This window comes from Candidatus Solirubrobacter pratensis (assembly GCF_000425945.1).
GTDB classification, from domain to species: domain Bacteria; phylum Actinomycetota; class Thermoleophilia; order Solirubrobacterales; family Solirubrobacteraceae; genus Solirubrobacter; species Solirubrobacter pratensis.
The window spans coordinates 111,317-226,659 of record NZ_AUEK01000006.1; the positions used below are offsets into that span (position 1 = coordinate 111,317).

Here is a 115,343-nt window from a genome sequence, read left to right on the forward strand (position 1 = left end):
CGGCGTCCGCCGCGACGTGATCTACGAGGTCGCGGACCTCGCGGGCGTGGCCGAGTTCGTGCGCTACGGCCTGGCGGTGGCGATCCTCCCGCCCACCGGGATCGACGCCCGGGACGGCGTGAAGCTCGTGCCGATCCGGGCTCCCGCGCCCGAGTTCACGATCTCGCTCGCCGCGCCGGCCGACCGCGAGCTCGGCGCCCCCGCCCGCGCGCTGATGGAGATCGCGCTGCGCTAGGACTGCGGCTCGCCGCGCAGCCGCGCCTGGACGAGCGAGCGGAACCCGAAGAAGTAGTCGGCGCCGCTGACGACGGTGATCGCCGTCGTCAGCCACACGAAGACGTCGAGCCAGGTCGGCGAGCCGTCGACCGTGATCAGCAGCAGCACCATCGCGACCTGCGCGACCGTCTTGACCTTGCCCCAGATGCTCGCGGGGATCACCTCCCCGTGCTCCATCGCGAGCTGGCGCAGTCCCGTGACGGCGAACTCGCGCGCGATGATCACCATCGCCACCCAAGCGGACAGCCGCTGGAGCGAGACGAGCGAGACCAGCGCGGCGGTCACGAGCAGCTTGTCGGCCAGCGGATCCATCAGCTTCCCGAAGGTGCTGACCTTCTTCTGCCGGCGCGCGATCCAGCCGTCGAGGGCGTCCGTGAACGACGCCACGGCGAACACCGCGGCGGCCAGCGACTCCCCCGGTCCCGCCTCCTGCAGCAGGGCCGCCACCAGCACGGGGACGAGCAGGATGCGGATGACGGTAAGGAGGTTCGGCAGATTGAGCTCGAACACCCCTGACAACGTTACGGGCTCAAGGCGCACGCGGGGGGGTGACCGCCGGTTGCGGTACCACCTAAGGACATGGCCGACCTGCTGCGCGTGCTCATCGTCTTCGCCCTCGTCGGCGCGAACGCCCTCTTCGTGATCGGCGAGTACTCGATCGTGATCGCCCGCCGCGGCCGGCTGGAGGGGCGCCAGGGCGCCGGCGCGCGCGCCGCGCTGCGGCTGATGGACGATCCCGTGCGCGTGATCTCGACGGTGCAGGTGGGGATCACCGGCGTCGGCATCCTCACGGGCGCGGTGGGCGAGCCGGTCGTGCGCGACCTGCTCGGCGAGGGCGTGCCGAGTTGGCTGAGCTTCGTGATCGCGTTCGCGTCGGTGACCTACCTCTCGGTCGTGCTCGGCGAGCTCGCGCCCAAGGCGCTCGTGCTCGACCGTGCGGAGACGCTCGCGGCGTGGATCGCGCGCCCGATCGAGTGGATGGCGGTCGCGCTCAAGCCGGTGGTGTGGCTCCTCGACCGCTCCGCCGCGGTGCTGCTGCGCCCGTTCGGCGTGACCGAGGTGACGGCCGGCGAGGCCGTCCGCAGCGCCGAGGAGCTGCGCGCCATCGTCGACGAGGCCGAGGGCGCGGGCGTGATCCCGCGCGCGCAGGAGGAGCTGCTGCACAACGTCTTCGACTTCGCCGTGCTCGAGGTGCGCGACATCATGGTCCCGGCGCCCGACGCCGACTGGCTGGACGCCTCGCTGACCGTCGCCGAGGCGCTCGAGCGCAGCGTCGAGATCCCGCACGAGCGCTACCCGGTCGGCGACGGCAGCATCGACGCGCTCGTCGGCATCGTCAACATCCACGCGCTGCTCGCGGCGCGCGGCGGAACGGTGCGCGAGCTCGCCCGCCGCGCCCTGATCGTCCCCGAGACCAAGGACGTCGGGGCGCTGCTCAGAGAGCTGCGCGAGCAGCGGGAGCAGCTGGCGGTCGTCGTCGACGAGTACGGCGGTACGGCCGGAATCGTCGCGCTCGAGGACATCCTCGAGGAGATCGTGGGCGAGATCGAGGGCGAGTACGACCTGCCCGACTCCACGCTGACGTGGATCGACGATCGCACGGTCGAGGTCGCGGGATCGATGACGATCGACGACTTCAACGAGGCGGTCGGGACCGAGCTGCCGCAGCGCGGGCCGCGCACGCTCGCGGGGCTGGTGTTCGACGCGCTGGGGCGCCGCCCGCAGCCGGGCGACGTGGTCGAGATCGACGGCGTCCGGATCGAGATCGAGGCGATCGAGGGCCTGCGGATCACGCGTCTGCGCGTGGGCTTGCAGGCGCCGGCGGCCTGACACAGAAACCTCTGTGCATCCCTTTACGTCCATTTCAGGGCCCGTTGAAAGGCTCCCGTCCATGACGCGGATCGTCGTCGTCGACCCTCAGCCGGCCGTGCGTGCCGGCCTGGCCATGATGCTGCGCACGGAGCCGGGACTCGTCCCCGTCGGCTCCGCCGTGGGCGCGGGAGACGGGCTGGAGCTCGTCGAGCGCCAGCGCCCCGACGTCGTTCTGCTCGACCCCCATCTGCTCGACGGAGACGGCCTCGCCACCTGCCGCCGGCTGCGCTCGGGAGAGCATCCGCCGCGCGTGGTGCTCTACTCGTCCGACGCCGACCCGACGCTCGCCGTCACGGCCCGCGTCGCGGGCGCCGACGGGCTGATCGACAAGTCGGCGCCGCCGGCCGAGCTGTTCGAGGCGATCCGCGTCGTCGCGCGCGGCGGCGTCGCGCTGCCGCCGATCGGCCGCAAGGAGCTCGATGCGGCCGCGGACAAGGCCGACCCGGACGATCTCGCGCTGCTGGCGATGCTGATGGATCGCACGTCGCCGGCCGAGGTCGCCGAGACCCTGCATCTGGACCGGCGCAGGGTGGCGCGACGGATCGAGCGGCTGCTCGGCCGCCTGCGCGGGCGCCCGCCACGACCGCGCGCCCGCCCGGCCTGAACTCTTCTAGAGTCCCCGGGACATGCCTCTCGTCCCCATGGTCATCGAGCGCACCGCGCGTGGCGAGCGCGAGTTCGACATCTTCTCCCGGCTGCTCAACGAGCGGATCATCTTCCTCGGCTCGGCCGTCGACGATCAGATCGCCAACCTGGTCGTGGCCCAGATGCTCCACCTCGAGTCGCAGGACCCGGACAAGGACATCTCCCTCTACATCAACTCGCCGGGCGGCTCGATCTACGCCGGCCTGGCGATCTACGACACGATGCAGTTCATCAAGCCCGACGTGGCGACGATGTGCGTCGGGATCGCGATGTCGATGGGCTCCCTGCTGCTGACGGGCGGCGCGAACGGCAAGCGCATGGCGCTGCCCAACTCGCGCATCCTGATCCACCAGCCGTCAGCGGGCTTCGAGGGCCAGTCGACCGACATCGAGATCCACGCGGCCGAGATCCTCAAGACGCGCAAGCGCATCGACGAGATCTACGCGCTGCACACCGGGCAGCCCGAGGAGCAGGTCCATCGCGACATGGAGCGCGACCGGTTCTTCAAGGCCGACCAGGCCGAGGAGTACGGCCTGATCGACCGGGTCATCCACTCTCACTGAATCGGGTGCTCGAGGGTCCCTAGGCCTTCGATCTCGATCCTGACGGTGTCCCCGGGCTGCAGGAAGCGCGGCGGATCGAACGCCGCGCCGACGCCGCTCGGGGTGCCCGTCAGGATGATCGCTCCCGGCTCGAGCGTGCACGTCTCGGCGATGAACTCGACGAGCTCCTGCGGCTTGAAGATCAGGTCGCTCGTCGTCCCGTCCTGGCGGCGCTCGCCGTTGACGTCGGTCGTGATCCGCAGGTCGCCCGGATCGATCTCGTCGGCGGTCGTGATCCACGGGCCCCACGGGCAGGACGTGTCGAAGCCCTTCGCCCGCGACCACTGGTTCTCGCTGGTCTGGAGGTCGCGCGCCGAGACGTCGTCGGCGACGGCGTAGCCGGCGATCTCGTTGCCGGGGCCGAGCACGAGCACGAGCTCGCCCTCGTAGTCGAGGTGCTCGACGACCGCGGGCTTGCGCACGGGCCCCTGCGGCGGGACGCTCGAGAGCGGCAGCTTGAGGAATACGAGCGGCTTGGACGGCTTCGCGGAGCCCAGCTCGGCGATGTGGGCGGCGTAGTTGCGCCCGATGCAGAAGATGGCCGGCGGCCGCGGGACGGGCTCGAGCAGCGTGACGCCGGCCAGTGGATACGTGTCGCCGTCGGCGGGCGTGCGGTCGCCGGAGGAGAGGCGGTCGAGGACGGTCCCGGACGCGAACGCCACGACCTCCTCCCCCCGCACCTCGCCGGCCTGCGGCTGCGAGCCGCCGGGAGCGATGAAGGTCGCGAGCTTCATGTGCCGGGAAACTAGTGGTTCCCCCCTCGACTCGACGGATGACCGGCTTCAAGGGCGCCGCTCTATAGCCGATCATCTGACCTGGATGGACACCAGCGCGATTCAGGCGGCAGCGGCCGCGACCTCCGCGACATACCGCTCATTCGCCGACGCGACGCGCTCGGTCCTGGACCTCTTGGAGCGGCACATGCCGTCCGCGGGCCTGTACCTCGCCCACCTGGACCGGGGGCAGTTCATCCACCGGATCGTCGACGCGCGCAACGGCATGGAGTACGGCCTGCGCTCCAACCAGGCGATGCCGCTCGGCGACGCGTTCGACTCCCATATGGCCGAGGACCGCGCCACGCGGCGCACCGGCGACGTGGCGACGGACCCGACGTACGCGGGGCTGCCGATGCAGCAGCGCGTGACGGCGCGCTCGTACATGGGCGTACCGCTGGAGCTGTCCGACGGGACGCGCGTGGGGTCCTTGAGCGCGCTGTCGCGCGACCGCGATGCCTTCACGTCCGCCGACGAGCAGCTGTTCACGATGCTCGCGCGCGTGCTGGCCTCCGAGCTCGAGCGCGAGTCCAACGAGCGCGACCTCAAGCGCTTCAACGACCTGCTGCGCGACCAGGCGCGCGGGATGGGCGCGATCGGCCGCGTCGCGAAGGCGCTGGCCGGCGCCGACGACGCCCGCACGGCGATCTGCGAGGCGGCGTGCGAGGTGATGGACGCGCCGGTCGCGTTCCTGCTCGAGCCGTCGGGCCGCGACTTCGCGTCGACCGCGATGGCCGGCATCTCGGTCCAGCCGGTGACGATCCAGCCGCGCGGCGACGGAACCGGCGGCGGGCGCGCGTTCACGGCCAAGGAGGCGTACTTCGTCGCCGACGCGCGCAACCACCCGGCGCTGGCGGCGCCGCTCGTGGAGGCGACCAGCGCCCGCTCGGCGGTGTTCGAGCCGGTGCTGCGCGACGGCGAGATCGCCGGCGTGCTGATCGTGATCTGGCAGGCGCCGGTGGACGCGCTGCCCGAGGCGCCGTCGGCGGTGCTGCGGCTGGTGGCCGCGCAAGCGGCGGTGGCGATCGAGCACGCGGGCCTGCGGGCGAAGATGCAGGCGCTGGCGCTGAGCGACCCGCTGACGGGGCTCGTGACGCGGCGCGTGTTCGAGGAGGAGCTGCCGCGCGAGGTCGCCCGGGCGCGGCGGAGCGAGTCGCCGCTCTCGGTCGCGGTGGTGGATCTCGACCACATGAGCGCGTTCAACATGTTGCGCGGCGAGCGCGAGGGCGACCGCCTGGTCAAGGAGACCGCGGCGCGCTGGCGCGGCGAGTTGCGCGAGGTGGACCTGCTGGCGCGCCTGGAGGGCGTCGAGTTCGCGCTGGTCCTGCCGTCGTGCGGGCTCGGCGAGGCGGTCGACGTCGTCGATCGCGTGCGCGCCTCGACGCCGCGCGGCCAGACGGCCTCCGCGGGCGTCGCGCGCTGGGACGGCGAGGAGCCGGCCGAGCTGCTGCTCGCGCGGGCCCGGGACGCGCTGGCCGCGGCGAAGTCGTCCGGCCGCAATGTCACGATTGCGGCTGAGTGAATTCGCCACACGGCGAACCATTTACATAACCGCACCACGTTTCGTGTACTCTCTCGCGCCAACGTTGTAAGTCGTAGCCGAGTCCTTCCGTCGCAGAACGGGAGGAACGGGGGAACCAGTGCGGCCGTGTGGTGCGGTCGCGGGGGCGAATCGCCGTTTGGTTTGGCGGCGTAGCGCAGGCCTTGCGCGAGCCCGACAGCTAACCCCGTAGGCGCGGGCCACGAGGAGTTTCAAGTTGTCGTTCCCGATCGATCCGTCGTACACGCGCGATCTCAGCGATCCTGAGTTATGGGCGCGCTCGCAGTCGCGGGCTCTACATCGCCGTGAGCTGGCCGAGCTGAGCCGCAAGCACGGGGCGCGCCGCAAGAGCGCCGCGTTGGCGGTGAGCGCGTCCGTGGCGGCGGCGCCGACCGCGCTGCCGTTCGCGGCCGTGGCCAGCGCGTCGTCGGGGAAGGCGGTCGCCGCCGCGGCGCCGGACTCCTCGCGCTCCTCGATCCACCTGCCGTCGGGCGCCCTGCTGTCCGAGGGCGACACGGGCGACACGGTCGTGGCGGTCCAGCGCCAGGTCGGCGTCGACGACGACGGGATCTTCGGCCCGATCACGCGCGGCGCGATCGAGCGCTTCCAGCAGCGCTACGGGCTTCCCGCGACCGGCGAGGTCGACGCGGCGACGTGGGCGGCGCTGTTCAAGTCCAAGGTCTCCTTCGTGGGCGGCGGCGGCGAGAGCGTCCTCGCGAGCTACCACCCGAGCAGCGCGCATTCACCGCAGGACGGCGCCCCCGACTCGTCGCCGGCCTCCGACGCGCCCGCGTCTGCGCCCAAGTCAGCGCCGCGCTCGACCTCCCCCGCGTCGTCGCCGGCCACGCCCAAGCAGGCGCCGGCGAGCGCGCCGAAGCAGGTCTCCTCGACGCCGGTCCAGACGGCGCCCGGCGGGGGCTGCGGGGCGGGCAGGATCGCGACGCCCGTGTCGGGCACGGTCACGGGCGTCTACGGTGAGTCGCGCCCCGGCCACATGCACGCCGGCGAGGACATCGCCGCCCCGACGGGCACCCCGGTCCGCGCCGCCCAGTGCGGCACGGTCAGCGAGGCGGGCGTCGAGAGCGGCTACGGCAACCTGGTCTGCATCCAGCACGCCGGCGGCGTCTCGACGTGCTACGCCCACCTCTCCGAGATCGGCGTCGCCAAGGGGACCTACGTGCACGTCGGCGACGTGATCGGCAAGGTCGGCGCGACCGGCGACGCCACCGGCCCGCACCTGCACTTCGAGGTCCGCGAGAACGGCAAGGCGACCGACCCGGCCCCGTACCTCGCGGGCACGAAGACGATCCCCGGCGGAGCCGAGGCGAAGCCAGCGACGGCGAAGACGGCGGTCGTGAAGCCCGCGACGGCGAAGACGGCGGTCGCGAAGACCGCGACGGCGAAGACGGCGGTCGCGAAGACCGCGAGCACGACGAGCGCGCCCTCGGGCGCCACGCCCACCGCCTCGGCCGCGGCGGCGCCTGCCACCGCGCCGGCCGAGACCGCCCCGGCGCCGAGCACGCCCGCACCGGCGCCCGCGGAGGCCCAGGCGGCCGCGCCGGCCGAGCCCGCCCCATCGGCGCCCGCCCACAACGAGGTCCCCGCCCAATCCCCCGCGGAGACCGCGCCCGCCGCCACGCCGGCCGCGGAGACCCCGGCGCCCGCGGCGCCGGCCGCAGAAGCCCCCGCGCCAGCGCCGGCCGAGGCCGCGCCGTCGGCGCCTGCCGCCGCCGCGCCAGCGCCGGCCGAGACCGCGCCCGCAGCACCTGCCGCGCAGAGCCCCGCGCCCGCGCCGGCCGAGACCGCGCCCTCGGCGCCCGCGCCGTCCGAGCCCGCGCCCGCCGCGCCCGCCGCGCAGACCCCGGCGCCCGCGCCGGCCCCGACGACGCCCTCGGCGCCCGCCGCACCCGCGCCGGCCGAGACCGCGCCCTCGGCGCCCACCGAGACCGCCGCCCCGGCCTCGTCGCCGGCCGAGGCCGCGCCGGCGCCGGCCGCGCAGACCCCCGCCCCCGCCGCCCCCGCCTCCTCGCCCGCGGAGGCCGCGCCCGCGGCGTAACAGCTTCCCGCGGCCGCCCGGATCCCTCGCCGGGTGGCCGCGGGTTGACCTTCAGCCGGCGGCGAGCCGGCGGAGGGCCTCGCGCATCTCCGCGTCGGCTCGCTCGGCGTCCTCGTCGGTCCAGCGCCAGCGGACGCCTTCGAGGATCTCGAACGTCGGCTGCGAGTGGTCCTGGACGCGCTCGACGTCGAGCCGGACGGCGACGACGCGCTCGGAGATCTCCGCGTCGAGCCGGACGGCGACGACGCGCTCGGAGATCTCCGCGTCGAGCACGGTGGCGCGTCCGATTGCCGTGCATGCGACGCGGGCGGCGAGGATCGTCAGCGCGCAGCGCGGATCCTCGCGCAGCCGCGCCAGCGACTCGCGCCGCCGGGCGAGCACGAACAGCAACGCGCGATCGCCGGCCCGCACGATCGTCGAGACCGGGATCGCGTGCGGATCGCCCCCGCCCGTCGAGAGCGTGGCGACCGTCCCGTCAGGCCAGTCGGGCAGCATCAGGTCCGCTTCAGCAGCTTCTCCAGCATGCGGATCGCGGCCCCGAGCTGATCGTCGGTCGCCTTGTCGACCGACTTCACGCCGGTCTCGCGGTTGATCTGCGCGTTGACGATGCGATGCGATTCTCCCGTTCGCCGCGCGAGCGTGCCGACGAGTGCCTGGCGCTCGGCGCGCAGCCGCTCGCGGCGCTCGAACGCGCTCTCAGGCTCCGCCGGCAGCGTGGTCGCCGGCGTGGTCGTGAACGCGGCGAGCGCCGGCGAGGGCGCCGGCGACGCGTCCGCGAAGAGCTGCAGCGCCTCGCCGGGCTGCGTCGTCTGCAGCACCTCGTCGTCGCGCCGCGCGCTCGACCACAGCGCCTGGAACGCCTCGCCCTTGTCCAGCCGCTCGCCGCGCTCGGCGACCTCCTCGCCCTTCGGCTTGAACTCGAGCGCGTGGTTGCGCTCCTCCTCGATCTGCGTGGCGAGCGTCTTCAGCCGCGGATCCGACGGAAGGAACACATGGCTCATCTGCTCGTTGGGCACGGGCGTGCGCCGGATGAAGCGCCCGATCACCTGGCGGAAGAACAGCTCCGTGCGCGACGTCGTGGCGTACACGCCCACGCGCAGGCGCGGGACGTCGACCCCCTCGGAGACCATCAGGACCGAGACCAGCCAGGGAGCCGACCCGGCCGAGAAGCGCGCGATCCGCGCGGACGCGTCCGCCGCATCCGACGTCACCACGTCCGGCCGCTCGCCGGTGATGCGCCCGAGCCGGTCCGCCAGCTTCTCGGCGTGCTCCTTGTCGATCGCCACGACCAGCGCGCCCGCGTCCGGGTGCTCGCCGGCGCGGATCCCGAGCAGCGTCTCGTGCGCGTCGCTGAGCACGTGCGTCACCCAGTCGCCGGCGGGATCGAGCGCCGTGCGCAGCCGCCGCGCCGCCTCGACGGCCGGCAGGACGACGCCGAAGTCGGCGCGCCGGACCTTGCCGTCGCTGACCCACTCCATGTCGCCGCCGTAGGTGTGGAACGTCACCGGCCGGCACACGCCGTCCAGCAGCGCGTCCGTGTACCCGTAGCCGTAGTCCGCGCGCGAGACGCCGTCGTCGTCGTAGGTCACCCATGGGATCGGCGAGTTGTCGGAGCGGAACGGCGTGCCGGAGAGCAGCAGCCGAAAGCGCGCCTTGCCGAACGCGTCGACGGTCTTCGCGCCCCAGGTCGCGTCCTCGCCCATGTGGTGCGGCTCGTCGGCGATCAGCAGCGTCGGGCGCTCGGCGCAGCGGCGGCGGTGGACGTCCGAGCCCGCCGCCACGGTCGCGTACGTGACGGCGACGCCGTGGCGGTCGCGCGGCTCGGGCCCGGCGGAGTTGGGGCGGTTGGGCTCGAGCGCGATCCCGTAGCGCGCGGCGTCGGCCGCCCACTGGCGGCAGATGTGGGTGGTCGGCGCGACCACCGCGACGCGCGCGACGCGGCCCTCGGAGAGCATCCGGTGCGCGACGTGCAGGCCGAACGTGGTCTTGCCGGCGGCGGGGGTCGCGGAGGCGAGGAACGCGTCGCCGTCGTGGGAGAACACGGAGGCGGCGGCGGCCTGCTGCCAGGCGCGGAGCGGGCGGGAGGTGGGCCAGGCGGGGAGAGAGCGCGCGAAACCGGCGCGCTCGGGAGGAGCGTCGATCGAGTACGTCACGGGAGGCGGCAACTTATGAAACGCCCCGGACGATGCCGGGCGGCACGGCGCGATCTCGCCGGTGCGCGGCGCGGACCGCGGTCCGTGTCAGGACGCGGCCCGGGACCCGTGGTCACTAACCTTCCGTACGTGCCTCTCCATGTCACCCACTACTCCGACCCGCACTGCCCGTGGGCGTGGTCGGCCTCCCCGGCGCTGGCCGCGCTGCGCTGGCGCTACGGCTCCCAGCTGATCTGGCGCCACGTCATGATCGGGCTGACGGAGAGCCGTGACGTGTACGCGTCGCGCGGCTACTCCCCCGGCCGGTCCGCCCTCGGCTATCGCAGCTTCCGCAACCGCGGCATGCCGTTCTCGACCCAGCCGCGCGAGCACCTCAGCGGCACCTGGGCCGCCTGCCGCGTCGTCGTCGCGACCCGCCGCCTGTATCCCGAGCGCGAGCTCGCCGTGTTCCGCGCGCTGCAGTTCGCGCAGTTCACGAGCACGCTGGACCTCGAGGACGCCGCCGGCCAGCGCGAGGCGATCGCGTGGGTGCCCGGCATCGACCCGGACGCCGTGATCGCGGCCGCGAGCGAGCCCGAGACCGAGGAGCTGTTCGCCGCCGACCGCGCCGAGTCCCGCAGCGCCGCCGGCAGCCCGACGGAGTTCCAGGGCAAGGCCGCGCAGTACTCGAGCGACCAGGACCAGGTGCGCTACACGGCTCCGAGCCTGCGGTTCACGACCGACGACGGCCGCACGCTGGAGGCCGGCGGCTTCCAGCCGCTCGAGGCTTACGACGTCCTGATCGCCAACCTCGACACCGACCTCGAGCGCCGCGGCGCCGCCGCGGACGCCGCCGAGATCCTGCCGGAGTTCCCCGACGGCCTGAGCACCGCCGAGGTCGCGCTGATCATGACGTCCAACAACGGCTCGCCCGACCTCGGCGCCGCCGAGGACTCGCTGATCACCGCCGTCGCGGAGGGCACCGCCTTCCGCGCGCCGTTCGGCCACGACGCCCTCTGGCTCCCGGCCGACTCGCCCGCCGTCGCCACCCTGAGCGGCGACGCGGTCGGCGCCACCGCCTGAAAGCTGACGGGGCGCCGGGCGAACGGCCCGGCGCCCCACAGCCCTACGGCTTCGTGGTCGACAGGGTGAACGTCAGCGTCTTGCTGTAGGTGCCCGTCCGCAGCGCGTCGTTGGCGTCGATGTGCTGCTTGAAGCCGATCGTCACGCCGCCGTTGGACACCGGGGCGTCCCAGGTGCTCTTTGAGAGCGTGACCTGCAGCGGCTGCGGCAGCGTGAACGCGCCGTTGGCCAGGTGACCGGGATCGGAGACCGACAGCGTCGCGTCGCCCGCCGTGGAGATGACGCCGGCGGTGGTCTGCGCGCCGTAGTCGCTCGAGACGCCCGGCGCGAAGGCGCCGAACGAGGCCGGAGCGCCCAGCGTCAGCGACAGCGTCGCCGGCACGGAGCCGCCGACGTTGCCGGTCGAGCAGGTCGCCGAGACCACCTTCGACGGATCGCTCTCGGACTTCGCGGTCAGCGTGACCGAGCCGGCGCCCGTGCCGCGCGTGAAGTACACGGGCACGCTGACGGTCTCGCCGAACCTGGCGGTCGCGAACGCGTTGCGCAGCGCGGCGCTGTAGCCCGTGCCGGATGCCGAGACCGAGAGGCGGTAGATGTCGCTCTTGAGGAACTCGCGCTCGTCCTGCGGGTGCAGCGCCGGATCGGTGTCCGCGGCGGCGCCGGTGTTGGTCAGCGGCAACGTGCAGCTCTCCCACCCGGCCAGCGGCGCGCCGGCCGACGCGGAGCCGAGCGAGACGCCGCGCGTCTGCGGGCCTGAGCCGTCGAGCGACTTGACGCCGAGCTTGTAGTGCAGGACGCCCTTGTCGTCGGTGTTGCGGTCGAGGACGTAGAAGCGCAGGCGATTGGCGGTGTCCTCCCACTCCGGGGAGGAGCCCGAGTCGATGCCGGCGTTGAACGAGCCGTCGTTGAGCTGGCGCTCATCGCCCAGCGTCGCCATCTTCGGCGTGCCGTCGGGCTTGACGAAGTCGATGTGGTTGATGTCCTCGGGGTGCGAGTCGATCATCCACACGAAGCAGTTCGACGTGCCGCTGATGCCGCTGCCGCAATTGGAGCTGCTGGTCTTCGTCTTGTTGATGATGACGCCGTGGCCGGGGTCGAAGGAGTCCGAGCCGATCTGCTGCACGACCTCCATCGTGTAGCCGGTGTACTTGCTCGAGGCCGACGAGGTGACGCCGTCGCAGCGCCAGTCGACGGCGACCGAGCAGCTGGGCGACTTGTCGCCGTTGAGCGCGATCTGCACGCCGGCGACGTCGCCCGCGCTGTGCGGGACCTCGCGCGCGGTGACGTCGGCGACCGCCAGGCCCGACGTCGCGAGCCCGTCGCGGTTGAGCCGCAGCAGGTCGGAGTCGCCGACGAAGTTGAGGAAGCGCTTGTTGCGCAGGTTGTGCTGGGAGCCCAGCGCCGCGCCGAGCGTCGGCGGGACGAGGTAGCGCGTGTGCGGGCCGCCCGGGCCGTTGAACGAGCCGCGGCTCATCATGTCCCACATGCCGGTGAAGCCGCGCTGCTGGACCGTGCCGTACGGGTTGCCGTAGTTGTCGGGGATGCTGAGGTTGTGCGACAGCTCGTGGGCGTAGGTGGCCATGCCCGAGCTCTCGGCCTCGACCGAGGTGTTGCCCTGCGCGTTCGGCCAGATCGTCGACGCCGAGGCCCACGACGACCACGGCACGTAGCGCGAGATCGCCCAGTTGGACTGCGCCGGATCGAAGGCCTTCGGCCCGAACGCGTCCGGGACCTGGTCCTGCGAGGCCCACTTCATCTCGCCGAACTCCTGCCACGTCGAGGACTCGTCCTCGCCCGCCGAGACGTAGAAGATGTTGTCGTAGCTCGCGGCCACCTCGCTGCTGACCTGGCCGGGCCCCGGTGCCGACCCACGCCGCCCGGGCGTCGGTGCGGAAGTTCTTGTTGCACGGCGTCGTCGCCGCGGTGGGGCAGTGCGCCTGGTTGCCGCTGCCGCCCTGGTCGGTCATGAAGTACTGATACGAGTTCGCCCGAAGCTGGTACGGGCCGTAGGCGTCGAGCTGCACGCCGTACTTCCCGAAGGAGTCCTCCATCCAGTACCGGTTCATGGTCTGGCCGTGATTGAGCGCCTGCGGCTTGTTGAGGAAGTCGCGCAGGAGCTGGGCGGCATCCTGCCGCCCGTACGACTACGCAGCATGATCGCTCTCATCTCGCGCGCGGGCGACGTGGAGGGAAATCAACAGGTGAAGGAAACGCGCGGCGCGTGTCATCGTGGGCGGGGTGCCGGCCGGACTGCTTCTCTTGCGCCTGCGCGGCCGCCTGCGCGCCGGGCGCCGCGTGCGCGTGGGCGCGGGTGCGCGCGTGAACGTCGCGCGCGGCGCACAGGTCGTGCTCGGCGACGGCGTCGTGCTCGGCGCCGGCAGCCGCATCGAGGCGCGCGCGGGCGTGGTGCGGCTGGGCGCCGGCGCGCGGCTGGGCGAGCGCGCGGTGATCGTCGCGCTGGCCGGCGTGGAGATCGGCGCCGGCGCCGTCGTCGGCGACTGGGCGGCGATCAGCGACGCACGGCCGACGTGGTCGGACGCCGAGACGGCGATCCGGCGCCAGCCGGTGCGCGCGGCGCCGCTGCGCGTCGGCGAGCGCGCCGGGGTCGGGATCCATGCCGCCGTGAGCGCCCCGGTCGGCGACGGCGCGGTCGTCGGCCCGTACGCGGTGGTCGAGGACCCCGTGCCCGCGGGAGTGGCGTACCCGGCGGCGCCTCAGCCGCGGGTCGGCGCGCGCCGGCGTCCGGCCGACAGCGCCTCGTAGACCGCCGCCGTCTGGCGCGCGACGTCGGCCCAGTCGAAGCGCAGGACGTGCTCGGAGGCCTCGGCCACGAGCCGCTCGCGCAGCTCGTCGGAGGTCAGCAGCTGGTGCGCCATGCGCTCCAGCGAGCGCGTGCTGCGCGCGCGGAAGCGCAGCCCCACGCGGCCGCCGGCGGGGACGACCTCGCGCAGCCCGCCGGTGTCGGCGACGATCGTCGGGCAGCCGGACGCCATCGCCTCGAGCGCGACGAGCCCGAACGGCTCGTACAGCGACGGGACCAGGCACAGGTCGGCGATGCGGTAGAGCGAGTGCAGGACGTCGTCGCCGGTCCAGCCGATGAACGTCCCGTGCTCCATCAGCCCCAGCCGCTCGGCCTGCTCCTTGAGCTCGGCCTCGGCGGTGCCCGAGCCGGCGATCAGGAACCGCACGCGGCCGACGCGGCGGATCAGGCCCGGCAGCGCGTCGAGCGCGAGGTGGAAGCCCTTCTCGTACACGAGCCGGCCGACCAGCAGGATCAGCTTGTCCTCGGGCTCGGCGAAGCGGGCGCGCAGCCGCGGCAGGTCGGCGACCGGCTGCAGATCGGTCGGGTCGATGCCGTTGGGGATCACGGTCACGCCGTCGGCGCCGAAGACGTCGCGCACGTGCCCGCGCATGTAGTGCGAGCACGTGATCACGCCGTCGGCGGCGCGCACCATCCGCCGCTCGACGGCGTGGATGTGCGACTGGGGGTGCTTGTCGACCCAGCCCTGGTGGCGGCCGTACTCGGTCGCGTGCACGGTGACCAGCCACGGCACGCGCCGGCGCCGCGCGAGCCGGCGCGCCGCCGTCGCCACGAGCCAGTCGTGCGAGTGCACGAGGTCGAAGCCGCCGCCCAGCTCCGCGCCCGCCGCGAGCATGTCGGCGTTCATGCGGTCGACCCAGGCGATGAACGCGTCGAGGTCGTCCTTCGGGAAGTCGGGCTCGCGCACGCGGTGCACGGTGACGCCGTGGCGATCCTCCTCGGAGGCCAGCCGTCCGCCGCCCCTGGTCAGCACGTGAACATCGTGGCCGTCCCGGACTAGCTGCTCCGACAGCTTCCTGACGTGTCGGGCGAGTCCGCCCTCGACGATCGGCGGGTACTCCCAGGAGACGATCAGGACGCGCACGGCCGGCGCAGACTATCCAGTCGTGCCCGCCGCCCGCGGCGGTTCAGGGCTCAGCCGGGAACTGCCCGAGGATCCACTCGGCGCCGAGCGGCTCGCGCCGGTAGGAGCGGCCGTTGATCAGCACGTAGTCGCGCGTGCGCAGGTCCATCGGAAGGTCGCGCTCGATCGGATACCACTCGTTGTGCTGGGCGATCAGCTCGTTGAGCTCGTCGAAGCGCGCCGCGCCCGCGAGCGCGCGCCAGCGCTCGGCGAACCGCGCGCGATCGGCTCCGCACTCCTCGCGCAGGGCGCGGTAGCGGCGGGCATAGTTGCGCCTGTGGAAGGCGATCGAGTGGTCGATCTCGGCGATCCGCTCCATCCAGCGCGGGCGCACGCCGGCCCTCAGGTACGCCTCCACCGTGCGCTGCGTGCTGCGGGCGAGGGAGGAGAGCGGGCTCCCGATCCCCGCGCTCTCGTCGAGGTCCGACCGGACGATCCGCTCTGCGGCACTGCGATCCATCCGTCTCCACTTTAGGCACTGGCGCGGGCCATCCGGGTGGAGTAGTAATTGCCCTGTTCGCCCGGTCACTTTCTCATGGACGGCGGTACTCGCGATCTCGGCGAGCGCGGTCGCGCTCGGCGCGCCGGCCGCGTGGGCGGGGACCTATGACGTGTGGTCATGTCGCGGACCGGACGGCTCCGCGCTGGACACCGGCGCCTGGCAGCCCGACGGGAAGGTCGCCGACAGCTGCCCGCAGGGCGGCTCGCTGCGCGTCTCGCCCGACGGCGCCGTTCGGCTGGCGCCGCCCGCGGGGACGCGGATCGCGGGCTATGAGCTCTGGCGGTCGGCCGCCGACGGCCGGATCCCGGACGACACGAAGGTGATCGAGACCGTCGGGACGGCGTCGTACACGGCGTCATCCGGCACCGTGGGAGATCCCACGCAGCCGCTCTCGGCCGCGAACCGGGTCGCCGCCAAGCGGTCGCCGCTGGACGCGCTCTCGCTCAAGGTCGCCTGCGTCGACGAATGCGAAGGCGCACGGATCGACCTCTATCGCTCGCGGGTCGCGATCGACGACCCGGTCGCGCCGTCGGCGACCGCGGCCGTCGCCGGCGACGACGCGGTGATCGTCAATGCGGCGGATCGCGGCGCGGGCGTGGCGTCGCTGACGCTCTCGCTCGACGGCGGCCCCGCCGAGACGGTCGCGACGGGCTGCGCGCCGCCGTACACCGCGCCGGCGCCGTGCCCGGGCGAGGTCGCGCGCGCGTTCGCGATCGACGCCGGCGACGGGCTGCACAGCGCGTCCGGGACCGTCGTCGACGCGGCCGGCAACACCACTGCGTGGGGCCCGGTCGCGATCTCGATCCGCCGATCGCCGGCGCTGCTCGCGCCGGCGCCGCCGGCCGCCGCGCCGGCGGAGAAGCAGGTGCTCGAGCTCTCGCGCGCCGCGGTCGAGCACGCGCCGGGCGCGACGGCGCGGCTCACCGGCACGTTGCGCACCGTGTCGGGGGCGCCCGTCGCGGGCGCGCGGCTGGCGGTCACGTCGTTCGACCTCGCCGCCGACGACGCCGAGCCGCGCACCCTCTCCCCCGTGACCACGGATACGAGCGGCGCGTTCACCGTCGAACTGCGGCGCGACGGCGCGCAGCGCGTCACGGTCGCCTCCCCGGCCGGCGCGCAGGCGACGGCGACCGTGCGCACGCGGCTGTCGCTCGCGGTCGCCTCCAGCCGCGGCCGGCTCGTCAAGGGCCGCGTCCTGACGCTGCGCGGCAGGCTGCGCGGCGCCGGCGCCTCGGCCCGCGGAGCCGTCGTGACGATCGAGTCGATCGTCAATGGGGCATGGCAGCCCGTCGGGGCGGCGCGCACGAAGGCGGACGGGAGCTACCGCTGGAGCTACCGCTTCGTCCACCTCATGCGCGACACGATCTTCAGCTTCCGTGCCGTCGTCGAGCGCGGACCCGGCTGGCCCTGGGCGTCCGAGCGAAGCCCGCGGCTGAAGGTGCGCGTCGACGTGCCATGACCACGGTCACCGCACCGCAGCAGGCCGACAGCGTCCTGGCGCGCGACTACGAGCGCCTGAAGCCCGACATCCTGCGCACGGTGCGGGGCAAGCTCGCCTCCAGCGGCGTGCGCTTCGACGACGCCGACCTCGACGCGTTCTACAACCAGGCCTGGCATGGCGTGTACGCCAAGCTCGCCGAGGGCGAGCGGGTCGAGAACGTCAACGGCCTGCTCGTCACGATCGCGCAGCGGCGCGCGCTCGACGAGTTCCGGGCGCTGCGGCTGGAGCGCCGCGCCGACAGCGACGCGCTCGACGGCCGGCGCGTCGACCTCGACCTCGCCGCGCAGGTCGACGACCACATCCGGCTGCGGCGCTTCGCCGAGGGCATGCGCGAGCGGCTCTCCGGCCGCGAGCGCCAGGCCGCCGTGCTCTGCTACGTCCAGGACTACAGCCGGCCGGAGGCGGCGCGCGCGCTGGGCGTCAAGCCGCGGCGGATGGAGAAGATCATGGACCGCGTCTCCAAGAAGGTCGGGGCGTTCGTCGGCGACATCCAGCGCGACGAGTGGTGCGACGCGCGGCACTCGCTGATCAAGGCCTACGCGCTCGGGCTGCTCGACCCGGAGGGCGAGCGCCACGCGCTGGCCGCCGAGCATCTGGACAGCTGCTCGGCCTGCCGGCGCGAGGTGCTGCGCATGCGCGGCCTCGCCGCGCTGACGCCGCCGCTTCCGCTGCTCACGGCGGGCGCGGCGGCGACCGGCGCCGGCGGCGCCGGGCATCTCCTCTTCCACGGCGGCGGGACCGCGGCCAAGGCCGGCGCGGTCGCCGCGGCCGGGACGAGCGCGGTGGCGGCGACGTTCGCCGTCGTCTCGCTCACCGGCTCGGCGAAGCGGGCGGCGCTCCCGCCGCCCACCCCCACGCCCACCGCGGCCGCGCGGATCCCCATGGCGACCGCCACGCCGAAGCCGGAGCCGACGGCGGCGAAGGCGCGCAAGGCCAAGCACTCCGAGGCGAAGCGGACGCGCACCGTCCAACGCGCCGCCGCGGTCCGAACGCCCGCCCCCACGCCGGTGGCCACGGCGGTCCGGACCGCCGCGCCCACTCCGCCGCCCGCGCGCACCGCGGCACCGAAGCCCAAGCCGGCGACCGACGGCGCCGGCGAGTTCGAGCTGCGCTGAAACCGGGAGGGGGGAGGATCGGCGCGGCCCGCGACGTCCGGGCATGAACCCGCCGAGCCTGTTCGCCGAGATCCTCCTCGCCGCCGACGACGACGTGCTCGCCGCCCAGCGCCGGGCGGTCGCGCATGGCGTGGACATCACGCGCACCGACGCGCAGTGGGAGTGCCACGCGCTGATGTGCGTGTCGATCGAGCATCTGCTCACCGTCGCGCTGGCCGGCGAGACCTACCAGGGTCATGCGGCCACGCTGGGGGACCCGGCGAACCCGCTGCTCGCGACGCAACTGCGGCGGCTGCGCGACGCGAGCGCATGCTCAGTCCTGCTGCTCTCACGCGCGCTCGACGCCCACGCCTGTGACAGCGGGCGCGAGCCGGGCGCGTGGCAGGACGACGTCGTGCGCGCCGCCTGCGCCCTGCTCGCCGGACGGGGACGGGCGAGCATCGGCGAGGTGGCGCGCTCGGCGATCCTCGAGCTGTCCTCCGCCCTGCTGCGGATCGCGCGGAGCCCCATGGTCGTGCCGCGCCACCTGGCGACGGCGATCGGCCGCATGACGGCGATCTTCATGCTCGTGGAGGAGCTGCTGGCGCGCGCCGGCGGCCGCGAGGGCGCGCCCGCCGCGCCGCGCGGCTGGGACGGCCTGCTGCCCCCGGGCGCCTGGCCGCACCTGATGCTCGCGCTGCGCCCGAACGAGCGCGCGGAGCTGCACGGCGTCCTGCTCGGGCTCGCGCCGGAGGCGCGCGGCCGGGTCGTCGACGAGCTGCTCTCGCAGCTCGAGTGGATGCCGTTCGGCACCGCGATGCTGGTCGCGCTGTTCCGCGCCGCCGGACCGACCGCGGCCGAACAGGGTCGCTACTAGCCTCGCTCGAGCAGCGCGATGCCCAGCTCGCCGGTCAAGTCCGCCACGGTCAGGCGGCCTGACAGCTCGCGCTCACCGAGCACGTCGCGCCAGCGCCCGTCGGGCAAAGTCACCGGTTCCGCGCCGTCGCCTCGCAGGCGGGCGGCGGCGACGACCGCTCCGTCGCGAGCGAACGCGACGGCGTCAGGACCCGCGTCCAGCGGGTCGTAGGACCCCCCGAACGCGTCCGGGCGGCAGGCCCGGAGCCCCAGCGCGCGGTGGATCAGCCACAGCTTGCGCGGCTCCGTCGCTCCGCCGGCGACCTCGTCGAGCGCCGCGCGGCGCGCCTCCCAGTCGACCGGGCGGCGGTTGTCGGGGTCCACGAGCGAGAGCGAGAGCAGCTCGTCGCCCTGATAGATGTCGGGGACGCCGGGAACCGTCAGCTTGAGCAGCAGCTGGCCGAGCGCGGCCCGGTCGCCCGCCTCGGCGAGCTCGGCCGCGAAGCCGTCGAAGTCGCGCCGGAAGTCGCGGTGGTCGTAGAGCGCGCGGCAGAAGCGCCGCACCGCCGCCTCGTGCTTGTCGTCGGGCTCGATCCAGTTGGTGGTGCGCTTGGCCTCGCGCAGCGCCTTCTCCATGTAGGCCATCAGGCGGTCGGGCTCGATCGGCCATGCGGCGACGAGCGTCTGGAAGATCAGGTACTGCTCCACACGGTCGGGCGCGCCGCCGGACGTCAATACCCGCGAGGTCGCCAGCCAGCGGCGGACGAGCTCCGCCCAGCGCTCCGGCATCGAGGCGAGCGCGCCGAGCCGCGCGCGCACGTCGCCCGAGCGCTTGGTGTCGTGCGTCTGCGTCGCGAGCAGGTTCAGCGGGAACCGCTCCGCGCGCTCGGCATTGGCGGCGTGGAAGCGGGCGACGGAGAGCGAGAAGCGGCTCGGGTCGCCGCCGACGTCGTTGAGCGCGAGCAGCCGCAGGTAGCGGTAGAACGCGGTGTCCTCGACGCCCTTGGCCATCACCGGCGGCGTCGTCTGCTGGAAGCGCGTCACGAACGCGCCCCAGCCGTCGGTGTCGAGCGTGAGGATGCGCGCGAGCGACTCGGGGAGCCCCGCCTCGGCGACGGCGCGCCGGTCGGCCTCCTCCACCCGCCCGCTCCACGGCTCGACGTACGTGCGGTAGACGGGCAGCGACGCGAGCGCGCGCTCGAGCCCCGTCAGCGCCCGCGGCGCCTCGCGGCGCAGGCGGTCGACCTCAGGGGCGAACGACGTCCGCGCCTGCTCGAGCTTGGCCTCGAAGGCGTGCTCGCCGAAGCGCCGGTGGTCGTTGGAGACGTCCTCCCAGAGGTCGGTCAGCGGCGCCTCCCCCGCCGGGTCGACGTAGAGCGCGGCGACGTCGTTGAGGAACTCGTAGCCGGTCGTCCCGGCCACCGGCCAGTCGCGCAGGTGCTCCCCGGGATCGAGGATCTTCTCGACCCAGACGTGCCCGGCGCCGCCCTCGCGCAGCCGCTCGAGGTAGCCGGCCGGATCGGCCAGCCCGTCGGGATGGTCGATGCGCAGGCCGTCGATGTGGCCCTCGCGCACGAGCCGCAGGACGAGGTCGTGCGTGGCCGCGAACACCTCCGGATCCTCCTGCCGGACGCCGGCGAGGTGATCGATGTCGAAGAAGCGGCGGTGGCGGCCCGTGCGCTCGTCGACGTCGAAGAACTTCGCCCGCAGCGCGCGATCGCTCCAGTAGCGGTTGGCGTCGTCGACCGCCATGTGGTTCGGGACGATGTCGAGCACGATCCCCATGTCCGCGTCGCGAACGGCCTCGACGAGCCGGAAGAACTCCCGCTCGCCGCCGCGCTCCTCGGAGATCGCGTTGGGGTCGACGACGTCGTAGCCGTGGGCGGAGCCGGTGCGCGCCTGGAAGGACGGCGGCAGGTACACGTGCGAGACGCCGAGGTCGCGCAGGTAGGGCACGAGCTCACGCGCCCGCGCGAAGCCGAAGTCGCCCGCGAGCTGCAGCCGATAGGTCGCGCGCGGCTCCGTCATCGGCGCCGCAGCAGGACGATCGAGCGCGACACCAGATCCGTCTCACTGCCGGCCTTGAGCGTGACCGAGCTCGGCTCGAGCTCAGGGCGGGCCGTGTCGAGCACCAGCTCCCAGCTCTCGCCGAACATCCCGTCGGGGATCGTGAACGAGCAGTCGTCGTGGTGCCCGTTGAAGAGCATCAGGAAGGACTCGTCGAGCACCTGCCTGCCGCGCGCGTCGGGCGTCGCGATCTCCTCGCCGTTGAGGAAGACGCCCAGCACCGGGACCGTTACGTCCCAGTCGGAGTCCCGCATCCGCTGGCCGTCGGCGCGGAACCAGGCGACGTCCGGGAGCCCGGAGCCCTCCACCTCGCGGCCGAACAGGAACTGCCGCCGGCGGAACACGGCGTGCGCGCGGCGCAGCGCGATCACCTGCTTGGTGAACTCGCGCAGGCCCTCGTTGGAATCGGCCAGCTCCCAGTCGAACCAGGAGATCTCGGAGTCCTGGCACCAGGCGTTGTTGTTGCCGCCCTGTGTGCGGCCGAACTCGTCGCCGCCGAGCAGCATCGGCGTGCCCTGCGACAGCAGCAGCGTGGTGAGGAAGTTGCGCTGCTGGCGGGCGCGCAGCTCGTTGATCGCGCGGTCGCGCGTCTCTCCCTCGTGCCCGCAGTTCCAGGACCGGTTGTCGTCGGTCCCGTCGCGGTTGTCCTCCTTGTTGGCCTCGTTGTGCTTGCTGTTGTAGGAGACGAGGTCGCGCAGCGTGAAGCCGTCGTGCGCGGTGATGAAGTTGATCGACGCGAACGGGTGACGGCCGTCGTCCTGGTAGAGGTCGCTGGAGCCGGTCAGCCGCGAGGCGAAGTCGCCGATGTGCGCCTCGCCGCGCCAGAAGTCGCGCATCGTGTCGCGGTAGATGCCGTTCCACTCCGACCACAGCACGGGGAAGTTGCCGACCTGGTAGCCGCCGGGCCCGACGTCCCACGGCTCGGCGATCAGTTTCACCTGGGAGAGGATCGGGTCCTGGTGGATGACGTCGAAGAACGCGCTCAGGCGGTCGACGTCGTAGAGCTCGCGGGCGAGCGCCGAGGCGAGGTCGAAGCGGAACCCGTCGACGTGGCAGTCGATCACCCAGTAGCGCAGCGAGTCCATGATCAGGCGCAGGACGCTCGGGTGCATGACGTTGAGCGTGTTGCCCGTGCCCGTGTAGTCCATGTAGTGGCGCAGATCGTCCGGCACGAGCCGGTAGTACGAGGGGTTGTCGACGCCGCGGAAGGACAGCATCGGCCCGAGGTGGTTGCCCTCGGCGGTGTGGTTGTAGACCACGTCGAGGATCACCTCGATCCCCGCCTTGTGCAACGCCTTGACCATGCCCTTGAACTCGCGTACCTCCTGCCCGGCCTTGCCGGTCGCGGCGTAGGTCGAGTGCGGCGCGAGGAACCCGATCGTCGAGTAGCCCCAGTAGTTCGTCAGCCCGCGTTCGACCAGGAAGGACTCGTCGGCGATGTGGTGGACCGGGAGCAGCTCGACGGCAGTCACGCCGAGGTCCTTGAGGTAGCTGACCGCGGCGTCGGAGGCCATCCCGGCGTACGTGCCGCGCAGGTCCTCGCGCACGTCGGGATGCCGCATGGTGAAGCCCTTGACGTGCGTCTCGTAGATCACGGAGTCGGCCAGCGGCGTGTTCGGCGGGCGGTCGTCCTCCCAGTCGAAGCGCGGGTCGATCACGACGCACTTCGGGATCGCCGCCGCGTCGTCGGCGTCGTCGGGCTCCAGGTCGTCGTCCTCGCCGCCCTGGGGCGTGTAGGGCAGGACGTTGCCGTTGGAGAACTGGATCGTCCCCTCGATCGACTTCGCGTACGGGTCCAGCAGCAGCTTCGACGGGTTGAACCGCCGTCCGGACGCCGGGTCGTAGGGGCCGTGGACGCGGTAGCCGTAGCGCTGGCCGGCGTGCACGCCGGGCAGGTAGCAGTGCCAGTGCAACGCGGTGCGCTCGGTCAACTCGATGCACGTCTCGCGGTCGGACTCGTCGAACAGGCACAGCTCGACCTTCTCGGCGTGCTCGGAGAAGATCGCGAAGTTGGTTCCCTCACCGTCCCACCCGGCGCCGAGCGGGAACGGCGATCCGGGCCAGACCTCCATCAGCGGACCAGCGCCCCTGACAGCGGCGCGAGCACGACGAAGCCCGGCTCGATGGTCGGCTCGTGGGTCGCCGCGACGACCTCCTCGACGCGCTCCCGGGGGACGTGGACCGGCGTGCGGGCGAAGTTGGCGAGCAGCGTGTGCTCGCCGCGCCGGACCGCGAGCCAGCCGGCGCGCTCGTCGAAGTCGGTGTCCGCGTCGCCGGGCGCCAGCTCGCGCCTGACGCGCAGCAGCTCGGCGTACAGCTCGCGCATCCCCTCCGGCTCGCCTTCGCGCGTCAGCTTCGAGCGCTCGAACGTCGCCGGGTCCTGCGGATCGGGCACCTCGGTGCCCGAGAACTCCGCGAAGCTCGCGAACTCGCGCCGCCGCCCTTCGCGCGTCGCATCGGCGAACTCCTTGTCGATGTGATCGCTGAAGAACTGGAACGGCGCGCGCTCGCCGTGCTCCTCGCCTTGGAAGATCATCGGCGTGAAGGGTGACAAAACCGTCAGGAATGCCGCGAGCGGGCGCGTCTGGAGCGGCAGCCGGTCGCCCAGCGCGCGGTTGCCGACCTGGTCGTGGTTGGCGGAGAAGACGACGAAGCGCTCGACGGGCACGTCGTCGGCGCGTGCCCCGAAGCGGCGGCCGCGGAACGTCGAGTACGTCCCGTCGTGGACATGCGGGCGCCGGAACGCCTTGGCGAGCAGCGCCAGCGAGTCGAACTCGCCGTACCAGCCCTCGGTCTCGCCGGTCAGCAGCACGCGCAGCGCGTGGTGGAAGTCGTCGGCCCAGGCGGCGTCGCAGCCCCAGCCGCCGAGCGCGGGAGCGCGCATGACCTTCGGGTCGTTGAGGCCGGACTCGGCGATCACGAGCGCGCCGGGCCGGGCGGCGTGGACACGGCGGGCGATCTCGGCGACGAGGTGCTCCGGGCTGGAGTCGACGATCGCGTGGATCGCGTCCAGGCGCAGGCCGTCGAGATGGAAGTCGCGCACCCACTGCTCGGCGCTCTGGCACACCCACTCGCGCACGGCGTCGGCGCCCGCGCTGTCGACGTTGAGCCCGTCGCCCCACGGCGTCTGGTGCTTGCCGCTGAAGTACGGCCCGAACGCCTCGAGCGCCTTCGTGCCGGACGCGCCGACGTGGTTGTACACGACGTCGAGGATGACCGCGAGGCCGTGCGCGTGCGCGGCGCCGATCAGCCGTTGCAGGCCCTCCGGCCCCCCGTAGGCGGAGTGCGCGGCGCTGAGGTAGACGCCGTCGTAGCCCCAGCCATGGCGGCCGGGGAACTCCGCCACCGGCATAAGCTCGAGCACGGTCACGCCGAGCTCGGCGAGCCCGTGCAGGTACGGGATCGCGCCGTCGAACGTGCCCTCGGGCGAGAACGTGCCGAGGTGCAGCTCGTAGATCACCGCGTCGTGCAGCGCCGGGATGCGGAAGTCGGCGTCGGCCCACTCGAAGGCGGCGGAATCGAGCAGGCGCGACGGCCCGCGCAGGCCCGCCGGCTGCCAGCGCGAGCACGGGTCGGGGAGCGCGGTGCCGTCGGCGACGAACTCGTAGTCGACGCCCGGCTCCACGTCGATCGTCGCCTCATAGATGTCGTAGCCGGCATCGTCCATCGGCACGTCGCGCCCGCCCGCGCGCACGCTCACGGAATCCGGTCGAGGCGCCCAGACGCGGAACTCCGCGCGGCCGCCGCGCAAGGGGAAGGCGCCGAGCCGGCGCTCGAAGGGGTACCCGTCCATCGGCGTTCCATCCTGACCGATGAGCCGATGTAGGCGCGGCGCGGGGTCCGATCCCCGCCCTGCATGCCTTCCCTGGCGGCCGCTTGGGTTCGTGCATCGAGGGCTGGACGCGCTCCTCGAGCACCGCCGGCGGCGGAGCGGCCCGCCGCCGGCGTCCTCGTGCTCGTCGTTACGGCCTCACGTGACCTTCAGCGTGCCTTTCATCCCGGCCTGGGCGTGCCCCGAGACCGTGCACTTGAAGGAGACCGAGCCCTTCTTGAGTGTGACTTTCAGCGTCGCCGACTTGCCGGGCCGGATGAGCTTCGTCTTCTTCCCGCCGATGCTGAAGTCGTGCGGGATCTTGCCCTTGTTGGAGACGGTGAACGTGACCGAGCCCGCCTTCACGCTCTTCTTCGACAGTGTGAACTTGTACTCACTCGGCTTGCCCGCCGACACGCTGACGGATGTCGCGGCGACCGCCGGCAACGCCCATGTACCGACGGCAACAGTCCAGCAGACAACGAACGCCGCGACGCGGCGCCTGTTAATCATCCCGACTCACCCCCCGTGATTAGGTATTCGGACCTGTGGACGGGCACGGTAGACGAGGAGCCCTCGATCAGCAACCGAATTCTGTCACCGCACCGCACCGCCCCGGGCGGGCGCTCGTGTGCGCGGCCGCGCTCGCGGCCGGGGCCGTGTTGGCCGGCGCCGCACTCCCGCCGCCGGCCGAAGCTCACGCTCGGCTGCTGCGGACGAGCCCGGTGCAGGCCGCCGAGCTGGACCGGTCGCCGGCGCGAGCCGGACTCCTCTTCGACGAGCCGGTCCGCGCGACCGGTCGGCCTTCGCTGTCGGGCGGCGGCTTGGAGCGGCCGCTGCCGCTGCGGGCGCGCCTCGAGCGGGGCGGGCGGTTGGTCTCCGTCGCGCTGCCCGCTCGCCTCGGGCGCGGGGTGTACGCGATCCGCTGGACGATCGTCTCCGACGACGGCCACCGCGAGGCGGGCGCCCTCACGTTCGGGATCGGCGCGAAGGCGAAAGGCGTGTCCGCGAGCGCGAGCGAGAAGACGCAGGCGGACGCCCTGCTCACGTTCGCGCGCTGGGTGTTCGTCCTCGGCGTCCTCGCCGCCGCCGGCCTCGCCGGCGTGCGCCTCGCGCTGCGACCGGTGCTGTCCGGATGGGCACGTGACGGTGGGCCGGCGCTCGGGACCCGCCCCCTCGCCGGCGCGCTCGCACTCGCGGCGGTCGGCGCCGCGCTCGAGCTCGCGGCAGTGCCGGCCGCCCTCGGCACTCGATTCGGCGTCGTCACCGCCGCCGCCGGCGCGCTCGCGCTCGTCGGCGCCCTTGCGTCCTCGCGTTCGCTGACCCCGCGCGCCGGTCAGCGGGTCAGCGCCGGACTCGCCTCAGGGCTCGTCGTGGCGCCTGCCTTGGCGGGCCACGCGCTCTCGCCCGGGCGATCGAGCGGGGCCGTCCTGCCGATCGAGCTCGTGCACGCGTGCGCGGCGGCGGCGTGGCTCGGGGCCGTCCTGTGGCTAGGCATGCTCGTGGCGGCAGCCGTCAAGCCGGGTGCGGCGGGCGTCCCCGTCGCGGCCGCCGCCCGCCGGTTGTCGCCCGTCGCGGCGGCCGCCGTCGGCGTCGTCGGCGTCACGGGGATCCTCCGGGCGGCGCTCGAGCTGCAGCGATGGGGGCAGCTCGGCTCGACGGGCTACGGCCGGCTGCTGCTCGTCAAGACCGCGGTGTTCCTCGGGCTGGTCGCGTTCGGCGGGTGGAGCCACGCTCGGCTGCTGAAACGGCTTCCCTCCGGCGCGGCGGTCGCTTCGCTGCGCCGGACCGTCGCGGCCGAGGCCGTCCTGCTGGCAGCGGTCGCCGGCGTGGTCGCCGCTCTCGGCTCGACGAGTCCGCCGCACGCGCTCGCCGCGGCGCCCGTCTCGGCGGTGACGAGCGTCTTGGGGCGCCAGGCGGATGAGCTCGCGGTGGGCATTCGGGCTAGCCGCGCCGGCGACGAAGTGGCGATCGACGCGACCGTGCTCGGGCGCGACGGCACCGGCGCCGGCGGCCTCCGTGTCGACGTCGCGGAGGCGGCAGCGCGGCCACGTTGGTCGCCCGCGCGGCCGTGCGGGGACGGCCGGTACTGCGCTCACGTCCGCTCGAGTGCGCGGGCGCCGCGGCTGGTCGTCCGCGTCCGTCGTCGGAGCGGCCGCGCCTCGACGGTCTCGATAACGCTCCCCGCGAGCCCGCAGCCGGCTCGTGCCGCCGCGCTCGTCGCGGCGGAGGAGCGAGCGCTCCGCAGCCTCCACACGGTGGTGATCGCCGAGCGGCTCGCGTCGGACTCGACGCACGGGCTGCGCACGACGTGGCACGTGGTGGCGCCCGACCGGCTCTCCTACACGACGCGCGTCGCGGGAGAGGCGGTCGTGATCGGCACGCGCCGTTGGGACCGCGCAGACGCCGCTGCGCGCTGGCTCCGCTCCTCGCAGGACCCGCGACTGCGCCTCCCGGCGCTCGACTGGGATCGCGTCGAGGATCCGTCGCTGCTCGGCTCAGGCACCGTCGCCGGCCGGCCCGTCTGGTTGGTCAGCTTCGGCGACCCGACGGTGCCGGCCTGGTTCGAGGTGGCGATCGACCGCCGCACGCAGCGCCCGCTCGTCGTCCGGATGGTGGCGGCGGGCCACTTCATGATCCGCCGCTACGAGCGCTTCAACGCACCCTTGCGAATCCGGCCGCCGGCCGCCGCGCGATGAGAATTGCGGCGCGTGTGTTGCGCCGCCGCCGGTGCGCGTGTTAAATGCGTCCGTCGGGTTTCCGTCAGTGGGTCCGAACTTGGGGGAGAGGGTCGATGGCGAAGCTGGCCATTCGCGTGAACGGTAAGCGTCACGTGGTCAAGGCCGAGAGGGACACGCCGTTGCTGTACGTCCTGCGCAATGAGTTGGATCTCCACGGGCCGCGCTTCGGGTGCGGCCTGTCTCAGTGCGGCGCCTGCACCGTGCAGGCCGATGGCAAGGCGATCCGCTCGTGCGTGACGCCGGTGAGCGGAGTCGCGCATCAGGAGATCACCACGCTGGAGGGTCTCGGCACGCCCGAGGAGCCCGGCGCGGTCCAACAGGCGTTCATCGACAACCAGGCGGCGCAGTGCGGCTACTGCACCAACGGGATGATCGTCGCGGCCGACGCTTTCCTCGCCAGGCATCCGGATCCGACCGAGGACGAGATCAAACGGGCGATGACCCCGTATCTCTGCCGGTGCGGCACGCATTTCCGGATCGTCGAGGCCATCAAGGCCGCAGCCAAGTCCCAGGCTCCAGGAGAGCGGCGATGACCGAGACGTTGATGGAGACGGGCGGCGTGAACCGGCGCGCGTTCCTCGCCGGCACCGGCGCGATGTTCGTGGCGGCGAGCCTGCCCCGGCTGTTGAACCCGAAGACCGCGTTCGCCGCGCTCGAGGATTCGAAGATCGGCCCGGCGCTCGTCGATCCCACCCTGATCGACTCGTGGCTGGCCGTCCACGGCGACGGCACGGTGACGATCTTCACCGGCAAGGTCGAGCTCGGCACGGGTGTCCTGACGACGACCATGCAACTCGTCGCCGACGAGCTCGACGTGTCGCTGTCGGCGCTCAAGGTGGTCGAGGGCGACACGTGGATGACTCCGGATCAGGGCTACACGGCCGGCAGCCAGAGCAACAAGACGCAGTACGCCGCAAAGGGCGGTCTGCGCCAGGCCGCGGCCGAGGCGCGGCTGGCGCTGCTTGGAATGGCGTCCGCACGCCTCGGCGCGCCGGTCGCGAACCTCAGCGTCGAGGACGGAGTCGTCATCTCGGGCGGCGGCGGACAGGTCTCGTACGGCGAGCTGATCGGCGATCAGAAGTTCAACCTCAAGATCACCGGCAAGGCGACCCCGAAGCGCTTCGACAACTACAAGGTCGTCGGCACGAACGTCCCTCGCGTCGACATCCCGGCGAAGGCGACGGGCAAGTTCACTTACACGCAGGACGTCAGGATCGCGGGCATGCTCCACGCCCGCGTCGTGCGGCCGCCCACGCTCGACTCCAAGCTGCTGAAGGTGGTCGGATTCCCCGGCCACCGCAAGCCGCCCGGCTTCGTGGCGCTGGTGGTGAAGAACAACTTCGTCGCGGTCGTCGCCGAGCGCGAGGAGCAGGCGATCGACGCCGCGCAGGCGCTCGAGTTGAGCTGGCAGACGGCGGCGCTGCCGAGCTTCGAGCATCTCTATGGCGACCTGCAGCGCCAGACGCCGACGACCGATCGCGTCCTGATCGACACCCACGACGTCGACGCCGCGCTCGCCGGCGCGGCGAAGTCGCTCCAGGTCAACTACCGCTACCCGATCCAGATGCACGGGTCGATGGGCGCCTCGGCCGCCGTCGCCTCCGTGGAGGGCCAGAGCGCGACGGTCTGGTCCTCGACGCAGGGCGTGTATCCGCTGCGCTCGGCGATCGCGGTCGCGCTCGGCCTGCCCGAGCCGAACGTCCACGTGATCTACGTCGAGGGCTCGGGCTGCTACGGCATCAACGGCGCCGACAACTCGGCGCTCGACGCCGCCGTGATCTCCCAGCAGGTCGGCAAGCCGGTGCGCGTGCAGTACATGCGCGCCGACGAGCACAAGTGGGAGAACTTCGGCCAGCCCTACCTCCACCAGATGCGCGGCGGCATCGACGCGAACGGGAAGGTCGTGGCCTGGGACTACGTGGCGTGGACGGCCAGCCGCGGCGGCCGCCCCGGCCCGCCGGCCAACATCCCGACCGGCATCCTGCTCGGGCTCCCCGAGGATCCGCTGCCGAAGTCGCCCGCGCCGACGCCGTCGAGCCGCCCGAACACCGTCGACAACTCCAACTCGGCCCCTTCGTACCTGATCCCGAGCCAGCGGCTGCGGAGCCACACCGGGAAGCACGCGTTCATGGCCGGGCCGCTGCGCTCCCCGAACCGGATCCAGAACACGTGGGCGAACGAGTCCTTCATGGACGAGCTCGCGCATCTCGCGAACCGCGACCCCGTCGAGTTCCGCCTCGCGCACCTGGCCGACCGGCGGCTGACCGACGTGATCAGGCTGGCGGCGTACATGGCCGGCTGGAAGCCGCGTCCGGCCGCGACGAAGATCGACGAAGGCCGGTACAAGCGGGGCCGCGGGATCGCGGCGATGTTCTACGAGGGCAACAACGGGTACAACGCGGCGGTGTTCGGCGTCACCGTCGACACCAAGACGGGCAAGGTCACCGTCGACGACGTGTGGTCGGCGCAGGACTGCGGTCCCGTGCTCAACCCGGACGGCATGCGCGCGCAGGCTGAGGGCTGCCTCATGCAGACGATCAGCCGCTCGCTGATCGAGGAGGTCAAGTGGGGACCGGACGGCATCACCTCGGCTGACTGGGACAGTTACCCGGTGATCCGCTTCAACGCGATGCCCAAGCTCCACTTCCGCGTCATCGATCGCAAGGGCGCCGACGTGATGGGCGCCGGCGAGGTGCTCATCACCAACGGTCCGGCGGCGATCGCCAACGCGATCTTCGACGCCACCGGCAAGCGGATCCGCCAGGTGCCGTTCACGCCCGCCCGGATCCGGAGGATGCTCGCGGAATGAGCGATTAGGGCAGGACCGACTCGGCGATCCGCAGCGCCAACGCCGACCAGAGACGATCGTCCGGAGGCCGACCTCCGGACGAGTCGTCCAGCGCCCGTCGCAGCCCGGCCGCGACGCGCGGGAAGCCCTCGTGCTCGACGAGCTCGGCGCGCTCGCCGAGCACCGCCCGGGCAAGCTCGAGCCGCGCAGCGGCCACCGCCGACTGCGGCTGGTCGCGCTCATCGAGCAGCATCCGCTGCGAGACCCAGTAGACCACATGGTCGACGTAGCCGGAGACGATCCGGTCACTCAGCGGCGTGGCGGTGACGAGCGTGTCGGCCTCCTCACGCAGGCGGCCGAGGTCGAGGCCCAGCTCGGGCAGCACCCAGCGCGAGGCGAACGGCAGCACGAGCTCGGACGAGCGCTCCTCCGGGACGTCCTGGAGGTAGTCCTCCAGCTCGCCCAAGGCATCGCGTAACGACTCGTCGAGAACCGGGGACCCTGCGTCGTCGTGACTCACGCGCGGATCCTATCCGGGGGGGCCGGCGTTGGGTTGCCCATGCGGTCGAGCAGTGGGCGACGCCGCCGATTCGAACTCGCGGAACGCGAGCCTGGTGGTGTCGGTCACAGGATCAGCAGGCTTCTTGTCGTCGCGACCGGGAAGGCCCAGTCTGGGAGCGATGATCAAGACATCGCTTCTGGGCGATAAGCCCGTCAACCGCATCGGCTTCGGCGCGATGCAGCTCGCAGGACCCGGCGTGTTCGGGCCGCCGAGCGACCCTGAAGGTGCCCGCGCGGTGCTGCGCCGCGCCGTTGATCTCGGCGTCGACCACATCGACACCTCGCAGTTCTACGGCCCGGACGTCGTCAACGAGCTGATCCGGGAGGCGCTGTATCCGTATCCGCAGCACCTCAAGCTCGTCACCAAGGTCGGAGGCCGGCGTGACGATGCCGGCGGCTGGCTGCCGGCGCAGTCGCCGGCCGAGCTGCGCGCCGGCGTCGAGGCCAACCTGCGCACGCTGCAGGTGGAGCGCATGGATCTCGTCAACCTGCGCCTGTTCGACGAGCACGACGCCGAGGGGCAGCTGGCCGAGCAGCTGGGCGCGCTGGAGGACCTGCGCCAGGAGGGCAAGCTCGATCTGATCGGGATCTCCAACGCCTCGGCCGACACCGTCCGCCGCGCGCTTGAGCTCGTCCACATCGCCTGCGTGCAGAACGCCTACAGCGTGGTCAACCGCGGCGACGAAGAGGGCCTGGCGCTGTGCGAGGAGCGCGGGCTCGCGTTCGTGCCGTTCTTCCCGCTGGGCTCGGCCTTCGCCGGCGGTCCCAGGCAGCTGGCGGCCGACCCGGCGATCGCCGAGGTGGCGGCACGGCGCGGAGCCACGCCCTCTCAGATCGCGCTGGCGTGGCTGCTGCACCGCTCGGAGCGGATCCTGCTGATTCCCGGCACCAGCTCGGTTGAGCACCTCGAGGAGAACGTCGCCGCCGGCGACATCGATCTCGATGAGCAGGACATGCAACGGCTCGAGGATGCCGTCCAGCTCGGCGACCCGATGGCCGCCGCTGAGCATTAGGTCAGGGAGTCGCGAGCGTCGCGAGCGCGGCGCGGGTAGCTGCGTCTGCGGGCGCGTAGACGGTCAACCGCAGATCGGGTGCCCCGGTCGGCACCGTCTGCGCGTGGTGCAGGCGCAGCGTCCCCAGCGTCGGATGCTCGATCGTCTTCGTGCCGCGCTGGGTGTCGTTGACCTCGTGCTCGTCCCACCACTGCGCAAACCGCGCGCTTCGCTCGCGCAACTCGCCGATGAACCGCTCGTAGGCAGGCTCGCCGGCGTGCTGCGCGTACTCGCTGCGGAACCGCGCCACCATGTTGCGGGCGGTGCCCTCCCGACCGGGGTTGTCCCGCGCGTCGCCGGGATCGACCAGCAGCAGCCACAGCAGCGAGCGGCGCCCGGGCGGGAGGTGGTCCGGCGACCCGAACAACGCCGACGCCGCCGGATTCCAGGCCAGGATCCGCGTCATCGGACCGAGCAGGTACGCCGGCATCGGATGTAGCCCTTCCACGAGGGACACGAGCAGCGCACGACCGTCATCGTCGCCCTCCCCCGGCGCCGTCCCGGAGCCGTCGGACAGCGGCAGCTCCGTGCGTGCCAGCGCGAACAGCGTCGCCCGTTCAGCGGCGTCCAACCGCAACGCTCGCGCCAGCGCGTCGAGCACCTCGGGCGAGGGGTGGATGTCACGCCCCTGCTCAAGCCACGTGTACCAGGACACTCCGACGCCGGCGAGCGCGGCCACCTCCTCGCGCCGCAGCCCCGGAGTGCGGCGGCGGGCGCCGTCATCAGGCAAGCCCACGTCAGAGGGCGAGAGGCGCGCTCGACGCGAACGCAGAAACGCGCGGAGCTCGTCACGCCGGGAAGCTGAGGAGGCGATCGCCGTCGGGCGCAGAACAGCGACGGTAGCACTCGCTTCCGCGCGCGCTCGACGACAAATCTGTGACTGGTCCGGCGCGGGTGCTCGCTGCCAGAACGACGCCACCAAGCGCCTCGGCGGTGATCGAGGACCTGCGCGGCTGACGCACGTCTCCAGCGGCGACGCCCCGGCCCTCAAGCTCCGCCGCGTACGGTTCGATAAGAAGCGGGTGTCGTCCGCCCGGTGCTCTTGTGGCTCGTGGAACGCGCCCGTGCGTTGCCGTGGCGTCGCGTCATGACGCAGGCTGGCGGCGACTTCGACGTCGACGGCGGGAATGCCGGCGCGAGCGCTCGGCGCGAGCACGAGCGTCGCAGGGCCAACCGCGAGCAGCGCATCCGCCAGAAGCACCCGCGGCTGAGCGGACTGATCCTCGCGCTGCAAGAGGAGCCGCAGCACGAGCGCGCCTGGGCCAGAGGCGCCGACGGTGAGCAGTTTGTCGCGCAGTCGCTGACAAAACGCTGCGCTGCGAGCGTGGTGTTGCTCCACGACCGGCGAATCCCGGGCAGCCGCGCGAACATCGACCACATCGCGATCACCGCCGGCGGGGTGTGGGTCATCGACTCCAAGCGCTACACGGGCAAGGTCGCGGTGTCCAAGCCGCTGTTCGGCACGGCCAAGCTCATGATCGCCGGACGTGACCAGACCCGGCTGATCGATGGGCTGATCAAACAGGTTGCGCTGCTCGAGCACGCCATCGCAGAGCTCGGGCAGGATGTGCCCGTGCACGGGACAATGTGCTTCGTGGACGCCGACCTGCCGCTGCTCCGCACTCTGACCGTCGCCAGCTTCCCGCTGCTCTACCCCAAGGCGCTCGCCAAGCGCCTGAACCACCACGGGCCGCTCTCCGCCGAGCAAGCCCGAGCGATCGCCGCTCAGCTCGCACAGCGATTCCCGCCGGCCTGAGCCCTGGCGGCTTCGCCGCCGCCCAACGGATTCCACCGAGACGCATTGCCCCAACGCGTGGACCGACGACGCCAACAACACGGAGCGGATCGGCAACGAGCCCGGACGTCTGAGGACGACGACCCGCGCGAGTGCGATTCAGCAGGTGCTCACCTTCACCACGCACCGCGCTTGATCGAGCCGGAAACGGCATCGGAGTATGCGCCGGGCGTGTTGCACGCGCGCCGTTCGCGTGCCTACCGTCTCGGCACGTGCAGCAGCTCCGGGCGCTCAGGCTCTTCGTCTCTGCAGCGCCCGGCGCCGCCGTGCCGGCGACGATCTTCGTGCTCGCGGAGGGCCTGCTTCCGAACCTCGTGATCATCGCCATGGGCCACGTCACGGGGTCGATGCCGGGCGCGGTCGAGCACGGCCTCTCCTCGTCGGACGGGCACCGGCTGATCGGCGCGCTGGCGATCGCGGCGGTCATCTACGCGCTGTCGCTGCTGCGCGGCCCGCTCGACGACGCGCTGTCCGCGGCGGTCGGCGCGCGGATGCAGGCGGTGCTCCAGCGGCGCGTGATCGACGCCGTCTCCGCGCCGGTCGGGATCGCCCACCTCGAGGACCAGGAGGTGCTCGACAAGCTCGAGTCGGCGACCGGGCAGCTGCGCGGCGACCAGCTCGCCGACGCGCCGATGACGATGCTCGGGCTGTGGGGAGACCGGCTCGGCGGCGCGGTGTCGTGCGTGGTGGTGGCGGCGTTCCGCTGGTGGGCCGGGCTGCTGCTGTTCGCCGTCTGGGTGCTCGTGCGGTTCCCGGCGCGCGCGTTCGTGGTGTCGAGGGTCTCCACGTTCCGCCGCGCGACCGCCGCGCTGCGCCACGCGGTCTACCTGTTCGGCCTCCCCACCCGCGCCGCGCCGGCCAAGGAGGTGCGCGTGTTCGGGCTGGTCGAGTGGGCGCTGGACCGTCACCAGGAGGAATGGCACGCGGCGATGGAGGCGTCGTGGAACGAGGTGCACAAGAACGACCGCCGCATCCTCGCCGTCTCGCTGCCCGTGCTCGGCGCCTACCTCGCCGCCGGCGCCGCGCTCGGCCACGCCGCCTACACGCACGAGCTCGGCCTGCGCACGCTCGCGACGATGCTCCTGATGCTGCCGATGAGCATGCAGCTCGTCAGCATCACGATGACCGACGTCAGCCTCGAGTCGATGCTGTCCGGACTGCCGGATCTCGACGCGCTCACCGCCGAGCTGCACAACGACCAGCAGCTCGGCGGGGAGGCCGTGCCAGCCGACGCGCCCGCCCGGTCGATCGCGTTCGAGGACGTCCGCTTCGGCTACCCAGGCGGCCAGGAGGACGTGCTGCGCGGTGTCGACCTCGAGCTGCCGGCGGGGGAGTCGCTGGCGCTGGTCGGCGTCAACGGCGCCGGAAAGTCGACGCTCGTGTCGCTGCTCGCGCGGCTGCACGACCCGACCGGCGGCCGGATCACGGTGGATGGGATGCAGCTGTCCACGCTGAACGCCGAGGCGTGGCGGGAGCGGATCGCGGTCGTCTATCAGGAGGCGCTGTGGCTGCCGCTGACGGCGCGCGAGAACGTCGCCGTCGAGGTGCTGACGGGGGTTGCGGCGGATGAGGACGCGCTCGCGCACGCGGCGGCGCAGGCCGGGGCGACCGAGATCACCGCGGGGCTCCCGGCCGGCTGGGACACGATCCTCTCGCCGCAGTACGCCGGCGGCGTCGACCTCTCCGGCGGCCAGTGGCAGCGGATCGCGCTCGCCCGCGCGCTCTACGGCGCGCGCGTGCTCGTGCTCGACGAGCCGACGGCGCAGCTCGACGTGCGCGCCGAGGCGGCGTTCTACGAGCGCTTCCTGAAGCTGACGGAGGGCACGACGAGCGTCGTCATCTCGCACCGCTTCTCGACGGTCCGCCGCGCCGACCGGATCACCGTGCTCGACACTGATGCGCCGCGATCCGCTGCTCGTGATCCTCGACGAGCCGACGGCGAGCGTCGACGCCCCGACCGAGCGCGCGCTGTCCGAGCGCTACGCGGGCGCCGCGCGCGCCGCCGGCGAGGCCCACGGCGCCGTCAGCCTGCTGATCTCGCACCGCTTCTCCACCGCCCGCGTCGCCGACCTGATCGTCCTGATCGAGAACCGCCGCATCGTAGAGACCGGCGCGCACGACGAGCTGATCGAGGCCGGCGGCGCCTATGCGGAGCTCTACGAGCTGCAGGCGCGGGCGTATCGCGATTAGGGCTCCCCGGCCGCACGGAGCACGCGTACGGCCCCGACGCGGCGCGGCTTCCTGCCGGGGATGCGCATCCGTGGATCGGGCCCGCCGATTGATCCGCGACGGACCATTCGGCCGAGGCGAATCACGCGCCTGAAGGCACGCGACTCACGGGCGATGAGCACGCCGCGGCGCCGGCGGGATCAGAGCCCGCCTAACGCTTGCTCGAGGTCGGCCCAGAGGTCGTCGACGTCCTCGCAGCCGACGCTCATGCGGATCAGTCCGCCCGGGACGTGCTCCTGGCCCGGGTGGACGCTGCGGCGCTCCATCGTCGTCTCGACGCCGCCGAGGCTGGTGGCGTTCCAGATGATCTTGATCGCCGCGCATGCCCGGTCGACGGTCTCCGCGTCGGCGAGCTCGAAGCTCACCACCGCCCCGAAGCCCGGGTAGCGCACCCGCTGCACCGCCGGGTGTGCGTCGAGCCGCGCCGCCAGCTCGACAGCGCTCGCGATCGCCGTCTTGAGCCGCACCGGCAGCGTGCGCACGCCGCGCGTGGCCAAAAACGCCTCCAGCGCGCCGGGTGTGGCGCCGTAGAGCTTTCGCGCCGTGACCAGCAGCTCCCGCTGCGCCTGTTCCTTGGCCACCGCGGCGCCCATCAGCAGGTCCGAGTGGCCGCCGAGGAACTTGGTCGCGGCGTGGATGACCACGTCGGCTCCCAGCGACAGCGGCTGCTGCAGCAGCGGCGTCGCGAACGTGTTGTCGACGACCACGCGCACCCCGTCCTTGCGGGGCGCGGCGCAGATCGCGGGCACGTCGGCCACGTCGAGCAGCGGGTTCGTCGGCGACTCGATCCACACCAGGTCGGCCTCGAGCAGCTTGGCGATCCAGGTCTTCGTGTCCGGCGCAGGGACGCGCTCGACCCGCCAGGCGTGGTCGCGCGCGCCGGCCTCGGCGATTCCGGCGACGCCCTGGTAGCAGTCGTCGGGAATGACGAGGTGCGCCCCAGTCGGCAGCTGACTCAGCACGGCGTTGCACGCCGCCATGCCGGACGAGAACGACACGGCGTGGCCGCCCTCGAGCCCGCCAAGGACGTCCTCGAAGGCCTCCCAGGTCTCGGTCGCCTCCGTGCGGCTGTATAGGCGCTCGGTGCCCAGCACGAAGTTCGATGCGGGGACGAGCGGGGTGTTCAGGGGTGCGCCGGGCACGCGTTCGGGCCGGCCACCCACGATGGCCCAGGTCTCTGGCTTCATAGGTGCCTAAAGAGTCCCAGTTGCTCCTCGCCGGGGTCGTCCGGCGCGACGAGCACCAGCTCGGGCTCTTCGACGACGAGCACCCGCGCCGCTTGGCCTGCTGCCGACCATCCCGCTCGCCCTCACCGCTCCCGACGGGCACCTGATGCTGGGCTCCGCGACAGTTCATCGGATCTTCATCGTTCACGAGCGCGTTACCCACGCGCCCGGTCGCAGTCCTAAGGATTCCGCTGCCGGGTTTCTCATACGCAGGGGGTAACTGATGCTAAGAAGGTCCAAGACGACGGATCGCGTCGAAGGGATAGACACGCAAGTAACACGACAACGCCGACCGGTATCGAGACGGTTCGGGGTCTTCGGCGAGACCGGCCACCGATCCCGCATCGTCGCGGCCGGCGCCACGGCTGCCGTCCTCGCCGGGGCGGGAGTGACCTACGCGTCGACAGTGGGATTTGGCGCCAACCACGTCGGCACGACGTACGCCAACGGGATCCAGGTCTCGGGCGACCAGATCCTCAAGCCGCTCGGTGACCGTCTGGTCACCCAGTTCGGCAAGTTCATGGGCTCGACGGTCAGCCCGGACGGCCGATTCCTCGCGGCCAGCAGCACCGACAGGTCGGTCGCCCTACAGATCTTCGACCTGACGAGCTACAAGCTCATCTGGACGGCCGGCACCGCATCCGGCGTCAACCAGAAGCTGACGAACAACAGCGTCGGTCAGGAAGGTCCGACGTACTCGCCGGACGGCAAGTTCCTCTGGCTTCCGCAGCAAGACGCCCTGGCCCGGTTCCCGGTCAACGCCGACGGCACGCTCGGTACGCCGACCACCGTCTCGATCCCGAAGGTGAACGGCCACTCCGCACTGGTGGGCCAGACCACGTACTCGCCCGACGGGTTCACCCTGTACGCCGCGATCAACGGACAGAACACCGTCGTGGCGCTCGACCCCGGCACCGGTGCGGTCAAGCAGACGTGGAACGTCGGCATCGCCCCGCGTGAGCTCACCTTCGTGGGCAGCAAGCTCTATGTGAGCAACGAGGGCGGCCGTCAGGCCCGGCCCGGCGAGACGACCATGGGCTCCTACGGCACCCAGGTGCCCGCCGACGGATACCACGGCACGTCGACGACCGGAACCGTCAGCGTCATCGACACCGCGACGCCGTCAGCACCGGTCGGATCCATCGATGTCGGCCTGCACCCGACCGCGATGTACGTCCAGGACAACGATCGCACCGCCGGAAAGAAGTCGAATCAACCTCCTGCGAACACGCTGTTCGTCGCCAACACGAACAGTGACACCGTCTCGGTGATCGACACGTCCAAGGACAAGGTCCTGCAGACGATCGAGACCAAGCCGTGGCCTTCGTCGGATGTCGGGTACGCGCCCACCGGCATCGCGATGACGAAGGACGACCACCTGCTGGTCACCCTCGGCCGCGCGAACGCCGTCGCCGTCTACCAGTACAACGGCCAGCCGAAGGAGCCGGTGAACTACATCGGCCTGGTACCCACTGACTACTACCCGGCAACCCTGGCGACGGTCGGCAAGCAAATCGTCGTCACCAACACCCGCGGCATCGACGCGCGCGGCCCCAATCTCTCGTTCAACAAGGGTCAGGGCACCACGGTCGCGGTGGGTCACGGCACGCACGGCACCACCGCCTCGCTGACCCGCTTCACCCTTCCGAGCGACAAGGTCATCGCCAAGGACACCAACACGGTCTTCGCTCAGAACGGCTGGGGCGACAAGAGCGACGTCCAGCAGGCCAAGGGCAACAAGAACAAGGCCGTGGCGGTCCCTGAGCGCATCGGCGACCCGTCGACGATCAAGCACGTCTTCCTGCTGGTCAAGGAGAACCGCACCTACGACCAGGTGTACGGCGACATCCCCGAGGGCAACGGCGACCCGACCCTGGCCCAGTTCGGAGCCAAGGTCACGCCGAACCAGCACGCGCTGGCCAAGCAGTTCGGTCTCTACGACAACGTGTACGACGTCGGCACGAACTCCGCCGAGGGCCACAACTGGCTGATGCAGGGCGACAACCCCGAGTACACCGAGTCGTCCGCGGGTGAGTACCAGCGCAGCTACGACACCGAGGAGGACGTGCTGGGCCACCAGCGTTCGGGCTTCCTGTGGACGGCGATCGAGGATGCCGGCAACACCGCACGCAACTACGGTGAGTTCGAGTACACCGAGGGCAAGCCGTCCGGTTCGTGGCAGCAGTACTACTGCGCGGTCAATAACGTCGAGGCCGGCGGTGACCCGGCTCAGCTGACCGCCCCCGCGCTGAAGGGCAACTACGGCTCGGTGATCCCGTCGCTGAACGCCATCAGCGACCCGCAGTCCCCGCCGTTCGACACCGCGATCCCGGACACCTACCGGTACCAGATCTGGAAGCAGGACTTCGAGAAGAACGGCCCCGCCAACTTCAACATGATGTGGCTCTCCAGCGACCACACCGGTGGTCCGGTGAGCCCGGAGGCGCAGGTCGCCGACGGTGACCTCGCGGTGGGCAAGATCGTCGACGAGATCTCGCACAGCCAGTACTGGAAGGACTCCGCGATCTTCGTGGTCGAGGACGACAGCCAGGACGGTGCCGACCACATCGACGGGCACCGTGCGCCGGTCCAGATCATCAGCCCGTGGGCGGTGCACGGCGTGGTCGACAGCACGTACTACTCGCAGATCACCATGGTGCGCACCGTCGAGCAGATCCTCGGCGCGCAACCGCTGAACCAGAAGGTCGCCGCGGCGACGCCGATGTACGGCGCGTTCACGAAGAAGGCCGACCTCACGCCGTTCACCGCGGTGCCGAACCAGGTGCCGCTGACCGAGGCCATCAAGACCGCGCCGGCCTGCGGCCTGGATACCCTGGGCCAGACCGGCGCCCCGGCGACGGCGCTTCAGAAGGCGCAGGCCGAGAAGAACGCGGTGCCCGCGGACGAGCAGGCCACCGCCGATGCCTGGCAGACCTGGCTCGGCAAGCAGCACACCACCGGCAACGGTGCGGTGCCCGACTACGCGAACCCGGAGCAGATGAACCGGTACACGTGGTACGAGACCCACGACTGGAAGGTCCCCTACCCTGGTGACTCCAAGATCTACGCTCCGTCGCAGGTTCCGGGTGGCTCCATCCCGAGCCCGGACACGGACTGACGGCTGAACAGCATCACAACGCGACGGCCCGCCGGCTCTCCGGCGGGCCGTCGCATTTTTGGGGATCGAAATGCATGAAACGCTTGCAGTTCGTGCGCGCGGGGTCAGCAAGTCCTTTGGCGAGGTGGTCGCCCTCGACGGCGTCGACCTCGACATCGCGCAGGGCCAGGTGCATGGTCTGGTCGGGCCGAACGGGGCCGGGAAGACGACGCTGCTGGGCCTGCTCCTCGGGTTGGCGCAGGCCGACGGCGGGGACCTGGAGGTTCTCGGCAGTCCGGTACGCAGGAAGCTCGGACTTCCTGACGGGGTCGCGGGGTTCGTGGACGGGCCGGGTCTGTATCCCTCGCTCACCGCCCGGCAGAACCTCGCCGCGCTGGCCCGCTTGCGCGGCGACGGCTCCGACGGCGTCGGCGACGCGCTGGAGCAGGTCGGGCTCACCGACGTCGCAGACGACCGCATTCGCGGCTTCTCACTCGGGATGCGGCAGCGTCTCGGGCTTGCCGCCGCGCTGCTGACCAGGCCTCGGCTGCTGGTGCTCGACGAACCGGCGAACGGCCTCGATCCTGCCGGTACCCGCCACGTGCACCGTGTGCTGACCAGGCTGGCGGCGCATGGCACCTCGGTCGTCCTGTCCAGCCACCGGATGGATCATCTGGCCGCGCTGTGCAGCGAGGTCACGCTCCTCGCCACCGGTCGGGTGGTCTTCTCCGGCCCGATCAGCATGCTCGCCGCCGGCAGCGACGAGCTGGACTACCGGCTGCGTACCTCCGATCCCGCCGCGGCCCGGCGGGTTGCGGCCGAGACGCCGGAGCTGCGCGTGCTCCCGGACGACGACCTGCTCCAGCGTCACGACGCCGAGGCGCTCCTGGTGCGTGCCGCGGTGCCGGCGCTGGACGACCTGGTCGCGCGCCTGGTCGGCGCCGGTGTGGGTGTGCGCGAGTTGGCGCCTGTCGTCGCGCCGCTCGAAGCGGCCTTCCTGGCCCTGACCGCCGCCGCGAACGTATCGAGCGAGGACGAGAACCTGTGACCTCCGAAGCCATCACGCAACCGCTGGCCGGCGCACGGCCGGCACCCGTTCTGCGCGGCTACCGCTTCGAGCTGATCAAGCTGCTGGCCCAGTGGCCGGTCCGCCTGGCGCTGGGGGCCTGCTGGCTCGGCCCGGCGTTGCTCGTGGCCATCATCAGTCAGCAGAGCTCGTTGCCGTCGGACACGGTCTTCGGCCGCTGGATGAGTCAGACCGGCTGGGCGGGACCGTTGGTGGTCCTGGCGTTCTCCTGCAGCTGGCTGCTGCCGCTACTGACGTCTCTGGTTGCCGGCGACGTCTTCGCCACCGAGGACCGGCTCGGCACGTGGCGACACCTGCTCGTCGCCGTGCGGTCACCGCGGCGGATCTTCGCGGCAAAGGCGCTGGCGAGCCTCACCGTCGTCATGCTGCTCGCGGCCGGACTGGCCGCCTCGGGCGTCATCGGCGGCCTGCTAGCGGTCGGCAACCGACCGCTCGTAGGGCTCGACGGCCATCTGCTCGCGCCGGGGCAGGCAGCCGGTGCGGTACTGCTCGCCTGGGCCGGCGCGCTGGCGCCGACGCTGGCGTTCGCGGCGGTCGGGCTGCTCGGCTCGGTGGCGCTCGGCCGTTCTCCCATGGGGCTGGTGATCCCCGCGCTGCTCGCCCTGCTGCTGCAGGTCGCGCAGTTGCTTCCGATGCCCGTCGTCGTGCGCGTCGCCCTGCCGAGCTACGCCTTCATCGCCTGGCGCGGGCTGTTCACCGACCCGGCCCAGACCGGCCCCCTTGTCGTTGGCGTCACCGTGAGCCTGGCCTGGGCGGCGGCCGCCACCGCGCTGGCCTACCGGCTCTTCATGCGCCGCGACTTCACCGACCTGGCGTACGACGGGATCGGCCGCCGCGTTCTCGTGCGAGCGGTGCTGCCACTCGCGGCTCTGCTCGCCGTCACCGTCGGGGTGATCGCCGGCGCCACGCCGGCCTCCCGCTCCGGGATCGACGAAGCCAAGCTGGACCGCTCCCTCGCGACGGCGTTCGCCCATCTGTACCGCATGCAGACTGGAGAGCTGCATCGCCCCGATGTCACGGAGGCGCACCTGCGGACCAGCGCCTCCTGCGATAGGGGCGGTTCACTTGTCGAGGATCTGGGACCGGGCAACGACTGGCGGTGTGTCGTGACGTGGCACATCCCGGGTGCCACGGCAACCGGCTCGGCCATCTATCAGCTCGACGTCACCCCAGACGGGCGATACGTCGCCGACGGTGACGGACCACAGCAAGTCAACGGCTTCTTCCAGGTCCACACCTCCACGGGTGATGCACCAAATCCCCTTTGGCAGTTCGACGGCTCCGTCGATCTGCTGACCCCCATATCGCTTAGATAAGGCCACGGTGCTGCAGACGTTCGGCGGCCCGGCGTCGCCAGTCGAGTCTCTCCACGCGATCAAGGCGGCGGCTTCGCCGCCGCCGCCGACGGCCGGAGAACCTGAAGCAGCACATGCGCGGCCTTGCCCATATCGTGCAATCAGCAGTCAGGCTGGTCGGGCTCGTGTGCCGCGTCCGGCGAGTGCGAGCGCGCTTGGTGGTCGCTGACATATTGCGAGCGTGTGTGGGGTTGGCGTTGATCGTCGGCGAACGACTCGTAGCCGGTTGCGCCGCACCGGCGACTGACGCATCCGCAGTGGGGGAACATGCACGACGCCGCCCGCCGGTCGGCGGGCCAGCGTCTTGGGGTTCGATCTGCGGGTGCGTCACTTCTCCCGTGGGGGGCGGTTCCCGGCTGGCCGGGTAGATTGCCGCGCAATGGCGAGGTCCGGCGCGCTGATCATGTTCATCGTGACCGGTATCACCGCATTCACGCGGACGACGCTCGACGATGGCGTCGTGGTCGCGCTGATCGCGTTGGCCGCGAGTCTCGTGGTCGTGTGCGCGGTCGTTGCGCTCATCAAGCGCAGCCCGGCAGGAATCGTGGCTCGGGCAATGTCGCCCGGAACACCGTTCGAGCGACGGCTCGAGCGGGTCCTTCCCGTGCTGAACGACTGGACGATGGCGCTCCTGGGTCCCGGCTTCGTAGCGATGGGCGCGTTGGGCGTGGCGTCCGGGTTTGGATCGGGCTCGTGAGCCTGATCATCGGCGGCTGGATCACCTGGGAGGGGTGGCGTGGGATCGCCGACCGGCGGCGCCGCCGGCGTCGCTCCCGATACTGGCTCTGAGCCATCAGGTGGGGAAGCGTCCCGCCGCATCCGGACATGCGAGAGGGGCGTCTCGGCGCTGACGGGCGGCGCGCGCGGTCGACGGGATCGCCAACAACACGCGGGTGATGTGTCGGGTCCAGCAGTGGCTGTCGCGGTTGCACGGCGAATGCCTTCGATCGCGAAGCGCACCGCACCGTGCAGCAAACTCGCACTGTCCGTACGGACGCGCCGATCGCGGATTCGCTGAGCGCGAATCAAGCCTCCAACCCGCGGGATCCCTCCAACGCCGGGTCCGGAGGCCAGCGCACGGCGGCGGCCGTCGCGCCGTCGGAACGCATTGAGGGGCGTTCGCGGCGACGCGAATCGCTCGCTAGCCGGGCGTAGGAGAGCGCGTCATGACGGCAGGGCCGTCAGGTCAGGATCTCGACGTACCCGTCCGTTCCGTGCAGGCGGATCCGCTGGCCATCCCGGATCAGCCGGGTGGCGTGCTCCACCCCCACGACGGCGGGCAAGCCGTACTCCCGGGCGATCACCGCGCCGTGGGTCATCAGGCCTCCCACCTCCGTCACCAGACCCTTGATCGCGACGAACACGGGCGACCAGCTCGGGTCCGTATAGGCCGTGACGAGGATGTCGTCAGGTGCGAACTCCGCGTCCGCCATGTCCAGGATGACGCGAGCCCGCCCCTCGACGGTCCCGGCGGAGACCGGCAGGCCGATCAGCGCTCCGCTCGGCAAGTCCGCGCGGTTGTACGCCCCGGCGATGACCTCGCCCTCCGACGTGAGCACCCGCGGCGGTGTGAGCGCTTGATACGACCTGAACGCGTCCTTGCGCCGGGTGATGAGCTGGTCATCCGCCTCGTTGGTGCGCACGGCCTCGGCGAGCTCCTGGAATGTGAGATAGAAGCTGTCCTCCTTGTCACGAAGCACGCCGGCCTGGACGAGGCGCTCGGCTTCTGCCAGCAAGGCCTGCTTGTACACGAAATGGCGGCTGACGATGCCGTACTTCGGATACTCCCGATACCCATTGAAGGTCCGGACGCGGTCGATCATCCGCTTGGTGTCGTCGGCCTTGCGCTCTCCGTCCGACAAGGCCCGCAGACGCTCCAGCAGCTCCTGCTCCTTCTCCCACGCCTCCCGCCGCCCTTGCTCGAAGCGCCGCGGGCCGGCGCCCGGCTCGAAGTTCTTGATGTTGCCGACGAGCACGGGCATCAGCGTGGAGGGGCGTTCGCTCCAGCGCGGCCTCGTGATGTCGATCTCGCCGACGCAGCGCATGCCGTACTTGTCGAGGTAGGCCCGGATGGCGTCTCGCGCCTCCCGCCCGCCGGCGAGTCCGGGCAGCTCGTCGAGGAAGTCCTCGTCCTCGACCTGTTGCAGGAAGGCCACCACGTCCGGATACGGGCGGATCACGTCGGCGACGTCCAAAAGCGCCAGCCCCATCTCCGACGTGACATTGTGAGGGACCGACTGCGCCAGCGTGTCGGCCGCGTTCTTCTCGCCCAGCCACGCCTCCAGCTGCTCGTTGAGCCACCACGTGGCCTCCATCCCGGCCATGATCACCCGCATGCTCTGCGGATCGACCAGGATCCGCTTCAGCTCCTGGATATCCGCCAGGATGAAGTCGAACAGCGCCGTTCCCGACTTCGTCCGGATGTCGCGCTCGAGGACGGCGACGGACGCCTGGTTGCGCTCGACCAGCTCGGCGACGATCGCCGGGTCGGTCTCGATCGGGGCCGGCGCGCCGCCGGCCGGCGGGCCGCCGGCGACGTCGTCCGGGATCGACGGGATGAAGTCGCCGCGATCGAGGATGGTCTGCAGCGCGTCTCCGATGAGCGGATCGGATGTGCCCAGGGCCGTCAGGGTGCCGGCCCGGGTCGCCGGCGACGCCAGGCGCTTGGCGACGTCGACGAACAGCCTGCCGCCGGCCTCGTGCATCGTCGGGAGGGCGATCAGCTGGTGCACGGAGAGCCCCAGCGGCTTCATGGGGTCGGTCATCATCTGCTGGTGACCGACGGAGACGTAGACGTGGTTCTCTCCGTCGCCGGCCGCGGGAATGGGGAAGAGCGTGGTGATCGGCCGGCTCTGGACGATCTGGAATCCATCGTCCACCAGGCACCACTCGATGTCCTGGGGACGGCCGAAGTGCGCTTCGACGCGCCGGCCCAGCCGCGCGAGCCGCACGACCTGCGCATCCGTCAGAGCCGGCTGCTCCTGCCGCTCCGCCTCGATCGTCTGCTCCTGCGTCCCGCCTGCCGGCGCGGCGCAAACGGCAAGCCGCTTGGTACCGACCGCCTTGGCGACGACTTCGCCGTCCCGCACCTTGTAGACGTCGGCGTTCACCCGACCGGAGACCAGGGCCTCACCAAGGCCGAAGCCGGCCTCCACTGAGGCGACCTTCCGGTTCGACGTGACGGGGTCCGCCGTGAAGAGGATGCCGGCCGCGTGCGGGAAGACCATCTGCTGCACGACGACGGCCATGTCGACCTTCCGGTGGTCGAAGCCGTTCCGCAGCCGGTAGGTCACGGCACGCTCCGTGAACAGCGAGGCCCAGCTTCGGCTGACGTGCTCCAGGATCGCGGCCGGCCCCACGATGTTCAGGTACGTGTCGTGCTGACCCGCGAAGGAGGCCGTCGGCAAGTCCTCTGCCGTCGCACTCGATCGGACGGCGTAGGCGGCTTGCTCACCGAGACGGGCGAGCGCGAGGGTGATCGCCGTCGCCACGTCGTCGGGCATGGCGATCCCTTCGAGGGTCCGGCGGATCTCCGCGCTGAGCTCGCGGATCGCGTTCCGGTCGCCTGGGTTCAGGCGCGACAGCCGATCGAGCCGATCGTCGATCGACGGCGCTTGGCCGATGACGCGCCGGAAGGCGTCCGTCGTGACACAAAAGCCAGGCGGCACGCGAATGCCTTCGATGCGCGAGAGCTCCCCCAGTTGCGCGCCCTTGCCCCCGACGACCGCGACCTGCGTCTCGTCGAGCTCTTGGAATCCCAACACGTAGCAGTCGGAATCGCCTCCAGCGCTCATCGCCGCATGCTCCTCCGTCCCCATCGCGCTGCTCCCTTCGTCGCTTGCGGCGAGCGATTATGGAGCACACCCCGGGGCTTGAAACAAGCCCCCCGGGCCGCGATACTCTGAAAGTGGAGGGGTTGCGCGGCAGTTGTTCAACTGCGGAAGGGTTTCGGCGGACGTACACGCACCGGCTGCGGCAGATCCCCACCGCCGCCGTCGGGCACCTGCCACTCAGGCGTCTTCTCGATGTGCGCTTCCTGCACCGTGCCTCCGTCTTAGGGCGCCCATGCAGCCGACGAACGCGACGCGCTCAGGAAAGCACAACTGTGCCGGATCCGCCTGCCGGCGTTCGCGCCCGGCATCCTCGCGGCCCGCGTGCTGAAGCGCCGGGACGGTCCGTCCCGGCGCTCCGCGTGCGAGTGGAGCGGGGCCCTACTTCTCAGCCCCGAGGAACAGCGAGTTGAACAGCAGCTTGTACGTGCCGTGCGCCTCGGCACGGTGCTGCACGCTGATGCCCAGCAGCGCGACCTGGCCCGCGCCGTACTTGACGTCGGCGACCGCCGTCTTGCCGGCGATCAGGCTCTCCCCGAGCAGCCAGCCGCTGCGCAGGATGTTCGACGCCGGGTAGGTCACCGGGGTGGTGACGCCGGACGCGCCCGCGTTGACCGAGAATGCCGGGCTGCCGTCCGAGTAGGCGTCGAGCTTGTCCGGCAGGCCCCACGTCAGCGGGGTGCCCGTGTCGACGTCGGTGGCGAGGATCGAGCCCGGCGAGTAGTAGCTGGTGCTCGGGACGTTGGCCGTCACGTCGGTGATCGGGAAGCCCGAGAACCCGCGGATCGGCAGCTGCGCCGCGTCGTTGACGGTGACGAGCGTGCCGCCGGCCTGGACGAACGCCTTCAGGTTGTCGACCCCCGCCTGTGTCATGCCGCCCGTGTACGTCGCCGGGTGCGACCCCGCCGCGAGCCCGCGCAGCATGCTGTTGTAGGAGGCGTCCGGCAGCACGATCACGTCGTAGCTGTCGCGCAGCGCGCCGGCGCGGACCTGGTCGTCATGGACCTGCGTGTACGGGAACTTGAAGCCCTCGAGCACGTACCGGGTCCAGCCCTCGTCGGAGTTGCCGCCCCACCCGTGGTAGAGCCCGATCCGCGGCGCGCCGACGGACACCGCGTTCGCCGGCGCGGAGGCGACCGCCGCGACCGTGAGGCCGAGCTGCTTCGCCTGCGCCTTGATGCGCGTATCGGCACCGGCACGCACGCCGACGAGGAACGTCCCGGCCGGCCAGGTGCCCTGGTCGGTCTGGACCGCGCTCGTCGTACGCGTCACGGTCTCGCCCGCCTTGAGCAGCTGCATCGCCGCGGTGTAGGAGTCGTTGACGCGCGGGTCGAGCGCATACGCGTACCCCGGCGTCGTCGCCGGCATCCGGAACGCGGGCACCGCGGCGGTGTCGACCGGCTTTGCGTTGACCAGGAACGACTTCTCGACCTTCTCGACCTTGACGCCCATCTGGTAGGGCAGCGTCCACCCCGCCATGTCGTAGGGCGCCTCGGGCGAGCCGTCCGGGTTGCGCCGGTCGGGATAGGTCTGCGGGTTCATCAGGTCCACGACGTCCGCCCGGAACGGCTGCGCCTCGCGGACGATGAAGCTGCCGGCGGGGTACGTCTTGCCGCCGGCGGTGAACGCCGACTGCGCCTGCTCGACCTCGACGTCGGCCTGCCGCAGGACGTTGACCATCTTGGTGGCGGTCGCGAAGTCGGCCTGGTCGGACGGGATGATGTAGGCGTTGTCGCCGCCGGCGTCGATCGCCTGCTTGCCCATGCGATACGCGCCATAGAGCCAGTTCTCGCGATCGGTGTCGGCGGTGTGGAGGTACTCCCACCCGGTCGACTCGATGTAGCCGCAGCTGTCGCTGAGATGCCACCAACCGCCCTTGTACGGGCTCGGGTAGAACGCCGACGGCTCCGACGTCGACACGCCCTGGTACGGGAACGTCTTCGGGAACTTCGCCGGGTCCTCGAACACCGGCGTGGCGGAGGCGTGCGAGGTCTCGGACAGGATGCCCACCTGGTTGTGGAACGCCGGCGCGGAGCGCAGGCCGCCGTTCCACCACTGGTCGTACTGCTGGCGCGACACGGCGCCGGTCTTGCCCTCGCGGTCGAGCCGCTGCGTCATCGCGTCGCCGAGCAGGTTGATCCCGCGCGCCACCTCGGGCGGGATGTTCGGGTTCATCGGGTCCTTGAACGGCGGCAGGAAGATCCGCGCCGGGTACGCCGCGGTCTGATGCGTGTTGTAGACCAGCTGCGGATACCACTGGTGCCACAGCACGTTGCCGAGGTTCTTGGTCTCCGGCAGGTTGAACATGAACCAGTCGCGGTTGTCGTCGTGGCCCGCGTACTTCTGGTAGAGCTCGGGATAGCTGGAGTCCTGGTACTGGGTCCCGACGTACTTCATGTACCAGTCCGGGACGGACTCACCGCCGTCCGGGTTGACGTTCGGCACGAACAGCGTGATGACGTTCTTGCGGATCGACTTGGCCTCGGCGCTGTCGCTGGTGACCAGGTCATAGGCGAACTGCGGCGCCGTCTGCGGCGGCCCGACCTCCGTCGCGTGGATGCCGAAGTCGATCCACGCCACGGCCTTGCCCTGCGAGGCGAGTTGCCGCGCCTGATCGTCGGTGAGCCCGCGCGCATGCGCCAGCCGGTCGGCGATGCCGCGGTACTTCTCCAGGTTGCCGGGCGTGAGGTTCTCGGGCGCCGACACGATCGCCATGATCTGATCGCGCCCCTCCGACGTCTTGCCCGCGTTGATGAGCTTGAGCCGGTCGCTCGTGTTGTCGAGTTTCTGGAAGTACGACGAGATCTGCGTGTAATTCGCGAGCTTGTAGTCAGTACACGGCGCGAAGCCGAACACCGACTCCGGCGTCGGCACGGTCTGTGCGGCGCTGCTCGCGACCGTCGTGTCCGGAGACAGTGAAACACCGATCGCGACGGCCACCGCACCCACCAAGGGAACGGCGAACGCCGCCTTGAGTCTGCGCGTCATACCCCCACCTCATGAAACGCGTTGAGAGAATCCGGCGACGGCGAGACCCGCCCGCCGCGCCCCTACCCCGCGCGGACGATACGCGCGCGCGGCTTCGCCGCCGCCCGGATTTGAGGAAGATTTGACGTAGGCGGGAACCGCAGGAGCACCTCGAGCCCGCGCGGCTCTCCTGAGCGGATGTCGAGCCGCGCGCCGCCGTGGTCGAGCAGCGTGCGGGCGATGGCGAGGCCGAGCCCGGAGCCCCCGGTGCTCTGGGGCCGGCGCCAGAAGCGATCGCTCGCGCGGCGCAGCTCGTCCGGGCGCAGCCCCGGCCCCTCGTCCCGGACGCTGATCATGGGACCGCCGGCCTGCCGGTCGACCGAGACGCACACGGTCGAGCCCGGCGGCCCGAACTTGACGGCGTTGTCGATCACCGCGTCGAGCGCGCTGGACAGCGCGACGGGATCGGCGAGGGCCTCGACGTGGTTCCCGCCGGCGCGGCGGATCGTCATCCGCTTGGAGCGCGCCGCCGCCGACCACGCGCCGATGCGCTGCTCGACGATCGGCACGAGGTCCACGCGCTGCGGCGGCGCGCCGGGATCCTCGGGCTGCGCGAGCTGCAGCAGCCGCTCGAGGACGGCGGCGAGGTGGCGTCCTTCGCGCGCCGCGGCATCCGCCTCGGCGTCGGGCCCCCGCAGCGCGAGCGCATCGAGCCGCAGCAGCAGCGCGTGCAGCGGATTGCGGAGCTGGTGGGACGCGTCGGCGAGAAAGCACCGCTGGCGTTCCACGAGCGCCGCCATCTGGTTGAACGAGCTCGCGAGCCGCCGCAGCTCCGGCGGCCCCTTCGCGTCCGGCGCTCTTGCCGCCATCCTGCCGCTCGCGATCGCGTGTGCCGTGACGTCGATCTCGTGCACGGGTCGCAGGATCCAGCGCGCGAGCCTGGAGGCCAGCAGGACGCATCCGAGCACCGCGGACAGCTCGCCGATCCCGAGCGTCAGCCATGCGCGCGCGATCGCGCGTCTCAATCGGCTCGTCGGCGACATCGTGACGACGGCGCCGACGACCTCCCCGCCGTCGATCACCGGCTCGGCCACCACGAGTGGATCGCGCGTCCAGGGCCAGATCGCGCGCGGCGGCTCGCCATGGGCGCCGGTCAGCGCGACGGCGGCCCGGCGGCCGAGCGCCTGCGCCTCGAGCCCGGGCCGCGACGCCGCGCGCACCCGGCCACCCCGGTCGAGCACGGCGACGGCGGTCCCGTAGAGGTCGTCGTAGCGGGCGAGCTGGGCCGCGAGCTCGGAGACGTCACCGCTCTGAACCGCCTGCTCGGCGACCGCGACGAGACGGTTCGCGCCTTCGAGGCGGTCGAGGAAGACGCGCTGCGTGCGCACCGATGCGACGTCCATCCCGAGCGGCACGCCGAGCGCCAGCAGGACGACCGCCATCGACCCGAGTACGAGACCGAGCAGCCGCCTGCGCACGCTCACCCGTCGCCGAGCCGGTACCCGACGCCGCGCACCGTCTCGATCAGACCGCGCATCCCGGTCTTCGCCCGCACCGCCGCGACGTGGACGTCGAGCGTGTGCGCGTCGAACTCGTATGCCGAGGACCACACGCGCGACAGCAGGCGCTCACGGCGCACGACGATGCCGGGGTGCTCGGCGAGCACCTCCAGCAGCGCGAGCTCCTTGCGGGTCAGCGGCACCCGATCGCCCGCCACGGTGACCTCGCGGCGACCGAGGTCGATCCGCACGCCGCCCACCCGCACGACACGCCCGGCGGACGGCGGCGCGGGAGGCGCCGCGGCGCGCATACGGCGATGGACGGCGAGCATGCGCGCGATCAGCTCGCGCGCGTCGTACGGCTTGACGAGGTAATCGTCCGCGCCGAGGTGGAGGCCGTGTATGCGCCACCGCAGCTCCGAGCGCGCGGTCGTCATGAGGATCGGCACGTTGCGAGCGCCGCGGATCCGCGCGCACAAGTCGAACCCGTCCCCGTCGGGAAGCATCAGGTCGAGCAGCACGATGTCGACGGAGTCGTCGAGCTGCGCCAGCGCCTGCGTCACGCCCGCAGCGCGCATCATCGCGAACCCATGCCGACCAAGGAGATCGCACAGCGCGCCCGCCACTCGATCGTCGTCCTCGACGACCAGCACCCTCACTGCCGGACCGTACCATCGGCGGTTTCACAGGCAGCCGCGACGAGCGCATGCAGGTCCGCGCGGGAACATGGTCCGGCGGCGCGAGGACACTGGATCGCCCGGCGACGTGAGCATGCGTTCAGGTCGTGGTCATGGGGTCGCCGCCACATTCGACTGACATGCGATTCCTCCCAGGAGCGCCGCCGCCCCGCCCGGCCGAAGAGCGCGTCCCGGCGCTCGTCGCGCTGGCGACCGCCGTGGTCGGGGCGATCAACATCGCGTCCGCGCTGACGCCGGAGTTGCCCTCACGTGTCGACGCGCTGCTGACCCTGGCGCCGGTCGCCGAGATCGAGCTGGCCCGTTCGCTCGCGTTCCCGGCCGGCGTCGGTCTGCTCGCCGCGGCGTGGCTGCTGTTCCGCCGCCGGCGACGCGCCGCGCACGCGGCGATCGCGCTGCTGCTGGCGATGGGCGCCGTCGACCTGCTGAAGGGCCTCGACGTGGAGGAGGCGCTGTTGAGCTGGGCGCTCGCCGGCGGCCTCTGGCGCTGGCGCGACACGTTTCACGTGATCTCCGCCGGGCTTCCGCCGGAGGCAGCGGTCCCGGGCGAGCGTTCGCTGGCGGCGGCCGTCGTGCGCCGCCACGGCGCCGACACGCTCGCGGCCTTCAAATTGCGCGGCGACCTCCAGCGGCGCTGGTCGCGGGACGGCGGGGCGCTCGCGGGGTACTGCGTGCGGGCCGGCACGCTGCTGCTGGCGGGTGACCCGGTGGGCACCGAAGAGGCGAAGGCCGCGCTGCTCCAGGACGCGATCGAGCATGCCCGCGGTCACGGGCTCGCGCTCGGGGTGGTCGCAGCGAGCGCGGCGTTTGCCGACATCGCGCGCGAGTCCGGCCTGTACCGCCTGTACATGGGCGACGAGGCGCTCGTCGCCACCGGGCCGATGGACCTCTCCTCGCCGGCGACCAAGACGCTGCGCAAGGCGGTCGGGCGCGTCGCGCGGCATGGGTACCGCGCCGAGCTGCTCCGGGTCGCCGATCTGGACGCGGACACTCTCGGGCGGCTCGAGGCGGTCAGCGAGGGCTGGCGCGCGGGCGTACCGGAGCGCGGGTTCTCGATGGCGCACGACCGGCTCGACGACGAGCTGCTGCCCGACGCGCTCGTCGTGCTCGCCCGCGACCGCGACGGCGCCGTCCGCGGCTTCCTGCACTTCGTACCGACGTTCGGGCGCGCGGCCGCGTCACTGGGCTTCATGCGACGGGACCGCGACACGCCCAACGGGTTGACGGAGTTCCTCGTCGTCGAGTCCGCACGGCTGCTCGGCGAGGCCGGCTTGGAGGAGTTCTCACTCAACTTCGCGACGTTCGGGCGCTGGCTGCGCGCGCCCGCGAACGCGCTGGAGCGGGCGCTCGCCCGATTGCTGCGCGTCGCTGACCGCTGGTTCCAGATCGAGCGCCTGCACCGCTTCAACGCGCGCTTCGCGCCGCGCTGGGAGCCGCGGTACCTGCTGTTCAGCCACCCGCTCCAGTTGCCCCGCGTCGGGCTCGCGACGCTGTGGGCGGAGGGGTGGCTGCCCGCTCCGCCGTCTCAGCACGCGCTCCGCAAGCGCGCGCTCGAGGTCCTGCCCGCGCGCGCCTTTCGGCGGTGAGCGCGCCGGCTAGAGCGTCTTGGCCCCGAACGCGCTGGCGGCGAGCTCGACCGCGAGTGCGGCGGTGGCGTTCTGGCGATCGAGGATCGGGTTGACCTCGACGATCTCCAGGCACGACAGCAGCCCGGCGTCGGCGACGAGCTCCATCGCGAGATGCGCCTCGCGATACGTCAGGCCGCCGCGCACAGCCGTGCCGACGCCGGGCGCGACCTCGGGGTCGAGGCCGTCCATGTCGAGCGAGATGTGGACGAACCGGGCTCCGGCAGCGCGCTCGAGCGCCTCGCTGACGACCGCCTCGATCCCGCGGCGGTCCAGCTCGCTCATCGTGTGCACCGCAAGGCCGAGGTCGCCGATGAGCGCCCGCTCCCCGGGATCGAGCTCACGCGCGCCGATGACCGAGACCCGCTCGCGCTCCACCGCCGGCAGCGACCACGCCGGGCTCTCGAACGCGCGACCGCCGCGCCCGAGCGAAGCCGCCAGCGGCATCCCGTGGACGTTGCCGCTCGGCGTCGTCTCGGGCGTGTTGAGATCACCGTGCGCGTCGAACCACAGCACCGCTCCGGGACCACGCCGCGAAGCCAGACCGCCCAGCGTGCCGAGCGCGATCGAGTGATCGCCGCCGAGCACGATCGGGACGCGGCCCTCGTCCAGCGCCGCGCCGACCAATCCGGCGATCCGCTCGCACGTCTCGCGGATCGCCGGCAGGAAGCGCGCTCGCGGGTCGTCCTCGGACGTCGCCTCGGCCACGGGGCTTGCGACGTTTCCGCGGTCGACGCATTCGACCCCCAGCGCGCTCAACCGCTCCTCGAGTCCCGCGTACCGGATCGCGGACGGCCCCATGTCGACGCCCCTCCTGCCCGCGCCAAGATCGAGCGGCGCGCCGATGATCGCGGCTTTCATACGCGTGGTCTACAGCACTCGCCCAGCGCCGTATGCAAGGCGGCCCTCGCCACGGCGCCGTGCTGCCGCCGAGGGCATCGTCCGTGGACTCAGCCGGGCGCCCAGCCGAGCTGCTCGCGCACGCGCTTCGGGAGGGCGCTCACAACGAGGTCGTACGAGTCTTCGATCATGTCGTACACCATCTGGTCGGGAACGCCTGCGTCGAGTGTGACCGTGTTCCAGTGGCGCTTATTGAGGTGATAGCCGGGGCGGATGGCGGGATAGCTGTCGCGCAACCGGACCGCGAGCTCCGGCTCGCACTTGACGCTCACCTCCAGGGGCTCGCGGTCCAGTGCGCTCAGGGCGAACATCTTGCCGGCGACCTTGAACACGGAGTGCTCGGACCCGAACGGGAAATCCTCGATCGCCCCAGCCTGCCGGAGGCACCACCGACGCAATTCCGTCGCATCCATGCGCCGCATCGTCCCATGGATCGGCGAGCGGGTCGCCCGCGGCATCCTCGCCTCCCCACGAGGATGCCGCGCGCCCTCTCGGCGACCGCTAGCGAATGACGACGGCCAGGGTCTGCGACCTGCCGGGGTGCCCCGCGGCGTCGGCGGGCGTCACCACGGCGCGGTAGTGCCCACGCGACAACCGGTGCCCGCGGACCTTCTTGGGTAGCGTGATGGAGATCCGGCCGGCGCTCGGCACCGTGCGCACGAGCTTCGCCCTGGTCGAGTACTTCGTGCATCCGCGGCGCGTCTGCTTGCCGGTCACGCAGCGACCCTTCTTCAGATGGCCGGCGACGCGTTGCTGGAGCCGTAGCGTGATCGACCCTGCGCCCGACATCGTGAAGACGATCCGTCCGCGGGAGAGCTTCGGCTTCGACACGGTGGGCACGCCCGCCGCCGCCGCCGTCTTCGTCACGGCTCGCGCTGCGGGCGTCGTCCGCCGCGCCGGGGGTGCCGGTCGCGTCAGGGACATCGCGGGATGGCTCTGGAAGAACGCGTACATGGCTGCCGTCTCGTCGGGCCCCGACGGGTCGGAGTAGGGCTGCGACGGGTCGCCGCCGGACCAGGCGTGCTTCATGCCGCGCACGAGCCAATAATTCGCCAATTCAGCCTTGTGGTTGTCGTCGTAGGTGCGGACCGTGTAGAGGTGGCCTCCTGCCGCGAAGCCCGGGGTGGTCTTGACCGGCCTGCTCGGCACCGAGCCGTTCGCCGCTCCGTCATCGGCCAGGTCGTCGGTCAGAAGCCACTGCTGGACGAGTTGGTCGGCGTTGGTGGGCGGCACCGCGGTATCCGCATCGCCCTGGAACGCGATGAACGGGATCGGGCGGGCGCGAGGGCCCATCTCCGCGTAGGCCTGCCGGCCTGCCTGGGCGGGATCGGCGCTCTTGTAGCCCGCGCACGCAGCCGTGGCTGCGTACTCGCAGCCCGAGCCGACGCCGATCGCGGCGAAGTAGTCGGGGTAGGTCGCAGCCATGACCGAGGCCATCGCGCCTCCGGACGACAGTCCGGTCACGTAGACCCGATGGGGATCGACGTTGTACGTGTTCTCGATCAAGCTCGTCACTGCGGCGATTCGTGCGGGGTCGCCGGCGGAGCGGTGCATGCTCCCGTCCTGGAAGAAGTTCCAGCACTTGAACGTGTTCGCGCCGGCGTCCTGCTGCGGGAGGACCACGATGAAGCCCTTCGCCTCCGCCAGCGCGTCCCAGCGCGTCAGCAGGCGGAACTGGTCAGCGGTCATCGTGCACCCATGCAAGGCGACGACCAGCGGCATAGGCGTCCCCGCCTGGTACGTCGACGGAACGTACAGCTCGTAGTGCTGGGCTCCCTCAGAGCCGGAGTAGTCCGCCGACATGAGGGTTCCGGTCGCAGCCCTCGCGGATCCCGGCACAAGCGCGGCGGCCGCCGCCACGAGCATCGCCACCGTGACCCGGAGCCGTGCTCGTCGCCGATGGACGATGCCGTTCGGTCCCGGTCTCCGACCTTCGCACCGGAGCTCCGTGTTGCCGTCTTCCATTGCTCCCTCGTCTCCTCACATCGCATGACCATCCGCGGCCGCATATCGCGGCACGGCTCGTCCTCCGCAGTCGGTGCCCGCGCAGCAACGCACTCGGCGCCACACTGGCCAAGTCGCCTCCTACGGCTGACCCTCGGACCACTAGTTACCCGACCATGGACCACCCATCGATGGAACGAACCACGAACTTCTGCCGCGGCCGTCTGGGGAAGACGCAAACAGACGGTGCCGTCGACCAGGATGGTGGCGCCTTCCGGAGCGCGCTCACGCAGCTCCGGGGCCCGCGAGCGGGCTGGTCAAGCAGCGGTCGGTACGCGGTGCAGCAGGTATGCCACGCGGGTCGAGGTTGGCGTGCGAACAATCCCGATAGCTTCACCGCTTGCTCTCACATGCCCTCCGATCGAATGGTGATATGAGCGCACGACGCATCCTGCTCGCTGGCGCCGCTGCCGGAACCGCGGCGTTCGCTGGAGTGCCGGCGTTGGCGGCCGCGACCACCTCGAGGCCCGACCTTCGCATCACGTTCCTCGTCGATTCTCCATCCCAGCGCGCGGCGGCGCAGCAGTTCTCCACCGCAGTGTCCGTCTAGAACGCCGGCAAAGCGAAGGCGGCATCCGCCCGCACCACCTTCTACCTCACGAAAAGTCCTCAGAAATTCCCCCGGGCGGGTACTTCCTCCTGGCCTGCGCCGACGCCGGCGCGAAGGTTCGCGAAAGCAGCGAGCGAAACGATTGCATCGTGAGTGCCTGGTCGATGCGGGTCGTCCCGTCGAGCAGCTGATCGAACCCGCGGCCGGCACGCCGCGTCGTGCTTCGGCGGCTAGCCGTCAGGAGGACGTGCGGCTGACCACTCGCTTCGGGCGCTGCCATGGGGCGCTCTCGAGCGCGCGCTGCAGCGTGGCCCTGCCGTCGCCGATGGCGGGCCGGCCGTGTGTGACGAGGACGTGTCGATCGGACGGAGCCGTGTGTGCCGCGTACGACCGGCCCCGGCCGCGGTCAGGACTCCGGCCCGGGCTCGAGGGTGCCCTGCTCAGCCGTGCGGGCGCGCCGGCGTCGCCGCCGGCGGCGCACGGCGAGGCCGCCGAGCGCGAGCGCGGCCGCGCCCGCGCTCACCCAGGCTGGGGTCCGCGAGGGCGTTCCGATCCCTCCGGCGACGTCCGTGGTGAGATCCTTCGCGGTGGTCGTGACCCGTTCGGTGGTGCGCTTCGCGGCCTCGCCGGTCTTGCTGACCGTCTGACCGGCGGTCCGGGTGGCGGCCTTGCCGGTCTTCCTCACCGTTCCGGCGGTGCGGGTCGCGGCCTTGCCGGTCTTGCCGACGCTCTCTCCGGCCGTGCGGGTGGCGGCCGCGCCGGTCTTCTTCACCGTCTCCCCGGCGGTGCGGGTGGCGGCCTTGCCGGTCTTTCTCACCGTCTCCCCCGCGGCCGTGCCGCCACTCGTCACCGTCTCGCCGAGGCCCCGGGCAGATCGCTCGACCGCGGACAGCCCCAAGCGCGCCGCGGGCTTCCCCCCACGGCGAGGCGGCTCCCCGTCGCCTGTCTCGCGCTGCCTGGGTGGCTGCCGTCCGGGCTTTCCGGCCGGCCGGCGGACGCCGTTCTGCCGACGGTCCGAGGCCATGCCATTGGAGTACCCAGACCCGGGCCGATGTCACGCCCGGCTCGCGGGTCGGCGTCGCACCGATGACCGCGGGGTCCGAGTCTCTTCGTCATCGCCTTCGCGACGAGCGGCAACGAGGACAGGACCTGCGAGCCCGGCGATCACGTGACCCCGCCGACGAGCGCGCCGATCGCCGCGGTGACCGCCATCGCGATGGCACCCCACACGACGACCCGGACCGTCGCCGGAAGCCGCGGCGCGCCGCCGAGCCGGGCGCCGAGATCGCCCAGCGCGGTGAGCGCGGCGAGCGTCACGATCACGGTGACCGCCACACGCGCGGCCGCCGGAGCGATCGCCACGGCCAGCACCGGAAGCGCCGCGCCCGCGGAGAATGCCAGCGCCGACGCCTGTGCCGCCTGCAGCGGCCTCGCGCGCCGCGGCTCCTCGAGCCCGAGCTCGTCACGCGCGTGCGCCTCCAACGCGCCGTGGCGCGTGAGCGCGTCCGCGACCTCGCCCGCCAACTCCGCCGAGAGCCCGCGGCGCTGATAGATCCCCGTGAGCTCACGCAACTCCCCGGCGGGATCGTCGCGCAGCTCCCGCCGCTCGACCGCCAGGTCGGCCGTCTCGGCATCGCGTTGCGAGCTGACCGACACATACTCCCCCGCCGCCATCGACAGCGCTCCCGCGACCAGCCCCGCGACGCCCGCGGTGAGGATCGCCGCGCGCGAGGCGCCCGACGACGCGACCCCGAGCAGCAGGCTCGCCGTCGACACGATCCCGTCATTGGCGCCCAGCACCGCGGCCCGCAGCCAATTCGAACGTTGACTGAGATGAACTTCGCGATGAGCCGACGGCGCACGCACGAGGATCGCTTCAGTCAATCATGCGTCTTGAACGTGCGGCTTCCGCGGCTTGCCGGTCGCACACGTGACGCGGTCACGTCGCGCCGGAGGCGGCGGTCGCGCGCGGCTCGGGCCTGGCGCCCGCGAGCTTCGGCGCCGCCGGCGGCGTCGATAATCGACCGCCGAACCCGTGTTCCTCGTCGTCGATCTCACGCTCGCCTGCTGGGCCCTGCTCGAGGGATTCCTGCGCGTGCGCGACTTCGTGACCGGAAACGGCCGTAGCGACCGCGATCGCGCGACGCGGATCCTGATCGGCGTCGCGCTCGCCGCAATCGTCCGGCGCATCCACGTCGAGGAAGCCGAGCTGAACCATGTGCTCGGCGAGCGCTACCGCCGCTACCAGGCCCACACCAAGCGACTGATCCCGGGTCGGTGGTGACCTGGCACGCCCGGGAGCCGATCATGCCCGAGCCGATGGAGAGACCCGACGCTCACCCAGCGACGCGATTCGGGAGCACAGCAGGTCGATGAACCCGTCGCCGTCGACGTCGACCGCGACCTGCGAGTTCGGCTCCAGCCCCGTCCGGCGCCAGCGATCGACGACCGTGCGACCGCGGCAGAGGCCGAGCGAGGTGTCGACCTCCGCGTGCAGCGGCTCCAGGTGCAGCAGCGCCGGCCGGATCAGCGACGCGACGGCGAGCGCGTCGTGGACCGGCGTCGCGGCATCCCCGTAGATCGTCGCGTGGAAGCGGCTGTAGAACGCGTGCAGGTCGGCCACGAACGCGCCGGCGCGGCCGCTCGCCCGCAGGCCCTCGGCGCGCTGCGGCGTCAGGCGCGCGCGGTGGGTGACGTCGAGCCCGACCATCGCGACGTCGATGCCCGAGCTGAAGACGCGCTGCGCGGCCTCGGCGTCGCACCAGATGTTGAACTCGGCGGCCGGCGTCACGTTGCCCTCGGCGATCGCGCCGCCCATCAGCACGATGCGCTCGATCCGGTCCGCCGCCCACGGATGCAGCGCGAGCAGCAGCGCGACGTTGGTGAGCGGGCCGACGGCCACCAGCGTCAAGGGGCGCTCGCGCAGCAGCCGCGCCATCAGCTCGACCGCATGGACGGGCTCGGGCTCGCGCGACGGCGGGAGCAGCTCAGGCCCGTCGAGGCCCGTCTCGCCGTGGACCTCGGACGCCACCCGCGCCGGGTGCACGAGCGGGCGGTCGGCCCCGGCCGCGACCGGGATCGCGTCGGCCCCCGCGATGTCGAGGACGCGGACCGCGTTCGCGGTCACCTTCTCGATGGTCTGGTTGCCGGCCACCGTGGTCACGGCGGCGAGCTCGAGCTCCGGGCTGGCGAGCGCCAGCAGGAGCGCCATCGCGTCGTCGTGGCCAGGGTCGCAGTCGATGATCACAGGCGTCGGCATCGGCGCATCTTCGCGCGCGCGGGCGTGTTGGAGTCCCGACATGCTTCTCGCCGCCCTGCTCGCCGCCGCCGTCGCCACGACGGGCGGCGCCGACTCCATCACCACGTCCACCGCGACGCTCACCGGCACCGTGAACCCGGGCGGCGTCCAGACGGCCTACCACTTCGAGTACGGCACCAGCGCCTCCTACGGGCTCGCGACGGCCGACAGCGACGCGGGCGCGGGCAGCTCGGCGGTCTCCATCAGCGCCGGGCTCGGCGGGCTGACACCGGACACCACCTATCACTACCGGCTCGTCGCGACCAACGCCGGCGGCGGCTCGCAGGGCGCCGACCGCACCTTCCGCACCGCCGCGGCCGCGCGGGCGCCCTCGGTCAGCTCGGTCTCGGCGGCGGGCGTCGGGCCTGCGGGCGCGACACTGCGCGCGAACGTCACGCCGAACGGCCTCGCGACGACCGTGCGCTTCGAGTACGGCGCATCGACCTCCTACGGCGCGAGCACCGCCGAGCAGCCCCTCGGCGCCGGGACCGCGCGCCTCGCGGCGAGCGCGCCCATCGCCGGGCTGAAGCCGAACACGCGCTACCACTACCGCGCCGTCGCCACCAACGCCGCCGGCGTCACCCGCGGTGGCGACCGCACGTTCACCACCTCGCGCACGCCGACCGCGGTGGCGCTGACCCCTTCGACGACGCGCCCCGTCTGGGGCAGCGGAGTCACGATCGCCGGCAAGGTCAGCGGCCAGGGCTCGATCCCCGTCGCGCTCGAGCGCCAGGACTTCCCGTTCAGCGCCGGCTACCGCCAGGCGGCCACGGCGACGGCGAACCGCTCCGGCAGCTTCACCCTGACCGTCCCGGCGCTCTACTCCACGACGCGCCTGCGCGTCGTCACCCGCACCGCGATCCCGGTCACCAGCCCGGTCGTGACCGCCTCGGTGGCGGTCAAGGTCGGCCTGCGCAGCCGGCGCCTGAGCGGCAAGCGGGTGCGGCTGACGGGCGCGACGTGGCCCGCAGTGCCGTCCGGCCGCGTCTCGCTGCAGCGGCAGACGAGCAGCGGACGCTGGCTGCTGGTCAAACGCGCCAAGCCGACCGCGCTGTCCAACAACCGCTCTCGCTACCGCTTCACGGTCTCACGCCGCTCGCGCGCGCTCAGCTACCGCGTCGTGGTCGTCGCGCACGACGCAGGCGCGCACGTGCCGGGCACGAGCCGCACGGTCCGCGTGCCGCGCAGATAAACGCCTCTGAGGGATTCATCTTGTCGCGCGGCTGAGGGTCTTGCCGGCGTGGAGCTCGTGGTCGAGCGCGCGCATGAGCGTCGACCGGTCGGCGCCGTCGAGCGGGTAGACGGCGTGCGAGACGGTGATCGAGATCGGCATCTCGCCGTGTGCCGGCGCGACGCGCCGGGCAGCGTCGCGCAGCGCATCCGCGAGCCGGAAGGCGGCGTCGCGCCCGGCGCCGGGCGCGACGAGCGCCAGCTCGTCGCCGCCGATGCGGGCCAGGCAGTCCCCGGAGCGGACCTCGGCGGACGCGTGCGCCGCGAGCTCGCGCAGCACGCGGTCGCCGGTCGTGTGGCCGAAGCGGTCGTTGATCTGCTTGAACGCGTCGACGTCGATCAACAGCAGCGCGAAGCGGATCAGCTCGCCGCCCAGCGCGTGCTCGAGCGCGGCGTCGAACGCGCGCCGGTTGGCGAGTCCGGTCAGCGGGTCCTGGTGCGCCATCGTGCGCTGGTGGCGCTCGGCCTCGACCAGGCGGCGCTTGAGGAACTGGATCGTCAGCGTGAGCCCGGCGTACGCGACGGCGTAGCCGAACGTGCGCTGGACGAGCAGATGGGCGTCGTCATAGAGCAGCGGCGAGGCGTAGGTCGCCACCTCGAGCGCGGCGAGCGGCCACGCGTAGCGCGGCGGGAAGAAGTACGCGACGTAGAGCATCGGCAGCACGAGCACCGGGCCCATGAACGCGTCGGCGCCGCCGGTCAGCCACAGGCTCGCGGCCACGAGCGGCTGCAGCGCCGTCACGGCGACGGCATGGCCGGCGAGCGTGACGCGCTCCCACGGAATCGTGCCGCTGATGCATGCGGCGCCGTAGGCGACGGTGAGGGCGAACAGGGCCCAGAACCAGGCCGCGTGCGCGTGCGGCGAGGTGGGCAGCAGCCAGCCCGCGGCGGCCGTGGCGGCGCCCGCCAGCCACAGGAGCCCGGAGACCGGGCCCATCAGGCGTCGCTCGTCGGCGGGAAACATCGATCCGGTAGATCGACTCCACCCGCGCCACCTTGATCTCAGAGAACGATGTTTCGCACCGCCTGCCCGCGCCTCAGACGGGCGGCGGAATCCGACGTCCTGAGAACGAAATTTCGCCCTCCCGTCGTCTTCCGCTTCGCACCGCCGGCCCGCGCCTCAGACGGGCGGCGGAATCCGACGTCCGGGCGACGTTACTCGGGCACCAGCCACACGACCCCAAGCGGCGGCAGCGTGACCTCGGCCGAGAACGGCTGGCCGTGCCAGGCGATCCCCTCGGCGTCGATGCCGCCGAGGTTGCCCTGGTCGGAGCCGCCGTAGTAGCCCGAGTCGGTGTTCAGCGCCTCGCGCCAGCGGCCGGAGCGCGGGAGTCCGAGGCGGTAGCCGTGGCGCGGCACCGGCGAGAGGTTCGCGGCAAAGACGATCACGCGCTCGGAGTCCTTCGTGCGGCGCGCGAACGCGACCACGTTGTCGTCGGCCGCGTTGGCCTCGATCCACCAGAAGCCCGTGCCGTCGTAGTCCATCTCCCACAGCGCCGGCTCGGCCTTGTAGGCGCGGTTGAGGTCGCGCACGAGCGACTGGATGCCCGCGTGCTCGGGCTGCTCGAGCAGGTGCCAGTCGAGCGAGCGCTCATGGCTCCACTCCGCCTCCTGCGCGAACTCCTGCCCCATGAACAGCAGCTTCTTGCCGGGATGCGCCCACATGTACGCGTACAGCGCGCGCAGGTTGGCGAGCTTCTGCCAGCGGTCGCCCGGCATCTTGTTCAGCAGCGAGCCCTTGCCGTGCACGACCTCGTCGTGCGACAGCGGCAGGATGAAGTTCTCGGTGAACGCGTAGACGAGGCTGAACGTCAGCTCGTGGTGGTGCCAGCGCCGGTACACCGGATCCTGCTTGAAGTACTCGAGCGTGTCGTGCATCCAGCCCATGTTCCACTTGAAGCCGAAGCCGAGGCCGCCGAGGTAGGTCGGCCGCGAGACGCCCGGCCACGCCGTCGACTCTTCCGCCGCCGAGACGATGCCCGGCTCGCGCCCGTGCGCGACCTCGTTGAACTCCTTCAGGAACTCGACCGCCTCGAGGTCCTCGTTGCCGCCGTACCGGTTCGGCACCCACTCGCCCTCCTCGCGCGAGTAGTCGAGGTAGAGCATCGACGCGACGGCGTCGACGCGGATGCCGTCCGCGTGGTACTCGCGCAGCCAGAACAGCGCGTTGGCTACGAGGAAGTTGCGCACCTCGTGGCGCCCGAAGTTGAACACCAGGGTGCCCCAGTCCGGATGCGCGCCGCGGCGCGGGTCGGCGTGCTCGTACAGCGCCGTGCCGTCGAAGCGGGCGAGCGCGAAGTCGTCGCGCGGGAAGTGCGCCGGCACCCAGTCGAGGATCACGCCGAGGCCGTTGGCGTGCAGCCGGTCGACGAACGCCTTGAAGTCGTCCGGCGACCCGAAGCGCGGCGTGGGCGCGAAGTAGCCGGTGACCTGGTACCCCCACGAGCCCGTGAACGGATGCGCCATCACCGGCAGCAGCTCGATGTGCGTGAAGCCCATGTCGAGCGCGTACGCCGACAGCTCGTCGGCCAGCTCGAGGTAGGTCAGCGAGCGGTTGCCCTCCAGCGGGTTCAGCCGCCACGAGCCGAGGTGGACCTCATAGATCGCCATCGGGCCGTCGAGCGCCGTGCTCTTGCGCCGCTCCTCCAGCCACTCCTCGTCGGCCCACTCGTAGCGCGAGTCGTGCACGACCGAGGCGGTCTTGGGCGGCACCTCGGTCGCGAACGCGACGGGGTCGGCCTTCAGGCGCACCTCCCCGTCGGGCGCGATGATCTCGTACTTGTAGACCGCGCCGTGCCCGACGCCCGGGAGGAACAGCTCCCAGATGCCGGAGGAGCCGAGCGACCGCATCGGGTGAATCCGCCCGTCCCAGAAGTTGAAGTCGCCGACCACGGAGACCGCTCGGGCGGACGGCGCCCAGACGGCGAACGACGTACCCGTGACGCCGTCGATCTCGCGCACGTGCGCGCCGAGCCGCTGCCACAGCTCCTCGTGGCGGCCCTCCCCGAGCAGGTACACGTCGAGCTCGCCGACGGTCGGGAGGAAGCGGTACGGATCGTCGATGGTGACGGTGCCGGACTCGCCGTAGTCGACCTCGAGCCGGTAGTCGAGCGGCAGCTTCGCGCCGTCGATCCGGCCCTCGAAGACGCCGCCGGGGTGGACCTGCTCGAGCTCGGCGCGCTCGCCGCCGGCTGAGACGGTCACGTGCGCGGCGGCCGGGTGGAAGGCGCGCACCACGACGGAGCCGTTCTCGGGATGCGCGCCCAGGTAGGCGTGGGGGTCGGCGTGCTGCCGGGAAAGGAGACGGTCTGCGTCGCTCATGGTTCGCGTGGTGCCTTCCCTCTCGGCGCTTGTCCCAAGCCCCTTTTGCCGTCGTGCTTCAGCGTCACCGTCCTGGAAGGCCGCCGGCGGCGCCCACGGTGAGCGTAACGCGGCGGCGAGATCGTCGCCGCGCTCGATCAGTCGGACTCGAGCAGGCGGGCGATCCCGGCGACCGGGATCGACACCCAGTCGGGCCGGTTGTTGAGCTCGTAGCGCAGCTCGTAGACCGCCTTCTCCAGCTCGAACACCGCGAGCAGCTGGTCGATCGCCTGCTGGCCGGGCGGGAGCAGGCTGCGATCCACCGACTCGTGATAGCCGTCGAGGAAGCGCCCGCGAGCGCGCTCCTCCCAGTCCGCCGGCGGCTCGTGCCCGCGCAGCAGGCGCGAGCCGGCCGTGGCGTAGGAGAACGAGCGCAGCATCCCGGCGACGTCGCGCAGCGGCGAGCGCTTCAGTCGCCGCTCGGGCAGCGGCCGGGCCGGCTCGCCCTCGAAGTCGAGGATCACCCAGCCGCGGTCGGACAGCATCGTCTGGCCGAGGTGCAGATCGCCGTGGGTCCGGATCACGCGCCCGCCGACGCCGACGTTGGAGAGCGCCGCGAGCCGCTCGCGCACGTCCTGCCCGCGGCCCGCGATCGGGGCGACGGCCTCCGTCTCCGGCAGGTCGAGGAAGACGCGCTCGATCTGCTCGTCGACGTCCGCGGTGAGGATCGAGAGCGCCTCGGCGGACGGCTCGTCCGGCGAGAACGCCGGGTTGCTCGCGTCCGAGGCGAGCGCGCTGTGCAACTCGCCCACGACGTGGCCGAGCGCCTGTAGGCGGTCGAGCAGCCCATCGGGGTCGCTCTGAAGCTCGTCCAGCGCGAGCTCCCAGCCGTCGTGCGCGCCGGCCAGGTACTCCTGCAGGATGCCGAGCGTCGCGTCGATCAGGCGGCCTTCGACCTCGTACCAGCCGGCCAGCGGCGCGATGTGCGGGAAGCCGCGCGCCGACAGGAAGCGCAGAAGCTCGAGCTCGGGGTTCACGCCCGGCTCGACGCGCCGGAACGCCTTCAGGATCAGATCCTCGCCGAACACGATCGAGGAGTTGGACTGCTCGACCCCGACCGGCCGCACGTCGACCGTCCCGCCGAGGCCCGCGCCGGCCGACTCGGCCCAGCGGAAGATGAACTCGTCCTGGCCGGACTGGAGCTCGGTGTTCGCGCGCATCCGGTGAAGCAGCTCGCGCCCGGCCGCGGGATCGGAGAGCGCGTCGTAGACGACCCAGCCCTCGGCCTCGGTGATGACGCGTTCGCCCCAGCCGTCGTCGGCGGGGCGCACGCCGAGCGGGACCTGGTAGGTCTCGTGCGTCCCTGCGGGGAAGCGCGCCTCGACCAGGCACAGCACCAGCAGCGGCGACTCCGTCCGCAGCGGCACCGCGTCGACGATGTCGATGTGGGCGACCTCGCGCGTCTTGGAGGCGAACCAGCGCTGCTCGACGATCCAGGCGTTGAGCGCCTGCTCGTCGACGAAGCTGAGGTCGCCGGCCGCGACCATGGCCTGTACGTCGGTCATTCCGACTCGTCCTTCACGAGCTGGAACCAGTAGAAGCCGCGCGGCGCCAGCGTCAGCAGGTACGGGAGCTCCCCGATGCGTGGGAAGCGCGAGCGGCCGAAGACCTCGATCGGCGAGTAGCCCTCGTACTCGGACAGGTCGAGCTCGACCGCCTGCGCAGAGCGCGCGAGGTTGTGCACGCACAGCATCACGTCGCCCTCATAGGTCCGCACGTGGGCGAAGATCCGCGGGTTCGACGGCTCCAGCGGGTCGTACGTGCCGAGCCCGAACACGGGGTGCTCCTTGCGCAGCGAGACGAAGCGCCGCAGCCAGCGCAGCAGCGAGTACGGCGTGCGCATCTGCGCCTCGACGTTGACGGCCTGGAAGCCGTAGACCGGATCCATCAGCGGGGGCGCGTAGAGCTGCGCGAAGTCGGCGCGGCTGAAGCCGCCGTTGCGGTCGCCGGTCCACTGCATCGGCGTGCGCACGCCGTCGCGGTCGCCGAGGTAGACGTTGTCGCCCATCATGATCTCGTCGCCGTAGTACAGGACCGGCGAGCCCGGCAGGCTGAAGAGGATCGCATGCATCAGCTCGATCTCGTCGCGCCCGGCGTCGAGCAGCGGAGCGAGCCGCCGGCGGATGCCCACGTTGATCTTCATCCGCGGGTCCTTGGCGTACTCGGTGTACATGTAGTCCCGCTCCTCGTCGGTCACCATCTCGAGCGTCAGCTCGTCGTGGTTGCGCAGGAACAGGCCCCACTGGCAGTTGTCCGGGATGTCGGGCGTCTGGGCCAGGATCTCGTAGATCGGATTCGCCTCCTCGCGCCTGACCGCCATGAACATGCGCGGCATGACCGGGAAGTGGAACGCCATGTGGCACTCGTCGCCGTCGCCGAAGTACTCGACGACGTCGGCCGGCCACTGGTTGGCCTCGGCCAGCAGGACGCGGTCGGGGTAGTTGGCGTCGATCTCCGCGCGCACGCGCTTGAGGTAGGCGTGCGTCTCCGGGAGGTTCTCGCCGCTGGTCCCCTCGCGCTCGTACAGATAGGGGACGGCGTCGAGCCGGAACCCGTCCATCCCGAGGTCCAGCCAGAAGCGCAGGACCTCGAGCATCGCCTCCTGGACCTCGGGGTTGTCGTAGTTGAGGTCCGGCTGGTGGGAGAAGAAGCGATGCCAGTAATAGCCCTGTGCATCGTCGTCCCAGGTCCAGTTCGACGTCTCGGTGTCGGTGAAGATGATCCGCGCGTCCTCGTAGCGGTGGACGGTGTCGGACCACACGTACCAGTCGCGCTTGGGGTTGTCCGGGCTCGAGCGCGACTCCTGGAACCACGGGTGGTCGCTCGACGTATGGTTCATCACGAGGTCGGCGATCACGCGGATGCCGCGCTGGTGCGCCGCCTCGATGAAGTCGCGCACGTCGTCGACGTTGCCGTAGTCGGGCTGGATCTGGAAGAAGTCCGAGATGTCATAGCCGCCGTCGCGCAGCGGCGACTTGAAGAACGGCAGCAGCCAGATGCAGTCGACGCCGAGCCACTGCAGGTAGTCGAGCTTCTCCGTCAGCCCGCGGAAGTCGCCCGAGCCGTCGCCGTTGGCGTCGAAGAACGCCCGCGTGTGGATCTCGTAGAAGACCGCGGTCTTGAACCACAGCGGCTGGGCCTCGAACCAGTGGCCCGGGTCGTTGCGCGTGCCCGCGGCCATCAGAGGACCTTGAGCAGGTGGATCTTGTTCCAGGTGGGATCGAGGCGGACGTAGTTGCCTCCGATCCGCCAGTCGAAGTGCTCCCCCGTGAACTGGTCCTCGACGGTGAACACGGGCGGGAGCCCGAGCTGCGCGGGGATCACGACGAGGCCCTCCTGGGGGTTGTGCGGGTCGACGTTGGCAACGACGATGATCGTATTGCCGGGCTCCTGCTTGGCATACACGAGCAGGTTGTCGTTCTGGGCGTCCAGGAAGCGGACGTTGGAGAGGCGCTGCAGCGCCGGGTTCTCGCGCCGGATGTCGTTGAGGCGGCGGATCATCGGCAGCAGCGGCCCGTCGAGGCGGCGTTCGCGGATCTCGTACTTCTCCGAGTTCAGGTACTCCTCCGAGCCCTCGCGCACCGGCACGTTCTCGAAGTTCTCGTAGCCCGAGTAGATCCCGTAGCTGGGGCTGAGCGTCGCGGCCAGCACGAGCCGCGTGACGAACGCGGGCTCGCCGCCGTGCACGAGGTAGGCGTGCAGGATGTCCGGCGTCACGGGGAAGAAGTTGGGGCGGAAGTACTCCTTCTCCTCGCTGGTGGCGAGCTCACTCACGTACTCGGTCAGCTCCCAGCGCGAGTTCTTCCACGTGAAGTAGGTGTAGGACTGCGTGAAGCCGAGCTTGGCGAGCTCCTGCATCACCGCGCGCTTGGTGAAGGCCTCGGCGAGGAACACGACGTCGCGGTCGACCTGGTGGACCTCCTTGATCAGCCACTCCCAGAACGCGAACGGCTTCGTATGCGGGTTGTCCACGCGGAAGAACTTCACGCCGGCGCCGACCCAGTGCAGGACGATGCCCAGCCACGCCTGCCAGAGCGACTCCCACGCCTCGGTGTCCCAGTTGAAGTTGTAGATGTCCTGGTAGCGCTTGGGCGGGTTCTCCGCGTACTTGAGCGTGCCGTCGGGGCGCTGCTGGAACCACTCGGGGTGCTCGGTCAGCCACGGGTGGTCGGCGGACGCGTTGAGCGCGAGGTCGAAGCAGACGTCCATGCCGTGGCGGTGGGCGGTGGCGCACAGGTCCACGACGTCCTGCTGGGTGCCGAGCTCGGGATGCACGGCGTCGTGGCCGCCCTCCTCGGCGCCGATCGCGTACGGGCTGCCGGGATCGTCGGGCCTGGCCACGAGGCTGTTGTTGCGGCCCTTGCGCTTGTTGCGGCCGATCGGATGGATCGGCAGCAGGTAGAGGACGTCGAAGCCCAGGCCGGCGATGTCGGGCACGAGCGCCTCGACGGCCTTCAGGCCGCCCCACGAGCGTGGGAACAGCTCGTACCAGGCGCCGAAGCGGGCCTTGACGCGGTCGACCTCCAGCGGGATCGGCTTCTCCAGCGTGGTCGCTCCGCGGCGCGGCTGCGCCTGCTCCATGGCGGAAAACAGCTCGGGGCCGAGCGCGGCGTCGTACTTGGCCTGGAGCGATGACCCTGGGTCCTTGAGCACGGCGTGCGCGTGCAGGATCGACGTGCGGGCGTCGCCCTTGCACTTCTCGAGTGCGCGCTCGAGCAGGACGACGCCCTCCGACAGCTCGCCCGAGAGGTCCTCGCCGAGATCGGCCTCGACCTTGCGCCGGAGCTCGTCGTGCCAGGTGGCGAAGACGTCGGTCCAGGCCTCGATCGTGAACTGCCAGCTGCCCGGCGTCTCGACGGCGAAGCTGCCGCCCCAGCGGACGCCGTTGATGTGCGGGTCGAGATGGGTCATCTGCGCCTCGAGCCAGCGGCGGCCGCCGGGCGCTTTGTACTTCGCGACGGCGCGCAGCTTCTCGTGGCCGTCGCGGAAGATGTCGGCTTCGACGGCGACGGTGTCGCCTACGGTGCGTTTGGCCGCGTACCGGCCGCCGTCGATGACGGGGACCGGATGCGCGATCCTGATGCGCCGTGGAGGTTCGTTGCGCTTGGCGGCGGGCATCCCGCCGTGGAGTATCCGACTTCTGGGATCTATGAACCTCTCTCGTAGCTCGGGCGTGCAGCTGCACCCCACATCCTTGCCTGCCGGGCGCCTCGGTCCGGACGCCTACGCATGGATCGACTGGCTCGCCGACGCCGGTCAGACGTGGTGGCAGATGCTGCCGCTCGGACCGCCCGACCGCTACGGCTCTCCGTACAAGGCGAAGTCCGCGTTCGCCGCCTGGCCGGGGCTGCTGGCGGACCCTTCGGCGCCGGTCTCGGCGTCCGAGGCGCTCGACTTCCGCGACCGCTCGGCGGACTGGATCGAGCCCTGGATCAAGTACGGCGGGCGGGGCGCGCTCGAGGACCAGGTGCGCTTCGACCGCGAGTGGGCGGCGCTGCGGCGCTACGCGCTGGACCGCGGCCTGCGCCTGATCGGCGACGTCCCGATCTACGTCGCGCCCGGCTCGCCCGAGCAGAAGGCGCATCCGGAGCTGTTCGTCGACGGCGCCGTCGCCGGCGTGCCGCCCGACGCGTTCACGGACAAGGGCCAGCTGTGGGGCAACCCGCTCTACGACTGGCCGGCGATGCGGCGCGACGGCTACGCGTGGTGGACGGCGCGCTTCCGGCGCGTGTTCGAGCTCTTCGACCTCGCGCGCATCGATCACTTCCGTGGCTTCGTCGCCTACTGGGCGGTGCCGTCCGGCGCGCGGTACGCGCGCTCGGGCAGGTGGCGCCGCGGCCCGGGCCGGGCGCCGTTCGACGCGGCGACGCAGGCGCTCGGCGAGCTCCCGCTGATCGCCGAGGACCTCGGCGTCATCACGCCGCCCGTCGAGCGCCTGCGCGATGAGCTCGGCTACCCCGGCATGGTCGTCCTGCAGTTCGGGTTCACGCCGTCGGAGCCGAAGTCGCCCCACATCCCGGAGCATCACGTCGAGAACAAGGTCGTCTACACGGGGACGCACGACCACGACACCATCCGCGGCTGGTACGAGGGGCTGCCGGACGCGATCCGCGCGACGGTCGACGCGACCGTCGAGCGCTGGCAGGTACGCGAGCCCGAGCCGTGGTGGTCGCTGATCCGGCTCGCCTTCGCCTCCCCCGCGCGGATCGCGATGGTGCAGGCGCAGGACGCGCTCGGGCTGGGCTCGGAGGCGCGCATGAACCAGCCCGGGACCGCGCACGGCGCATGGAAGTGGCGCCTGCCCGAGCTGCCGTCCGCCGAGCTGGCCCGCCGCCTGCGCGCGGCCACCGAGGCCGCCGGCCGGGACGGCCGCTAGGGCGCGAGCGGGATCGAGGCGGTCACGACCGTTCCGCCGCCGGACGGGCTGTCGACGCGCAGCTTGCCCTCGAGCGCCGAGAGCCGGTCGCGCATGCCGACGAGCCCGGGGCCGCTGAGGAACGCGCCGCCGACGCCGTCGTCGCGGACCTCGATCCGCAGCGCCTGCTCGTCGACGCCGACCGTGACCCGCGCGTGGTGCGCGTGCGCGTGCTTGGAGACGTTGGTCAGCGCCTCCGCGACCACGAAGTACGCGGTCGCCTCCACCGACATGGCGAAGCGTTCGCGGGTGACATCGAGGGCCACGGGCACCGCCGCGCGCGAGGCGAGCGCCGTCAGCCCCGACTGGAGCCCGCCGCGCAGGAGACCCGTCGGGAGGATGCCGTGCGCGAGCTCGCGCAGCTCGTTCGTCGCCTCTTCGGCGTTGGCCAGCGCGTCCTCGAGCATCCCCCCGACGGTGGGCAACCGCTCCCCGAGCTCGCGCCGGGCGAGCTGGAGCGTCACGATCGTGTGGACCAGCCGCTGCTGGGCGCCGTCGTGCAGATCGCGCACGACGCGTCGGCGCTGCTCGTCGGCCGCCTCGACGATGCGTGCGCGCGAGGTCAGCAGCTCGTCGCGCGCCTCCGCGTTGGCGACCGCGGTGGCGATCAGCTCGGTGAAGTCCGCGAGCCGGTGCTCGGTCCCCGGCGGCATCGGGTCGGGCTCGTCGGTCCCCGTCACCAGCGCGCCCCAGACGCGCCCCTCGACGACCACCGGCGCCGCGACCTCGGAGCGGATGGCGCGCCGCAGCCGCTGCCCGGCCGTCCTGGGCTCGTCCCCCTCGCTGCGCGCCGGCGCCGCCGTGTCGCGCACGGTGTGCAGGATCACGTCGTCGTCCAGCGGCATCCGCAGCCCCGGCGGCAGCTGCGCGCTGCCCGTGCTCCAGCCGGCCAGCGTCGCCACGAGGCCGTCCGACGTGAACCGGAGGAGGTTGACGCAGGCGGCGCCGAGGACGCGGCCCGTCTCCTCGCAGACGGCGTCGAACACCTCCTGCGACTCGACGCCGCGCGCGACCAGCGTCGCCAGCCGCCGCAGCGCCGCCTGCTCCTCTGCCAGGCGCCGCAGGTCCTCGCGCGCCTGCGAGTTCGAGATCGCGGTGGCGAGCAGCGCGGTGAAGCGGTTGAGCCGCGCGCCGGCGTCGGCCGGGATACGGCCACCCTGGATCGCGACCGCCGAGATCGCGCCCCACAGCCGTCCGTCGACGACGATCGGCGCGCCGACGCCCGCGTGCAGCCCGGCGCCCTTCGCCGCCTCGCCGATCGTCCCCGGGATCTCCGCGTAGTTCTTCACCGTCGCCGGCCGGCCGGTCTCACGCACGAGAAACGGCAGCGTCGGGCTGTCGAGCGGCCAGTTGGTGCCGGGCTGGAACGGGTGGTCGCCGATCGCGGCCGCGACGGTGGCCGTACCGTCCGGCTCGTACCGGTACATCGAGACGATCGGCAGCCTCATGATCCGCGCGACCTCGCCCGCGACGGCGGCGAACACCTCGGCCGGCGAGGCGCTCTCGGCGACGATCGTGGCGACCCGCCGCAGCGCCGCCTGCTCGTCGGCGAGCCGGCGCAGCTCGTCGCGCGCCTGGCTGTTGGAGATCGCCGTCGCGACCATCGCGGTGAAGTCGGCCAGCCGCGCCTCGACCTCTTCGGGCAGCGGCTCGCCGGTGATCGACGCCGCCGCCATCACGCCCCAGACGCGGCCGTCGACGACGATCGGCGCGCCCGCCAGGCCGCGGATGCCGGACTCGCGCGCGCCGTCGGCGATCGCGCCGGAGAGCCGCGTGTAGTCCTCGACCCGCGTCGCATGGCCGGTCAGCAGGACCTGACGCGCCATCGACGGTCCGTCGAGCGGCCAGCGGGTGCCGACGCGGAACAGGTGCGGACGGTCGCTCGTCTCGGCGAGGATCGTCATCGAGCCCCCGTCGTGGTCGTAGCGGGCGGCGGTGACGAGCGGCAGGTGCATCACGTGCGCGACCTCCTCGACGATCGCGGCGAAGATCTGGGCCGACGGCGCCCCGGCGGTCGCGAGCGTGGCGACCCGGCGCAGCGATGCCAGCTCGTGCGCGAGCGCCGCCTCGCGCTCGCGCAGCCGCTGGTTCGAGTCCTGCCGCTCCTCGATGTCGCTGAACGCGACCACCGCGCCGCGGCCGGTCGGCATCTCCAGCGCCGCCGAGACGTAGGCGACGGGGAACATCGAGCCGTCGCGGCGGAAGAACCAGTCGAGCTCGATCGCGACGGTCTCGCCGGTCGTCCGCGGCAGCAGCATCGGGCACTCGGACGCCGGGTACGGCGAGCCGTCCGGCCGCTTGTAGTGGATCGTCTCGTGGCTGGGGCGCCCGATCAACTCGTCCGCGCCGTCGTAGCCGAGCGTCGTCGCCGACGCCGGGTTGGCGAAGCGGATCACCCCGTCCTTGTCGACCACCACGATCGGCTGCGCGATCGTCCGCAGCACGGCGGCGAGGAAATCCTCTGCACCGACAGCCAGGCCGCCCAGGTTGGACCAAGAATCCGTCACGGCACGCCTCGGGGCATTCCTAGTGTCACCACCTGCGGCCACAACGTCAAGAAATCGCGCCCGAGCGGGCGGAGCCAGCGCCGTGAGCTCGATGTACCCGAACTTGTAGGTCACCGCGGATCGCCGTCTCGAACGCGACAGTGCGCGGCGCACCGGGCTCAGGCGCCCCGCCGCGGCGGCGGGGCGCCCGATGCGGCGGCCTACGGGTTCGTCGTCGAGAGCGTGAAGGTCAGCGTCTTCGAGTAGCTGCCGGTGCGCAGCGCGTCGGTGGCGCCGATGTGCTGCTTGAACGTGATGCCGACGGTGTCATTGGAGACCGGGGCGGTCCACGAGCTCTTCGAGGGCGAGACCTGCAGCGGCTCCGGAAGCGAGAACGCGCCGTTGGCCATGTGGCCGGGATCGGAGAACGACAGCGCCGCGTCGCCGGCCGTGGAGATCACGTTGGCCGACGTCTGCGCGGTGTAGTCGCTCGCGATGCCCGGGATGAACGCGCCGAAGGAGGCGGGCCCGCCGAGGGTCAGCGCGAGCGTCGCGGGGACGGTGCCCGCGACCGGGCCCTGCGTGCAGAGCGACAGGTTGGTCGACTGGCCCTTGTCGAGCGTGACCGACTTGGTGTCGCGCACCGTGCCGTCGGGCGCCGTGCAGGTGAGCGTCCAGCTCTCGTTCAGGAACCCGCGCGGGCCGGCGTGCTCGCCGTCGGCCTCGAAGGCCGGCGTCGGGCGGACCGACGGGTTGACGTCCCACGTGAACTGGCCGGAGGCGGGCACGACGATCGAGGACTCCAGGTGCGTCGGGATCGCCTGCGGCGGATCGACCGGGGTCGGGTTCGCGGTGAGCGCGATCGGCGCGGTGAAGAGGTTGAAGTCCTTCGTGATCTTCAGCACCGAGCCGGCCGGAGCCGTGCCCTTGATGACCGAGTGGCCGGCGGGCAGCGACGCGTACACGAGCGCCTGCCAGAGCATGTTGCGGCCCGGCTTGTCCTTGAAGCGCACGGTCTGCGTGGTGCTCGACGTCGGGCCGGGCGTGCCGGTGAAGTCGGCCGTCGTGCAGTTCAGGTAGTCCGGCTTGGACTGCGGGCAGCCCGAGACCGAGCCGACCCACTCGACGGTGTAGGCCAGGCCGCGCGTCGCGTAGTAGGACCAGTCGATCGTCTCGCCGCTGGTCGGGTAGTCGTGAGCCGAGTCCTTGACGTTGGTCGTCCAGGTGTTGCCGGCCGCGTTCATCGCCTGAGCGAGCGCGTTGTAGCCCGTGTTGAGCTCCGGCGTCTGGCCGGCGAACACGTCGAGCCCCGGGTAGAAGATCGCGCGCGAGTTCGTGTGCTGGGTGATCAGCGTCACGACCTGGTTGTCGCGCACGATGTCCATCGTGTTCCGGACCTCGGGCTCCGAGCCTGGGCCCGCCCCGCGGGTGGTGAGCTGGACGCCGATGTTGGAGCCCCAGCCGAAGGGGTAGTTGCGGTTCATGTCGACGTTGTTCGCGTTCGCGCGCTTGGCGGGCGTGGCCGCGTAGCCGTCCGGGTTCACCAGCGGCATGTCGATCAGGCGCACCTTGTCGAGCAGCGCCTTCACCTTCGGGTTGGTCTTCGACAGCTGGATCACGTCGTAGGCGAACTCCAGCGAGTCCTCGGCCGCCGGCGTCTCGTTGCCGTGGATGGCGCCCATGTTGAAGAGCACGGGCTTGCCGTCCTTCGCGGACACGTTGTTCGTGATCTCGAGGTACTTGATCGCCCGCCCCTGCACGCTGGGACGGGCGGCCGTCTTGACGGCCACGAGCGCCGGGTTGGCGGCGGCGAGCGCCTCCATCTCGGCGTTGTACTCCTCGTACGTGCGGTACGTGGTGCGACCGCTCGGCATCCCCGGCAGCTGGGTGATGCCGAGGTCGTTGTAGGCGGCGACCGCCGAGTCGACGGTCGGATCGGCGGACGCGACCGCCGGAACACAGGCCGCGAACGCCGCACCAGCGGCGGCGGCAGCCAACAGCTTCTTCATCCTTGAACCCCTCCTAGAGGCACGCTGAGACCTCTCCCCCTCGAACGCAACCGGCCGAACCCCTCCGGACCGGGGCGCGACTCTATTTGCCCGAGGGTGAGAGGTCAATCACGCGCGCGAGCGCGCTCGACCAAGGACCGGGGCGCCACCGTCGCGTACGCGTCCTCGATCGCGCCGGCGATCTCGTTCCAGTCCAGTCCGCGGTTCAGGTGCACGCCGATCCAGCCGCGATGGCCGACGTACGGCGGCCGGAAGTAGTGGTCGGGCTCGCCGCCCACGAGCGCCTCCTGCATGCCCTCGGGCGCCGCGCACCAGAGCGCGAGCCGCCCGTCGCCGTGATGGTCGTCGAGGTACATGACGAACGTCTTCTTGCCGCGCACGAACCACGCCGGGGAGCCGTGGCTGCGCCGCTCCACCACCTCCGGCAGCGCCAGGCACAGCTCGCGCACGCGTTCGAGTGCGTCCACGAGCTCAATTGAACCGCAGCGCGAGGATTCGCGGGAGGGCGGCGGGGACGACGCGCTGCAGCAGCGGAGCCAGCTCGACGGCGAGGGGGTCGTCCAGGACGGCATCGGGGCGGCGTGCCTCCTCGGCGCGGTGGTAGAGCGTCCACAGCACCGTCTCGGGCACGCCTGACAGGTCGACGGCTACGCTCATGCCGGTCATGGTCGCACCCCCCACCGAGCATGAGATCCTCGACGTCAACCGCCGCTACCACGACGTCGCGGCCGGCTCCTACGACGCGAAGTGGGGCATCTCGTTCGGCGAGATCGGCCATCAGCAGGTGCTCGGGAAGCTGACGAAGCTGCTCGGCCCGCGCCCGGGGCCCTTCGCCGAGTCGCTGGAGATCGGCGCGGGCACCGGCTACTTCTCGCTCAACCTGTTGCAGACCGGCGTCGTGCGCCACGCGACCTGCACCGACATCAGCCCCGGCATGCTCGCGACGCTCGAGCGCAACGCCGAGATGCTCGGCCTCGACGTCTCCACCGCGGCGTGCGACGCGGCCGAGCTGCCGTTCGAGGACGAGAGCTTCGACCTCGTGCTCGGCCACGCGGTCCTGCATCACCTGCCCGACCTGCCGCGCGCGTTCGCCGAGTTCGCGCGCGTGCTGCGACCCGGAGGGACGCTGTTCTTCGCCGGCGAGCCCTCGCGCTCGGGCGACAAGCTGGCGGCCTTCCCCAAGGGCGCCGCGCTGCGGGTCGCGCCGCTCTGGCGCCGCGCGCTCGGGCTCGCCCCCGCCCCGCACGACGACGCCGACCCCGAGGACCACGCGCTGGAGGCGGTCGTCGACGTGCACGCCTTCGTCCCGTCGGACCTCGAGCGCCACGCGGCCGGCGCCGGCTTCGGCGGCGTGCGCGTCCAGGGCGAGGAGCTGCTGGCGAACTGGTTCGGCTGGTTCAACCGCACGCTCGAGTCCAGCGCCGACCCGCGGAGCATCCCGGGCCCGTGGATCCAGTACGCGTATCGCGGCTACATCGCGCTCCAGCGGGTCGACCGGCTGCTGCTCGAGCCGCGGCTGCCGCCGCGGATCTTCTACAACCTGATGGTCGCGGCCCGCAAGCCCGGGTGAACGAGCGCGAGCCTCCGAGCCCGCTGGACCTGCTGCGCGACAAGCGCGCGGTCGTCGACACGGGGCTCGGGCCGGTCGCCTTCGTCATCGTCTATGCGATCGCCGGCGTGAACGTCGCCGCCGGAGTCGCCGTCGGCGTCTCGGTCGTGCTGATGATCGAGCGGCTACTGCGCGGCAGATCCGCCATCAACGCGATCGGCGGCCTGCTCGGCACCGGCATCGCGGCGTTCATCGCCGTCAAGACGGGACGGCCCGAGGGCTACTTCGTCCCGCGCATGCTCTACCAGCTCGCGCTCGCCGTGGCGTTCTCCGGCTCGGTGCTGATCCGGCGCCCGATCGGCCTCTACATCGGCGCCGCCGTCTTCCGCGCCGAGCCGGGCTGGACGAGCGACCCGCGCGTGAAGCGCGTGTTCTCCATCGTGACCCTGTGGTGGGCCGGGCTGTTCGCGCTGCGCGCCGCCGTCTACGCGGTGCTGATCGCGGCGGAGAAGCCCGGCGGCCTCGCCGCCGCCTCGATCGCGATCGGCTGGCCGCCGTTCATCGCGCTCGCGTGGGCGAGCTACCGCTACGTGCCCTGGCGGCTCGAGCGGCTGGGAGCGCCGCCGCCCAAACCTGAGACCGCAGCACCTTGAGCCGCCGGTAGACGTAGGTCCAGTCGCCCTGCAGTGCGCGCAACCGCGAGCGCTCACCGGGCGAGACGAGGGTCGAGGGCCGCACGCGCACGTCCATCCCGTCGGCCGCCAGCACGTCGAGCGCGCGCTCGGCGATCGCCACCTGGCCGAACGCGGTCGGATGCACGTGGTCGGTCATCACGAGGTTGCGCGCGCCGAAGCCCCGCAAGTCGAGCACGAGCGCCCCATGCCGCGCCGCCGCCGCTTCGATGGCGGCGTTGCCCTCGCGCGTGAAGCCCGCGCGGGGGCGCCCGAGATCGAGCGGGATCGTCACCGCGAGCACGCGCTCGCAGCGCTCGCGCAGGACGGCGAGCGCGGCATCGTGGTCGGCGGCGAACGCGTCGCGGTCGAAGTCGGGCGACCGTACGTCGTTGACGCCGATGTAGAGGCAGCCGAGGTCATAGCGCGCCTCGGGGCGCGCGCTCGCCGCGCGCCACGCGGGCACCTGGCGGCGCACGACGTCCGCGGCCCGCGCGCCGTCGGAGGCGAAGCTCGTGTACGGCAGGCCGAGCCCGCGCGCGACCCACAGCGCCCACGACTGCAGCGCGACCCCCCACTGCAGCTCGCCGCCGCCGTTGGTGATCGAGTCCCCGAAGGCGAGGACGCCGCTGCGGCAGGGCTCGCTCAGCGGACCCTGAAGCTGCGCGTGACGGGCTTCCCGGCGCCGCGGTTGGACGACGGCACGGCGATCGCGCGGTAGGTCCCCTTCGGCAGGCCGTTCTTCGCGCTCTTGCCGCGAATCACGATCGAGGCGCCGCGCGTGCTCGCGGTGAACGCCTTGGTGGTGTAGCGCTTCCACTTGCAGTGGCGGCCGCGCTTGTCGCAGCTCTTGACCTCGATCCGCAGGCTGACCTTCGCCGCGCGGTCGGGCGTCAGCCGCACCGTCGCGTTCTTGCAGGTCTTGCCCTGCTTGCAGCGCGTGACCTTCGCCGACATCGTCCGCACCTTCGGGACCGGCTCGAGCTTCGGCGTCGGGGTCGGCGTGGGCGTCGGCCGCACCGTGGCGAACGGCGTGGGGATCGGCGTCGGGGTCGGCGTCGGGTTGGGGCAGCCGGTCGACGTCGGGTACGCCTGCGCGGGACAGCCGTCGACGACGTCAGGCACGCTGTCGCGGTCCGAGTCGATCGACGCCTGCGCGAGCGCGGCGCCGGCGTCCGGACCGCCGCCGCTCACCGACTTGCCCGCGAACGTCCAGTTGGGCCGCGTTGTTGAAAGGATCAGCGAAATGGCTTCTGCGGGCGTCAGGCTCGGCACCCGTGAGAACAACAGCGCCGCCTCGCCGGACACGAACGGCGTGGCCATCGACGTGCCGGTCGGAGCGTCGTAGGAGCCATCGATCGAGGTGGTCCAGATTCCGGTTCCGGGCGCGAACAGGTCGACGGTCGTCGCGCCGTAGTTGCTGTCATACCAGAGGCCCTCCTCGCCGCTGATCGGATTGCGCTGGTACGCGCCGACGCAGATGAGGTTCGGGGCGTCGGTGTTGCATGGGAACACCGGATTCTGGTCGTTATTCGAGCCGACGATGGGCCCGTTGCCGGCCGCCGCGACGTACAGCGTGCCCGGATGTTCGGCGAGCATCGCCTCCATCTGCGCCGTCACGTACTGCACGTCCGACTGCAGCGGGGTGGCGCTGAGCGACATGTTCACGACGCGGGCGCCACTGTCGCCGGCGCGGTCCATCGCTCTCAAGAGATCGACCGAGCTCACCGACTCGGTATCGCGGAACGCGCGGATCGGCAGGATCGACGCGTCCGGCGCAAGCCCGGCCACGCCGACGCCGTTGTCCTTGGTCGCCGCGATCACTCCGGCCACCCAGGTTCCATGACCCCATTGGTCGTCGGTCGTGTCGTCGAGGCCCCAGCCGCCCGCGACGATGTGGCCGAGCAGGTCCTCGTGGTAGCCCGCCACGCCGGTGTCGATGACCGCCACCGTCACGCCCGCGCCGGTGGACAGGCCCCACGCCGCGGGCGCGTTGATGCTCTGCAGTCCCCATTGTTCGCTCGATTTAGCGTCCTGGGACATGGCGGGGACCTGGAGCGCGCTGGCGGCGAGGGCCGAAGGCAGCGCGACGCAGATGCAGACGAGGGGAAGGGCCAGCAGCAGCCCCCTGCGCAAGCGCGTCACCCTCCTATCATCGGCCATCTGCGTGGGGCGTTGGGTTAACACATCGGGGAACTGGCTTGACTGAGCTGACGAGCACCGCCATCGGCACCTGGAGCGGCGGCCGCTTCATGCATTTCGGCGAGCCGCTCGACGACGACCGTCTCTCCGCCCTGCTGCGCCCGGGCGACGATATCGCGACGGTCATCACCGCCGACGCCTATGGCGCCGGCGAGGCCGACGCGCTCCTCGGCCGCTCGCTCGCCGGCCTGCCGCGTGGCGACTACGCCCTGGTCGGCGCGATCGGGCATGACTTCTACACGGGTGAGCGCGAGGGTGCCAAGGGCTTCCCGCGCTTCACCGATCCCCGCCTGCGCGGGCCCGAGGGGTACGCGGACTACGTGCGGATGGCGACCGAGCGCAGCCTCGAGCGGCTCGGCGTCGACGCGTTCGACCTGCTGCTGCTGCACAACCCGGATCGCGTGGGGTACACGAGCGCGGCGGTGTGGGATGCGCTCGAGGCCGTCCGCGCCGACGGCCTGACCCGGATGCTCGGCGTCGCCCCGGGTCCCGCCAACGGCTTCACGCTCGACGTGATCGACTGCCTGGAGCGCTTCGGCGACCGGATCGACTGGGCGATGGTGATCCTCAACCCGCTCGAGCCGTGGCCCGGCGAGCTGGTGCTGCCGGCGGCCGAGCGCCACGAGGTGCGGGTGATCACGCGCGTCGTCGACTACGGCGGCCTGTTCCACGACGACGTGCTGCCCGGCCACGCCTTCCCGCGCTACGACCACCGCGGCTTCCGGCCCGCCGGCTGGGTCGAGGCGGGGCGCGAGAAGCTGGCGCGCATGCGGCCGATCGCGGAGCGCCACGGGTTGTCGCTGCTGCAGCTGGCCTGCCATTGGAACCTCGAACACCGCCCGGTCGCATGCGTTGCGCCGACGCTGATCCAGGAGGCCGGTCCCGGCGCGAAGCCGGTCGAGGCCAAGCGCGCGGAGCTCGCCGCCGTCCGCGGGAGCGTGCTCAGCGCCGGGGAGGTCGACGAGCTGCGGGCGATCGGCGACAACACGGGCTCGATGACGCTCAAGGGCGCGGCGCCCGACCATGAGGGCGATGCCCTCCCCGACCGCTGGCGGATCACGCCGGAGCTGTCCGAGCTCGCCGTCCGCTGGGGCATCGAGCCCGCGCGGGATCTCACCAAGGCCGCTTAAGCGCCGCGGCTGCGCGCCGACTACGAGGGCAGATGATCCGTCTGCCCGCCGCCGGAGCCGTCCTCTTCTCGCTCGCCGCCCTTGCGCTGCCGACCTTCGCGCTCCCGCACAAGGACCCGAACCTCCTCACCCACGCCGACACGCGCGCCCAGCTCCAGGACGTCGACCTCGCCGGCGTCGTGAGCACCGCCGAGGCCCAGGGCGACGGCGTGGACAGCCTGCCGACGTCGTGGTGCGGCGACGAGACGGGCGCCGACAACACCGCCAACGCCGCCACGCCGGCCAACAAGGCGCGCTTCAAGGTCGTCTACGCGTACGCGGCCGACCGGCCGGACCGCTTCGCGGGCTGGATGCACGCGCTGCAGGCCGACGTCGCCGTCGTCCAGCGCTTCCTCTCCGCCCAGGACGGCGGGACGAAGGCGCTGCGGTTCGACATGGGCACGCGCTGCGGGCCGCGGTACGTGGACATCCAGACGGTGCAGCTGCCCGGGCCACGCTCCAGCTACGTCGACAACTTCGGCGCGATCGCCTCCGCCGTGCAGCGCGCGCTCGGCCCTGCCTCCGGCCCGCGCGACGCGATCGTGCTCGCCGACGGCATGTCCGGCGGCTCGCAGGAGTACGGGCTCGGCGAGACCGTCATGGGGCCCTCGGGCGAGACGCCCGGCGCGGCCAACGTCCACAACCGCGGCGGCTTCACCTCGATCCTCTTCAGCCGCGACGGCGCCGCCGCGCCCGGGGCCGCCAAGTGGGGCTGGTGGCCCGAAGGCTTCCTGCATGAGATGACCCACAACCTCGGCGCGGTGCAGTGGGGCGCGCCGCACTCCACCCAGCCGCCCGGCGGCACGTCGCCGGCCTACGGCCATTGCTGGCAGGGGGCCGACGTCATGTGCTACGTCGAGGACGCCGGTGCCGCGCACGCGATGCAGCAGGACTGCGCCGGCCTCCCCGGCGCGATCCCGCAGAGCTACGACTGCGGCCGCGACGACTACTTCAACCCCGCGCCGCCGCCCGGCTCCTACCTGGCGACGCACTGGAACACCTACGACTCGGCCTTCCTGGCCTCCTGCGGCGAGGTCGCGCCGGCGTGCGGCGGCGGCCAGATGTGGGTGCCGGAGCCGCCGGCGGCGACCGCCCCGCCGGCCGTCGCCGGGACGGCGCGCCGCGGCTCGACGCTGGTCGTCCAGCCGGGCACCTGGTCCAACGCGCCCAGCAGCTACCGCTATCAGTGGCAGCGCCTGGTGCGCGACGGCTGGGAGAACATCGACGACGCGACCGGCCGCAGCTACGTCGCCGGCAGCGACGATCTCGGGCGCCGCCTGCGCGCGAACGTGGTCGCCGCCAACGACGACGGCGCCGCGACGGCGGCCTCCACGGCGACGGCCCCGATCGGCGGCTCGGCCGTCAACCGCGCGGCAAGCGCGACCAGCTCGGACTGCAAGAAGGCGACCAAGGCCAAGAAGTCCTCGAAGTCGTCGAAGGCCAGGAAGTCCTCCAAGGCCAGGTGCGAGGCCTCGGCCTCCAAGAAGAAGAAGACCAAGGCCTCGAAGAAGAAGCGGAAGGCGCGCCGCTAGGCGGCGTACTGCTCGCGCGCGTAGTTGGCGAGCCCGCGCTCCTGCAGCGCCTTCACCGGCGCCTGGAACGTGACCTGGACCACGCCGGGGTGGCGGCCGATCTCGATCGCGCCGGTCACCGTCGCCCGGTTCATGACCTCCGGCACGCTCATCCCGAGCAGCTCGGCGGCCCGCGCCAGGCCGTTGTCGGTGGCCGAGTTGAGGTCCGGGCCGGTGCCGACGACCGAGACCGGCAGGGTCTCCTCCAGCGCCTCGACGCCGTGGCGGCGGCCCACGGCCAGCGCCCGCAGCCGCTCCTCGTCGGTCAGCGGGCGGGCGAGGAACGGCAGGTCCTCGGCCACCGGGAACAGCACCGGCCCGTCGATCGGGAGGTCCTTGATCACCTCGACCTCGAGCGTGACGGTGCCGGAGACGTCCGCCGTGTGGCCGGCGATCTCGCCGTCGCCCTGGAGCGCGTGCATGTCGCCGAGGTAGACGCCGCCGCCGGGGACCTTGACCGGGCAGACGAGGATCGCGCCGGCGCGGACGGCGTCGATGTCCAGGTGGCCGTCGGTCTTGTGACGCTGGAGCTCCTGGGCGTCGAGCGCGAAGCGGTGCGGCGCGCCGACGAGGAAGGCGCCGAAGTCGCCGGCGTTGTGGGAGTCGGGGATCGGGGCCGAGGGACTCGTGCCGAGCTGGCCGAGGAACGGCCGCAGGCGCGCCGCCATGCCGACGATGTCGTGCGGCGCGAACAGCAGGATCGGGTTCTGCGCGGAGTTGTCGGGGAGCTGGGCGTTGCGGGCGGCGTCGCCGGCGATCGCCTCCGCCGCGTCCTTGCCCACGGTCACGCCGACGGTGTGGGTCGGGTCGAACGCGATCGTGTAGCCGTTCGTGAACGTGAACGGCGTCGCGTCGGCGCCGCAGGCGGCGCACCGCACCGATTCCGGGCCGATGCCCTCGACACGCGTCTCGGGCCACTCCGCCCCGCAGCCGGCGCAGACGGCCGCGCAGTACGGGTCGCCGTTGAAACGGCCCTCCATCGTCTGGTCGTTGCCGGACGCGGTGGCGAGCGAGGTCACCTCGATCGCCTTGATCCGGATCGCGATGGCGTCGCCGACCTCGGCGCCGTCGACCGCCACGGGCTGCGCAACCTCGTGGCCGCCGCGGATCGACGGCGTGATCATCGGCCCCCAGCACCCGGGCGCGGTGTTGACGACGATGTGGCCGCCGTCGGCGACGGGGCCCAGCATCGGCACGTCGGGGCCGAGCAGGCCGTCGGTGAACGTGTCGACGAAAACGGTCTGGCGGGCGGTGCGGGTCTCGATCGTGGCCATCTCTCAGCCTCCGGCAACTGGGATCAGTAGGGCGACTTCGTCGCCGTCGTGCAGCACATCATCGCGCGCGACGTGCGCGCCGTGGACGACCGGCAGGGCGGACGCCAGCGCGGGGCCGAGCGCGGGCTGCCGGTCGGCGAGGGCGGCGAGCAGATCGGCGACCGTCGCGGCGTCGTGCAGGTCCAGCGACAGCAGCGGAGCGTCCGCGAAGCGGCTGAGACCCGCACCAAGTCGTACACGGACGCGCATCGTCGCCACAATAGGTACATGGCGGAGTCGCTGCGCGGAAAGCTCATCCTCGCATCACCGGTCCTGCGCGACCCGAACTTCGTGCGCACGGTGGTGCTGATCGCCGAGCACACCGATGAGGGCGCGATGGGCCTGGTGCTGAACCGCCCGGCGGCCGCGACGGTCGGCGACGCGGTCCCGGACCTCTCGTGGCTGGCCGGCGACGAGGAACCGGTCTACGTCGGCGGCCCGGTCGCGGAGACGGCGGTGATCGTGCTCGCGGAGTTCGAGCGCCCGGAGCTCGCGGGCGCGCTCGTCGAGGACGATCTGGGCTTCATCGGGGCGGACGCCGACGACGCCGACCGCCTGGACGGCGCGATCCGCCGCGCGCGCGTGTTCGCCGGCCACGCGGGCTGGGGACCTGGTCAGCTCGAAGACGAGCTCGGCGAGGAGGCGTGGATCGTGGAGTCGCCGCTGCGCGAGGAGATCTTCACCGTCGAGCCCGAGGACCTGTGGGCGGCGGTGCTGCGGCGCAAGGGCAACCGCTACGCGCTGCTGGCGACGATGCCGCTCGATCCGTCAGTGAACTGAGCGTCCGGCTCGCTTCACTGCGCCGACTCCGCGATCCGCACCGCCGCCGCGCGGGTCAGCGGCCCCTCGACGCGCAGCAGCTTCCCGGCCTGCTCGACCAGCAGCGTGTGGTCGGCGAGGCGCTGCGGGACGAACGCGCCGCCGCTGGGCGTCGCGTACTGGAAGCCGTGCGGCTCGCCCGAGATCCAGTACGCGGGCGAGCCGGCGACCGTGAGTATCTGGATGTCGCCGCCGCCGCCGACGAGCTTCTTGAGGATCAGCGTGTCAAGCGTGGCCCGGAACGTCTGCACGAGCAGCGCGACGCCGGTGACCTTCGACGGCGGGAGGCCTTGGCGCGGCGCGTAGACGAGCGCGACGCCGCGCTGGCCGCCGACGAGCGGGCCGAGGTAGGCGGCGTCGGGCGCGGGCAGCGAGCGCGGGAACAGCGCGCCCTCCCGCCGCGCGCGGGCGGGCGTGATCGGGATGCCGAGGTCGAGCGACTCGCCGAGCCGCGAGAGCGGGCCTGGCGTCGCGCTCGGCCGCTCGAGCCGGATCTCGACGCCATGGAGGCCGAGCCAGCGCGACACGGTCGACCGCGCCGACGGCGAGGCGGCGAGCGTGCCGCCGCCCAGCACGATCAGCGACGCCAGCGCGATCGCCGCGCGCCGGCGCCAGCCACGGAGGCGCCACCGCGCGTGCCCGCGTCCCGCGCTCGCGCCGCCCACCGCCTCGTCGCCCGGCGCCGCCGGCGAGGCCTCGAGTTGCGCGATCACGGCCGCCGTGAGATCGGGCGTCTCAGGCCACTCGACCTCCAGCTCCAGCAGCGCCCGCTCGAGCTCGGTCATCGCTCCACCTCCCCGCGCATCCGTGCCAGCGCGCGCGACGTGCGCGACTTCACCGTCCCCGCGGGCACGCCGAGCGCCGCCGCGGTCTCCGCCTCGGTCAGCTCCAGCAGGTAGCGGCAGCCGAGCACCAGCCGGTCGTCGGCACGCAACCGCGACAGCGCGCCGAGCAGCGCGCCGCGCGACTCGTGCGCGAGCGCCTCGGACTCCGCCGACCCGCCGGCGTCCTCGTCGCGCGCCGCCCGCAGCTCCAGCTCCGCGCGCCGGCCCGCCGAGCGGCGCCGGTTGCGCGCCTCGTTGGCCACGATCGTGAGCAGCCACGGCCGCAGCGGCGCGCCCTCGCGGAAGCGCCCCAGCGCGCGCCACGCCTTGACGAAGCCCTCCTGCGCCGCCTCCTCGGCGTCGGCGGCGTTGCGGGTGATCAGGAGCGCGGTCCGGAATGCGATCTCCTGATGGGCGCGGACGAGCGCGGCGTACGCGTCGGCGTCGCCGGCCTGGGCGCGGGCGAGAAGCTCGCCCTCCGTCTGCGCTCGAGCCACCACCTTCTCTTACAGCAGCGGACGCCGTCAGGTTCCAGCCGGCGATGCCGGCCGTCGACGCGGAGTTCGCTCCTTCCACTCTCCCGAAACATTCATGTAAGGTCACCGCTGATCCGTTGGTTTGCGGATGGCAATCAATGTTGGAGGGGCTTCTATGCGGCGACTGCTGCTCAGTTTGCTGTGTCCTATGGCGCTCTGCGCCCTGACACCGGCCACGACGCTCGCGGCGACCCTGCCTCCGCAGGATCGCGATTGGTGCGGTCAGGTCGCGCCGACTACGAGCTGGTCGGTCAAGAACGTGGACGTCCTCTGCCGGATCGACACCGTGCGGCACACGTGGAACGCGGACGGCACGCTCGCCACCGATCCGTCCACGCCGTCGGGTTACCGGGAGACCCTCACCCAGGCGATCTCGATCAACTTCATCGACTACGGCAATCCGCGGCCCGATCAGCCCGCGGGCGCGGCGACGCGCGACGTGATGTTCGTCGCGGGTCGCTTCGGCCTGAAGTCCTTCGACGTCACCAACCCGAAGAAGCCGAAGCTCCTCGACTGGCTCGGGGACGGGGTCGACGATCCGTTCCTCGAGGACGGCAACCCGGGCAACGGGGCGCAGGCGCCACGGCGGGGGACGATCGACGACATGTGGGAGAACGAGGACATGGACGTCGACAAGGACCGGAAGCTCGTCTTTCTGTCCCGCGACCCGCGCGCCTACGGCGGGAGCACGGGCAATCCCGCGTCGCGGTCTGGCGTCTACGTGATCGACGTCCGCAACCCTGAGAACCTCGACCCGATCAGCTTCGCGGAGACGCCCACCGGACACACGACGACCTGCGTCAATGACTGCAAGTGGGTGTGGACCGGCGGCCCCGCGCCGAACACCGACCAGCAGGTGCAAGGGTGGGCGGGGCGGCCGATCTTCGTGACCGACATGCGCGATCCTCGCCACCCGAAGGTCAACCCGGTCCCGATCGACACCGCCCGCAACGACGGCGTCACCGACTACGCCCACGACGTCCAGGTGGACGACTCGGGGGTCGCGTGGGTCTCGGGCCGCGGCGGCGTGCGCGGCTACTGGACGAAGGGGCGCCACTTCGATCCGGTGCTCGGCACCGGCCGCGTCGCCACGGCGGACGATCCCGTGCCGTATGCCGGCGGCGGCATCGAGGAGAACGTCTTTCCGCCCCGCACATCGTCGCGGTTCATCCACAATGCCGAGCGTCCGTCCGGGGACGACGCGCCCGATCCGAGCTACGGCGATCTGATCTACGCGACCGAGGAGGAGTTCGCGGGCGGAGCGTTCCCGAACGGCTGCGCCAACGACGGGCCGCTCTTCATCGCTTCGCTGAACGGGAGCTACGGCGGTGAGGCGTGGCGCTCGACTCCCGACGACAAGTTCCGCCTGAAGACGGTCGCCACCTGGCACCCGTTCGGCAAGGAGGGCTCGTCCACCACGACGGACTGCTCCGCCCACTACTTCGAGATCAAGGACCGCGTCCTCTCGATGTCGTTCTACAGCCAGGGATCGCGGTTCCTCGACATCACCAACCCGACGAATCCGACCGAGATCGCCTACTTCCGTCCCGGCACCGGCACGTGGGCGACGTATCCCCACAAGGGCTACTACTACTCGGCCGACCGCAACGGCGTCTACATCCTCGAGCTGAACGTCAAGGCCGGCCAGCTCCGCCGGCCGGTCGACACCGCCCCGCTGCGGGCGGCCGTCGCGGCCGACGCGAACGGCCCGCTCTCGCCGGTCACGTTCGCGGCTCCCGACCCCGCGCAGGAGGCCAGTGCGGCGCTCGAACGGCCGGTCGGCGGCGTCTGCAGCCTGCCGCTCTACGAGTAGCCGGACCCGTTCCCCGAGGCGCCGGCTTGGACCGGCGCTTCGTGGCCGCGGCCGCGCGAGGTGGCCGACGCGATGCGCGGCGCGGTAGCTGAGATCGAGGCGCGAGGGTCGACGAGGATGTCGTCGATGCGGACGTCGCTGCGGCGGACGTCCGCCGGCGGGGAGCGGCGGTCAGTCGCGCAGGCGGTAGCCGGCGCCGCGCACCGTCTCGAGCTGCGAGACGCCGAACGGACGGTCGATCTTGTCGCGCAGGTAGCGGACGTAGACGTCGACGATGTTCGAGCGGTTCTCGTAGTCGTAGTCCCAGGCGTGCTCGAGCAGCTGGTAGCGCGAGAGCACCTCGCCCGGGTGGCGCATGAAGGTCTCCAGGAGCTGGAACTCCTTGGCGGAGAGGTTCACCTCGTGGTCGCCGCGCCAGACGCGCCGCGACGCGGGATCCAGCCGCAGGTCGCCGACCTCGAGCACCGCGGGGCGCTCGACCGGCCCGCGACGGGCCAGGGCGCGCAGACGCGCGAGCAGCTCGGCGAAGGAGAAGGGCTTGGCGAGATAATCGTCGGCGCCGCCGTCGAGGCCGGCGACGCGGTCCTCGACCGAGTCGCGCGCGGTGAGCATGATGACGGGCGACCAGACGCCCTCCTCACGCAGCCGCTTGCACGTCTCGAAGCCGTCGATGCCGGGGAGCATGACGTCCAGCACGATCGCGTCGTAGCCGGTCGAATTGGCCATCCACAGCGCGTCCTCGCCCTTGATGGCGACGTCGGCTGCAAGCCCCTCCGAGCGCAGGCCGCGCCGGATCAGGCTTGCCATCTTGATCTCGTCCTCGACCACAAGCACTCTCATAGAAATCAGCTTCATCGCCGGCGATGAGCCGCAGATGAGACACTCTCATCTTTCTCATGAGTGATTCTCATGAAGGGATCGCGATCCACACGTCGGCGCCGGGTTCGAGGTTCTCGGCGTGCGCGCTGCCGCCGTGCGCGGCGGCGATCGCGGACGCGATCGCGAGCCCCAGCCCCGTCCCTCCGCGGGTGCGCGCCTCGTCCGCGCGCGTGAAGCGCTCGAACGCGCGCGGGAGGAAGGCGGGCGGGAAGCCGTGCCCCTGATCGCGCACGTGGATCTCCACCGTGCCGTTGCTCGCGGTCGCGCTCAGCTCGACCGCACCTTCGCCATAGCTCAGCGCGTTGTCGACGAGGTTCGCGAGCGCCTGCTCGAGCCGCGCCGGGTCCGCGCGCACGATCACGCCGGGGGACGGGTCCGGGCGCAGCGGCCGGCCCTCGACCCGCGCGCGCGTCTGGAAACGGCCGGCGACGCGCGCGAGCACCTCGCCGGCGGCGAGGTCCTCGATCCGGACCGGCAGCCGCCCCTGGTCGGAGCGCGCGATCACGAGCAGGTCCTCGGCGAGGTTCGACAGCCGTTCCGTCTCCTCCGCCGCCGAGCGCAGCGCCTCCTCGAGCTCGATGCGCGTGTGCTCGCCGCGCAACGCCAGCTCGAGCTCGGTGCGCAGGATCGCCAGCGGCGTGCGCAGCTCGTGCGACGCGTCGGAGACGAACGCGCGCTCGCGCGAGAACGCGGCCTCCAGGCGCGAGAGCATCTCGTTCAGCGTGCGCCCGAGGCGCCCGATCTCGTCGTTGGCGAGCGGCACCGGCAGGCGCTCCCCGGTCTCCGCGGCGCTGACCGCGGCGGCGCGTCTTCGCATCCGCTCGACGGGCCGCAGCGCGGCCGCCGCCAGCGTGTAGCCGACGAGCGACGCGATCAGCAGCGCGAGCGGGCCGCCGATCAGCAGCAGCGCGCGCAGCGAGTCCAGCGCCTTCTCGCGCTGAGCCAGCGGCTCGCCGACGACGACGACGAACGGCGCGGCCGGCCGCGCATACATGCGCAGTTGCGTCGTGCGGACCCGGCGCTCGGCGATCAGCGGGCGGCGCGACGCCTCGCGCAGCTGCGCCGGCGAGAGCAGCGGCGTCTCGCCGGCGCCCACCGTGGTGGCGGTCAGCCTGCCCTCCCGGAGCACCTGCGCGAACGCCTCGCCGCTGCGCTCCAGCCGGACGTTGCCGGTGCCGCCGGTCGCGATCGCGACCGCCGCCTGGTCGCCCGCGCGCGCCTCGAGCCCATCGTCGATCGTCGAGTCGAGATTCTCGGCGACGAGCAGGCTCAGCGCGATCCCCGCAGCCGCGAGCAGGATGGCCATCACGCCCGTGAACGCGAGCGTGAGCTTGAGTCGCAGAGGGATCCTGCGCATGTCCCTCTACCTCATAGCGGGTCGGCGGTTCAGCCGACCCAGCGGCCCGCGTCGTCCGCCCATTTCAAGGCCGTCAGGTAGGCCTGGGCGAGCTCGAGCGGATCGCCGTCGATCTCCGGGAAGTGCCCCTGCTCGTAGCGCAGGGTGGTGGCGAGGATGCGCCCCTTGCGGCCCTCGTAGCGCAGCAGCGCCGAGGTCATGTCCTCGCTGAACGGCAGCTCGCGCAGGATCGTCTCCATCGGCGCGTCGAGCAGCGCGTCGGCGACCGAGAACAGCCCGACCGTGAACAGCCGGTCGCGGTCCTCCTCGCTGGAGTCGCCGCCGAGCAGCTCGCACATGCGCGCCCGCAGCAGCGCGAGCGCCACGAGCTGATCCGGCGCGTCGGGGACGGCGGACAGCGCGACGACCGTCGCCCAGCGGCGCACCGCGCGCGTGCCGAGCAGCGCGAGCGCCTCGCGGACCGAGTCGATCTCGCGCGGCAGCGCGAAGAACGCCGAGTTGACGTAGCGCAGCAGCGCGAGCGAGAGGCCGACGTCGGCGCCGATCGTGCGCTCGAGCTCCTCGAAGGACCCCTCCTCGCCGGTCAGCTCGGCGAGCGTCTGCAGCGACGCGAGCGCGCCCGTCGGCTCGCCGCCCTCACCGCGCGGGCGCGCGAAGAACTCGCCCTGGAAGTGCGAGAAGCCGAGCACCCGGCAGCGGGTGAACTCCTCCGTCGAGGCGACGCCGGTGGCGACCAACACGAGCCCGCGCTCCGCCGGCCGGGCGATCAGCGCCCGCAGCTCGTCGTCCTCGCGACCGCGCGTGTGGACCTTCACGATGCCGCAGTGCTCGAGCAGCGCGTCATCGCCGTCGAGCCCGTCGAGCGCGAGCCCGAAGCCGGCCTCGCGCAGCCGGCGCGCGCGCTCGTCCGGCGTGCCGGGCGCGAGCTGCAGCACCGTGCGGTCGGGCGCCAGACCGGCGAGCCGCTCCGGGTCCTCGGGCGCGGCGATCCACACCGGCCGCCCGCCGCCGAGCTCCTGCAGCTCCTCCGGCGCGAACCCGTCGAGCACGTCGCCGGCGCCGACGAGCTCGTACCCGACGACCTCGCGGCGCCCGTCGACGACCGGCCAGCGGACGATCGCCACGCCCGGCCGCTCAGGCGCCGGCGCGGGCGCGGGCGGCGCGGGCGCCGTCAGGTCGCGGTCGATGCCGCGCCAGCCGCCGTCCGGCAGCGCGGCCGAGCGCGTGTCGAGCGTGCGCCACGTGCCGTCCGCGTGGCGGCGGCGGATCACGCCCGCGAAGCCCTCCGGCGCGATAACGGCGGGCTGGTCGTCGGGGTGCGTGAGCTCGACCGCCGAGCGGCCGACGAGCTCCCCCGCGCCGAGCAGCTCCGCCCCGGCTGGGTTGGAGTACGTCAATACGCCGTCGGCATCGGTCTCCCAGATCCAGTCGCCGGCCTGCTCGACCAGCCGGCGGTGGCGCGCCGCCACCGCGCGAGCCGCTTCCAGCTCGCCCTCCAGCGCCGCGGCCCGCTCGCGCAGGCGCTCGCCTTCGGCGGCCTGCCGCGCCCGCGTCGCCTCGAGCACCGCTTCGCGGGCCCGCGAAGCGCGCAGCTGCGCGAACAGGACCGCGGCGAGCACCGCCAGGACCGCCGCGAGTACGACGAGCGTCACCATTCGGCGGGAACTTACCGGTACGGCAGGCGTTCCCACCTTCGGGCGCGCCGGAGCGAACCGGGAGCCGGTGCACTGCGTATGTCAGCGCGAGGACCGGACCTGGCGTCCGCCTCCCGACCCCCTTAGGTGGGCGCTTGCCTTCCTCCTGCGCGGCCCGGCCACGGCCGGCCGGGCCGCGCAGGAGGTTTCCATCGGCCATCATTGCTGGCAACGTGCCGTTGCCTCGCATCTACGTCACCGGGCACAGGAACCCGGACACCGACTCGATCGCCTCCGCGATCGGGTACGCCGAGCTGATGCGGCGGGTCGACCCGCGCCACGAGTACCTCCCTGTCCGCCTCGGCGACGTCAACACCCAGACGCGCTGGGTGCTCGGCCGCGCCGGCGTCCCCGAGCCCGAGTTCCTCCCGCACGTGATGCTGCGCGTGCAGGACGTGATGCGGTCGGACTTCCCGCTCGCCGAGCACACCGAGCCGGTGCGCGTCGTCGGGCGCGTGATGGCGCGCGAGGACCTCGACCTCGTGCCGATCGTGCAGGACGGCGTGCTCGCCGGCGTCATGACCGAGCGGGCGCTGGCGCGCCGCTACATCCGCGAGTCGCGCGAGGCGTCGCAGCTGGACGCGCCGACGAAGGTGAGCGCGATCGTGAGCGTGCTGGAGGGCACGCAGGTCGCCGGCGCCGACGGCGAGGTGTCCGGCCAGGTGTGGGTGATGGCGATGGACATCCGCGCGCTCCCGAGCGAGATCGGCCCGGGCGACGTCGCCGTCGTGGGCAACCGGCCCGACGCCCAGCGGGCGGCGCTGGACCTCGGCGTCGGCCTGCTCGTCGTCACCAACGACGCGCAGCCTGACGATGACGCGCTCGCGCTCGCCAAGGAGCGCGGCATCCCCGTCGTGGTCTCCCCGCTGGACAGCTACGTGACCGGCCGCATGATCACGCTGTCGGCGCCGTGCCGCGCGCTGATGGACCCCGAGCCGCTGACCGTGCGCCCGGACGAGCTGCTGTCCGACGTCGCGGACGAGGTCAAGGACATCCACTATCGCGCCGCCGTCGCGGTCGACGGCCGCCGCCGCCCGGTCGGCCTCGTCACCCGCACCGACCTCGTCAACCCCTCCCCGCGGCGCGTGCTGCTCGTCGACCACGCCGAGGCGGCGCAGAGCGTGACCGGCGTCGAGCAGGCCGAGATCGTCGAGATCCTCGACCACCACCACATCGGCTCGATCGAGACCAAGGTCCCGGTCCGCGCGACGTTCGACCCGGTCGGCAGCACCGCGACGCTGGTGATCGAGCGCTTCCGCCAGAACGGCTTCGAGCCGAGCCGGTCGACCGCGATCCTGCTGCTCGGCGCGGTCCTCTCGGACACCGTGATCCTCAACTCGCCGACCGTGACCGAGCGCGACAACGCGGCGGTCGAGTACCTCGAGCGCGTGCTCGCGCTCGACGCGCAGGAGTTCGGCCGCGAGATGTTCACCGAGACGTCGGACCTCTCGAGCGTGCCGGCGGAGCAGATCGTGGCACGCGACGCGAAGGTCTACGAGGCGGGCGGGCAGACGCTCGCGATCGCGCAGGTCGAGACGGTCGGCCAGCGGCTCGACGAGCGCCGCGACGAGCTGCTCGGCGCGATGCGCGAGGCGCGCGACCGCCGCGGCCACGCGCTCTACGCGCTGATGGTCACCGACATCCTCGCCAAGGACACCGAGCTCTTCGTCGACGGCGACACCGGCCCGCTCGAGCACGCGTTCGGCAAGGAGATCAAGGACGGGGTGATCGAGCTGCCCGGCGTGATGTCGCGCAAGAAGCAGGTCGCGCCGAAGGTCCTCGCCGCCTTCTGAGCGATTCCGGGTAAGCCTTGGGGCATGGCTCCTTTCAGACGTAAGAAGAGCAAGCGCCGGCAGGCCACCGACCTGCTCGTCAACTACTTGAAGCTGCAGGCCGCCGGCAAGGCGGCCAAGGGCGCGACGAAGGCCGCCAAGGGCACCGCCGTCTACCAGGTGTCCAAGCGCACGCCGATCGCCAAGCGCCTGCCGCTGCTCATCGGGGCCGGCGTCGCGGCGCTGGTCGCCACCAAGGTCATGCGCGGCCGCGGCGGCGACCCGGCCACCGCCTGACCGCCTCCGGCACCCGGTCGCAGATAGATTCGGCCGGGTGCCGAACCTGATCCCGGCCCCCGCGTCGCTGCAACGGCTCGAGGGCGATCCGCACCACGGCGAGCCGCCGCACGGCGAGCTCACCGGCTCCGGGGCGCCGGAGTCCTACGCGCTCGAGGTCACGAGCGACCGCGTCACGCTCACCGCGCCCGACGAGGCGGGCCTGTTCTACGGCCGCCGCACGCTCGAGCAGCTGCGGGGGCCCGACGGCTCGATGCCGCCCGTGCGGATCGAGGACGCGCCGCGGTTCGCGCACCGCGGCGTCATGCTCGACGTCGCGCGCCACTTCTTCGGCGTCGCGGACGTCAAGCGCTTCATCGATCTCGCGGCGGGCTACAAGCTCAACGTCCTGCACCTCCACCTGACCGACGACCAGGGGTGGCGGCTGGAAAGCCCGAAGTGGCCGAGGCTGACCTCCACCGGCGCCACGACCCAGATCGGCGGCGGGCCCGGCGGCTTTTACACGCGCCAGGACTACGCGGAGATCGTCCGCTACGCGGGCGAGCGCTTCATGACCGTGATCCCCGAGCTCGACGTCCCGGGCCACACGAACGCGGCCCTGCTCGCGTACCCCGAGCTCGGCCCCGACGGCGTCGCGCCGCCGCCCGAGACGGGCATCCACAGCCCCGGCCGCTCGCTCAACGTCGGCGACCCCGCGGTCCTGCGCTTCCTCGACGACGTCGTCGGCGAGCTGGCGCAGATCACCCCGGGCCCGTACATCCACCTCGGCGCCGACGAGGTCGAGGGCATGACCGACGACGACTACCGCGCGTTCATCCATGCCGCCGCGGAGATCGTCTCCCGCCACGGCAAGCGGATGATCGGCTGGGAGGAGATGGCCGCCGTCGAGCTCCCGCCGGGCGTGATCGTCCAGTTCTGGACCGATCCGAAGCTGCGCGACGCCGCGGTCCGGCAGGGCGCGCCGCTGATCATGTCGCCGGCGCCGCACACCTACCTGGACCAGAAGTACGACGCGTCGACCGAGCTCGGGCTGTCGTGGGCCGGCAACGTCGACGTGCGCGACGCCTACGAGTGGGAGCCCGGCGACGACGCGCTCGGCGTCGAGGCCGCGCTCTGGACCGAGACCGTCGAGGACTTCGGCGCAATCGCGTACATGACGCTGCCGCGCCTGCCCGCGGTCGCGGAGGTCGCCTGGTCGGCGCGCCGCGACTGGGAGGACTTCAAGCTACGGCTGGCGGCCCACGGACCGCAGTGGGAGGCGCTGGGCCTGAACTTCCACCGCTCTCCGCAGGTGCCGTGGACCGCCAGTTAGCCGTTCCGGAGCGCCCGCATGCGCCGGAACTCCGCGATGTCCGGCGCATCGCCGAACTGCTCGCGCACGGTCAGCCGGCGAGCGGCCACGGGCGCCTCGGCGCCGGGCTCGACTCGCAACGCCCGCGCGCGGGGGCGTGAGCTGACGACGTCCTGGAGCGCGTCGCCGCGGAACAGCAGGCCGACGCCGTCGTCGGCCGCATAGCCGGGCGGCACGGCGCCGGAGCGGACCGCGTGGCGGAAGACCGGCAGCCGGGCGGGCTCCCCGTCGCAGTGCACCGACAGCGAGCCGGGCAACAGGCCGAGCCCCGGAGCAGGCGCCGGAGACCCGAGCGACGTCGAGATGCCCCACTCGAACCAGCACATCGCCCCGGCCGACAGCCCCGCCAGGACGACGCCGGACTGCCAGCACTCGCGCAGGATCGCGTCGAGCCCCAGCGCGCGCCAGACCGCGAGCAGCCCGAGCATCGAGCCGCCGCCGACGTACACGACGTCCTGCGCCAGCAGCGTCTCGCGCAGCGGCAGCGGATGGCTCCCGAGCCGGAACAGCGCGATGTGCATCGGCTCGCACGCGCGCGCGCCGAAGGTCGCGTGGAACTGCCGGATCTGCGCCTCGCCGTCGCCCGACGCGGTCGGGAGCAGGCAGATCTTGGGGACCGGCGAGCGCGCGAGCCCCAGGATGTAGTCGTCGAGCGCGGGGTTCTGCGGCTCCATGCAGAACCCGCCCCCGCCCATGGCGAAGATCGTCGGCTCAGGCGACAAGGGCGATCTTCGGGCGCTCACCGAGGTACGCGGCCTCCAGGGGGAGCTCGACGACCTGGCCGCCCCCCGCCTCGACGCGGTACGCGCGCCCGTTCGGACGCGACAGGACGACACGATGCAGATCCGTGCCCACGAAGTGCAGCGCGGCACCGTCGGACGCGGCGTAGCCCGCCGGCAGGCTTCCGTCCAGCAGCGCGGCGTGATACGCCGGGCGCCGGTCGGACTCCTCCTCGTAGTGCACCGCGTTGGACTGTGGCAGGAACCCGAGGCCCTCGTACGGCCTCGGATCATGGTGATAGGCCGTGAGGCCGCCGGCGAACCAGCACAGCGAGCCGGCCGACACGCCGCACATGATCACGCCGGCGCGCCACGCGGCGCGGAGGTCCTCGTCGATCCCGTGCGCCCGCCAGACCCCGAGCAGCGAGAGGATCGAGCCGCCGCCGACGTAGACGAGATCCTGGGCCAGCAGATGCTCTCGCACCTGGCCGGGCCCGCAGTCGCGGCGGAACAGCGAGATGTGCGACGGCTCGCAGATCCCGCTGTGGAAGTGGCGGTAGAAGCGCACCACGTAGTGGTCGGCGTCGCCCGACGCCGACGGGATGAAGCACACGCGGGGACGCTTTCGCTTGCAGAGCGACAGGACGTACTCGTCGAGGAGCGGGTTGTCGGGCTCCATCGAGAAGCCCCCTCCTCCGTACGCGACGATCTGTGGCGGACGTCCGCGTGGCATGCCGGCCACGGTACGGCCGGTCGAGCGGGGTTTGCCAGGACCGTCTGTACAAGCTCCGCGGCCAGCCGGTAGAGCGCTCGACCGTAGGGCGATGATCGGCCCGCAAGTCTGTACAGCGGGGAGGAACCGCGGGGGTGTCGATGCGGCGACGCTGCGGCTATGGCGATCGAACGCATGCTGCCCGGCTGGGCGCGGTGGAAGCGTGGAGAGCCGTGGACGGTCGGCCTCGAGGAGGAGGTCATGCTGCTCGAGCCCGACGGCTCGCCGGCGTGGCGCTCGGAGGACGTGCTGACGCGGCTGGACGACGACCTCGCACGCCATGCGCGGGGTGAGACGCACGGGCTGGCGCTCGAGATCGCGACCGACCCGCACTCGACGGTGAGCGCCGCCGCCTCGCAGCTGCGCCACCTGCGCGCGGGGCTGGCCGAGTCGGTGCGCTCGCTCGGGCTGCAGGCGGCCGTCGCGGGGACGCATCCGCTGGCGCGCTCGGAGGAGGTCGAGGTCTCCCCCGGCGCGCGCTATCAGTACCTGCACTCGACGATGCGCGAGCTCGCGCGGCGCGAGCCGACGTTCGCCTTGCACGTGCACGTCGCCGTGCCCGACCCCGAGCTGGCCGTACGCGCGTTCGACGGCATGCGCCACCACATCCCGGTCCTGCTGGCGCTGGCGGCCAACTCGCCCTACACGCGCGGGAACGACTCCGGGCTCGCGAGCGCCCGCACGCCCGTCTTCCAGGCCTTCCCGCGCACGGGACTGCCACGCGCGTTCGGCAACTACGACGCCTACGTCGAGGCGATCGACGTGCTGCTGCGCTGCGGCGCGATCCCGGAGCCGACCTTCATCTGGTGGGACCTGCGGCTGCAGCCGCGCTACGGGACGATCGAGATCCGCGTGATGGATGCGCAGACGCGGATCCGCGACACCGCGGCGCTCGCCGCGCTGGTCCAGTGCCTCGTGCGCCTGGAGGCGCTCGACGGCTTCGCCGAGCCGGAGGACACGCCCGAGGCGATGGCCGAGAACCGCTTCCTCGCCGCGCGCGACGGCATCGACGCGCAGCTGCTCGACGTCTGCCGCGGGCGCAAGGTGCCCGCCGCGGGGCGCCTCGCCACCCTCGTGGACGCCTGCTGGCCGCACGCCCGCGCGCTGCACTGCGAGCGCGAGCTGCAGCTGCTGGCCCATCTGGCCGGCGACCCCGGCGCCGTGCGCCAGCGCGCGATCGCGGGTGAGCCTGCCGGCCTGCAGGGTCTGCTCCACGCCCTGCAGGCCGACTTCTCACCGCCGCGGCCGCGCTTGGCGGCCGCCGCGTAGGCCGGTCCCTCAACCGCCCTCAGGAAAGGCTTCGGCCGGGGCTGTCCAGACCCCAGCCGAATGCCACTAGCGAACCGGACCCCATGGGAGGAGAAGCCTGGTGATCCGGTGCGCAGCTCCCTTCTCCTGCGGTGCAGTCTGGGCGATCATGAGACAATCTGAAATCGACCGCCGGTAGGAAGTGATTCGACCGTCAGTTGAGACGGTCCGCCAGGCGCGAGTGGCGGCGGGAGGTGTCGGGCGTCGCGGCGGCGCGCGCGACGATCGCCCGCTGCCCGACGATCAGCGTCGCGGTGCGCGCGCGGGTCATCGCGGTGTAGAGCATCTCGCGGCGCAGGAAGCGCGGGCCGGCCGCCGGATGGGCGACGACGATCGCGACCGGCAGCTCGATGCCCTGGCCCTTGTGGATCGAGCAGGCGTAGGCGAGCTGGAGCCGCGGAGCCTCGTCCTCGGGCAGCTCCACGAGCATCCCGTCGGCCTCGACCGACAGCTTGCCCGCGTCGGCGTCGTAGGACAGCAGGCGCAGGATCGTGCCGTTCATCAGCCCGAGCTCGTGCAGGTTGCGGCCGGAGAGCATCAGCTTGTCGCCGATCCGCAGCCGGCCGAGCACCGGCTTGCCGTGCGGGTTGAGGGCGTCCCGCAGCCGCGCGTTGAGCGCGTCGATGCCGAGCGCGCCCTTGTAGACCGGGGCGAAGACCTGGATGTCCGACAGCGGATCGGCGGCGTAGTGCTTCGGGAGGCGCTCGGAGACGAGCGAGACGATCTCGTCGAGCACCGCGCGCGGGTCCTCGCGCTCGATCATGAACAGGTCGCGCCGGACCTCCCCGCCGGCCTCGAACGACGGCGGCTCGCCCTGGCGGACGGCGTGGGCGCCGCGCACGATCATGCTTCCCGCCGCCTGGCGGAAGATGTGCGTGAGGCGGGCGACGGGCAGCGCGCCCGACGCGACCAGCTCGGCGAAGGGCTTGCCGGCGCCGACCGGCGCGAGCTGGTCCGCGTCGCCGACGAGCACGACGTGCATCTCGGGGCCCACCGCCCGCAGCAGCGTCACGAGCAGCTCGAGGTTGGCCATCGAGGTCTCGTCCACGACGAGCAGGTCGTCGGTCAGCTCGTCCTTGGTCGGGCCGAGGCCCGGGACCCAGCCGAGCGCGGCGTGGACGGTCGAGGCGTTGAAGCCGGTCGCCTCCGCCATCCGCCGCGCGGCGCGCCCCGTCGGCGCGACGAGCGTGACGCCGGCCTTCTGCGCCTTGGCCGCGGCGCAGATCAGCCGGATCGTCATCGTCTTACCGGTGCCGGGGCCGCCGGTGACGATCGACAGCCGCGAGCCGAACGCGGCCTGCACGGCGGCGGCCTGCTCGGGCGCGGGGACGAGGTCGCCCTCCGGCAGCGCGGGCTTCGCCAGGCGCGGCTCGGCGCGGGCCAGGTCGCGCACGAGCGCGGCCAGCTCGGCCTCGAGCTCGGCAGTCTGCGGGCGGTAGGCCCAGCGCTCCTGCTCGATCACCAGCTCGCCGGCCTCCGCCATCTCGCCGATCAGCGCGTCGTCCACCCGCGTGCCGAGCAGCCGGGCCGACTGCGCGAGCAGCTCGCCGAGCGGGAGGCAGGTGGAGCCGTCGCGCTCGGCCTCGGCGAGCACGTGGATCACCCCCGCGCGCGACCGCGCGGGCGACTCGATCCGGCCGGCGATCGTGTCCGCCGTGTGGAAGCCGACGCCGAACACGCTCGTGAGGTCGTACGGGCGGCGGCGCACCACGTCGTGCGCGCGGTCGCCGTAGTGGTTGGCGATGCGCGGGACGAGCCACGTCAGCCCATGTGGCGCGAGCATGAGATGCAGGGCGCGCGTCGAGCGCAGCGCGTTCCAGGACTTGATCGCCTCGTTGGTGCGCTTCGGGTTCAGCCCGGCGCCGCGGAACGCCGTCTGCGGGTCGCGGTCGATCGCCTCCAGCACGCCGTCGCCGTAGCGGGCCAGCAGCAGCTCGGCGCGGCCGGTCCCGATGTGCTTGACGCGCTTGAGGTACGCGGTGAGCGCCTTGTCGCCCGACGGCGCGACCGGCTCCGCGGTGGTGACCTTGATCTGCAGCCCGAAGCGCTTGTCGTCGTGCCAGACGCCCTTGATGCGGACGTGCTCGCGCTCCTCGAGGTGCGCGAGCACGCCGACCAGGACGACCTCGTCGCCGTCGCGGTCGGCATCGATCACCGCAAAGCCGGTCTGCTCGTTCGCGAACCGGCGCTTGCGGATCGCCACCTCGCCCTCGAACGGGGCGCCCGGAAGTCCCTCGATCTCGGTCAGGCAGGCGAGATTAGTCGCCGCTCAGGCGGCGAAGCAGCCGCCGCCGGGCGGGCGGGTCCTCGGGGGGCGGCGCCCCGCCCGACAGCCGCGTCGCCGCCTGCACGAGGTCGGCCTCGAGGATCTCGAAGAACGAGCGCTCGGGCCGGGCCGGGCCACGGACGACGCCCTTGGAGCGGTGCAGGGCGCCCACTGCGACCTCCTGCTCGAGCACACCCTTGACGACGGCGTCACGGTGCGCGGGCGGGACGCCGTCGACCAGCGCGATGGCCAGGCCGCCCGGGCGGCCGATGTCGGCCAGGGCCACGACGCCGTCGAGGTCGCCGTCGGTCAGCTCGCGCGGCGGCATGCCGAGCCGCCGGCGCGCGGCGTCCTGCACGCGCCCGCGACGGCCGCTCTCCAGCAGCGCCCGGTGCGCGATGCCGAATAGCCAGCCGCGCGCCGGCGGCTCGGCCCCGCCGGCTTCCTCCAGCGCCGCGGCGAAGACCTCGGCGGCCAGGTCGGCCGTCGCCTCGCGGCCCCGCGTGCGGTGCAGGAGCAGGGCGAGCGTCGCCCCGAGGTGCCGGCGGTAGAAGACCGCGAACGCGTCCGGCCGGCCGGGGGTCGCGGCCAGGAGCTGTTCGTCGGTCGCGTTGCCGCGCGTCGTCCTCACGAGTCCTTACTTGTCCACGGAGCGGATTTCTGTGACCGCGGATGTCACAAGTTGCGGTGTACCGGACAAGTTAAGGGGGATGGACCATCGCCTCAGCGTCCGCGCAGCCGCGCAGGAGCGCGCCGCCCGCCGGCGCCTCATCTACATGCTGCTGCGCAACGGCGACATCGGCTCGCTGACCGGCGGCCAGGCGCAACTGCGCGACCACGGGCCGGCGATCGCTCCCCGCGACGGCGGCGCCCCGCACGCGCTCGGCCCTGACGGCCCGGTCGGCGAGCGCGCGGCCTAGGAGCCTGTTGAACTTTGATCCGTCGATGCGAGGTGGTGCGCCCGTGGATGCCGGGCGTGCCGCATCGCGCGGCGGGGAAAGATCAACAGGCTCCTAGGCGCCGGGCACCCAGGCGCGGTATAGGAGGGGGATGCGCAAGCTCCAGAGCCAGGGCGTCCACCACATCACGATCGTCGGAGCCGACCGCCGGACCTCGATCGACTTCTGGGAGGGCGTGCTCGGGATGCCGTTCGTGTTCGAGCAGCCCAACCTCGACAACGCGTCCGAGAGCCATCTCTACTTCGATCCGGGCGACGGGCGCCTGATCACGGTCTTCACCGACGAGGAGCGCGCCGGCGACCCCTCGCGCACGCCGACCGATCCCGGCTGCGTGCACCACCTCGCGTTCGCGCTCTCGCGGGCGACGTTCCTGCAGGCGGTCGGGCGGCTCGACGAGCGCGGGATCCACCACAGCGGCGTCAAGGATCGCGGCTTCATGGACTCGGTCTACTTCGAGGACCCGCTCGGGCTGCTGATCGAGCTGGCCTCCTACCGCTTCGAGCCGCCGGCGGGCTTCACGCACGCCGAGGTGCTGCTCGCGGCGCACAAGCTCCGCGTCGAGCGCGGCGACTACAACATCGGCCCGGTCCACGTCGCCGACGCGATCGAGGACCTGGTCGCGCGCTCCCGCGGCTCCCTGTCCGAGGACCGCTCGCCGGCCGACCCCTACGCCAAGCGCGCAGCCCGCTAGGCCAGGACCAACGGCCCCGCGGGCCAGCCATCCCCCTCGCCCGGCCCCGTAGGTTGCTTAGCGAGAAGCCACGTCCCGGCTGAGCAGGGAGAGACACGACCATGAGCGCGCCCTACAGACGAGTCGCGGCGCTGGCCGCGGCAGTGAGCACGCTGGCCATCCTGGCGCCCGGCGCCGGAGTGGCGAGCGCCCAGGACGGCGGCGGAACCGCAGCCATCGCGCTGCTGGGGTGGCAGGGCACGCCGTCCATCTTCATGGACGGCGCCGTGATCGGCCAGATGGCGGCCGTGATCGGCCCCGTCGTCATCACGACGGCGCCGGCGACGTTCCTGAACTCCAACGACCAGATCGCGGCGGGCGTCACCTCGATCGGCGTCCAGGTCTCCGGCGTGGCGGCGGGCAACAGGTGAGCTCCAGGCTAGGCTGCGGCCGGTCATGAGCGCCACCATCCCTTCCGCGTTGCTCCCGCTGCTCGAGCGCCCGCTGTTCGGCGCGCTCGGCACGATCCGCCCTGACGAGACCGTCCAGGTCAACCCGATGTGGTTCGAGTACGACGGCGAGCACGTCCGCTTCACGCACACGAACAAGCGCGGGAAGTTCCGCAACCTCCAGCGCAACCCGTCGATGAGCCTGATGGTCATCGACGACGAGAACCCGCAGAGCTACCTCGAGGTCCGCGGGAGCCTCGTCGAGGTGATCGAGGACCCTGAGGGCGAGTTCTACGTCCGCCTCGGCCGCCGCTACGGCACCGCCGACCAGCAGCCGCCGCCCGACAAGGCGGATCGCGTCGTGCTCGTCATGAGCGTCGAGAAGGTCAACGGGCGCTGACTCAGCAGCGCCTCGGCGACGTCGCCCCCGGCGGCAGGCACAGCGTCTGCACCGCCGGGAGGCGATGGCGCCGGATCGTGAAGCGCACGACCTTGCCGATCATGTCGGCGCGCGTCACGCGCAACTCGAGCACGGCGCCTGGCCGCAGGTGGCGGCGCCCGAGCGCGCGGTGGGCGTTGGCGCGGGCGGACGCGACCCTGACCGTGCGCCGGCGCGCGGGGCAGCCGCCTCCGCGGCAGCGCAGCTCGACCGCGGCGCCGGCCGGGACGTTGCGGACCGCGAGCGAGACGTTGCGCGTCCAGCGCGTGGTCGCCGACCAGTTCCAGCTCACCGTCGAGGTGACCGGCGCCGGCGGCGGAGGCGGCGGGGCGGGCAGCGGCTGAGGCGGCGGCGGGCACGGGTTGGCCATCCGGCTCGCCTCGCCGAGCTCGATCTTGTTGCCCTCCGACGGGTCGATCCGCCCGACCTGGACCTCGACGAAGGAGATGTTGCAGGGCGCTCCGCCCGGCAGCGCGAGCGTGAACGTCTGCTGCTCGGCGACGCCGCAGACCCGGTAGGACTTGTGCGTCGTCGGCGGCAGGTTGGACGTCACCCACGCCATGGCGCACCAGCCATCCTCGCTGCGATCCGAGACCGTCACGTTCACGTTCGCGCCGCCCGCGCCCGGGAACGACACGTCTCCCTGCGCCTCGGCGTCCAGCTGCCCGCCGTGCGAGTGCTGGAGCGAGAAGGTCTGCGCGTGCGCAGCCGGTGCGAAGACCAGCAGCGCAGCGATGGCGATCGCCGCTCGAGTGCCTCCCATGGCCCCGAGCCTACGAGGCGCGAGCTTGGCGTTTCCTTGGCTTGTACGCGTGCGAACCGCTAGATGGCGCGGATCAGGGCGCGCCCCGCGGCGATCTCCTCGTCGTTGACCAGGTGGTCCTGGCCCGGGAAGACCTGGACGGTCACGCGCGCGCCGTGGCGCTCCAGCAGCGCGGCGGTCTCGCGGACGCGCTCGACCGGGACCCAGCCGTCGGGATCGCTCGTGCCGAGGTAGGCCGGCGTCCCGCCGAAGCCGGCGCCCACGACCGGCGCGGTCCCCGGCGGCCCGACGAAGCCGCCGGTGTAGAGCAGCAGGCCCCCGTAGCGGCGCGGGTGGCGGACCGCGTACTCGGCGGCCAGGCACGCGCCCTGGGAGAAGCCTCCGAGGACGAGCCGCGCCGGGTCGGCCACCTCGCGCACGAGCGCGTCGACGGTCTCGAGCCCGCGCGTGAGCCACGGCTCGTTCTCCTCCACCGGCGCCAGGAACGACTGCGGCCACCACGAGTTGCCCTCGGCGGCGGGCGCGACGAACGCGACGTCGTCGAGCGCCATCCGCTCGGCCAGCCCGAGCACGTCGGAAGTGTCGCGGCCGCGCCCGTGCAGGAGCACGACCGTGACGGCGGTGTCGGCCGGTCCGCGGCGCTCGATCACGCCGCCAACCCTATGCGGAACGCGCGTCGGCCGCGAGCGCCGCGAGGACCTGCGCGCTGTAGTGGTCCGACGCCTGGGCGAACGCGACGCGCTCCTGCGCGTGCGCCCCGAAGCGCCGCTTCTCGAACCCCGCGCCCATCCCGAGCAGCACGCGCCGCGCCCCGAGCTCGCGCGCCCGCAGCAGCGCGACCCGCAGCGCCTGCCGGTAGGTGTGGTGCGAGCGCACGTACGCGTAGTCGAGCCCGACGATCATCGGCGCGTAGTGGCGCCCGCCGGCGAAGTGCGCGCCGAACGCGACGACGGTGCCGTCGAGCCGCAGCAGGACGAGCTCCCAGCCCGTCGTGTCCAGCATGGCGCGGAAGGCGCCGCGTGGGAGCGGGAACGTGTTGACGTCCAGCCCGCGCTCGGCGACCGCGCGATAGAGCGCGTGGAGGCGATCGAAGTCGAGGTCGTCGCGCGGCTCGCGCACCACCTCCACGTCGAGCGCGCCGTCCCACGGCAGGACGTCCTTGCGCTGGTGCGCGCGCGACTTCACCGACAGGCGCGCGAGCCACGCCTCGTCGTCGGCGTCGACGGGCTCGAGCACATACGACGCGGGCATCGAGAGCTTCGCGTACCCGCGCTCGCGCAGCGCCTCGGCGAGGGAGCGGTCGGCCGCGTGCAGGTCGCGCAGGACGATCGTGCCCGCGCCGGCGGCGGCCGCGTGCTCGGACACCGCCGCGAGCAGCAGGTCGAGCGCGCCCTTCCAGTCCGCGTTGCCGTCCAGATAGAGATGATCGCCCTCGGTCAGCAGGGCGCCCATGCCGAACGTCAGCGACGTCAGGTAGTACGGGTCGGCCGCGCGCCGCTCCTCGACCAGCCGCGAGACCTCGGCGGAGGAGAGCATGTCGTCCTTCCACAGGGCGGCGGTGAAGAAGGTGGCCAGCACCGGCTTGCCCCGGCGGTCGCGGACGACGTAGTAGTGGAACGCCCACTCGTCCTCCGGGCGCCCGTCCGCCTCGCCGGCGAACACCCGCTCGAGGAGCCGCAGCCCGTCGACCGTGAACGTCCCGCGATCGCCGAGCAGCGCGTCCCACTCGTAGCCGTTGAGCGCGTCGACCGACCGGTGGTGCTCGAGCACGAGCGCCGGCGCCGTGCGGGCGACCGTCGCCGCCTTGCGCCGCGCCGCTTCGCCCGCGCGCTCCAGCGCCTCCGGCACGCGCCCTGCCAGCGCGCCGACCAGCGCCCGGATGTCCTCGGGCCGGTGGTGCAGCGTGAGCGTCATGCGCACGCCGGCGTGCTTCATCGGCACCGCCGGGAACGCGCCGTAGTTCGTGTAGAAGCCGTCCTCCAGCAGCCCTTCGACGACGTCGAGCACGACGCGCGGCAGCCCGAGCGGGACGTAGCGGATCGGCGTCGCGTCACGCGTCGCCAGCGGCAGGCAGAACTCCTCGGCCAGCTCGTCGAACAGCGCGATGCGCTCGCGCAGCGCCGCCTGGCGCAGCGGCAGCTCGTCGCTCAGGTGGATCGCCGCCGACGCCAGTGCCGCGCCGAGCATCGGCGGCTGGATCGGGCCCGAGAAGATCATCGGTCCGCCGATCGTGCGCACGCGCCGCCGCAGCTCGGGGTCCGGGAAGATCAGCGCACCGCCCGCGGCGGCGAATGACTTGTTCAGCGACGCCGCGACGATCAGCCGCTGGTGCATCCCAAGCGCCTCCAGCGCGGGGCCGCGCCCGTGCGTCCCCGCCCAGCCGACGCCGTGCGAGTCGTCGATGTAGAGGTGCAGCTGTTCATGGGCGTCCAGCAGCGCGCGCAGCTCCGCGAACGGCGCCAGGTCGGCGAACATGCTGTAGACGCCGTCGGCGAGGAACCAGATCCGCCGGTGGCGCGGCGCGAGGCGCTCGACCATGCGCGCGAGCCGGTCCATCCGGTTGTGGCGGATCATCTCGACCGCCGTGCCCTGCAGCCGCAGCTGGTCGGCGGCGACCTGCACGCTCGCATGGACCTGCTGGTCGAGGATCACGGCGTCGCCCGGGCCGATCAGCACCGGCAGCGCCGCGAGGTGGCCGAGCGACGTCGTCGGCATCGCCAGCGCGTGCCCGCCGAACAGCTCGTCGAGCCGCGCCTCGAGCTCGCGATACGGAGGCGCGCTCACGTACGCGCGCGAGGAGGAGAACTGCGTGCCGTAGCGCCCGACCGCCTCGCAGACCGCGTCGCGCAGCCGCGGGTCGAGCTCGAGGCCGAGGTAGCTGCACGAGCCGAAGTTGATCCGGTCGCGTCCCTGCAGCGAGATGACCCGCCCGTCGAGCGGCCCGTCGTCGGCGGTCTGCATCGCCAGGCCGCGTGCCGCGGCTTCACTCACAACTTCGTCCAGCAGCGCCAGGCGCTCTTCGATCGTCCGCATCTCTGTGTGGCGTCGGCACCCGGCCTTCGCGCCTTGAGATCGGTGCTGCTCAAGACATCGCCCGTGCGTCCGACTCTTGTCCACAGAGTGTCCAGGTTGCCCCACCCGCTGCGGCTGGCGTCGTCGCCGTTCGACGGCGTGCGCCTGCTCTTTCTCGCGATCGCGCTGCTCGACGCGGTCGTGACGATCACGACGCTCGCCGCATCCGGCAGCCCGGCCGCCGAACGGGTCGCCGGCGCGATCGCCGCCGTCGCGCTCGCCGCGCACTGGCTGATCGGCTTCCGCCGCGGCGGGTTCCCGCTGTGGTCGGAGCCGCTCGAGACGCTCGCCCTGTTCGCGATCCTGCGCATGACGCCGGGCGAGCCGTTCCTGCCGCTCTTCGGCCTGGTCTTCCGCAGCTGCTACGGCGGGCCGCGGCTGGCGACGGCGCGCTATGTGCTGTGGATGGGCGTGCTGCTCGCCGCGCACGCCGACCGCGGCGCAAGCCACGTGCAGGGCGACCTCGCCCGCGCGCTGGGCACGGCGCTCGTGCCACTGATCATGCAGGCGCTCGGCGGCGCGCTGCGCAGCTCCGAGGCCAGCCAGCGCCAGCTGCGCTCGCTGGTGCAGAACTCGACCGACGTCACGACCGTGGTCGGCGCCGACCTGCGCGTGCGCTGGCAGGCGGAGTCGATCCGCGCCGCGCTCGGCGTCGACCCGCGCGCGGTCGTCGACCAGCCGATGCTCGAGCTCGTGCACCCCGGCGACCGCGGCGAGCTGGAGCGCTACTTCGCGGATGCCGAGGGCAGGCCGGACGAGACCCGCGCCATGACGCTGCGCATGCGCCACGGCGACGGCAGCGACCGGCCGTTCGACGTCGTCGCCTCCAACCGCCTGCACGACGAGAGCGTCGAGGGCTTCGTGCTCAACCTGCGCGACGCGACCGAGCGCGTCGAGCTGGAGCGCGAGCTGCGGGCGCTGGCCGCCAAGCGCGAGCACGACGCCAACCACGACCCGCTCACCGGCCTCGCCAACCGCCGCAAGCTGTTCGCGCGCATCCACGAGGCGATCGCCGAGGCCAAGGCCGGGCGCCTGAAGCTGCCGCTGCTGCTGATCGACCTCGACCACTTCAAGGAGCTCAACGACACGCTCGGCCACCAGGCCGGCGACCGGCTGCTGCAGGAGATCCGCCCGCGCCTGATGGCCGGCGTGCCGGAGGCCGACCTGATCGCCCGCGTCGGCGGCGACGAGTTCGCGCTCCTGTTGCCCCCCGGCTCGACGGCCGAGCAGGCCGAGCGCGCCGCGCAGCGGCTGCTGCGCGAGCTCGAGCAGCCGTTCCGCTTCCAGGGCCTGACCCTGCTGGTGCGCGCGAGCGCCGGCATCGCCGTCTTCCCGGAGCACGGGCGCGACGTCGAGACGCTGATGCAGCGCGCCGACATCGCGATGTACTCGGCCAAGGCGCGCGGCATCGACCACGAGGTCTACAGCGCGTCGCGCGACGGCCACTCGCGCGCCCGCCTCGCGCTGATCGGCGAGCTGCCGGACGCGATCACCAACGGCCAGATCGTCACCTTCTACCAGCCGAAGTTCGACCTCGTGACCGGCCAGATCGCCGGCGCCGAGGCGCTCGTGCGCTGGGATCACCCGCAGTTCGGCCTGCTGGGCCCGGGCGCGTTCCTGCCGCTCGCCGAGCAGACCGGCCTGATGCGGCCCCTCACCCTGCGCGTCCTCGACGACGCGCTCGGGCAGTGCGCGCGCTGGCAGGCAGAAGGGCTCGACATGACCGTCGCGGTCAACCTGAGCGCGCCGAACCTGCTCGACGCCGGGCTCCCCGCCGACGTCGCCGCGCTGCTCGACAAGCGCGGCGTCGAGCCCGGCCGGCTGCAGCTGGAGATCACCGAGACGATCGTCGCCGCCGACCCGGTGCGCGTGATCGAGATCATGCACGAGCTCGGCGAGCTCGGCGTCAACCTCTCGCTCGACGACTTCGGCACCGGCTCCTCGTCGTTCGCCTACCTGCGCGAGCTGCCGGTGCAGGAGCTCAAGATCGACAAGTCGTTCATCCTCGGCATGGACGGCGACCCGCAGGCCGCGACGATCGTGAACACGATCGTGGAGCTCGCCCGCAACCTGCACCTGAAGGCCGTGGGCGAGGGGATCGAGACCGAGGAGGCGCGCGACCTGCTGCGCGCGTGCGGCTGCGATTACGGGCAGGGCTTCCTGATGGCGCGGCCGATGCCGCCCGACCAGGTCGTCGAGCTCGCGCTCGCCAACCGCCGCGCCGCGCGCGCGATCAGCCGGCCCGCCCAGGTGGGTTGACGGCGTCGACGAACAGGTCGACGGCCAGCTCGGCGTCCGGCCCCGCGGCGGAGTACTTCGAGAGGTCCGTCACGCCTGCCTCGACGAGCACGTCCTCGCACAGGAACGCGTTGCCGCTGCACTCGCGGCTCGGGCGCGTGATCACCTCGTAGGCCGCGTCGGCGTAGACGTCCGGCGTGCGCGCACGGCGCATCGCCTCTTCGCCGCCGAGCAGGTTCTGCACCGCGGCGGTCGCGACCAGCGTGCGCGGCCACAGCGCGTTGGACGCGATCCCGGCCTCGCGCAGCTCCTCGGCGAAGCCGAGCGCGCACAGCGTCATGCCGTACTTGGCGATCGCGTACGCGGTGAACGGCGCGAGCCAGCGCGGCTCGAGGCTGATCGGCGGCGAGAGCGTGAGGATGTGCGGGTTATCGGCCCGGCGCAGGTGCGGGATGCACGCCTTGCTGACCGCGTAGGTCCCGCGCGTGTTGATGTCCTGCATCAGGTCGTAGCGCTTCATCTCCATCGCCTCGACCCCGGCGAGGTTGATCGCGCTCGCGTTGTTGACGCACACGTCGATGCCGCCGAAGCGCTCGGCGGCCTGCGCGACGGCGGCCTCGACCTGGGCGTCGTCGCGGATGTCGCCGACGATCGGCAGCGCCTGCCCGCCGGCGTCCTCGATCGCCTGCGCGGCCGTGTAGACGGTTCCCGCGAGCTTGGGGTGCGGCTCGGCGGTCTTGGCGATCAGCGCGACGTTGGCCCCGTCGCGGGCCGCGCGCAGCGCGATCGCGAGGCCGACGCCGCGGCTGGCGCCCGAGATGAACAGCGTCTTCGCGCGCAAGCTCATGGCTTGGTGATCATGAGGAAGAGGGCGATGACGATGAGGATTCCCGTGATCGACCCGACGACGCCCTCGCGGCGGACGGCGGCGAGGTAGTCCTGCGAGAGCTCGCCGCCGGAGGCGAGCTCCTTCGTGACCTGGTCGAAGAGCTTGCGGTCGGTCGGGACGAAGTACGCCCCGAGCAGGCCGCCGAGGATGATCACGATCAGGAACGTGAGGCTGATCCAGGCGTCGCCGAAGCTCCAGTCGCCCTCGGACACCTGGTAGAAGCCGGTGATCAGGATCACCACCAGCGCCGGCGTCGCGAGCCGCTGGTTGATGAACAGCTGGAGCTTGTGGACGTACGGCAGGTGCCGCTTGTCCAGCTTCATCGCGACGGGGAACGTGACGGCCTCGGCGAACGTGGCGCCGAAGCCGACGAGCGCGGCGGTGACGTGGATCCAGACGGAGATGGACAGCGCGGTTATCGACGCGAGCATGCGGCCTCAGTTCAACGGGATCGTGAAGTCATCCTCCACAGGCGGCGCGTGCTCGGACTCCAGGCAGCCGCTGACGCCGAAGCAGCGCACGCGCAGCTCGGACGCCGTCGCGTCGATCCGCAGGAAGGACTTGAACATCGGCGGATCGTTCCAGTCGAACGCCTCTGACACGAAGCGCTGGAAGCCGCGCCCGGCCGGCAGCGGCTGGATCGCGGTGCCCGCGAGCCGCGCGCGGCGCGAGAGCGGGACGGGCTTGCCGGGACGCGTGGTGTCGAGCTCGAGCTGGCCCGCCATGTACGACGACGCCTCGTCCGGGCTCAGCTCGAGCCACTTCTGCCGCAGCTTCTTCGCATACAGCTGCGAGTAGCGCGCGAGCGAGTCGCCGCGCAGCGGATAGCAGCGGAAGTCGCGCTCCTTGACGCCGGGCAGGTCGACGACCGGGATCTGATGCGTGGCGTGCATGAACGCGCCGCCGCCGCCGGAGACGACGTACTGCAGCGTGCGCCCGTCCGGCAGCTTGACCGGGTAGCGCTGGTAGTTGTGGATGTCGCCGCCGATCGCGGCGACGTAGTTGGCTCGCGGGTCGGTGACGATGCGGTCGACGGCCGCCTGCTGGGCCTTGTACTCGCCGTCGACGTAGATCGGCTTGCCGGTCAGCAGGACCTTGGGCCGCGGGTCGGCGAGCGACACGCGCTCCAGCCACGCGGCCTGCTCGGCGTCGATGCCGCCCTGGATGCCCGTGTCGATGGTCACGATCCGCAACGGGCCGGCGTCGATCGCGACGTACGGACCGGGCTGGCCGCACGGCTCCCGGTCGCCCCGCATGGCTGCCAGCGCGTCGTCGGCCGGGCGCACCGAGTGGCGCCACGTACGGCTCGCGATCCAGCGGCGGACGCCGGAGCCGAAGTCCAGCGGCGCGTCCGGATCGTCGAGGCCGCAGATGTGGTGCATGAAGCCGTGCAGCCCGTCGTACCAGTCGTGGTTGCCCGGGACGCCGAAGATCGGGACGTGCAGCTTGCGGTACGGGTTGTAGAAGCGACCCTCGTAGTCGCCGATGTCGCCGGTCGGGTAGATCAGGTCGCTGCAGATGACGGCGAAGTCGACGCCCTCGGCCTGCGAGAGCAGGCCGGGCACGACGGCGTACTGCGAGTCGTCGCCCTCGCCCGGGTCGCCGATGACGAGGAAGCTGGAATCCCCGCTCGCGCGCTCGACGACGAAGTCGGGGTCGCAGCCCTGCGCCCGCGCCAGGCGCACCCAGCGCATGCGCGCGGCGTCGACCGGGTCGTGGAACCGGCGCGCGATCACGTCGTTGCGCGAGCGCCACAGCGTCGCCGGGCGCAGCCAGGAGAGCGGCTTGGCGTCGTCGGGAACGTCGGTCTTCCAGGCGCCGCAGCCGGAGCACGCCTCCCAGCCTGCGCCTGCCGTCGAGGTCCGCGATGAGGGGGCCATCCGCGGACCCTAACGATGATCAGGGGATGAGGACGACCTTCCCGACGGTCGCGCGGCTCTCGAGCGCGCGATGGGCGGCCGCGGCGTCGGCGAGCGCGAACGCCTCGCCGACGATCGGGACCAGCCGGCCGGTCGCGGCGGCCTCGAGCGCGGCGGTCTCGAGCTCGCGCAAGCCGCCGGGACGCTGCGTCATGCGCGGGCCGATCGCGGCGTCGGCGCGGATGCCGAGACGGTAGAGGTCCGCGGTGGTGATCTCGGTCGGCGCGCCGGAGGCGAAACCGAACAAGATGATGCGCCCGCCGGGGGCGAGCAGCTCGAGCGCGGCACGCCCGAGCGCGCCGCCGACGCCGTCGAGCACGACGGTCACGCGGTGCTCGCGCAGGCGCTCGGTCCAGTCCGGGCGCGAGTAGTCGACCGCGAGGTCGGCGTCGATCCGCGCGGTCTTCTCCTCGCCGCCCGCCGCGCCGATCGAGAACGCGCCGGCGTTGCGAGCGGCTTGCAGGAAGAGGCCGCCGAGGCCGCCCGCGGCGGCGGTGACGAGCACGACGTCGTCCGGCTGGAGGTCCGCGACCTCGAGCACGCCGATCGCCGTCCTGCCGGTTCCGATCGCGGCGACGGCCACGTCGGCCGCGAGCCCGGCGGGAATGTCGTGCAGCGCCGCCTCAGGGGCGATCGCCAGCTCCGCGTAGCCGCCGCTCGCCATGCCGAGGTGCGCGGCCACGCGGCGGGAGCCGACCGTGCCGGCCACCTCGCGCCCGGGGATCATCGGCAGGTCGGGCAGCGGGAACGGCCCGCCGCTGCGGCCCGCGCGGATGCTGGTGTCGATGAGATGCACGCCGGCCGCCTCGACGGCGATCCGCACCTGCCCCTCGCCGGCGGCGGGGTCCGGGAGCTCCTCGTAGCGCAGGTTCTCGGCCGGGCCGAACTCGTGCAGTCGGATCGCGTGCATGACGCGAGCCTAGGAACGGTCAGCCGAACACGTCGATCCACGCGATCGCGCGCTGCGTCTCGCCCAGGCGGACCGGCACGGTGCGCGTGCGGCGGCGCAGGCTGGCGCGGTGCTGCAGCGCGGTGCGGACGACCTGTTCGATCGCGGCGAGCGTGTCGCGGTCCGGCCGGTCGTCGACGCGGATGACCGTGCCCGCGTCGACCTGGTGCACGGCCGTGTCGAACAGCGAGCCGCGGCTCGGCCACAGCTCGACGTCGAGGCCGCGGGCGCGCAGCCCGCTCACGACCTCCTCGGCGAACTGCCCGTCGCCGCCCGCGCTGTTGTCGACGATGATCCGCACCGGTCAGGGCAGCCCGGAGACGGCGAGCGAACGGTTCGCGTAGCGCTTGTCGCCCGTGACCTCGGTGCCGAGCCAGCCGGGCGCCTGGAACGCCTCGCCGGCGGGCTCGTCGGCGAACTCGACCTCCGCGGTCACGAGTCCCTGCAGCGCGTCCTCATAGACGTCGACCTCGGCGGTCAGGCCGTCCTGGAGCGGGACCAGGTAGCGCGTCTTGACGACGCGCCGGCCGGCGGTCAGCGGCCACAGCTCCTCGAAGCGCTGTGGCTCGAGCGCGCTCTCGTCCTCGGTGCGGACGAGGCCGGCCCCGGACTTGATCGTCAGCGTGCGGGCGTCGCCCTTGCGGCGCACGCGCACCTCGGTGCCGTTCGGGTCCAGCGCGACGTAGCCCTGCTCGACGCGCGCGTGGGGGTGCTCGTCGAGTCCGGGCGGCGGCTCGGCGAGCACGAACTTGCGCTCGATCTCCACGGCAGCTCAGGCTACTGCGCGCGCGTAACCTCGGACCCGCTTGCGGAACGCCTTCGGCGACTCGGCGTACACGCGCGCGCCGAGGGCGAACGCGTCGTGCTGCAGCTCCGCGCGGCGGTCGGCGATCAGCGGCAGCAGCGGGGAGTCCGGCGGCAGCTCCTCCGCCAGCACCCCGAGGTCGTGGTCGGAGCCGAGCAGCTTCGAGAGCGACTTGGCCTGGCCGGCGAGCGCCTTCATCACGTCCGGCCAGAGGCGCTTGAGCAGCTGCTGCTGGTACCAGAGGTCCTTCACGCGCTTGCGCCACTCGTGCAGGAGCTCGGTCGTCGGCTCCTTCCCGGCCGCCCGGTACGCCTGGCGCCCCTGCGCATACGTGTCGGTCAGCGCGCGGACGAGCGTCTCTTGCTTGACGCCGCCGACGGGCCAGTCGTCCGCGGCGGCGGCCACGGCGCGCAGGTCGTGCTCGGGCGGCGCCGCTCCGGGCTGCCGGCGCACGCGCCCGCGAGCGCTGTCGAAGTTCGCCTTCGGCAGGCGCCCCGCGTAGCGGTCCGCGAGCGCGTCGACCGTCTCGACGAGGACGTCGGCGTCGCGGGCGCCCGAGAGGGCGCGGCCCTGGTCGCGCAAGGCGCGGTTGGTCGCGCGGAACGCCCGCGGCCGCATCACCGGGCGCGCGAGCCGCAGCAGCGCGCGTGACTTCTTGATGCGCTTGCGCGCGTCGTGGACCGCCTCGACCGGATCGCTGGGATGCTTGAGCCCTTCGACCGCGCCGTCGAGCTGGTCGCGCGCGACGCGCAGAATCGACTTCTCGGTCTCGTCCAGTGACAGTGCATAGGCCATGTCTTCGAGCTACCCACGGGCGTCGCGGCGCAGCCGCGCGGCGACGTACTCCGGCAGCGGGGCGGCCTTGCCCGCGGCGTAGTCGTAGCCGACGAGCGTCCCCCAGCCCTCCGCGACCGTCCGCCCGTCCGCCTCACACGTGATCCGGAAGGCGAGACGCACGCTCGAGCGCTTGAGCTCCTCGACGCGCACGTGCGTGCGCAGGTCGTCCTCGTAGAAGCCGGGCGAGCGGAAGTTGACGTGCGTCTCGGCGAAGATCATCCCGAACGCGCTGTCCTCGCGGCCGAGCGGGTCGAGCTCGGGGAACAGCGCGCGCATGTACGCCACGCGCGCGCTCTCGAAGAACTGGTGCACGGCGACGTTGTTGAGGTGGCGGTTGGTGTCGAGGTCGCCGTAGCGGATGCGGTCGAGGTAGGAGAAGGGCCAGTCGTCGGTCACCGCTGGCAGGCTACGGGGCGCATGCCGGGCCGGGACACCAACGTCGGCGCCAAGCGGGCGCGGGAGACGCGGGCGGCGCTGGGGCTGGGCGCTTCGGAGCCGATCGACGTCTTGGCCGTGGCCGAGGAGCGGGCCCGGCTCGGGGTCGTCGTCGCCTCGCTGCCCGACGAGATCGCGGGCGGGTGCTTCCGCGCGGGGGAGCGGGCGGTGCTGTGGGTCAACGGCGACCAGCCGCTCGTGCGGCAGCGGTTCACGCTGGCACACGAGCTCGGGCACGTGCGGCTCGCGCACGAGGTGGGGATGAACGTGGACAAGGTCTCGGTGCTGGCGGGCGACACTCGCGACGCGCGCGAGGTGCAGGCGAACGCGTTCGCGGCGGAGCTGCTCGCGCCGCGGGCGGGTGTGGAGGCGCTGGTCGACGGCGAGCCGGGGCTCGAGACCGTCGTCGCGGTGGCGGCGCGCTTCGGGATCTCGACGCTTGCCGCGCTGTACCGGCTCAGCACGCTGCGGCTGAGCTCGCGGGT

The 115,343-nt window shown here is 72.3% G+C and carries 98 protein-coding genes and 1 riboswitch (2 of these 99 running past the window's edge); of the genes, 41 read left to right on the top strand and 57 right to left on the bottom strand.

The annotated features are described in order from the left end of the window. Positions 1–235, top strand: partial view of a LysR family transcriptional regulator gene (locus H958_RS0104360; protein ID WP_028057763.1) — the 3' portion only. 635 nt of this gene lie to the left of the window's left edge; 235 of the gene's 870 nt are visible here — the last part of the coding sequence; its start codon lies beyond the left edge, outside the window; its stop codon occupies positions 233–235. Here the strand turns inward: H958_RS0104360 and pgsA are convergent. Then, a complete protein-coding gene (gene pgsA, locus H958_RS0104365) occupies positions 232–786 on the bottom strand; it encodes a CDP-diacylglycerol--glycerol-3-phosphate 3-phosphatidyltransferase (RefSeq protein WP_028057764.1) in 555 nt (184 codons plus the stop codon). The genes H958_RS0104360 and pgsA overlap by 4 nt on opposite strands. Positions 787–855: 69 nt before the next feature. Between pgsA and H958_RS0104370 the strand changes: the two genes are divergently transcribed. The 3 genes from H958_RS0104370 (at position 856) to H958_RS0104380 (ending at position 3,356) form a co-directional block, all read left to right on the top strand. Continuing rightward, a complete protein-coding gene (locus tag H958_RS0104370) occupies positions 856–2,106 on the top strand; it encodes a hemolysin family protein (protein ID WP_028057765.1) in 1,251 nt (416 codons plus the stop codon). Positions 2,107–2,167: 61 nt separating this feature from the next. Then, positions 2,168–2,752, top strand: coding sequence for a response regulator (locus H958_RS34925; protein ID WP_051323805.1), 585 nt, complete (start codon positions 2,168–2,170; stop codon positions 2,750–2,752). A gap of 22 nt (positions 2,753–2,774) precedes the next feature. Beyond that, the gene (locus tag H958_RS0104380) at positions 2,775–3,356 is read left to right on the top strand and encodes an ATP-dependent Clp protease proteolytic subunit (protein WP_028057766.1); all 582 of its coding nucleotides are present in this window, start codon (positions 2,775–2,777) and stop codon (positions 3,354–3,356) included. On the opposite strand, the gene H958_RS0104385 is transcribed toward H958_RS0104380, so the two are convergent. Then, positions 3,350–4,129 carry a fumarylacetoacetate hydrolase family protein gene (locus tag H958_RS0104385; RefSeq protein ID WP_028057767.1) on the bottom strand — a complete coding sequence of 260 codons (780 nt, stop codon included), beginning with the start codon at positions 4,127–4,129 and terminating at the stop codon, positions 3,350–3,352. The two genes, H958_RS0104380 and H958_RS0104385, sit on opposite strands and share 7 nt — an antisense overlap. 85 nt (positions 4,130–4,214) lie before the next feature. Between H958_RS0104385 and H958_RS42725 the strand changes: the two genes are divergently transcribed. Together H958_RS42725 and H958_RS42730 are read left to right on the top strand one after the other, a co-directional pair. After that, the gene (locus H958_RS42725) at positions 4,215–5,690 is read left to right on the top strand and encodes a sensor domain-containing diguanylate cyclase (RefSeq protein ID WP_051323806.1); all 1,476 of its coding nucleotides are present in this window, start codon (positions 4,215–4,217) and stop codon (positions 5,688–5,690) included. Between the two features lie 65 nt (positions 5,691–5,755). After that, positions 5,756–5,920, top strand: a riboswitch (cyclic di-AMP (ydaO/yuaA leader). A gap of 5 nt (positions 5,921–5,925) precedes the next feature. Then, on the top strand, positions 5,926–7,764 hold the full coding sequence (locus H958_RS42730; RefSeq protein ID WP_051323807.1) for a peptidoglycan DD-metalloendopeptidase family protein: 1,839 nt from the start codon (positions 5,926–5,928) through the stop codon (positions 7,762–7,764). A gap of 51 nt (positions 7,765–7,815) precedes the next feature. On the opposite strand, the gene H958_RS0104400 is transcribed toward H958_RS42730, so the two are convergent. Beyond that, complete coding sequence (locus H958_RS0104400) at positions 7,816–8,259, bottom strand: pyridoxamine 5'-phosphate oxidase family protein (RefSeq protein WP_051323808.1); 444 nt, start codon at positions 8,257–8,259, stop codon at positions 7,816–7,818. Further along, entirely contained in the window at positions 8,259–9,917 is a 1,659-nt protein-coding gene (locus H958_RS34940) for a DEAD/DEAH box helicase (protein ID WP_051323809.1), read from the bottom strand. Before H958_RS34940 ends, H958_RS0104400 begins: the two co-directional genes overlap by 1 nt. Before the next feature lie 129 nt (positions 9,918–10,046). On the opposite strand from H958_RS34940, the gene H958_RS0104410 reads away from it, so the two are divergent. Next, on the top strand, positions 10,047–10,979 hold the full coding sequence (locus H958_RS0104410; protein WP_028057769.1) for a thioredoxin domain-containing protein: 933 nt from the start codon (positions 10,047–10,049) through the stop codon (positions 10,977–10,979). A gap of 43 nt (positions 10,980–11,022) precedes the next feature. On the opposite strand, the gene H958_RS34945 is transcribed toward H958_RS0104410, so the two are convergent. After that, entirely contained in the window at positions 11,023–12,813 is a 1,791-nt protein-coding gene (locus H958_RS34945) for an immune inhibitor A domain-containing protein (protein ID WP_051323810.1), read from the bottom strand. A gap of 404 nt (positions 12,814–13,217) precedes the next feature. Between H958_RS34945 and H958_RS0104420 the strand changes: the two genes are divergently transcribed. Beyond that, positions 13,218–13,742, top strand: a complete 525-nt coding sequence (locus H958_RS0104420) for an acyltransferase (RefSeq protein ID WP_028057770.1) — start codon at positions 13,218–13,220, stop codon at positions 13,740–13,742. Here the strand turns inward: H958_RS0104420 and H958_RS34950 are convergent. Further along, on the bottom strand, positions 13,694–14,884 hold the full coding sequence (locus H958_RS34950) for a glycosyltransferase family 4 protein (RefSeq protein ID WP_037409258.1): 1,191 nt from the start codon (positions 14,882–14,884) through the stop codon (positions 13,694–13,696). The two genes, H958_RS0104420 and H958_RS34950, sit on opposite strands and share 49 nt — an antisense overlap. Before the next feature lie 43 nt (positions 14,885–14,927). Beyond that, a complete protein-coding gene (locus tag H958_RS42735; RefSeq protein ID WP_051323811.1) occupies positions 14,928–15,383 on the bottom strand; it encodes a hypothetical protein in 456 nt (151 codons plus the stop codon). 151 nt (positions 15,384–15,534) lie between these two features. Here H958_RS42735 and H958_RS0104435 point away from each other — a divergent pair, with 151 nt between their 5' ends. Genes H958_RS0104435 through H958_RS0104445 form a run of 3 tightly spaced genes read left to right on the top strand, consistent with a single transcriptional unit; the run spans position 15,535 to position 18,897 of the window. Then, positions 15,535–16,884 carry a carboxypeptidase-like regulatory domain-containing protein gene (locus H958_RS0104435; protein ID WP_028057771.1) on the top strand — a complete coding sequence of 450 codons (1,350 nt, stop codon included), beginning with the start codon at positions 15,535–15,537 and terminating at the stop codon, positions 16,882–16,884. Further along, a complete protein-coding gene (locus H958_RS0104440) occupies positions 16,881–18,041 on the top strand; it encodes a sigma-70 family RNA polymerase sigma factor (RefSeq protein ID WP_028057772.1) in 1,161 nt (386 codons plus the stop codon). The genes H958_RS0104435 and H958_RS0104440 overlap by 4 nt, the downstream gene beginning before the upstream one ends. 43 nt (positions 18,042–18,084) lie before the next feature. Then, entirely contained in the window at positions 18,085–18,897 is an 813-nt protein-coding gene (locus tag H958_RS0104445) for a hypothetical protein (protein WP_028057773.1), read from the top strand. Here H958_RS0104445 and treY read toward each other — a convergent pair. The 4 genes from treY to H958_RS34965 all read right to left on the bottom strand — a co-directional run bounded on the left by treY (position 18,894) and on the right by H958_RS34965 (position 25,266). Further along, positions 18,894–20,903 (bottom strand): malto-oligosyltrehalose synthase, encoded by a 2,010-nt coding sequence (treY, locus tag H958_RS34960; RefSeq protein ID WP_037409263.1) that lies wholly within the window; start codon positions 20,901–20,903, stop codon positions 18,894–18,896. The genes H958_RS0104445 and treY overlap by 4 nt on opposite strands. Next, the gene (gene glgX / locus H958_RS0104455; protein ID WP_028057774.1) at positions 20,900–23,014 is read right to left on the bottom strand and encodes a glycogen debranching protein GlgX; all 2,115 of its coding nucleotides are present in this window, start codon (positions 23,012–23,014) and stop codon (positions 20,900–20,902) included. Before glgX ends, treY begins: the two co-directional genes overlap by 4 nt. Next, positions 23,014–24,735, bottom strand: coding sequence for a malto-oligosyltrehalose trehalohydrolase (treZ, locus tag H958_RS0104460; RefSeq protein ID WP_051323812.1), 1,722 nt, complete (start codon positions 24,733–24,735; stop codon positions 23,014–23,016). The genes glgX and treZ overlap by 1 nt, the downstream gene beginning before the upstream one ends. Before the next feature lie 177 nt (positions 24,736–24,912). Further along, the gene (locus tag H958_RS34965) at positions 24,913–25,266 is read right to left on the bottom strand and encodes a plastocyanin/azurin family copper-binding protein (protein WP_081685595.1); all 354 of its coding nucleotides are present in this window, start codon (positions 25,264–25,266) and stop codon (positions 24,913–24,915) included. Between the two features lie 116 nt (positions 25,267–25,382). Here H958_RS34965 and H958_RS0104470 point away from each other — a divergent pair, with 116 nt between their 5' ends. The 3 genes from H958_RS0104470 (at position 25,383) to H958_RS0104480 (ending at position 30,303) form a co-directional block, all read left to right on the top strand. Beyond that, positions 25,383–27,452: a copper resistance CopC/CopD family protein gene (locus tag H958_RS0104470; protein WP_028057776.1), complete on the top strand. Its 2,070-nt coding sequence runs from the start codon at positions 25,383–25,385 to the stop codon at positions 27,450–27,452. 95 nt (positions 27,453–27,547) lie between these two features. Next, complete coding sequence (locus H958_RS0104475; protein WP_028057777.1) at positions 27,548–28,027, top strand: (2Fe-2S)-binding protein; 480 nt, start codon at positions 27,548–27,550, stop codon at positions 28,025–28,027. Then, positions 28,024–30,303 carry a xanthine dehydrogenase family protein molybdopterin-binding subunit gene (locus H958_RS0104480; RefSeq protein WP_081685597.1) on the top strand — a complete coding sequence of 760 codons (2,280 nt, stop codon included), beginning with the start codon at positions 28,024–28,026 and terminating at the stop codon, positions 30,301–30,303. Before H958_RS0104475 ends, H958_RS0104480 begins: the two co-directional genes overlap by 4 nt. 4 nt (positions 30,304–30,307) lie before the next feature. Here H958_RS0104480 and H958_RS0104485 read toward each other — a convergent pair whose 3' ends face one another. Next, positions 30,308–30,802 (bottom strand): hypothetical protein, encoded by a 495-nt coding sequence (locus tag H958_RS0104485; protein ID WP_156027680.1) that lies wholly within the window; start codon positions 30,800–30,802, stop codon positions 30,308–30,310. Between the two features lie 160 nt (positions 30,803–30,962). Here H958_RS0104485 and H958_RS34970 point away from each other — a divergent pair, with 160 nt between their 5' ends. After that, complete coding sequence (locus H958_RS34970) at positions 30,963–31,856, top strand: oxidoreductase (protein WP_037409265.1); 894 nt, start codon at positions 30,963–30,965, stop codon at positions 31,854–31,856. Position 31,857: 1 nt separating this feature from the next. Here H958_RS34970 and H958_RS48075 read toward each other — a convergent pair whose 3' ends face one another. Further along, positions 31,858–32,724 carry a helix-turn-helix transcriptional regulator gene (locus tag H958_RS48075; RefSeq protein ID WP_028057780.1) on the bottom strand — a complete coding sequence of 289 codons (867 nt, stop codon included), beginning with the start codon at positions 32,722–32,724 and terminating at the stop codon, positions 31,858–31,860. A gap of 207 nt (positions 32,725–32,931) precedes the next feature. On the opposite strand from H958_RS48075, the gene H958_RS34975 reads away from it, so the two are divergent. Together H958_RS34975 and H958_RS42740 are read left to right on the top strand one after the other, a co-directional pair. Then, a complete protein-coding gene (locus tag H958_RS34975; RefSeq protein WP_231379168.1) occupies positions 32,932–33,651 on the top strand; it encodes a nuclease-related domain-containing protein in 720 nt (239 codons plus the stop codon). Between the two features lie 251 nt (positions 33,652–33,902). Then, a complete protein-coding gene (locus tag H958_RS42740; protein ID WP_051323816.1) occupies positions 33,903–35,972 on the top strand; it encodes an ATP-binding cassette domain-containing protein in 2,070 nt (689 codons plus the stop codon). Between the two features lie 87 nt (positions 35,973–36,059). Here H958_RS42740 and H958_RS0104510 read toward each other — a convergent pair whose 3' ends face one another. Next, positions 36,060–37,106 carry a trans-sulfuration enzyme family protein gene (locus tag H958_RS0104510; protein WP_028057781.1) on the bottom strand — a complete coding sequence of 349 codons (1,047 nt, stop codon included), beginning with the start codon at positions 37,104–37,106 and terminating at the stop codon, positions 36,060–36,062. Between the two features lie 262 nt (positions 37,107–37,368). Between H958_RS0104510 and H958_RS0104520 the strand changes: the two genes are divergently transcribed. The 4 genes from H958_RS0104520 to H958_RS0104535 all read left to right on the top strand — a co-directional run bounded on the left by H958_RS0104520 (position 37,369) and on the right by H958_RS0104535 (position 43,381). Continuing rightward, positions 37,369–40,263 carry an alkaline phosphatase family protein gene (locus H958_RS0104520; protein WP_051323817.1) on the top strand — a complete coding sequence of 965 codons (2,895 nt, stop codon included), beginning with the start codon at positions 37,369–37,371 and terminating at the stop codon, positions 40,261–40,263. A gap of 70 nt (positions 40,264–40,333) precedes the next feature. Then, positions 40,334–41,290 carry an ABC transporter ATP-binding protein gene (locus H958_RS34985; protein WP_037409267.1) on the top strand — a complete coding sequence of 319 codons (957 nt, stop codon included), beginning with the start codon at positions 40,334–40,336 and terminating at the stop codon, positions 41,288–41,290. Then, positions 41,287–42,645, top strand: coding sequence for an ABC transporter permease (locus H958_RS0104530; protein ID WP_028057783.1), 1,359 nt, complete (start codon positions 41,287–41,289; stop codon positions 42,643–42,645). Before H958_RS34985 ends, H958_RS0104530 begins: the two co-directional genes overlap by 4 nt. Before the next feature lie 418 nt (positions 42,646–43,063). Then, on the top strand, positions 43,064–43,381 hold the full coding sequence (locus H958_RS0104535) for a hypothetical protein (RefSeq protein ID WP_028057784.1): 318 nt from the start codon (positions 43,064–43,066) through the stop codon (positions 43,379–43,381). Positions 43,382–43,865: 484 nt separating this feature from the next. Here the strand turns inward: H958_RS0104535 and rph are convergent, their stop codons facing one another. The 4 genes from rph to H958_RS0104555 form a co-directional block, all read right to left on the bottom strand. Continuing rightward, the gene (rph, locus tag H958_RS0104540) at positions 43,866–46,478 is read right to left on the bottom strand and encodes a rifamycin-inactivating phosphotransferase (RefSeq protein ID WP_028057785.1); all 2,613 of its coding nucleotides are present in this window, start codon (positions 46,476–46,478) and stop codon (positions 43,866–43,868) included. A 417-nt stretch (positions 46,479–46,895) separates the two neighbouring features. Beyond that, on the bottom strand, positions 46,896–49,502 hold the full coding sequence (locus H958_RS0104545; protein ID WP_051323818.1) for a M14 family metallopeptidase: 2,607 nt from the start codon (positions 49,500–49,502) through the stop codon (positions 46,896–46,898). Positions 49,503–49,564: 62 nt separating this feature from the next. Next, positions 49,565–50,965 (bottom strand): sensor histidine kinase, encoded by a 1,401-nt coding sequence (locus tag H958_RS0104550; RefSeq protein ID WP_051323819.1) that lies wholly within the window; start codon positions 50,963–50,965, stop codon positions 49,565–49,567. Then, positions 50,962–51,639: a response regulator transcription factor gene (locus tag H958_RS0104555; RefSeq protein WP_028057788.1), complete on the bottom strand. Its 678-nt coding sequence runs from the start codon at positions 51,637–51,639 to the stop codon at positions 50,962–50,964. The genes H958_RS0104550 and H958_RS0104555 overlap by 4 nt, the downstream gene beginning before the upstream one ends. A 158-nt stretch (positions 51,640–51,797) precedes the next feature. On the opposite strand from H958_RS0104555, the gene H958_RS34990 reads away from it, so the two are divergent. Beyond that, positions 51,798–53,261, top strand: a complete 1,464-nt coding sequence (locus H958_RS34990; protein WP_051323820.1) for a bifunctional lysylphosphatidylglycerol flippase/synthetase MprF — start codon at positions 51,798–51,800, stop codon at positions 53,259–53,261. A gap of 9 nt (positions 53,262–53,270) precedes the next feature. Here H958_RS34990 and rocF read toward each other — a convergent pair whose 3' ends face one another. The 5 genes from rocF to H958_RS0104595 all read right to left on the bottom strand — a co-directional run bounded on the left by rocF (position 53,271) and on the right by H958_RS0104595 (position 58,620). Further along, on the bottom strand, positions 53,271–54,161 hold the full coding sequence (gene rocF / locus H958_RS0104565) for an arginase (RefSeq protein ID WP_028057789.1): 891 nt from the start codon (positions 54,159–54,161) through the stop codon (positions 53,271–53,273). A gap of 89 nt (positions 54,162–54,250) precedes the next feature. Then, complete coding sequence (locus H958_RS0104570) at positions 54,251–54,613, bottom strand: MmcQ/YjbR family DNA-binding protein (RefSeq protein ID WP_028057790.1); 363 nt, start codon at positions 54,611–54,613, stop codon at positions 54,251–54,253. An 88-nt stretch (positions 54,614–54,701) separates the two neighbouring features. Further along, positions 54,702–56,003: an extracellular catalytic domain type 1 short-chain-length polyhydroxyalkanoate depolymerase gene (locus H958_RS34995; protein ID WP_196807207.1), complete on the bottom strand. Its 1,302-nt coding sequence runs from the start codon at positions 56,001–56,003 to the stop codon at positions 54,702–54,704. A gap of 1,157 nt (positions 56,004–57,160) precedes the next feature. Beyond that, entirely contained in the window at positions 57,161–57,571 is a 411-nt protein-coding gene (locus H958_RS45875; RefSeq protein WP_156027682.1) for a hypothetical protein, read from the bottom strand. Between the two features lie 347 nt (positions 57,572–57,918). After that, positions 57,919–58,620, bottom strand: coding sequence for a VIT1/CCC1 transporter family protein (locus H958_RS0104595; RefSeq protein WP_037409271.1), 702 nt, complete (start codon positions 58,618–58,620; stop codon positions 57,919–57,921). A gap of 169 nt (positions 58,621–58,789) precedes the next feature. Between H958_RS0104595 and H958_RS0104600 the strand changes: the two genes are divergently transcribed. Further along, positions 58,790–59,038: a hypothetical protein gene (locus H958_RS0104600; RefSeq protein WP_028057794.1), complete on the top strand. Its 249-nt coding sequence runs from the start codon at positions 58,790–58,792 to the stop codon at positions 59,036–59,038. Between the two features lie 21 nt (positions 59,039–59,059). On the opposite strand, the gene H958_RS0104605 is transcribed toward H958_RS0104600, so the two are convergent. Further along, positions 59,060–60,013, bottom strand: a complete 954-nt coding sequence (locus tag H958_RS0104605) for a nucleoside hydrolase (protein ID WP_028057795.1) — start codon at positions 60,011–60,013, stop codon at positions 59,060–59,062. Between the two features lie 40 nt (positions 60,014–60,053). Here H958_RS0104605 and H958_RS0104610 point away from each other — a divergent pair, with 40 nt between their 5' ends. Continuing rightward, positions 60,054–61,244, top strand: a complete 1,191-nt coding sequence (locus tag H958_RS0104610; RefSeq protein ID WP_028057796.1) for a hypothetical protein — start codon at positions 60,054–60,056, stop codon at positions 61,242–61,244. Between the two features lie 15 nt (positions 61,245–61,259). On the opposite strand, the gene H958_RS42745 is transcribed toward H958_RS0104610, so the two are convergent. The 5 genes from H958_RS42745 to H958_RS0104635 form a co-directional block, all read right to left on the bottom strand. Then, positions 61,260–62,219 (bottom strand): GGDEF domain-containing protein, encoded by a 960-nt coding sequence (locus H958_RS42745; RefSeq protein ID WP_196807209.1) that lies wholly within the window; start codon positions 62,217–62,219, stop codon positions 61,260–61,262. 218 nt (positions 62,220–62,437) lie between these two features. Then, positions 62,438–64,603, bottom strand: a complete 2,166-nt coding sequence (glgB, locus tag H958_RS0104620) for a 1,4-alpha-glucan branching protein GlgB (RefSeq protein ID WP_028057797.1) — start codon at positions 64,601–64,603, stop codon at positions 62,438–62,440. Between the two features lie 137 nt (positions 64,604–64,740). Continuing rightward, positions 64,741–66,147 carry a maltokinase N-terminal cap-like domain-containing protein gene (locus tag H958_RS35005; protein WP_156027683.1) on the bottom strand — a complete coding sequence of 469 codons (1,407 nt, stop codon included), beginning with the start codon at positions 66,145–66,147 and terminating at the stop codon, positions 64,741–64,743. Beyond that, positions 66,144–67,823 carry a maltose alpha-D-glucosyltransferase gene (gene treS, locus H958_RS35010; RefSeq protein WP_051323824.1) on the bottom strand — a complete coding sequence of 560 codons (1,680 nt, stop codon included), beginning with the start codon at positions 67,821–67,823 and terminating at the stop codon, positions 66,144–66,146. Before treS ends, H958_RS35005 begins: the two co-directional genes overlap by 4 nt. Further along, complete coding sequence (locus H958_RS0104635; RefSeq protein ID WP_028057798.1) at positions 67,823–69,760, bottom strand: alpha-1,4-glucan--maltose-1-phosphate maltosyltransferase; 1,938 nt, start codon at positions 69,758–69,760, stop codon at positions 67,823–67,825. The genes treS and H958_RS0104635 overlap by 1 nt, the downstream gene beginning before the upstream one ends. A gap of 31 nt (positions 69,761–69,791) precedes the next feature. Here H958_RS0104635 and H958_RS0104640 point away from each other — a divergent pair, with 31 nt between their 5' ends. Next, a complete protein-coding gene (locus H958_RS0104640) occupies positions 69,792–71,018 on the top strand; it encodes a 4-alpha-glucanotransferase (protein WP_028057799.1) in 1,227 nt (408 codons plus the stop codon). Here H958_RS0104640 and H958_RS42750 read toward each other — a convergent pair. From H958_RS42750 to H958_RS48080, 4 genes are all read right to left on the bottom strand, one after another. After that, positions 71,015–73,564, bottom strand: a complete 2,550-nt coding sequence (locus H958_RS42750; protein ID WP_156027684.1) for a GAF domain-containing protein — start codon at positions 73,562–73,564, stop codon at positions 71,015–71,017. The genes H958_RS0104640 and H958_RS42750 overlap by 4 nt on opposite strands. Positions 73,565–73,764: 200 nt before the next feature. After that, positions 73,765–75,552 (bottom strand): M14 family metallopeptidase, encoded by a 1,788-nt coding sequence (locus H958_RS0104650; RefSeq protein ID WP_028057801.1) that lies wholly within the window; start codon positions 75,550–75,552, stop codon positions 73,765–73,767. 104 nt (positions 75,553–75,656) lie between these two features. Beyond that, positions 75,657–76,019 (bottom strand): MmcQ/YjbR family DNA-binding protein, encoded by a 363-nt coding sequence (locus tag H958_RS0104655; protein WP_028057802.1) that lies wholly within the window; start codon positions 76,017–76,019, stop codon positions 75,657–75,659. A gap of 4 nt (positions 76,020–76,023) precedes the next feature. Continuing rightward, positions 76,024–76,209, bottom strand: a complete 186-nt coding sequence (locus H958_RS48080) for a hypothetical protein (RefSeq protein ID WP_231379171.1) — start codon at positions 76,207–76,209, stop codon at positions 76,024–76,026. A gap of 7 nt (positions 76,210–76,216) precedes the next feature. On the opposite strand from H958_RS48080, the gene H958_RS0104665 reads away from it, so the two are divergent. Both H958_RS0104665 and H958_RS35015 read left to right on the top strand, forming a co-directional pair. Then, on the top strand, positions 76,217–77,122 hold the full coding sequence (locus H958_RS0104665; protein WP_028057804.1) for a class I SAM-dependent methyltransferase: 906 nt from the start codon (positions 76,217–76,219) through the stop codon (positions 77,120–77,122). Then, positions 77,119–77,754 (top strand): DUF3159 domain-containing protein, encoded by a 636-nt coding sequence (locus tag H958_RS35015; RefSeq protein WP_051323827.1) that lies wholly within the window; start codon positions 77,119–77,121, stop codon positions 77,752–77,754. Before H958_RS0104665 ends, H958_RS35015 begins: the two co-directional genes overlap by 4 nt. Here H958_RS35015 and H958_RS48085 read toward each other — a convergent pair. Next, positions 77,660–78,421 (bottom strand): GDSL-type esterase/lipase family protein, encoded by a 762-nt coding sequence (locus H958_RS48085; protein ID WP_304412486.1) that lies wholly within the window; start codon positions 78,419–78,421, stop codon positions 77,660–77,662. The genes H958_RS35015 and H958_RS48085 overlap by 95 nt on opposite strands. Continuing rightward, positions 78,418–79,917: a S8 family serine peptidase gene (locus H958_RS48855; RefSeq protein ID WP_028057805.1), complete on the bottom strand. Its 1,500-nt coding sequence runs from the start codon at positions 79,915–79,917 to the stop codon at positions 78,418–78,420. Before H958_RS48855 ends, H958_RS48085 begins: the two co-directional genes overlap by 4 nt. Before the next feature lie 56 nt (positions 79,918–79,973). Here H958_RS48855 and H958_RS0104685 point away from each other — a divergent pair, with 56 nt between their 5' ends. Then, entirely contained in the window at positions 79,974–81,104 is a 1,131-nt protein-coding gene (locus H958_RS0104685) for an aldo/keto reductase (RefSeq protein ID WP_028057806.1), read from the top strand. Between the two features lie 32 nt (positions 81,105–81,136). Beyond that, positions 81,137–82,675 carry a hypothetical protein gene (locus H958_RS0104690; RefSeq protein ID WP_028057807.1) on the top strand — a complete coding sequence of 513 codons (1,539 nt, stop codon included), beginning with the start codon at positions 81,137–81,139 and terminating at the stop codon, positions 82,673–82,675. On the opposite strand, the gene H958_RS0104695 is transcribed toward H958_RS0104690, so the two are convergent. Both H958_RS0104695 and H958_RS44800 read right to left on the bottom strand, forming a co-directional pair. Then, positions 82,672–83,988 carry an acetamidase/formamidase family protein gene (locus H958_RS0104695; protein WP_028057808.1) on the bottom strand — a complete coding sequence of 439 codons (1,317 nt, stop codon included), beginning with the start codon at positions 83,986–83,988 and terminating at the stop codon, positions 82,672–82,674. The two genes, H958_RS0104690 and H958_RS0104695, sit on opposite strands and share 4 nt — an antisense overlap. A 3-nt stretch (positions 83,989–83,991) precedes the next feature. Then, positions 83,992–84,237, bottom strand: coding sequence for a MoaD/ThiS family protein (locus H958_RS44800; RefSeq protein ID WP_156027687.1), 246 nt, complete (start codon positions 84,235–84,237; stop codon positions 83,992–83,994). Between the two features lie 18 nt (positions 84,238–84,255). On the opposite strand from H958_RS44800, the gene H958_RS0104700 reads away from it, so the two are divergent. After that, positions 84,256–84,807, top strand: coding sequence for a YqgE/AlgH family protein (locus tag H958_RS0104700; protein WP_028057809.1), 552 nt, complete (start codon positions 84,256–84,258; stop codon positions 84,805–84,807). Positions 84,808–84,821: 14 nt separating this feature from the next. Here the strand turns inward: H958_RS0104700 and H958_RS0104705 are convergent, their stop codons facing one another. Further along, a complete protein-coding gene (locus H958_RS0104705; protein ID WP_028057810.1) occupies positions 84,822–85,631 on the bottom strand; it encodes a hypothetical protein in 810 nt (269 codons plus the stop codon). Then, positions 85,628–86,167, bottom strand: coding sequence for an RNA polymerase sigma factor (locus tag H958_RS0104710; protein ID WP_037409448.1), 540 nt, complete (start codon positions 86,165–86,167; stop codon positions 85,628–85,630). Before H958_RS0104710 ends, H958_RS0104705 begins: the two co-directional genes overlap by 4 nt. 187 nt (positions 86,168–86,354) lie before the next feature. Between H958_RS0104710 and H958_RS35030 the strand changes: the two genes are divergently transcribed. After that, positions 86,355–88,019 carry an LVIVD repeat-containing protein gene (locus H958_RS35030; protein WP_051323829.1) on the top strand — a complete coding sequence of 555 codons (1,665 nt, stop codon included), beginning with the start codon at positions 86,355–86,357 and terminating at the stop codon, positions 88,017–88,019. Between the two features lie 171 nt (positions 88,020–88,190). On the opposite strand, the gene H958_RS0104720 is transcribed toward H958_RS35030, so the two are convergent. The 3 genes from H958_RS0104720 to H958_RS42755 form a co-directional block, all read right to left on the bottom strand. Continuing rightward, positions 88,191–88,859, bottom strand: coding sequence for a response regulator transcription factor (locus H958_RS0104720; RefSeq protein ID WP_081685606.1), 669 nt, complete (start codon positions 88,857–88,859; stop codon positions 88,191–88,193). A 67-nt stretch (positions 88,860–88,926) separates the two neighbouring features. Continuing rightward, complete coding sequence (locus tag H958_RS0104725) at positions 88,927–90,255, bottom strand: sensor histidine kinase (RefSeq protein WP_051323831.1); 1,329 nt, start codon at positions 90,253–90,255, stop codon at positions 88,927–88,929. A 29-nt stretch (positions 90,256–90,284) separates the two neighbouring features. Then, complete coding sequence (locus H958_RS42755; protein ID WP_196807210.1) at positions 90,285–91,907, bottom strand: HDOD domain-containing protein; 1,623 nt, start codon at positions 91,905–91,907, stop codon at positions 90,285–90,287. Between the two features lie 215 nt (positions 91,908–92,122). Between H958_RS42755 and H958_RS0104735 the strand changes: the two genes are divergently transcribed. The 3 genes from H958_RS0104735 to H958_RS35040 are packed head-to-tail and all read left to right on the top strand — an operon-like array spanning position 92,123 to position 95,330. After that, positions 92,123–93,742, top strand: coding sequence for a putative manganese-dependent inorganic diphosphatase (locus tag H958_RS0104735; protein ID WP_196807211.1), 1,620 nt, complete (start codon positions 92,123–92,125; stop codon positions 93,740–93,742). Positions 93,743–93,766: 24 nt separating this feature from the next. Then, entirely contained in the window at positions 93,767–94,018 is a 252-nt protein-coding gene (locus H958_RS0104740; RefSeq protein WP_028057815.1) for a hypothetical protein, read from the top strand. 37 nt (positions 94,019–94,055) lie between these two features. Further along, a complete protein-coding gene (locus H958_RS35040) occupies positions 94,056–95,330 on the top strand; it encodes a beta-N-acetylhexosaminidase (protein ID WP_051323833.1) in 1,275 nt (424 codons plus the stop codon). Here the strand turns inward: H958_RS35040 and H958_RS35045 are convergent. After that, on the bottom strand, positions 95,327–96,064 hold the full coding sequence (locus H958_RS35045) for a Type 1 glutamine amidotransferase-like domain-containing protein (protein ID WP_081685669.1): 738 nt from the start codon (positions 96,062–96,064) through the stop codon (positions 95,327–95,329). The two genes, H958_RS35040 and H958_RS35045, sit on opposite strands and share 4 nt — an antisense overlap. A gap of 16 nt (positions 96,065–96,080) precedes the next feature. After that, positions 96,081–96,821 (bottom strand): Type 1 glutamine amidotransferase-like domain-containing protein, encoded by a 741-nt coding sequence (locus H958_RS0104755; RefSeq protein WP_037409458.1) that lies wholly within the window; start codon positions 96,819–96,821, stop codon positions 96,081–96,083. A gap of 159 nt (positions 96,822–96,980) precedes the next feature. Between H958_RS0104755 and H958_RS35050 the strand changes: the two genes are divergently transcribed. Continuing rightward, positions 96,981–98,129: a carboxylate-amine ligase gene (locus tag H958_RS35050; RefSeq protein WP_051323834.1), complete on the top strand. Its 1,149-nt coding sequence runs from the start codon at positions 96,981–96,983 to the stop codon at positions 98,127–98,129. Between the two features lie 193 nt (positions 98,130–98,322). Here H958_RS35050 and recD2 read toward each other — a convergent pair whose 3' ends face one another. Next, positions 98,323–100,371 carry an SF1B family DNA helicase RecD2 gene (gene recD2, locus H958_RS0104765; RefSeq protein WP_028057817.1) on the bottom strand — a complete coding sequence of 683 codons (2,049 nt, stop codon included), beginning with the start codon at positions 100,369–100,371 and terminating at the stop codon, positions 98,323–98,325. 55 nt (positions 100,372–100,426) lie between these two features. Further along, positions 100,427–101,065, bottom strand: a complete 639-nt coding sequence (locus tag H958_RS42760) for an RNA polymerase sigma factor (RefSeq protein ID WP_028057818.1) — start codon at positions 101,063–101,065, stop codon at positions 100,427–100,429. 79 nt (positions 101,066–101,144) lie between these two features. Here H958_RS42760 and H958_RS0104775 point away from each other — a divergent pair, with 79 nt between their 5' ends. The 4 genes from H958_RS0104775 to H958_RS0104790 all read left to right on the top strand — a co-directional run bounded on the left by H958_RS0104775 (position 101,145) and on the right by H958_RS0104790 (position 102,912). Then, complete coding sequence (locus H958_RS0104775; RefSeq protein ID WP_028057819.1) at positions 101,145–101,354, top strand: hypothetical protein; 210 nt, start codon at positions 101,145–101,147, stop codon at positions 101,352–101,354. Positions 101,355–101,484: 130 nt separating this feature from the next. After that, entirely contained in the window at positions 101,485–102,084 is a 600-nt protein-coding gene (locus H958_RS0104780) for a VOC family protein (RefSeq protein WP_028057820.1), read from the top strand. Positions 102,085–102,185: 101 nt separating this feature from the next. Beyond that, the gene (locus tag H958_RS0104785) at positions 102,186–102,494 is read left to right on the top strand and encodes a hypothetical protein (protein ID WP_156027688.1); all 309 of its coding nucleotides are present in this window, start codon (positions 102,186–102,188) and stop codon (positions 102,492–102,494) included. A 25-nt stretch (positions 102,495–102,519) separates the two neighbouring features. Continuing rightward, positions 102,520–102,912, top strand: coding sequence for a PPOX class F420-dependent oxidoreductase (locus H958_RS0104790; protein ID WP_028057822.1), 393 nt, complete (start codon positions 102,520–102,522; stop codon positions 102,910–102,912). Between the two features lies 1 nt (position 102,913). Here the strand turns inward: H958_RS0104790 and H958_RS0104795 are convergent, their stop codons facing one another. From H958_RS0104795 to H958_RS44805, 3 genes are read right to left on the bottom strand one after another with little or no spacing between them, the layout of a single operon-like run. Continuing rightward, the gene (locus tag H958_RS0104795; protein ID WP_028057823.1) at positions 102,914–103,714 is read right to left on the bottom strand and encodes a hypothetical protein; all 801 of its coding nucleotides are present in this window, start codon (positions 103,712–103,714) and stop codon (positions 102,914–102,916) included. A 59-nt stretch (positions 103,715–103,773) separates the two neighbouring features. After that, the gene (locus H958_RS35060) at positions 103,774–104,364 is read right to left on the bottom strand and encodes an alpha/beta hydrolase (RefSeq protein ID WP_037409277.1); all 591 of its coding nucleotides are present in this window, start codon (positions 104,362–104,364) and stop codon (positions 103,774–103,776) included. Between the two features lie 10 nt (positions 104,365–104,374). Beyond that, positions 104,375–106,747: a bifunctional aminotransferase class I/II-fold pyridoxal phosphate-dependent enzyme/GNAT family N-acetyltransferase gene (locus tag H958_RS44805; RefSeq protein ID WP_081685608.1), complete on the bottom strand. Its 2,373-nt coding sequence runs from the start codon at positions 106,745–106,747 to the stop codon at positions 104,375–104,377. Between the two features lie 96 nt (positions 106,748–106,843). Here H958_RS44805 and H958_RS42765 point away from each other — a divergent pair, with 96 nt between their 5' ends. Beyond that, complete coding sequence (locus H958_RS42765; RefSeq protein WP_051323835.1) at positions 106,844–109,045, top strand: putative bifunctional diguanylate cyclase/phosphodiesterase; 2,202 nt, start codon at positions 106,844–106,846, stop codon at positions 109,043–109,045. On the opposite strand, the gene H958_RS0104815 is transcribed toward H958_RS42765, so the two are convergent. Genes H958_RS0104815 through H958_RS47345 form a run of 8 tightly spaced genes read right to left on the bottom strand, consistent with a single transcriptional unit; the run spans position 109,020 to position 114,819 of the window. Further along, positions 109,020–109,871: an SDR family oxidoreductase gene (locus H958_RS0104815; RefSeq protein WP_028057824.1), complete on the bottom strand. Its 852-nt coding sequence runs from the start codon at positions 109,869–109,871 to the stop codon at positions 109,020–109,022. The genes H958_RS42765 and H958_RS0104815 overlap by 26 nt on opposite strands. Further along, the gene (locus tag H958_RS0104820) at positions 109,868–110,344 is read right to left on the bottom strand and encodes a DUF2269 family protein (RefSeq protein ID WP_028057825.1); all 477 of its coding nucleotides are present in this window, start codon (positions 110,342–110,344) and stop codon (positions 109,868–109,870) included. The genes H958_RS0104815 and H958_RS0104820 overlap by 4 nt, the downstream gene beginning before the upstream one ends. Positions 110,345–110,350: 6 nt before the next feature. Next, positions 110,351–111,793 (bottom strand): metallophosphoesterase family protein, encoded by a 1,443-nt coding sequence (locus H958_RS0104825; RefSeq protein ID WP_028057826.1) that lies wholly within the window; start codon positions 111,791–111,793, stop codon positions 110,351–110,353. 19 nt (positions 111,794–111,812) lie between these two features. Beyond that, a complete protein-coding gene (locus tag H958_RS0104830) occupies positions 111,813–112,742 on the bottom strand; it encodes a zinc-binding dehydrogenase (protein WP_028057827.1) in 930 nt (309 codons plus the stop codon). A gap of 19 nt (positions 112,743–112,761) precedes the next feature. Continuing rightward, the gene (locus H958_RS0104835) at positions 112,762–113,082 is read right to left on the bottom strand and encodes a hypothetical protein (protein WP_028057828.1); all 321 of its coding nucleotides are present in this window, start codon (positions 113,080–113,082) and stop codon (positions 112,762–112,764) included. A gap of 3 nt (positions 113,083–113,085) precedes the next feature. Further along, complete coding sequence (locus H958_RS0104840) at positions 113,086–113,547, bottom strand: CYTH domain-containing protein (RefSeq protein WP_028057829.1); 462 nt, start codon at positions 113,545–113,547, stop codon at positions 113,086–113,088. A gap of 6 nt (positions 113,548–113,553) precedes the next feature. Continuing rightward, a complete protein-coding gene (locus tag H958_RS0104845; RefSeq protein ID WP_028057830.1) occupies positions 113,554–114,381 on the bottom strand; it encodes a CHAD domain-containing protein in 828 nt (275 codons plus the stop codon). Between the two features lie 9 nt (positions 114,382–114,390). Next, complete coding sequence (locus H958_RS47345) at positions 114,391–114,819, bottom strand: acyl-CoA thioesterase (RefSeq protein ID WP_028057831.1); 429 nt, start codon at positions 114,817–114,819, stop codon at positions 114,391–114,393. Between the two features lie 21 nt (positions 114,820–114,840). On the opposite strand from H958_RS47345, the gene H958_RS42770 reads away from it, so the two are divergent. Next, positions 114,841–115,343, top strand: the 5' portion of a protein-coding gene (locus H958_RS42770; RefSeq protein WP_051323836.1) for an ImmA/IrrE family metallo-endopeptidase. The gene runs 166 nt beyond the window's last position; only the first 503 of its 669 coding nucleotides appear in the window; its start codon is at positions 114,841–114,843; the stop codon falls past the right edge of the window.

Bases quoted from the DNA above. Each gene is read 5' to 3' on its own strand.
- H958_RS0104370 (WP_028057765.1), top strand. From the start codon at position 856: ATGGCCGACCTGCTGCGCGTGCTCATCGTCTTCGCCCTCGTCGGCGCG.
- H958_RS34925 (WP_051323805.1), top strand. From the start codon at position 2,168: ATGACGCGGATCGTCGTCGTCGACCCTCAGCCGGCCGTGCGTGCCGGC.
- H958_RS0104380 (WP_028057766.1), top strand. From the start codon at position 2,775: ATGCCTCTCGTCCCCATGGTCATCGAGCGCACCGCGCGTGGCGAGCGC.
- H958_RS0104385 (WP_028057767.1), bottom strand. From the start codon at position 4,129: ATGAAGCTCGCGACCTTCATCGCTCCCGGCGGCTCGCAGCCGCAGGCC.
- H958_RS42725 (WP_051323806.1), top strand. From the start codon at position 4,215: ATGGACACCAGCGCGATTCAGGCGGCAGCGGCCGCGACCTCCGCGACA.
- H958_RS0104400 (WP_051323808.1), bottom strand. From the start codon at position 8,259: ATGCTGCCCGACTGGCCTGACGGGACGGTCGCCACGCTCTCGACGGGC.
- H958_RS42735 (WP_051323811.1), bottom strand. From the start codon at position 15,383: ATGGATCGCAGTGCCGCAGAGCGGATCGTCCGGTCGGACCTCGACGAG.
- H958_RS0104440 (WP_028057772.1), top strand. From the start codon at position 16,881: ATGACCACGGTCACCGCACCGCAGCAGGCCGACAGCGTCCTGGCGCGC.
- H958_RS0104445 (WP_028057773.1), top strand. From the start codon at position 18,085: ATGAACCCGCCGAGCCTGTTCGCCGAGATCCTCCTCGCCGCCGACGAC.
- treY (WP_037409263.1), bottom strand. From the start codon at position 20,903: ATGACGGAGCCGCGCGCGACCTATCGGCTGCAGCTCGCGGGCGACTTC.
- glgX (WP_028057774.1), bottom strand. From the start codon at position 23,014: ATGGAGGTCTGGCCCGGATCGCCGTTCCCGCTCGGCGCCGGGTGGGAC.
- treZ (WP_051323812.1), bottom strand. From the start codon at position 24,735: ATGGACGGGTACCCCTTCGAGCGCCGGCTCGGCGCCTTCCCCTTGCGC.
- H958_RS34965 (WP_081685595.1), bottom strand. From the start codon at position 25,266: ATGATTAACAGGCGCCGCGTCGCGGCGTTCGTTGTCTGCTGGACTGTT.
- H958_RS0104475 (WP_028057777.1), top strand. From the start codon at position 27,548: ATGGCGAAGCTGGCCATTCGCGTGAACGGTAAGCGTCACGTGGTCAAG.
- H958_RS0104480 (WP_081685597.1), top strand. From the start codon at position 28,024: ATGACCGAGACGTTGATGGAGACGGGCGGCGTGAACCGGCGCGCGTTC.
- H958_RS34970 (WP_037409265.1), top strand. From the start codon at position 30,963: ATGATCAAGACATCGCTTCTGGGCGATAAGCCCGTCAACCGCATCGGC.
- H958_RS0104510 (WP_028057781.1), bottom strand. From the start codon at position 37,106: ATGAAGCCAGAGACCTGGGCCATCGTGGGTGGCCGGCCCGAACGCGTG.
- H958_RS0104520 (WP_051323817.1), top strand. From the start codon at position 37,369: ATGCTAAGAAGGTCCAAGACGACGGATCGCGTCGAAGGGATAGACACG.
- H958_RS34985 (WP_037409267.1), top strand. From the start codon at position 40,334: ATGCATGAAACGCTTGCAGTTCGTGCGCGCGGGGTCAGCAAGTCCTTT.
- H958_RS0104535 (WP_028057784.1), top strand. From the start codon at position 43,064: ATGGCGAGGTCCGGCGCGCTGATCATGTTCATCGTGACCGGTATCACC.
- rph (WP_028057785.1), bottom strand. From the start codon at position 46,478: ATGAGCGCTGGAGGCGATTCCGACTGCTACGTGTTGGGATTCCAAGAG.
- H958_RS0104545 (WP_051323818.1), bottom strand. From the start codon at position 49,502: ATGACGCGCAGACTCAAGGCGGCGTTCGCCGTTCCCTTGGTGGGTGCG.
- H958_RS34990 (WP_051323820.1), top strand. From the start codon at position 51,798: ATGCGATTCCTCCCAGGAGCGCCGCCGCCCCGCCCGGCCGAAGAGCGC.
- rocF (WP_028057789.1), bottom strand. From the start codon at position 54,161: ATGAAAGCCGCGATCATCGGCGCGCCGCTCGATCTTGGCGCGGGCAGG.
- H958_RS0104570 (WP_028057790.1), bottom strand. From the start codon at position 54,613: ATGGATGCGACGGAATTGCGTCGGTGGTGCCTCCGGCAGGCTGGGGCG.
- H958_RS34995 (WP_196807207.1), bottom strand. From the start codon at position 56,003: ATGTCGGCGGACTACTCCGGCTCTGAGGGAGCCCAGCACTACGAGCTG.
- H958_RS0104605 (WP_028057795.1), bottom strand. From the start codon at position 60,013: ATGCCGACGCCTGTGATCATCGACTGCGACCCTGGCCACGACGACGCG.
- H958_RS0104610 (WP_028057796.1), top strand. From the start codon at position 60,054: ATGCTTCTCGCCGCCCTGCTCGCCGCCGCCGTCGCCACGACGGGCGGC.
- H958_RS42745 (WP_196807209.1), bottom strand. From the start codon at position 62,219: ATGGGCCCGGTCTCCGGGCTCCTGTGGCTGGCGGGCGCCGCCACGGCC.
- glgB (WP_028057797.1), bottom strand. From the start codon at position 64,603: ATGAGCGACGCAGACCGTCTCCTTTCCCGGCAGCACGCCGACCCCCAC.
- H958_RS35005 (WP_156027683.1), bottom strand. From the start codon at position 66,147: ATGACCGACGTACAGGCCATGGTCGCGGCCGGCGACCTCAGCTTCGTC.
- treS (WP_051323824.1), bottom strand. From the start codon at position 67,823: ATGGCCGCGGGCACGCGCAACGACCCGGGCCACTGGTTCGAGGCCCAG.
- H958_RS0104635 (WP_028057798.1), bottom strand. From the start codon at position 69,760: ATGCCCGCCGCCAAGCGCAACGAACCTCCACGGCGCATCAGGATCGCG.
- H958_RS0104640 (WP_028057799.1), top strand. From the start codon at position 69,792: ATGAACCTCTCTCGTAGCTCGGGCGTGCAGCTGCACCCCACATCCTTG.
- H958_RS0104650 (WP_028057801.1), bottom strand. From the start codon at position 75,552: ATGAAGAAGCTGTTGGCTGCCGCCGCCGCTGGTGCGGCGTTCGCGGCC.
- H958_RS48080 (WP_231379171.1), bottom strand. From the start codon at position 76,209: ATGAGCGTAGCCGTCGACCTGTCAGGCGTGCCCGAGACGGTGCTGTGG.
- H958_RS0104665 (WP_028057804.1), top strand. From the start codon at position 76,217: ATGGTCGCACCCCCCACCGAGCATGAGATCCTCGACGTCAACCGCCGC.
- H958_RS0104690 (WP_028057807.1), top strand. From the start codon at position 81,137: ATGATCCGTCTGCCCGCCGCCGGAGCCGTCCTCTTCTCGCTCGCCGCC.
- H958_RS0104695 (WP_028057808.1), bottom strand. From the start codon at position 83,988: ATGGCCACGATCGAGACCCGCACCGCCCGCCAGACCGTTTTCGTCGAC.
- H958_RS44800 (WP_156027687.1), bottom strand. From the start codon at position 84,237: ATGCGCGTCCGTGTACGACTTGGTGCGGGTCTCAGCCGCTTCGCGGAC.
- H958_RS0104700 (WP_028057809.1), top strand. From the start codon at position 84,256: ATGGCGGAGTCGCTGCGCGGAAAGCTCATCCTCGCATCACCGGTCCTG.
- H958_RS0104705 (WP_028057810.1), bottom strand. From the start codon at position 85,631: ATGACCGAGCTCGAGCGGGCGCTGCTGGAGCTGGAGGTCGAGTGGCCT.
- H958_RS35030 (WP_051323829.1), top strand. From the start codon at position 86,355: ATGGCGCTCTGCGCCCTGACACCGGCCACGACGCTCGCGGCGACCCTG.
- H958_RS0104720 (WP_081685606.1), bottom strand. From the start codon at position 88,859: ATGAGAGTGCTTGTGGTCGAGGACGAGATCAAGATGGCAAGCCTGATC.
- H958_RS0104725 (WP_051323831.1), bottom strand. From the start codon at position 90,255: ATGCGCAGGATCCCTCTGCGACTCAAGCTCACGCTCGCGTTCACGGGC.
- H958_RS0104740 (WP_028057815.1), top strand. From the start codon at position 93,767: ATGGCTCCTTTCAGACGTAAGAAGAGCAAGCGCCGGCAGGCCACCGAC.
- H958_RS35045 (WP_081685669.1), bottom strand. From the start codon at position 96,064: ATGGGCGGGGGCGGGTTCTGCATGGAGCCGCAGAACCCCGCGCTCGAC.
- H958_RS0104755 (WP_037409458.1), bottom strand. From the start codon at position 96,821: ATGCCACGCGGACGTCCGCCACAGATCGTCGCGTACGGAGGAGGGGGC.
- H958_RS35050 (WP_051323834.1), top strand. From the start codon at position 96,981: ATGGCGATCGAACGCATGCTGCCCGGCTGGGCGCGGTGGAAGCGTGGA.
- H958_RS0104775 (WP_028057819.1), top strand. From the start codon at position 101,145: ATGGACCATCGCCTCAGCGTCCGCGCAGCCGCGCAGGAGCGCGCCGCC.
- H958_RS0104780 (WP_028057820.1), top strand. From the start codon at position 101,485: ATGCGCAAGCTCCAGAGCCAGGGCGTCCACCACATCACGATCGTCGGA.
- H958_RS0104785 (WP_156027688.1), top strand. From the start codon at position 102,186: ATGAGCGCGCCCTACAGACGAGTCGCGGCGCTGGCCGCGGCAGTGAGC.
- H958_RS0104790 (WP_028057822.1), top strand. From the start codon at position 102,520: ATGAGCGCCACCATCCCTTCCGCGTTGCTCCCGCTGCTCGAGCGCCCG.
- H958_RS0104795 (WP_028057823.1), bottom strand. From the start codon at position 103,714: ATGGGAGGCACTCGAGCGGCGATCGCCATCGCTGCGCTGCTGGTCTTC.
- H958_RS44805 (WP_081685608.1), bottom strand. From the start codon at position 106,747: ATGCGGACGATCGAAGAGCGCCTGGCGCTGCTGGACGAAGTTGTGAGT.
- H958_RS0104815 (WP_028057824.1), bottom strand. From the start codon at position 109,871: ATGAGCTTGCGCGCGAAGACGCTGTTCATCTCGGGCGCCAGCCGCGGC.
- H958_RS0104820 (WP_028057825.1), bottom strand. From the start codon at position 110,344: ATGCTCGCGTCGATAACCGCGCTGTCCATCTCCGTCTGGATCCACGTC.
- H958_RS0104825 (WP_028057826.1), bottom strand. From the start codon at position 111,793: ATGGCCCCCTCATCGCGGACCTCGACGGCAGGCGCAGGCTGGGAGGCG.
- H958_RS0104830 (WP_028057827.1), bottom strand. From the start codon at position 112,742: ATGCACGCGATCCGACTGCACGAGTTCGGCCCGGCCGAGAACCTGCGC.
- H958_RS0104845 (WP_028057830.1), bottom strand. From the start codon at position 114,381: ATGGCCTATGCACTGTCACTGGACGAGACCGAGAAGTCGATTCTGCGC.